At 67.3% G+C, this 115,343-nt stretch carries 104 protein-coding genes and 1 tRNA gene (1 of these 105 running past the window's edge); 75 read left to right on the plus strand and 30 right to left on the minus strand.

The window, feature by feature from the left end; translation table 11 throughout:
- Positions 1 to 161 precede the first annotated feature (161 nt).
- From QYS60_RS02090 to QYS60_RS02100, 3 genes are all read right to left on the minus strand, one after another.
- Positions 162 to 1,529, minus strand: coding sequence for an MFS transporter (locus QYS60_RS02090; protein WP_289382271.1), 1,368 nt, complete (start codon positions 1,527 to 1,529; stop codon positions 162 to 164).
- Positions 1,530 to 1,673: 144 nt separating this feature from the next.
- Entirely contained in the window at positions 1,674 to 2,726 is a 1,053-nt protein-coding gene (locus QYS60_RS02095; RefSeq protein WP_289382273.1) for a 3-keto-5-aminohexanoate cleavage protein, read from the minus strand.
- Positions 2,727 to 2,775: 49 nt separating this feature from the next.
- Entirely contained in the window at positions 2,776 to 3,672 is an 897-nt protein-coding gene (locus QYS60_RS02100) for a TauD/TfdA dioxygenase family protein (RefSeq protein ID WP_371382305.1), read from the minus strand.
- Between the two features lie 722 nt (positions 3,673 to 4,394).
- Between QYS60_RS02100 and QYS60_RS02105 the strand changes: the two genes are divergently transcribed.
- From QYS60_RS02105 to QYS60_RS02135, 7 genes are all read left to right on the plus strand, one after another.
- Complete coding sequence (locus QYS60_RS02105) at positions 4,395 to 5,540, plus strand: acyl-CoA dehydrogenase family protein (protein WP_371382306.1); 1,146 nt, start codon at positions 4,395 to 4,397, stop codon at positions 5,538 to 5,540.
- Between the two features lie 211 nt (positions 5,541 to 5,751).
- Positions 5,752 to 7,272: a long-chain fatty acid--CoA ligase gene (locus tag QYS60_RS02110; protein ID WP_371382307.1), complete on the plus strand. Its 1,521-nt coding sequence runs from the start codon at positions 5,752 to 5,754 to the stop codon at positions 7,270 to 7,272.
- Positions 7,269 to 8,975 (plus strand): PHA/PHB synthase family protein, encoded by a 1,707-nt coding sequence (locus tag QYS60_RS02115; RefSeq protein ID WP_371382308.1) that lies wholly within the window; start codon positions 7,269 to 7,271, stop codon positions 8,973 to 8,975. The genes QYS60_RS02110 and QYS60_RS02115 overlap by 4 nt, the downstream gene beginning before the upstream one ends.
- Before the next feature lie 20 nt (positions 8,976 to 8,995).
- Positions 8,996 to 9,448, plus strand: coding sequence for a MaoC family dehydratase (locus tag QYS60_RS02120; protein ID WP_289378234.1), 453 nt, complete (start codon positions 8,996 to 8,998; stop codon positions 9,446 to 9,448).
- On the plus strand, positions 9,445 to 10,269 hold the full coding sequence (locus QYS60_RS02125) for an alpha/beta fold hydrolase (RefSeq protein ID WP_289378233.1): 825 nt from the start codon (positions 9,445 to 9,447) through the stop codon (positions 10,267 to 10,269). Before QYS60_RS02120 ends, QYS60_RS02125 begins: the two co-directional genes overlap by 4 nt.
- 186 nt (positions 10,270 to 10,455) lie before the next feature.
- Positions 10,456 to 11,490, plus strand: coding sequence for an AraC family transcriptional regulator (locus QYS60_RS02130; RefSeq protein WP_054371217.1), 1,035 nt, complete (start codon positions 10,456 to 10,458; stop codon positions 11,488 to 11,490).
- Positions 11,491 to 11,946: 456 nt separating this feature from the next.
- Positions 11,947 to 13,104 carry a YeiH family protein gene (locus QYS60_RS02135; protein ID WP_289378232.1) on the plus strand — a complete coding sequence of 386 codons (1,158 nt, stop codon included), beginning with the start codon at positions 11,947 to 11,949 and terminating at the stop codon, positions 13,102 to 13,104.
- An 89-nt stretch (positions 13,105 to 13,193) separates the two neighbouring features.
- Here QYS60_RS02135 and QYS60_RS02140 read toward each other — a convergent pair.
- Positions 13,194 to 13,264: transfer RNA gene (locus QYS60_RS02140), tRNA-Gly, on the minus strand.
- Positions 13,265 to 13,482: 218 nt separating this feature from the next.
- Between QYS60_RS02140 and QYS60_RS02145 the strand changes: the two genes are divergently transcribed.
- Complete coding sequence (locus QYS60_RS02145) at positions 13,483 to 14,760, plus strand: triacylglycerol lipase (protein WP_289378231.1); 1,278 nt, start codon at positions 13,483 to 13,485, stop codon at positions 14,758 to 14,760.
- On the opposite strand, the gene QYS60_RS02150 is transcribed toward QYS60_RS02145, so the two are convergent.
- The gene (locus QYS60_RS02150) at positions 14,711 to 15,532 is read right to left on the minus strand and encodes an oxygenase MpaB family protein (RefSeq protein WP_371382309.1); all 822 of its coding nucleotides are present in this window, start codon (positions 15,530 to 15,532) and stop codon (positions 14,711 to 14,713) included. The genes QYS60_RS02145 and QYS60_RS02150 overlap by 50 nt on opposite strands.
- Before the next feature lie 90 nt (positions 15,533 to 15,622).
- Here QYS60_RS02150 and QYS60_RS02155 point away from each other — a divergent pair, with 90 nt between their 5' ends.
- The 4 genes from QYS60_RS02155 (at position 15,623) to QYS60_RS02170 (ending at position 20,851) form a co-directional block, all read left to right on the plus strand.
- On the plus strand, positions 15,623 to 16,240 hold the full coding sequence (locus QYS60_RS02155) for a TetR/AcrR family transcriptional regulator (protein WP_371382310.1): 618 nt from the start codon (positions 15,623 to 15,625) through the stop codon (positions 16,238 to 16,240).
- Positions 16,241 to 16,335: 95 nt separating this feature from the next.
- Positions 16,336 to 16,905, plus strand: coding sequence for a universal stress protein (locus QYS60_RS02160; RefSeq protein ID WP_371382311.1), 570 nt, complete (start codon positions 16,336 to 16,338; stop codon positions 16,903 to 16,905).
- Between the two features lie 1,035 nt (positions 16,906 to 17,940).
- On the plus strand, positions 17,941 to 20,199 hold the full coding sequence (locus tag QYS60_RS02165) for an NADP-dependent isocitrate dehydrogenase (RefSeq protein ID WP_371382312.1): 2,259 nt from the start codon (positions 17,941 to 17,943) through the stop codon (positions 20,197 to 20,199).
- Positions 20,200 to 20,425: 226 nt separating this feature from the next.
- Positions 20,426 to 20,851, plus strand: coding sequence for a hypothetical protein (locus QYS60_RS02170; protein WP_289378226.1), 426 nt, complete (start codon positions 20,426 to 20,428; stop codon positions 20,849 to 20,851).
- Positions 20,852 to 21,161: 310 nt separating this feature from the next.
- Here the strand turns inward: QYS60_RS02170 and QYS60_RS02175 are convergent, their stop codons facing one another.
- Complete coding sequence (locus tag QYS60_RS02175) at positions 21,162 to 22,703, minus strand: SulP family inorganic anion transporter (RefSeq protein ID WP_371382313.1); 1,542 nt, start codon at positions 22,701 to 22,703, stop codon at positions 21,162 to 21,164.
- A 202-nt stretch (positions 22,704 to 22,905) separates the two neighbouring features.
- Here QYS60_RS02175 and QYS60_RS02180 point away from each other — a divergent pair, with 202 nt between their 5' ends.
- The gene (locus QYS60_RS02180; RefSeq protein WP_371382355.1) at positions 22,906 to 23,283 is read left to right on the plus strand and encodes a MerR family transcriptional regulator; all 378 of its coding nucleotides are present in this window, start codon (positions 22,906 to 22,908) and stop codon (positions 23,281 to 23,283) included.
- A gap of 52 nt (positions 23,284 to 23,335) precedes the next feature.
- Here QYS60_RS02180 and QYS60_RS02185 read toward each other — a convergent pair whose 3' ends face one another.
- A complete protein-coding gene (locus tag QYS60_RS02185; protein ID WP_371382314.1) occupies positions 23,336 to 24,499 on the minus strand; it encodes an alpha/beta fold hydrolase in 1,164 nt (387 codons plus the stop codon).
- 98 nt (positions 24,500 to 24,597) lie between these two features.
- Here QYS60_RS02185 and dcd point away from each other — a divergent pair, with 98 nt between their 5' ends.
- Positions 24,598 to 25,188, plus strand: a complete 591-nt coding sequence (dcd, locus tag QYS60_RS02190) for a dCTP deaminase (protein ID WP_003934612.1) — start codon at positions 24,598 to 24,600, stop codon at positions 25,186 to 25,188.
- A gap of 22 nt (positions 25,189 to 25,210) precedes the next feature.
- Here dcd and QYS60_RS02195 read toward each other — a convergent pair whose 3' ends face one another.
- Complete coding sequence (locus QYS60_RS02195; RefSeq protein WP_003934611.1) at positions 25,211 to 25,465, minus strand: hypothetical protein; 255 nt, start codon at positions 25,463 to 25,465, stop codon at positions 25,211 to 25,213.
- 120 nt (positions 25,466 to 25,585) lie between these two features.
- On the opposite strand from QYS60_RS02195, the gene QYS60_RS02200 reads away from it, so the two are divergent.
- The 11 genes from QYS60_RS02200 to QYS60_RS02250 all read left to right on the plus strand — a co-directional run bounded on the left by QYS60_RS02200 (position 25,586) and on the right by QYS60_RS02250 (position 37,579).
- Complete coding sequence (locus QYS60_RS02200) at positions 25,586 to 26,335, plus strand: DUF5995 family protein (RefSeq protein ID WP_234574756.1); 750 nt, start codon at positions 25,586 to 25,588, stop codon at positions 26,333 to 26,335.
- Between the two features lie 160 nt (positions 26,336 to 26,495).
- Entirely contained in the window at positions 26,496 to 27,521 is a 1,026-nt protein-coding gene (locus QYS60_RS02205; protein ID WP_371382315.1) for a patatin-like phospholipase family protein, read from the plus strand.
- 4 nt (positions 27,522 to 27,525) lie between these two features.
- The gene (locus tag QYS60_RS02210) at positions 27,526 to 27,957 is read left to right on the plus strand and encodes a PPOX class F420-dependent oxidoreductase (protein ID WP_371382316.1); all 432 of its coding nucleotides are present in this window, start codon (positions 27,526 to 27,528) and stop codon (positions 27,955 to 27,957) included.
- 20 nt (positions 27,958 to 27,977) lie between these two features.
- A complete protein-coding gene (locus QYS60_RS02215; protein ID WP_371382317.1) occupies positions 27,978 to 28,850 on the plus strand; it encodes an alpha/beta fold hydrolase in 873 nt (290 codons plus the stop codon).
- A gap of 147 nt (positions 28,851 to 28,997) precedes the next feature.
- Positions 28,998 to 30,542, plus strand: a complete 1,545-nt coding sequence (locus QYS60_RS02220; RefSeq protein ID WP_371382318.1) for an ABC transporter substrate-binding protein — start codon at positions 28,998 to 29,000, stop codon at positions 30,540 to 30,542.
- A 50-nt stretch (positions 30,543 to 30,592) separates the two neighbouring features.
- Positions 30,593 to 32,116, plus strand: coding sequence for an ABC transporter substrate-binding protein (locus tag QYS60_RS02225; RefSeq protein WP_371382356.1), 1,524 nt, complete (start codon positions 30,593 to 30,595; stop codon positions 32,114 to 32,116).
- A gap of 35 nt (positions 32,117 to 32,151) precedes the next feature.
- Complete coding sequence (locus QYS60_RS02230; RefSeq protein ID WP_371382319.1) at positions 32,152 to 33,681, plus strand: ABC transporter substrate-binding protein; 1,530 nt, start codon at positions 32,152 to 32,154, stop codon at positions 33,679 to 33,681.
- A gap of 79 nt (positions 33,682 to 33,760) precedes the next feature.
- On the plus strand, positions 33,761 to 34,708 hold the full coding sequence (locus tag QYS60_RS02235) for an ABC transporter permease (protein WP_003934603.1): 948 nt from the start codon (positions 33,761 to 33,763) through the stop codon (positions 34,706 to 34,708).
- Positions 34,705 to 35,610 (plus strand): ABC transporter permease, encoded by a 906-nt coding sequence (locus tag QYS60_RS02240; protein WP_371382320.1) that lies wholly within the window; start codon positions 34,705 to 34,707, stop codon positions 35,608 to 35,610. The genes QYS60_RS02235 and QYS60_RS02240 overlap by 4 nt, the downstream gene beginning before the upstream one ends.
- A complete protein-coding gene (locus QYS60_RS02245) occupies positions 35,607 to 36,593 on the plus strand; it encodes an ABC transporter ATP-binding protein (protein WP_371382321.1) in 987 nt (328 codons plus the stop codon). Before QYS60_RS02240 ends, QYS60_RS02245 begins: the two co-directional genes overlap by 4 nt.
- Positions 36,590 to 37,579, plus strand: a complete 990-nt coding sequence (locus QYS60_RS02250) for an ABC transporter ATP-binding protein (RefSeq protein ID WP_371382322.1) — start codon at positions 36,590 to 36,592, stop codon at positions 37,577 to 37,579. Before QYS60_RS02245 ends, QYS60_RS02250 begins: the two co-directional genes overlap by 4 nt.
- Positions 37,580 to 37,591: 12 nt before the next feature.
- Here QYS60_RS02250 and QYS60_RS02255 read toward each other — a convergent pair whose 3' ends face one another.
- Both QYS60_RS02255 and QYS60_RS02260 read right to left on the minus strand, forming a co-directional pair.
- Positions 37,592 to 38,650, minus strand: coding sequence for an OsmC family protein (locus QYS60_RS02255; RefSeq protein WP_371382323.1), 1,059 nt, complete (start codon positions 38,648 to 38,650; stop codon positions 37,592 to 37,594).
- Positions 38,651 to 38,729: 79 nt separating this feature from the next.
- The gene (locus QYS60_RS02260; protein WP_371382324.1) at positions 38,730 to 39,572 is read right to left on the minus strand and encodes an SDR family NAD(P)-dependent oxidoreductase; all 843 of its coding nucleotides are present in this window, start codon (positions 39,570 to 39,572) and stop codon (positions 38,730 to 38,732) included.
- Positions 39,573 to 39,697: 125 nt separating this feature from the next.
- Here QYS60_RS02260 and QYS60_RS02265 point away from each other — a divergent pair, with 125 nt between their 5' ends.
- A complete protein-coding gene (locus QYS60_RS02265) occupies positions 39,698 to 40,861 on the plus strand; it encodes an RNA-guided endonuclease InsQ/TnpB family protein (protein WP_371382325.1) in 1,164 nt (387 codons plus the stop codon).
- Between the two features lie 34 nt (positions 40,862 to 40,895).
- Here QYS60_RS02265 and QYS60_RS02270 read toward each other — a convergent pair whose 3' ends face one another.
- The gene (locus QYS60_RS02270) at positions 40,896 to 41,375 is read right to left on the minus strand and encodes a nuclear transport factor 2 family protein (RefSeq protein ID WP_289378215.1); all 480 of its coding nucleotides are present in this window, start codon (positions 41,373 to 41,375) and stop codon (positions 40,896 to 40,898) included.
- A 170-nt stretch (positions 41,376 to 41,545) separates the two neighbouring features.
- On the opposite strand from QYS60_RS02270, the gene QYS60_RS02275 reads away from it, so the two are divergent.
- From QYS60_RS02275 to QYS60_RS02290, 4 genes are all read left to right on the plus strand, one after another.
- On the plus strand, positions 41,546 to 42,802 hold the full coding sequence (locus tag QYS60_RS02275) for a lipase family protein (RefSeq protein WP_371382326.1): 1,257 nt from the start codon (positions 41,546 to 41,548) through the stop codon (positions 42,800 to 42,802).
- Between the two features lie 78 nt (positions 42,803 to 42,880).
- A complete protein-coding gene (locus tag QYS60_RS02280; protein ID WP_289378213.1) occupies positions 42,881 to 43,366 on the plus strand; it encodes a nucleoside deaminase in 486 nt (161 codons plus the stop codon).
- Positions 43,367 to 43,507: 141 nt separating this feature from the next.
- Positions 43,508 to 43,924 (plus strand): hypothetical protein, encoded by a 417-nt coding sequence (locus QYS60_RS02285; RefSeq protein ID WP_289378212.1) that lies wholly within the window; start codon positions 43,508 to 43,510, stop codon positions 43,922 to 43,924.
- A gap of 159 nt (positions 43,925 to 44,083) precedes the next feature.
- Complete coding sequence (locus QYS60_RS02290) at positions 44,084 to 46,696, plus strand: LuxR C-terminal-related transcriptional regulator (RefSeq protein ID WP_371382327.1); 2,613 nt, start codon at positions 44,084 to 44,086, stop codon at positions 46,694 to 46,696.
- Positions 46,697 to 46,958: 262 nt separating this feature from the next.
- On the opposite strand, the gene QYS60_RS02295 is transcribed toward QYS60_RS02290, so the two are convergent.
- A complete protein-coding gene (locus QYS60_RS02295) occupies positions 46,959 to 47,171 on the minus strand; it encodes a hypothetical protein (protein ID WP_289378210.1) in 213 nt (70 codons plus the stop codon).
- 371 nt (positions 47,172 to 47,542) lie between these two features.
- On the opposite strand from QYS60_RS02295, the gene QYS60_RS02300 reads away from it, so the two are divergent.
- From QYS60_RS02300 to QYS60_RS02320, 5 genes are all read left to right on the plus strand, one after another.
- Positions 47,543 to 48,892, plus strand: coding sequence for a cytochrome P450 (locus tag QYS60_RS02300; protein ID WP_289378209.1), 1,350 nt, complete (start codon positions 47,543 to 47,545; stop codon positions 48,890 to 48,892).
- Between the two features lie 185 nt (positions 48,893 to 49,077).
- Entirely contained in the window at positions 49,078 to 50,010 is a 933-nt protein-coding gene (locus tag QYS60_RS02305; RefSeq protein WP_289378242.1) for an oxygenase MpaB family protein, read from the plus strand.
- An 80-nt stretch (positions 50,011 to 50,090) separates the two neighbouring features.
- Positions 50,091 to 50,270, plus strand: coding sequence for a DUF2243 domain-containing protein (locus QYS60_RS02310; RefSeq protein ID WP_225223188.1), 180 nt, complete (start codon positions 50,091 to 50,093; stop codon positions 50,268 to 50,270).
- 109 nt (positions 50,271 to 50,379) lie between these two features.
- The gene (locus QYS60_RS02315; protein WP_289378208.1) at positions 50,380 to 53,079 is read left to right on the plus strand and encodes a cation-transporting P-type ATPase; all 2,700 of its coding nucleotides are present in this window, start codon (positions 50,380 to 50,382) and stop codon (positions 53,077 to 53,079) included.
- Between the two features lie 5 nt (positions 53,080 to 53,084).
- A complete protein-coding gene (locus QYS60_RS02320) occupies positions 53,085 to 53,933 on the plus strand; it encodes a universal stress protein (RefSeq protein WP_289378241.1) in 849 nt (282 codons plus the stop codon).
- A 104-nt stretch (positions 53,934 to 54,037) separates the two neighbouring features.
- Here the strand turns inward: QYS60_RS02320 and QYS60_RS02325 are convergent, their stop codons facing one another.
- Positions 54,038 to 54,979 (minus strand): ERCC4 domain-containing protein, encoded by a 942-nt coding sequence (locus QYS60_RS02325; protein ID WP_010593337.1) that lies wholly within the window; start codon positions 54,977 to 54,979, stop codon positions 54,038 to 54,040.
- Positions 54,980 to 55,097: 118 nt separating this feature from the next.
- Between QYS60_RS02325 and QYS60_RS02330 the strand changes: the two genes are divergently transcribed.
- The 3 genes from QYS60_RS02330 (at position 55,098) to QYS60_RS02340 (ending at position 57,447) form a co-directional block, all read left to right on the plus strand.
- Positions 55,098 to 55,853 carry an SDR family NAD(P)-dependent oxidoreductase gene (locus QYS60_RS02330; protein ID WP_010593336.1) on the plus strand — a complete coding sequence of 252 codons (756 nt, stop codon included), beginning with the start codon at positions 55,098 to 55,100 and terminating at the stop codon, positions 55,851 to 55,853.
- A gap of 161 nt (positions 55,854 to 56,014) precedes the next feature.
- Positions 56,015 to 56,266 (plus strand): hypothetical protein, encoded by a 252-nt coding sequence (locus QYS60_RS02335; protein WP_140188859.1) that lies wholly within the window; start codon positions 56,015 to 56,017, stop codon positions 56,264 to 56,266.
- Positions 56,267 to 56,313: 47 nt separating this feature from the next.
- Positions 56,314 to 57,447: a Rieske 2Fe-2S domain-containing protein gene (locus QYS60_RS02340; RefSeq protein ID WP_289378206.1), complete on the plus strand. Its 1,134-nt coding sequence runs from the start codon at positions 56,314 to 56,316 to the stop codon at positions 57,445 to 57,447.
- Positions 57,448 to 57,478: 31 nt separating this feature from the next.
- Here QYS60_RS02340 and QYS60_RS02345 read toward each other — a convergent pair whose 3' ends face one another.
- From QYS60_RS02345 to QYS60_RS02360, 4 genes are all read right to left on the minus strand, one after another.
- Positions 57,479 to 58,066 carry a TetR/AcrR family transcriptional regulator gene (locus QYS60_RS02345; protein ID WP_010593333.1) on the minus strand — a complete coding sequence of 196 codons (588 nt, stop codon included), beginning with the start codon at positions 58,064 to 58,066 and terminating at the stop codon, positions 57,479 to 57,481.
- 71 nt (positions 58,067 to 58,137) lie between these two features.
- On the minus strand, positions 58,138 to 58,914 hold the full coding sequence (locus QYS60_RS02350; RefSeq protein WP_371382357.1) for an IclR family transcriptional regulator: 777 nt from the start codon (positions 58,912 to 58,914) through the stop codon (positions 58,138 to 58,140).
- 468 nt (positions 58,915 to 59,382) lie between these two features.
- The gene (locus QYS60_RS02355) at positions 59,383 to 60,294 is read right to left on the minus strand and encodes a formylglycine-generating enzyme family protein (protein ID WP_289378240.1); all 912 of its coding nucleotides are present in this window, start codon (positions 60,292 to 60,294) and stop codon (positions 59,383 to 59,385) included.
- A 444-nt stretch (positions 60,295 to 60,738) separates the two neighbouring features.
- A complete protein-coding gene (locus QYS60_RS02360) occupies positions 60,739 to 62,022 on the minus strand; it encodes a competence/damage-inducible protein A (RefSeq protein ID WP_289378204.1) in 1,284 nt (427 codons plus the stop codon).
- Positions 62,023 to 62,196: 174 nt separating this feature from the next.
- Here QYS60_RS02360 and QYS60_RS02365 point away from each other — a divergent pair, with 174 nt between their 5' ends.
- On the plus strand, positions 62,197 to 62,481 hold the full coding sequence (locus QYS60_RS02365; protein WP_289378203.1) for a hypothetical protein: 285 nt from the start codon (positions 62,197 to 62,199) through the stop codon (positions 62,479 to 62,481).
- A 7-nt stretch (positions 62,482 to 62,488) separates the two neighbouring features.
- On the opposite strand, the gene QYS60_RS02370 is transcribed toward QYS60_RS02365, so the two are convergent.
- Positions 62,489 to 63,070 carry a GNAT family N-acetyltransferase gene (locus tag QYS60_RS02370; RefSeq protein ID WP_010593328.1) on the minus strand — a complete coding sequence of 194 codons (582 nt, stop codon included), beginning with the start codon at positions 63,068 to 63,070 and terminating at the stop codon, positions 62,489 to 62,491.
- 210 nt (positions 63,071 to 63,280) lie between these two features.
- Between QYS60_RS02370 and QYS60_RS02375 the strand changes: the two genes are divergently transcribed.
- A complete protein-coding gene (locus QYS60_RS02375) occupies positions 63,281 to 63,493 on the plus strand; it encodes a ribbon-helix-helix domain-containing protein (protein ID WP_268965987.1) in 213 nt (70 codons plus the stop codon).
- Positions 63,490 to 63,846: a type II toxin-antitoxin system PemK/MazF family toxin gene (locus QYS60_RS02380; protein ID WP_010593326.1), complete on the plus strand. Its 357-nt coding sequence runs from the start codon at positions 63,490 to 63,492 to the stop codon at positions 63,844 to 63,846. The genes QYS60_RS02375 and QYS60_RS02380 overlap by 4 nt, the downstream gene beginning before the upstream one ends.
- A 62-nt stretch (positions 63,847 to 63,908) precedes the next feature.
- On the opposite strand, the gene QYS60_RS02385 is transcribed toward QYS60_RS02380, so the two are convergent.
- The 3 genes from QYS60_RS02385 to QYS60_RS02395 form a co-directional block, all read right to left on the minus strand.
- The gene (locus QYS60_RS02385) at positions 63,909 to 64,739 is read right to left on the minus strand and encodes a hypothetical protein (protein ID WP_268965989.1); all 831 of its coding nucleotides are present in this window, start codon (positions 64,737 to 64,739) and stop codon (positions 63,909 to 63,911) included.
- Positions 64,740 to 64,905: 166 nt separating this feature from the next.
- Positions 64,906 to 65,298, minus strand: coding sequence for a type II toxin-antitoxin system VapC family toxin (locus QYS60_RS02390; RefSeq protein WP_289378202.1), 393 nt, complete (start codon positions 65,296 to 65,298; stop codon positions 64,906 to 64,908).
- Positions 65,283 to 65,531 carry a type II toxin-antitoxin system Phd/YefM family antitoxin gene (locus QYS60_RS02395; RefSeq protein WP_029539937.1) on the minus strand — a complete coding sequence of 83 codons (249 nt, stop codon included), beginning with the start codon at positions 65,529 to 65,531 and terminating at the stop codon, positions 65,283 to 65,285. The genes QYS60_RS02390 and QYS60_RS02395 overlap by 16 nt, the downstream gene beginning before the upstream one ends.
- 186 nt (positions 65,532 to 65,717) lie before the next feature.
- On the opposite strand from QYS60_RS02395, the gene QYS60_RS02400 reads away from it, so the two are divergent.
- The 3 genes from QYS60_RS02400 (at position 65,718) to QYS60_RS02410 (ending at position 69,625) form a co-directional block, all read left to right on the plus strand.
- Positions 65,718 to 66,776, plus strand: coding sequence for a beta-mannosidase (locus QYS60_RS02400; protein ID WP_289378201.1), 1,059 nt, complete (start codon positions 65,718 to 65,720; stop codon positions 66,774 to 66,776).
- A gap of 363 nt (positions 66,777 to 67,139) precedes the next feature.
- Complete coding sequence (locus tag QYS60_RS02405; protein WP_010593321.1) at positions 67,140 to 67,637, plus strand: hypothetical protein; 498 nt, start codon at positions 67,140 to 67,142, stop codon at positions 67,635 to 67,637.
- Positions 67,638 to 67,882: 245 nt separating this feature from the next.
- On the plus strand, positions 67,883 to 69,625 hold the full coding sequence (locus tag QYS60_RS02410) for a hypothetical protein (RefSeq protein ID WP_371382328.1): 1,743 nt from the start codon (positions 67,883 to 67,885) through the stop codon (positions 69,623 to 69,625).
- A gap of 33 nt (positions 69,626 to 69,658) precedes the next feature.
- Here the strand turns inward: QYS60_RS02410 and QYS60_RS02415 are convergent, their stop codons facing one another.
- Positions 69,659 to 70,543 (minus strand): helix-turn-helix transcriptional regulator, encoded by an 885-nt coding sequence (locus QYS60_RS02415; RefSeq protein ID WP_124258614.1) that lies wholly within the window; start codon positions 70,541 to 70,543, stop codon positions 69,659 to 69,661.
- A gap of 311 nt (positions 70,544 to 70,854) precedes the next feature.
- Here QYS60_RS02415 and bsh point away from each other — a divergent pair, with 311 nt between their 5' ends.
- The 9 genes from bsh to QYS60_RS02460 all read left to right on the plus strand — a co-directional run bounded on the left by bsh (position 70,855) and on the right by QYS60_RS02460 (position 78,107).
- On the plus strand, positions 70,855 to 71,826 hold the full coding sequence (gene bsh / locus QYS60_RS02420; protein ID WP_124258615.1) for a choloylglycine hydrolase: 972 nt from the start codon (positions 70,855 to 70,857) through the stop codon (positions 71,824 to 71,826).
- A 286-nt stretch (positions 71,827 to 72,112) separates the two neighbouring features.
- The gene (locus QYS60_RS02425; protein ID WP_371382329.1) at positions 72,113 to 73,135 is read left to right on the plus strand and encodes a zinc-dependent alcohol dehydrogenase family protein; all 1,023 of its coding nucleotides are present in this window, start codon (positions 72,113 to 72,115) and stop codon (positions 73,133 to 73,135) included.
- Between the two features lie 52 nt (positions 73,136 to 73,187).
- Entirely contained in the window at positions 73,188 to 73,667 is a 480-nt protein-coding gene (locus tag QYS60_RS02430) for an MFS transporter (RefSeq protein ID WP_244213175.1), read from the plus strand.
- Between the two features lie 553 nt (positions 73,668 to 74,220).
- Positions 74,221 to 74,550, plus strand: coding sequence for a PadR family transcriptional regulator (locus QYS60_RS02435; protein ID WP_289381619.1), 330 nt, complete (start codon positions 74,221 to 74,223; stop codon positions 74,548 to 74,550).
- Positions 74,551 to 74,552: 2 nt separating this feature from the next.
- Positions 74,553 to 74,921, plus strand: a complete 369-nt coding sequence (locus QYS60_RS02440) for a DUF1048 domain-containing protein (RefSeq protein WP_289381617.1) — start codon at positions 74,553 to 74,555, stop codon at positions 74,919 to 74,921.
- Positions 74,918 to 75,712: an ABC transporter ATP-binding protein gene (locus QYS60_RS02445; RefSeq protein WP_289381615.1), complete on the plus strand. Its 795-nt coding sequence runs from the start codon at positions 74,918 to 74,920 to the stop codon at positions 75,710 to 75,712. Before QYS60_RS02440 ends, QYS60_RS02445 begins: the two co-directional genes overlap by 4 nt.
- Complete coding sequence (locus QYS60_RS02450) at positions 75,709 to 76,482, plus strand: ABC transporter permease (protein WP_371382330.1); 774 nt, start codon at positions 75,709 to 75,711, stop codon at positions 76,480 to 76,482. The genes QYS60_RS02445 and QYS60_RS02450 overlap by 4 nt, the downstream gene beginning before the upstream one ends.
- Before the next feature lie 227 nt (positions 76,483 to 76,709).
- Positions 76,710 to 77,333 (plus strand): GyrI-like domain-containing protein, encoded by a 624-nt coding sequence (locus QYS60_RS02455; RefSeq protein ID WP_371382331.1) that lies wholly within the window; start codon positions 76,710 to 76,712, stop codon positions 77,331 to 77,333.
- A gap of 207 nt (positions 77,334 to 77,540) precedes the next feature.
- The gene (locus tag QYS60_RS02460) at positions 77,541 to 78,107 is read left to right on the plus strand and encodes a dihydrofolate reductase family protein (protein WP_003939556.1); all 567 of its coding nucleotides are present in this window, start codon (positions 77,541 to 77,543) and stop codon (positions 78,105 to 78,107) included.
- Between the two features lie 260 nt (positions 78,108 to 78,367).
- Here the strand turns inward: QYS60_RS02460 and QYS60_RS02465 are convergent, their stop codons facing one another.
- Positions 78,368 to 79,552, minus strand: a complete 1,185-nt coding sequence (locus tag QYS60_RS02465; RefSeq protein ID WP_371382332.1) for an MFS transporter — start codon at positions 79,550 to 79,552, stop codon at positions 78,368 to 78,370.
- A gap of 139 nt (positions 79,553 to 79,691) precedes the next feature.
- Between QYS60_RS02465 and QYS60_RS02470 the strand changes: the two genes are divergently transcribed.
- On the plus strand, positions 79,692 to 80,144 hold the full coding sequence (locus QYS60_RS02470) for a MarR family winged helix-turn-helix transcriptional regulator (RefSeq protein WP_371382333.1): 453 nt from the start codon (positions 79,692 to 79,694) through the stop codon (positions 80,142 to 80,144).
- Between the two features lie 657 nt (positions 80,145 to 80,801).
- On the opposite strand, the gene QYS60_RS02475 is transcribed toward QYS60_RS02470, so the two are convergent.
- From QYS60_RS02475 to QYS60_RS02490, 4 genes are read right to left on the minus strand one after another with little or no spacing between them, the layout of a single operon-like run.
- A complete protein-coding gene (locus QYS60_RS02475; RefSeq protein WP_371382334.1) occupies positions 80,802 to 82,415 on the minus strand; it encodes an ArnT family glycosyltransferase in 1,614 nt (537 codons plus the stop codon).
- Positions 82,412 to 83,845 carry a glycosyltransferase gene (locus tag QYS60_RS02480; RefSeq protein WP_371382335.1) on the minus strand — a complete coding sequence of 478 codons (1,434 nt, stop codon included), beginning with the start codon at positions 83,843 to 83,845 and terminating at the stop codon, positions 82,412 to 82,414. The genes QYS60_RS02475 and QYS60_RS02480 overlap by 4 nt, the downstream gene beginning before the upstream one ends.
- Positions 83,830 to 85,338, minus strand: a complete 1,509-nt coding sequence (locus QYS60_RS02485; RefSeq protein WP_371382336.1) for an archaeosortase/exosortase family protein — start codon at positions 85,336 to 85,338, stop codon at positions 83,830 to 83,832. Before QYS60_RS02485 ends, QYS60_RS02480 begins: the two co-directional genes overlap by 16 nt.
- Positions 85,308 to 87,281, minus strand: a complete 1,974-nt coding sequence (locus tag QYS60_RS02490) for a hypothetical protein (protein ID WP_371382337.1) — start codon at positions 87,279 to 87,281, stop codon at positions 85,308 to 85,310. Before QYS60_RS02490 ends, QYS60_RS02485 begins: the two co-directional genes overlap by 31 nt.
- Before the next feature lie 131 nt (positions 87,282 to 87,412).
- Here QYS60_RS02490 and QYS60_RS02495 point away from each other — a divergent pair, with 131 nt between their 5' ends.
- The 4 genes from QYS60_RS02495 to QYS60_RS02510 all read left to right on the plus strand — a co-directional run bounded on the left by QYS60_RS02495 (position 87,413) and on the right by QYS60_RS02510 (position 89,284).
- Positions 87,413 to 87,574, plus strand: a complete 162-nt coding sequence (locus QYS60_RS02495; protein WP_193788730.1) for a hypothetical protein — start codon at positions 87,413 to 87,415, stop codon at positions 87,572 to 87,574.
- A 219-nt stretch (positions 87,575 to 87,793) separates the two neighbouring features.
- Positions 87,794 to 88,099 (plus strand): SelT/SelW/SelH family protein, encoded by a 306-nt coding sequence (locus QYS60_RS02500; protein ID WP_289382290.1) that lies wholly within the window; start codon positions 87,794 to 87,796, stop codon positions 88,097 to 88,099.
- Between the two features lie 157 nt (positions 88,100 to 88,256).
- Entirely contained in the window at positions 88,257 to 88,409 is a 153-nt protein-coding gene (locus QYS60_RS02505; protein WP_160320122.1) for a hypothetical protein, read from the plus strand.
- Between the two features lie 47 nt (positions 88,410 to 88,456).
- On the plus strand, positions 88,457 to 89,284 hold the full coding sequence (locus tag QYS60_RS02510; protein WP_371382338.1) for a hypothetical protein: 828 nt from the start codon (positions 88,457 to 88,459) through the stop codon (positions 89,282 to 89,284).
- A gap of 229 nt (positions 89,285 to 89,513) precedes the next feature.
- On the opposite strand, the gene QYS60_RS02515 is transcribed toward QYS60_RS02510, so the two are convergent.
- Positions 89,514 to 89,690: a hypothetical protein gene (locus tag QYS60_RS02515; RefSeq protein ID WP_371382339.1), complete on the minus strand. Its 177-nt coding sequence runs from the start codon at positions 89,688 to 89,690 to the stop codon at positions 89,514 to 89,516.
- A 260-nt stretch (positions 89,691 to 89,950) separates the two neighbouring features.
- Between QYS60_RS02515 and QYS60_RS02520 the strand changes: the two genes are divergently transcribed.
- The 4 genes from QYS60_RS02520 to QYS60_RS02535 all read left to right on the plus strand — a co-directional run bounded on the left by QYS60_RS02520 (position 89,951) and on the right by QYS60_RS02535 (position 94,486).
- Complete coding sequence (locus QYS60_RS02520) at positions 89,951 to 90,601, plus strand: hypothetical protein (protein ID WP_371382340.1); 651 nt, start codon at positions 89,951 to 89,953, stop codon at positions 90,599 to 90,601.
- A 109-nt stretch (positions 90,602 to 90,710) separates the two neighbouring features.
- Positions 90,711 to 91,790 carry a sugar phosphate nucleotidyltransferase gene (locus tag QYS60_RS02525; RefSeq protein WP_371382341.1) on the plus strand — a complete coding sequence of 360 codons (1,080 nt, stop codon included), beginning with the start codon at positions 90,711 to 90,713 and terminating at the stop codon, positions 91,788 to 91,790.
- Between the two features lie 42 nt (positions 91,791 to 91,832).
- On the plus strand, positions 91,833 to 93,074 hold the full coding sequence (manA, locus tag QYS60_RS02530) for a mannose-6-phosphate isomerase, class I (RefSeq protein WP_371382342.1): 1,242 nt from the start codon (positions 91,833 to 91,835) through the stop codon (positions 93,072 to 93,074).
- 92 nt (positions 93,075 to 93,166) lie between these two features.
- On the plus strand, positions 93,167 to 94,486 hold the full coding sequence (locus QYS60_RS02535; protein WP_371382343.1) for a UDP-glucose/GDP-mannose dehydrogenase family protein: 1,320 nt from the start codon (positions 93,167 to 93,169) through the stop codon (positions 94,484 to 94,486).
- Between the two features lie 23 nt (positions 94,487 to 94,509).
- Here QYS60_RS02535 and QYS60_RS02540 read toward each other — a convergent pair whose 3' ends face one another.
- Positions 94,510 to 95,442 carry a UTP--glucose-1-phosphate uridylyltransferase gene (locus QYS60_RS02540; protein ID WP_371382344.1) on the minus strand — a complete coding sequence of 311 codons (933 nt, stop codon included), beginning with the start codon at positions 95,440 to 95,442 and terminating at the stop codon, positions 94,510 to 94,512.
- 800 nt (positions 95,443 to 96,242) lie between these two features.
- Between QYS60_RS02540 and QYS60_RS02545 the strand changes: the two genes are divergently transcribed.
- The 12 genes from QYS60_RS02545 to QYS60_RS02600 all read left to right on the plus strand — a co-directional run bounded on the left by QYS60_RS02545 (position 96,243) and on the right by QYS60_RS02600 (position 111,105).
- Entirely contained in the window at positions 96,243 to 97,784 is a 1,542-nt protein-coding gene (locus QYS60_RS02545) for a sugar transferase (protein WP_371382345.1), read from the plus strand.
- A gap of 145 nt (positions 97,785 to 97,929) precedes the next feature.
- The gene (locus QYS60_RS02550; protein ID WP_371382346.1) at positions 97,930 to 99,339 is read left to right on the plus strand and encodes a lipopolysaccharide biosynthesis protein; all 1,410 of its coding nucleotides are present in this window, start codon (positions 97,930 to 97,932) and stop codon (positions 99,337 to 99,339) included.
- Between the two features lie 514 nt (positions 99,340 to 99,853).
- Positions 99,854 to 100,426, plus strand: coding sequence for a glycosyltransferase (locus QYS60_RS02555; protein WP_371382358.1), 573 nt, complete (start codon positions 99,854 to 99,856; stop codon positions 100,424 to 100,426).
- Between the two features lie 57 nt (positions 100,427 to 100,483).
- A complete protein-coding gene (locus QYS60_RS02560) occupies positions 100,484 to 101,422 on the plus strand; it encodes an NAD-dependent epimerase/dehydratase family protein (RefSeq protein WP_371382347.1) in 939 nt (312 codons plus the stop codon).
- Positions 101,423 to 101,516: 94 nt separating this feature from the next.
- Positions 101,517 to 102,860: an O-antigen ligase family protein gene (locus QYS60_RS02565; RefSeq protein ID WP_371382348.1), complete on the plus strand. Its 1,344-nt coding sequence runs from the start codon at positions 101,517 to 101,519 to the stop codon at positions 102,858 to 102,860.
- A complete protein-coding gene (locus tag QYS60_RS02570; protein WP_371382349.1) occupies positions 102,857 to 103,981 on the plus strand; it encodes a glycosyltransferase family 4 protein in 1,125 nt (374 codons plus the stop codon). The genes QYS60_RS02565 and QYS60_RS02570 overlap by 4 nt, the downstream gene beginning before the upstream one ends.
- Before the next feature lie 1,186 nt (positions 103,982 to 105,167).
- Positions 105,168 to 105,767, plus strand: coding sequence for a WecB/TagA/CpsF family glycosyltransferase (locus QYS60_RS02575; protein ID WP_371382359.1), 600 nt, complete (start codon positions 105,168 to 105,170; stop codon positions 105,765 to 105,767).
- A 122-nt stretch (positions 105,768 to 105,889) separates the two neighbouring features.
- Positions 105,890 to 107,218: a UDP-glucose/GDP-mannose dehydrogenase family protein gene (locus QYS60_RS02580; RefSeq protein WP_371382350.1), complete on the plus strand. Its 1,329-nt coding sequence runs from the start codon at positions 105,890 to 105,892 to the stop codon at positions 107,216 to 107,218.
- A 117-nt stretch (positions 107,219 to 107,335) separates the two neighbouring features.
- Positions 107,336 to 108,439 carry an acyltransferase family protein gene (locus tag QYS60_RS02585; protein WP_371382351.1) on the plus strand — a complete coding sequence of 368 codons (1,104 nt, stop codon included), beginning with the start codon at positions 107,336 to 107,338 and terminating at the stop codon, positions 108,437 to 108,439.
- A 273-nt stretch (positions 108,440 to 108,712) separates the two neighbouring features.
- A complete protein-coding gene (gene gmd / locus QYS60_RS02590; RefSeq protein ID WP_371382360.1) occupies positions 108,713 to 109,741 on the plus strand; it encodes a GDP-mannose 4,6-dehydratase in 1,029 nt (342 codons plus the stop codon).
- Positions 109,741 to 110,709 carry a GDP-L-fucose synthase family protein gene (locus tag QYS60_RS02595; RefSeq protein ID WP_371382352.1) on the plus strand — a complete coding sequence of 323 codons (969 nt, stop codon included), beginning with the start codon at positions 109,741 to 109,743 and terminating at the stop codon, positions 110,707 to 110,709. The genes gmd and QYS60_RS02595 overlap by 1 nt, the downstream gene beginning before the upstream one ends.
- A 210-nt stretch (positions 110,710 to 110,919) precedes the next feature.
- Positions 110,920 to 111,105 (plus strand): hypothetical protein, encoded by a 186-nt coding sequence (locus QYS60_RS02600; RefSeq protein WP_371382353.1) that lies wholly within the window; start codon positions 110,920 to 110,922, stop codon positions 111,103 to 111,105.
- Positions 111,106 to 111,120: 15 nt separating this feature from the next.
- Here the strand turns inward: QYS60_RS02600 and QYS60_RS02605 are convergent, their stop codons facing one another.
- On the minus strand, positions 111,121 to 112,902 hold the full coding sequence (locus QYS60_RS02605) for a DUF4012 domain-containing protein (RefSeq protein WP_371382361.1): 1,782 nt from the start codon (positions 112,900 to 112,902) through the stop codon (positions 111,121 to 111,123).
- A 269-nt stretch (positions 112,903 to 113,171) separates the two neighbouring features.
- Between QYS60_RS02605 and QYS60_RS02610 the strand changes: the two genes are divergently transcribed.
- The coding region annotated (locus tag QYS60_RS02610; RefSeq protein ID WP_371382354.1) for an AMP-binding protein crosses the window boundary (this coding region is incomplete at its 3' end): on the plus strand, positions 113,172 to 115,343 show 2,172 of its 2,471 nt. Its footprint extends 299 nt past the window's final position.

A 115,343-nucleotide genomic window follows, 5' to 3' on the forward strand; every position in this document is an offset into this window, starting at 1 on the left:
GTCGGGTCCACGGTATCCGGACGCGCGGAGGTCTTCACCAGGGATCGACGACGGAACGGCAACCGTGGTGGCGAACCCCAGGGGGTTCGCCGCCACGGTCCAGGGTCAGTTCCCGACGGGGACCGGTCGAGGCTGCGGTGCCTCGGCGGAGTCGAGAGTGTTCACTGGTCGGTTCCGGTCCGTTGCGCGGGGGCGGCGGACAGGGTGGCGAGCTTGCGGACGCCGGCGGGGTAGACGCGCTTGCCGACCAGCAGCACCGCGACCGCGCCCAGGTAGACGAGCGGCGCCAGCTGCAGAGCCTCGGCGAGACCGATCCGGTCCGCGAGGACGCCGACCACGAACGGGCCCGCGGCGAGTCCGAGGAGGCTGTTGGCCAGGGTGGTGGTGCCGAACGCCGACGCCCGCACGGTGGGGTGGGTCAGGTTGGCAACCATGGCGGTGACCGCGCCGGTGGAGCCGGCGGAGAAGAACGCCCCCAGTCCGAGCAGCACCAGCTGCGCGGTGCCGACCGGCAGCTGGAACCCGGCGATCAGCAGCACTCCGGCGGCGAGGCTGATCGCGATCGCGACCGTCCACTTGCGGGCGGGATCGATGCGGGCGACCCGGTCGGCGAAGATGCCGCACACGATCATGCCGGCGCCGATGAGCAGCACGAAGATCGCGGCCGTCGCGGCGGCCTTGTCCGCGGCCAGCCCGTAGGAGCGGCCGAAGTAGCTCGGCAGCCACGCCATCAGGGCGGCGGCGGTGAACATCTGCAGGCCGCCGCCGATGTACGCGCACAGCACCGCAGGGTTGGTGAACAGGCTCGAGATCGGGGCACGTGCCGCGCTGCCCGGCGCGGCGGTCGCGGCGGCGTCGGCGGGGTTTGCCCCGTCGTCGTCGACCGCGTGGCGGGCGAGCTTGCGCTCGCTGACCAGCGCCCAGAACAGCGCGACCAGGACCAGCCCGAAGATCGCCATCGACGCGAAGGACCAGCGCCAGGACAGCTGCACGGCGATGAACCCGCCGAATGCGACGCCGATCACCGACCCGAACGAACCGCCGGCCATGAACGCACCCGAGAGCGAGGCCCGCAGCCGCGGTGCGAACACGCTGAGCACGACCGCGATACCGACGCTGCCGTAGGCGGCCTCACCGACCCCGACCAGGAATCTCGCGCCGAGCATCTGCTCGTAGGAGCCCGCCACCGCGCACAGCAGGGTCGCCACGCTCCACAACGCGGCCATCACGACGAGGCTGCGCACCCGGCCCCATCTGTCGGCCAGCATCGACAACGGCAGGGTGAGCAACCCGACCATCAACGCGACCACGCTGTTCAGCGATGCCAGATGCGAATCCGAGAGCGCCCATTCGGCTTTCAGGAAAGGGAACACCGCGCTGAGGACCTGCCGGGACATGTAGTCCGAAAGCAGCAGTCCGAAGGTGAGCGCGAACACGAGCCACGGGTAGAACCGGGACCGCCCGCTGCGGCGCGACGGCGCCGAGACGGCCGCGGACTGCTCCGGCGCGGTGGTGATGACAGACGACATGATCTTCCTAAGTCGAGGTGAGGGGACGAGCGCGAGGGTCGAGGGGGAACCGATGATGGTGACGATGGGTGGAAGGGGTTTCGCGCATCCGGGGACACGACACCGGGTTGCGGCGTCGCGCCCACCGGTCACGCGGATGCCGCGTCAGGCGTGCTGGGTGAAGCCGCGCTGACCGGGGCGGCGATTGGGCGCGAAGCCGATCTTGGCGAGGGTCTCCTCGGCGCTGGTGTAGTGCTCGTCGAGGCGGTAGATCTCGCGGGCCTCCTTCCCGGTGGCGACCTCACGACCGAGTTCGTTCGCGATGCGGACGAGCTGTTCGACCTGGGCGACGGAGGTCATCTTCTCGCCCTTGCGGCCCCAGAGCGTGTCCTCGGTGCCGCAGCGGGCGTGCAGGCCCATCGCGATGGCCATGGTGTTGACCGGCAGCACGCTGCGCATCAGGGTTTCCAGGGTGAGAACCGCGCCGTCGGGAGTGCGGCGGATGAACTCCATCATGTTGTACGGGTTGGGGCCGTCGAAGCCGCCGCCGATACCGACCCAGGTCACCATCAGCGGGCCGGTGTAGACGCCGCGGCGGATCAACCGCTCGACGGTCTCGAGCTGGGCGATGTTGGCGAGCTGGAAGTGCGGCTGGATACCGTTGGCCTGCAGCCGGCGCAGGTGCTCCTCGACCCAGGCCGGCCCGGCCGGGACGGTCATCTCCCGGTACGCCTCGTACACCTCGGGGCGCTCGAAGGAAGTGCCGGCGATGTCGTCGGCGGTCATCAGCTCGACGATGTTCATCTGGTTGGTGTTGATCGCGATGGTGACCTGGTCGGGCTTGGGGTCGAGTTCGGCGAGCATGTGGCGGGTGTCGTCGGAGAGCCACTTCGCTTCCGCGCCTTCGCCTTCGGGGGCGAACGAGATCGAGCCGCCGACCTGCAGGATCATCTCGGGCACCGCCTCGCGCAGCCGTGCCAGCAGTTCGTTGAACTTCGAGAGCCGCTTGGAACCCTTGCCGTCGAGTTCACGGACGTGGATGTGCAGCACGGTGGCGCCGGCGTTGTAGCAGTCCACCGCCTTCTGCACGTGCTCGTCCATGGTCAGTGGCAGATCCTCGGCGAAGTCGTCGATGTCCCACTCGGGGCCGTAGGGGGCGACGGTGATGACCAGCTTCTCCTGGTTCTCGGGAAAGAGGGCGTCGTCGTGGAAGTGCATGGTGCTGCTCCGATCGGAGTTGTCGTGTGGGTGGGAGGGTGAGAGGGGCTCAGAAGGTAGGGTCGCCGACGATGCCGGCGCGTTCCATCTTGCGGACCGCGGGCCAATAGTCCTGCACCGCATAGTGTTGCGTGGACCGGTTGTCCCAGATGGCGACGCTGCCGGGTGTCCAGCGCCACCGCACCTGGTATTCCGGGATCGTGGCCTGGCTGATCAGGTAGCGCAGCAGATCTCCGGCGCCGGGGGCGTAGTCGATCCCGAAACGGACGTTGTCGGGGGTGTGGTAGTTGACGATGTGGGTGGTGAAGGAGTTGACGAACAGGATCTTCTCGCCGGTTTCCGGATGGGTGCGCACCACCGGGTGCTCGGCGTCGGGGAACCGCCCGTGGAGCGCGTGGCGTGCTTCGACGGGCATGTTCGCGCCGAAGCTGGCCTCGATGCTGTGCCGGGCGCGCAGTCCCTCGATCCGGTCCTTCACCGACTGCGGCAGCCGCGCGTAGGCCTGCACCATGTTCACCCAGATGGTGTCGCCGCCGACCGGCGGGATCTCCACCGCGCGCAGCACCGAACCCATCGGAGGGTTCACCCGCCACGTGGCGTCGCAGTGGTAGGCGTTCTCGTAGTGCTCGGGCGGGCTGTCGAGATCCTTGTAGATCCGCACCAGCCCGGGATGGTCGGGGTCGCTACCGGCCACCGGGTGATCCTCGAGCGGACCGAACCGCTCGGCCAGGGCGACATGTTCGGCACGGGTGATGTCCTGGTCGCGGAAGAACAGCACCTTGTGCTCGAGCAGCAGGGCCCGCAGCTCGGCGAACAGCGCGTCGTCGCGGGACACCTCCCCCAGGTTCACGTCGAACAGCTCCGCGCCGATCGTGGCGGTCAACGGCTCGACCCGGAACGGGGTCACCGTTCGGGCCCGCCGGGGCGTCTCACTCGTGACAGACATTTCGTTGTCTCCTAGAAGAATTGGGGTGGAGTACGGTATCGGGTGGCCGCCGGCATCGAGGTGCGTCGCCACCGCGTCCGGGCCGGCCGGTGGATCGCTCACGGAAACGAACGATGTCCGCCCCGCGGATCTCCCTCGTCGGTCCCGGACCCTGCGCGTCCTGACGGCTAACTGATCGAAAAAGCCTGTTGTTCAACAGGGTTCACTTTCACGCGGCTGCGTCGGTTCGGGTTGTGGGGTCGGTCACCGGCCTGCTCCTCTTGTGATGGACCTAACACTACGCGCACGTTTCCGGGATTACTTTTCTTGGTGGGACATCAACTATTCACTTCGAGACGCCTTGCCCGAATCCGGCCGGATCGACGAGCCTGAGATGTCGACGTGGCCTCCACGGCGGGGTGGACGGCGCGGTGCGGGACGGTGTCGGGCGATCGCGCCGACCGGGAGGCCTGTGTCGGCGGGGTGCTCGTCGGATCCGTGCGGCAGACAGTGCCCTCAGCGCAGGAACGCCCCTGTCCCGATTTGAACAGTTTGTCGACCCCAAGGGATAAGTGCGAGGAGTGCGGTTCGGCTACTGTGAAGTCGCAACCCCGAAGACTCGCATGGGTTCTCGATCGAATCCCGCACTCGAGGGGCCACACTATCAGCCCCGGGATCGTCGATGCCGCCGCCTGCCCGGCGTGCTCGGACGCCACCGTCTCCACCCCCCACCAGGAAGACCGATGACCAGGACCATCTACGCCGCCGACCACCTCGCCTTTCGTGACACGGTCCGTGATTTCACGCAACGCCACCTGATTCCGGAGCACGAGCGGATCATCGAGCAGCGGTTCATCGACCGCGAGATCTGGATCGAGGCGGGCAAGCTCGGCCTACTCGGTTTGGAGGTACCCGAACAGTACGGAGGCGGCGCGGCAGGGGACTACCGGTTCAACGCGGTGGTGGGGGAGGAACTCTCGCGGGTGAGTGCGGCGATCGCGTCGAGTTTCGGCATCCACTACGACATCGTGGCGCCGTACCTGGTGGAGCTGACCACCGAGGAACAGAAGCAGCGGTGGCTGCCGGGGTTCTGCACCGGTGAACTGGTCGCGGCCATCGCGATGACCGAACCGGCCGCGGGATCGGATCTGGCCGGGCTGAAGACCACGGCCCGCCGCGACGGGGACGACTGGATCCTCAACGGTTCCAAGACATTCATCACCAACGGTTACCACGCCGACCTGGTGATCGTGGCAGCGAAGACGAGCCCGGAGAAGAAGGCCAAGGGCATCACCCTGTTCGCGGTCGAGACCGGCATGGCGGGCTTCGAACGGGGCCGCAAGCTGGACAAGGTCGGTCAACCCGAGTCCGACACCGCCGAGTTGTTCTTCACCGACGTCCGGGTCCCCGCGGCGAACGTGATCGGCGAGGTCGACAGCGGGTTCGCGCACATGATGCGAATGCTGCCGCAGGAGCGGATCTGCGCGGCGGTGTCGAATCTCGCGCACGCCGAGGCGATCCTGGGCGAGACGCTGGACTATGCCCGGGCGCGCAGGGCGTTCGGCCAGGCGATCGGTTCGTTCCAGTACAACAAGTTCCTCTTCGCCGAACTGGTCACCACGCTCGAGGTGGCGCAGGCATTCGTCGATCGGTGCGTGCACGCGCATACCGAAGGCCGGCTGACCGCGGTGGACGCCGCGAAGGCCAAGTGGTGGAGCTCGCAGGTGCAGAACCAGATTCTCGACAGTTGCGTGCAACTGCACGGCGGCTACGGGTTCATGAACGAATACCGGGTTGCGCGGGCATGGAAGGACGCGCGGGTCACCAAGATCTGGGCCGGGTCCAACGAGATCATGAAGGAGATCATCGGACGGGATCTCGGGCTGTGAGCACCGGCGCGCCGACCACTCGTGCGAACGAACCCAGGGGGTGGTTCGCCCTGCTGAAGCCCACCCCGCCCGCCGGTGCACGCACGGCGTGGCTGACCGGGGTGCTCGGCTCCATCCGCTGGGCTCCGGCGCTGTGCGTGCCCCTCTCGCGCCCGCAAGGACGCCCCCGCCGACAACGACCCGTTCTCGAATCACACCGGAGACCCACCACATGACCAACCTCAGTGACAACCTCGTCTTCTCGGCGCGCAACTACCCCGACAAGACCGCGCTGCGGTGCGGCGAGGACACGCTGTCGTTCGCGGAGTTCGACGCGGTCGCCGCGCGGGTAGCCACCCTGCTCGAACGGGCTGGGATCGCACCCGGTGACCGGGTCGCGGTGATGCTGCCCAACACCGCGGCGTTCGCGATCGTGTTCTACGGCATTCTGCGTCGCGGGGCGGTCGCGGTGCCGATGAACCCGCTGCTGAAGGCCCGCGAGATCGAGTTCTTCCTGACGAACACCGCCGCGGCGGCGCTGTTCGCGACCCCGGTGTTCGCCGAGGAGGCCCGCGCTGCGGCCGATGTGGCCGACGCCCGGTTGTGGCTGGTGGACGACGACGCCCTCGCCCGGCTGATCGCCGACCTGCCTGCGCAGGCCGCCCCGGTGACGCGGGCGGGTGAGGACACCGCGGTGATCCTGCACACCTCGGGCACCACCGGCAAGCCCAAGGGCGCCGAACTCACCCACGCCGGACTGGCCGGCAATGCCGAGGTGACCGCCCGCACCCTCATCCAGATCGGCGCCGACGACGTGGTGATGGGCGCACTGCCGCTGTTCCACGTCTTCGGGCTCACGTGCGGGCTCAACGCCTCGGTCCTCGTCGGTGCCATGCTCACCCTGGTGCCGCGGTTCGACCCGCGGACCGCGCTCGAGGTGATCGCCCGCGACCGGGTCACCGTCTTCGAGGGCGTGCCGACGATGTACGCCGCGATGCTGGGTGTCGCAGAGGAATTCGACGCGGCGGCGACGGCGAGCCTGCGAGTGTGCGTGTCCGGCGGTGCGTCGTTGCCGGTGGCGGTTCTCGAGGACTTCGAGCGGACCTTCGACGCGGTGATCCTGGAAGGGTACGGGCTGTCCGAAACCTCGCCGGTCGCCTCGTTCAACCACCCGAACCGCGTCCGCAAGGCGGGCTCGATCGGCACCCCGATCGAGGGGGTGCGGATGCGCGTGGTGGACGGCGCCGGTGTCGAGGTCGAGGCCGACCAGCCGGGTGAGATCCAGATCGCGGGACCGAACGTGATGAAGGGTTACTGGAACCTGCCCGAGGCGACCGCGGCCGCGATCGACGCCGCCGGGTGGTTCTCCACCGGCGACATCGGCCGGATCGACACCGACGGCTACTTCTACATCGTGGACCGCAAGAAGGACCTCATCATCCGCGGTGGGTTCAATGTCTACCCCCGCGAGGTCGAGGAGGTCGTCTACGAGCACCCTGCCGTGGCGGCGGCCGCGGTGGTCGGCATCCCGCACGACAGCCTCGGCGAGGAGATCGGCGCCGCGGTCACGCTCAGGGCCGGCACGAGCGCCGACCCCGTCGAGATCGTCGAATTCGTCAAGCAGCGGGTCGCCGCCTACAAGTATCCGCGCCACGTATGGATCCTCGACTCCCTCCCGCAAGGACCCACCGGCAAGATCCTGCGCCGCGACATCACCATCCCCACATTCGAAAGCAGCAGCAACCGAGCATGACCACCCCCACCATCACCGAGACCGTGCACCGCTCCGACGAGCCCGCCGCGCCGCTGGACCTGCTGCTGGCCGGCTCGGCCCGCGGCCTGGCCGGCCGGATGCTCCCCGACCGAGGCTGGGCCCGGCTCGCGGGCAAGCTGGCCACCCGCCCCGGCACGCTCGCGCACCGCGGCGGCACCCTGGCCAGGGAACTCGCCGCCGTCGCCACCGGCCGCGCCGACCGCGCACCCGCCAAGGGCGACAAGCGATTCGCCGACCCGGCCTGGCAGCACAACCCGTGGTTGCGCCGCAGCATGCAGGCCTACCTCGCCACCGCCGACACCGCCTATGCCCTGCTCGCCGAGGCCGACCTGGACTGGCGCGACACCGAACGGCTGCGGTTCGTGCTCGACAACCTCGTCGAGGGCCTCGCGCCGAGCAACAATCCGCTGCTCAACCCGCTGGGGTGGAAGGCGCTCATCGACACCGGTGGACTGTCCGCGCTGCGCGGGGCGCGTGCATTCGCCCGCGACATGGCCACCAAGCCGCGGGTGCCCGCCATGGTCGAACCCGGTGCCTACACCCTCGGCGAGACCGTCGCAGTCACACCCGGGGCGGTGGTGCTGCGGACCTCGGTGTTCGAGCTGATCCAGTACGCGCCGCAAACCGCCACCGTGCACGAGGTGCCGCTGCTGATGGTGCCGCCGGTGATCAACAAGTACTACATCACCGACATCGCCCCCGGCCGCAGCATGATCGAGTACTTCGTCGCCCGGGGCCAGCAGGTGTTCACCATCTCCTGGCGCAACCCTCACGCAGAACATCGGGACTGGGACCTCGACACGTACGTCACAGCGATAATCGAGGCGATGGACGCCGTCCAGGCGATCGCCGGGACCGACCGCACGCACCTGCAAGGCAGCTGTTCGGGCGGGATCCTGGCCGCGACGACCGCCGCGTACCTGACTGCCACCGGGCACGGCGACCGCGTTGCCGGACTGACCCTGGCGGTGACCGTGCTCGACCAGGCGCGAGCCGGGTTCGCAGCCGCCGCCCTCGACGAACGCACCGCCGCGACCGCAATCGAACGTTCGCAGTCCAGGGGCTACCTGGACGGGGACGAGCTGGCCGAGGTGTTCGCCTGGCTGCGCCCGACCGACCTGGTGTGGCGCTACTGGGTCAACAACTACCTGCAGGGCCGCCCGCCCGCGCCGTTCGACGTGCTGCACTGGAACGCCGACACCACCCGCATGGCCGCCGGCCTGCACCGCGACCTGGTTCGCATCGGCGTCACCAACGCGCTGGCCACCCCCGGCACGATGAACCTGTCGGGTGTCCCGATCGACCTCGGCGCGGTCACCGCCGACGCATACGTGATCGGCGGTATCGCCGACCACATATCGCCCTGGCAGGGCTGCTACCGCAGCGCCGCCCTGCTCGGCGGTGCCGACACCCGGTTCGTGCTCTCCACCAGCGGGCACGTCGCCGCGCTGGTCAACCCACCCGGAAACCCCAAGGCGTCCTTCCGGATCGGGCCCGTCGACGCGGACACGCCGGAGCAGTGGCTCGACCGCACGGAGGTCACCCGAGACTCCTGGTGGCCCGACTACGCCGCCTGGCTCGCCGCGCGCAGCGGCCCCGCCGTTCCTGCACCCACCGCCGTCGGCGGTGCCACCCACTCCCCGCTCGACGCCGCACCCGGCACCTACGTCCACCACAGCTGACCCACCCAGGAGGCGACATCATGACCACCACACTCGACAACCCGCGGGCGCTGCTCGATCTGGTCGGGCGCGAACTCGGCCGCACCGACTGGCGCGAGATCACCCAGGAACAGGTGGGCCGGTTCGCCGACGCCACCGGCGACCACCAGTGGATCCACACCGAGCCCGACCGGGCCGCGGCCGGACCGTTCGGCACCACCATTGCGCACGGCTACCTCACCCTGTCGCTGACACCGATCGTGCTCGCCGAGGTACTCGCCTTCGACGACCTCGGTATGGCAGTGAACTACGGGGCGAACAAGGTCCGGTTTCCTGCACCGGTCCCGGTCGCATCGGAACTGCGCGCCACGGTCACCCTCACTGCCGCGGCGGAGAAGCCCGCCGGCATCGAGGCGGTGTTCACCCTCACCTACGAGATCCGGGGCGGGGTGCGGCCGGTGTGCGTGGCCGAGGTCGTCATCGTCTACCGATGACCGACGACGCTCGTACCACGCGGCACGAGATCGCCGTGGGCCGGCAACGCATCCGGGTCCACGTCCGGCACGGGTTCGGAGTGCCGCTGGTGCTGTGCAACGGGATCGGCGCCGGGCTCGAGGTGCTCGACCCCTTCGTCGCCGCCCTCGATCCGGCCGCCACGATCGTCCGGTTCGACGTCCCCGGCGCCGGGGCGTCGCCGCCCTCGTTCGCGCCCTACGGGTTCGGTTACCTCGCGCGGCTCCTGGGGCGGGTGCTCGACCGGCTCGGCATCGGCACGGTGGACGTGCTCGGCTTGTCCTGGGGCGGGGCGCTGGCCCAGCAGTTCGCCTTCCAGAACCCGCGCCGGTGCCGGCGTCTCGTGCTCGTCGCCACCGCCACCGGGGCGCTCATGGTGCCGGGACACCCCCGGGTGCTCGCCAAGATGCTCACCGGTCGCCGGTTCACCGACCCCGGCCGTGCCGCGGCGATCGCCGGCCGGATCTACGGCGGCACCGCGGCAGAGCACAGTCACGACATCGCTGCCCTCTTCGGCGCCCAGGCCCGGACCGGATCGGCGATCGGCTACCTGCACCAGTTGCTCGCCGGCGCCGTGTGGACCAGCCTGCCGCTGCTTCCCGCCATCCGCCAGCCCACCCTGATCGTCGCCGGCACCGACGATCCCATCGTCCCGATCGCCAACGCCCACATCCTGCACCGACTGCTGCCGCACGCCACCCTGCACCGGCACGCCGGCGGGCACATCGAACTGATCACCGACGCGGCCCGACTCGCCCCGGTCATCGAGGCCTTCCTCCGCGAACCCGGACGACGGCCATGACGATCGTCGACGCATGCCACCGTCCGCCCGTGCGGCGGCGCATCCGCCGATGCGCCCGGTACTCGTGGTTCTCGATGCTCCCGCCGACCATTTCGATCACTACCTGCCCGGGCGTGTCGCGACCCGCCCGGGCGTATCTTGAGGTGACCTAGGTTGTTCCCTCTGGGACGGGATGTGGGGTCGGACATGAAGCCGTTGGCCCGCTACGCCGCCATCACCGGGTATGCCGACCTGTGCGCGTCGCTGGGAATGGACCCCACGCCGTTGCTGCGCAGCGTCGGGCTCGATCCCACCGGTTTGGGGTTGCCGGACCGGTGGATCCCCGCCGTCGCGATCGCGCGTCTGCTGGAACGTTCGGCGGCCGCGGCCCGCTGCCCCGACTTCGGGCTGCGGCTCGTCGAGCGACGGCGCTTCGCCAGCCTCGGCCCGGTGAGTCTGGTCCTCCGGGAGGAACCCGACGTCCGCAGCGCGCTGAAGTTCCTGATGCGCTATCAGCACATGTACAACGAGGCCCTGCGGATGCGGTTGGTCGAGGCCGAGGACGTGGCGACCATCCGGGTGACGCTCGAGCTGGGCGAGCCCGCCGACACCCGGCAGGCCATGGAACTGGTGATGGGGGTCCTGCACGGGCTGTTGCGCGATTTCCGCGGCGGCCGCTGGCAGCCACTGGCGGTCTGCTTCACCCACCTCGCCCCCGAGAACACCAGCACCCACCTCGAGGTGTTCGGACCCATGGTCAAGTTCGACCAGGAGTTCACCGGGATCGTCCTCTACACAAGCGATCTCGATGCGCCCAACGCCATGTCGGGTCCCTCCATCGGTCCGTATGCGCGCCGGTACCTCGACACCCTGGACACCCGGCCCGAGGCGATGCTCGTCACCCGGGTGCGCGAGCTGATCGAACTGCTGCTGCCCACCGGGCGATGTTCGGTCGAGCAGGTCGCCCGCAGCCTCGGGGTGGACCGGCGCACTGTGCACCGTCACCTCGCCGAGGCCGGGCAGAACTACACCGCGGTGCTCAATGCCACCCGCGTGGACCTGGCCGAACACCTCGTCGCCGGTCGGCGCTACTCGCTCACCGAGGTTGCGGACCTGCTCGGCTTCTCCTCCCCGAGCAACTTCTCCCGCTGGTTCAGCAACGAATTCGGCTGCAGCCCGAGGAAATGGCGTGCCGAACACCGGATCGATGCCGGCGTCGGAGCCGGGGGCGTGCCGGTATGAGCCCGAGCTCCCGGATCGACGGTTGCGCGTGTCTTCCCGAGGCACTTCGGACCGGCGACGTGTCCCCACTCTGATCCGCACCGCCTCCTGACCTCACGCCGATCCCGCCGGCGATATGTTGCGTCGTCGATCGGCGTGGTCCGGACGTCGGGGTTCGGGAACTGCGCACGTTGCGTCCCATATGGAACAGATCGTGTCCCGACGGGAACAGTATGCCGTGCCGGAGCCGGATACCGTGAGGTACGTCGCATTCGGGGTCCTGCAAGGACAGCTCTCGGCGGGGTCGCTCGACCGTGGCCCGCTCGATCGCGGCGACGTTCATCGCAGCCGCCGGTCGTCGCGATGGGTCCGTAACGAACCGGCAGATCTCGGTCACCGAGCGAGAACGACGAACCGGCCACGGGCCGAATACCCCGGCCGGGCCGAGTTCTCGGGCCGATACGTGGAAGAAAGAGAGTGTGCAGCGTGCAGGGTGCTATCGCGGCCGCGGAGACCGACCGCAGAGATCCCGACCACGACACGTCGGCCGGGCCGGCCACGCGCCCGGTTGCCGGGCCGGGACGCAACGGCGGCCGCGGCACGGGCATCACCCGGCACGTCTCGCTCGAACGCGCGCGTGCATCGCTACCCGGACTGGTGTTGTCTGCCGCCGCGGCCGCAGTGGCCGTGGTCGCGGCACGCTTGCTCGGCGGGATCAGCCCGCTGCTGATCGCGATCCTGCTCGGCGCAGCGGTCGCGAATGTGAGGACCCTGCCGGCGGTCTTCGAACCGGGTGTGACCGTCGCATCGCGGCGGCTGCTCCGCATCGGAGTCGCGCTGCTCGGTCTGCAACTGCTGCTGCCGAACGTGCTGGCATTGGGGTGGGGGACGCTCGCTGTGGTCGCTGCCGTGGTCGGCCTCGGCATCGCCGGGTCGATGGTGCTCGGCAGGATGCTCGGGATCGGCTGGACGCAACGGCTCCTGATCGCCTGCAGCTTCTCGATCTGCGGTGCCGCCGCCGCGGCCGCGGTCGACGGTGTGGTGAACGCCCGCAAACGGGAACTGGTGACCACGGTCGCGCTGGTCGTCGTCTTCGGCACCGTGATGATTCCGGCTCTTCCCGCGGCTGCGGCCGCCCTGGGCCTGGACTCGACCCAGGCAGGAATGTGGGCCGGCGCCGCGATCCACGAGGTGGCGCAGGTGGTCGCTGCCGGCGGCGCACTCGACGCGGGTTCGTCGGCCGCGGCGGTGGGCGGCGGCGCCCTGGCCATTGCGGTGACGGTCAAGCTGGCGCGGGTGGCGCTGCTGGCGCCGGTGGTCGCCTGGATCGGGGTGGCGTCACGACGCCGCACCGCCGCGCCCACACAGACGAAGCGACCGCCCCTGGTGCCGCTGTTCCTGATCGGATTCCTCGCCTGCGTGGCGGTGCGGGCCACCGGGGTTCTCGGACCGGCGTGGCTCGATGCCGCGCGCGTGACCCAGACCGCGCTGCTCACCGCCGCGATGTTCGCCCTCGGCACCGGGGTCCGGCTGTCCGTGTTGCGGGGTGTCGGGTGGCGGCCTTTCGCTCTCGCCGCCGGCTCCACGATCCTCGTCGTCGCGATCGCACTCACCGGAGTTCTGCTGGTCGGCTAGGCCCTGCATCTGCACGCGGGCATGCGCCGAGTCCGACCGACGACGAAGGGCCCCGGCTGCGCGGTGCGCGGGCGGGGGCCCTTCCGGAGAGCCGATGACGGGAATCGAACCCGCGTATTCAGCTTGGGAAGCTGATGTTCTACCATTGAACTACATCGGCACGCTGGGCTTTTGCCGTTTCTCGGCGTCGTCCCAAGCTCGTCGCACACTGTAGCAGACTCCGCGCGGCCGTTGTCACACCGACCGGGACGGTCCCGCGTCCAGCGGGCCGTGGTTGCGGCAAACGCCGAGTGGCGACGTCCGAAACCACCCGTTCGCCGCCGGATCCTCCCGCTCGGACGAGACGACAGCGGCGCGTCGTTCCCCCACACTGAAGGCATGAAGGCCACGGGGGAACGGTCCGAGGCGTCCGAGCTGGCTCGGTTGCTGCTCGACGAGGTGGGTGCGGCGACCGGCGGCGTGCAGGCGGTGCACCGCCGCATCTCCGACCGGGTGTTCGGGGCGGTCGCGCTGGGAGTCGGGACACCGGCACTGGCGGTCAAGGCCGCGCACGACGCGATCACCGACGGGGTCTATTCCGTCATCCGAGAGGCCGCGTCGGCGACGGGGAAACTGGCCGAGTTCGGGCTCGCGGAGTCCACCGGGGACCGGGTGCCGTCGGAGACCGTTCGCGGCGCGATGGCGATCGCCGCGGTCGACGGGCTGATCGGGGACGTCCTCGAGTCGGAGGGATCGCCGCTGGCGCTGCCGATGTCGGTGCGGGTGGACGGCCGCGCCGTGCCGCTCACGGCCGACGCCCTCGCCCGCGCGTTCCCGCACGCGGCCGGCCGCGTGGTGGTGTTCGTGCACGGATTGATGGAGACCGAGGCGACGTGGCGGTTCGGCGGTCGCCGCACCTACGGCGAACGGCTCGTCGACGATCTCGGGTGCGCATCGGTGTTCGTGCGCTACAACACCGGCCGGCACATCTCCGCCAACGGGCGCGAGTTGTCGGATCTGCTCGACGCGCTCGTGCGGGCGTGGCCGCGCGAGGTCGAGCAGATCGCGCTCGTCGGTCACTCGATGGGTGGACTCGTCGCGCGCAGCGCCTGCTTCTACGGCACCGAGAAGGCGTGGACTCGTCTTGTGCGGCAGGTCGTTTCGCTCGGGTCCCCGCATCTGGGGGCGCCGCTCGAGCAGGCAGTGCACTATGCGAGCGCGGCGCTCGTCGCGATCCCGGAGGCGAAGCCGTTCGGGACGCTGCTGCGACGGCGCAGCGCCGGCATTCGCGACCTGAACCGGGGCGCGGTCGTCGACGAGGACTGGTCCGGTCGCAACGCGGACGACCTGCGGCGCGCCGTGTGCCGGGAGGTGCCTCTGCTCGACGGGGCGATGCACTGCTTCGTGACGGCGACCCTGACACGCAGTCCCACGCATCCGCTGGGCCGGTTGCTCGGGGACGGGCTCGTCCTCGTGCCGAGCGCGTCGGGGCGTGGCCGGACCCGGCGCATCGGCTTCCGCACGGAGGACGGCATGCGCCGGGCGCCGGCGCATCATCTGACGTTGCTCAACGACGACGAGGTCTACCGGCAGCTGCTGATGTGGCTGCGCACCGGGCCCGAGGGATCTAGACCAGGGGACGACCCGTCCGGATCCGCCGGCGCAGATCGGCCATGAGCAGCCGGTAGGGCGCTTCACGCAGCGCCACCGGGACCCGCGAGTTGACCGCACCGAGGGTGCGCATGAGCCGGTCGAAGCGGCGCTGGTCGCGCGGGCTCCACGGCAGCCGCATGCGGTCGCGGAACATCGGGGGCAGGAAGCCGGTGGTGAGGAACAGGTTGAGCCGGCCGAACAGCAGCGACACCGGGCGGGGCAGGAAACGCATGGTGGCGATGGCGTAGAGGTGCTCGCGCACGACGTCGTCGATGTCGACCTCGGCGAGCGCGGCGTTCCAGTACTCCTCGAACGCCTCCCGGTCCGCGGGCCACATGTCGGGCTCGACCTGCAGGGTGGTGCCGAACGCGGCGCCCTTGCGGTAGTACCGGTCGACGGCCTCGGCGGGGATCGGCCCGTAGAGCGCGTTGTGCACGTCCTCGAATCCGCGGTAGATGCACGCGGCCACCCACAACTGCAGTTCGGGATCGAACGCGTTGTACTCGACCGGGCTGGTCTCGGTGGAGCGGACGTGCCGGTGGGCGGAGTTGACGGCCTTGCGGTAGAGCGTCTTCTCCTCGTCGGTGCCGGTGGCCGCGACGGCCAGGTAGGTGAGGGTTGTGCGGGTGCGCTTGATCGGGTGGTCGAACAGTCGGCCGGAGGCGACGCGGCTCTCGACGACGCCGTAGCCGACGCCGGGGTGGGACAACTGCATGATGACGTTCGCCGCGCCGGCCATGAGGCCGATCCCATCCATGACGTCGTCGAACTCCGCGGGCTTCTCGAGGGTGGTCACAACGTCGATCCCTTCGTCCTTCCGGAATGTGAGCACGACTGTACTCACATATATGATCGGGGTAAAGAGGTCTCCTGCGAAGATGGACGGATGGTGACAGGACGGCTCTACGGAGGACGCGGGGGAGAACAGCGGCAGGCGGAACGACGGGCGCAGCTCATCGAGGCCGGGCTCGACATCCTCGGCGGACCCGAGGGCGATCACACGCTCTCCGTCCGCGGCGTGTGCAAGCGGACCGGCCTGGCCTCACGCTACTTCTACGAGAACTTCGCCGACCGCGACGAACTCACCGTCGCCGTGTACGACCACGTCATCCAGCGCATCGCCGAGAGCACCCTGCGCGCGGTGACGGAGGCACCGCGCGACGAGCGGGCGGTGGTCCGCGCCGGCGTGGCGAACATCGTCCGCGAGGTCGCCGAGGATCCGCGCCTGGGCCGGCTCGTCTTCTCCGTCAGCCAGGCCAATCCGCACCTGGTGAGCCGGCGACTCGAGTCGTCACGCATGTTCGCGGGCCTGGTGACGGCGCAGGCGGTGGACTTCTTCGAGGTGAGCTCCACGCCGCGGCTCGACCTCGCCGCCCACTTCGTCGTCGGCGGCCTCGCCCAAGTCCTCACCGCGTGGCTGGAGGGGGACAGCCCGCTCGGCGAGGACGAGGTGATCGAGGCGTGCACCGACTTCCTGCTCACGATGTCGTCGCAGGCACGCTGACGCGGCCCCGCCCACTCGTGCGGGAGGCGCACTGGGAACGACGGTCGCCGCCGGTGCCGCGGGGCTGGCGCTGGCCGCGCTGTGAGGAGGCCGTGATGAGCAAACGTTCCGAGCGGAAATCCGAGGCGCAGGTGTGGGACTGGCGGGTTCCGCGGCGCATCGACGGCCCCGCCGCACCGACGCGGGCCTCGACCGCCCTGGTGGTCGGGTTCGACCGGCACGCGGCCAGCCGCCGGGCCCTGGAGTTCGCGATCGAGCTCGGCGCCGGCCTGAGAGCGTATCTGCACGTCGCGCACGTCGTCGACACCGAGGATCTGCCGATCGATCCGGATTCGGACGACTGGGAGGCCCGGATCTGCGAGGCCTTGGACCGCGAGCGTGAGCAGGCGTGCGCGGTGCTGGCCACCTCGGCCGGGAACTGGACATATCACGGTCGTGCCGGGGATCCGGCGAAGGTGCTGATCGCGCTCGCCGACGCCCACGACGCGGCGATGATCCTCATCGGCACGCCCCGGCGGGACCTGATGGCCCGCATCGACCGGTTGCTCGGTGAGTCGGTCTCGGCTCGCCTGGTCCACCACAGTCACCGCCCGGTGGTGCTGGTGCCGCACAACACGGTCGCCCGGCTCGGTACCGGTTCCGGTACCGGCCGCAAGCCCGACTGACATCGGGTCGTGGCGCGGGCGCTCAGCCACACCGTGGGGCGGCGGCGCGACTTCCGCCGGGAAGAAGTCGATGCGGATCGCCTCCGACCGCGGTAGGAGGAAGGCGACTCCGGTATCGCGGCTCCATTCGACCGGCGGCAACAGATACTGGTCGCCTGACGGAAGGATGAGTTCAGTCCGTCGTAGCGGAAGGGGTAGGCCGCATCGGCGTCCTTACAGTCGAGCTCGATGACGCCTGGCGCGGAAAGTCCAAGGCTCTGGGCTGAACAGACCGACTCGCTCGGTTGTGCCGGGAACTGCTCGACCTGTTCGATTTGCCCGTCCGGTTCCGACGGCGGCTGAAATAGTTCGGGACAGCCCAGAACAGCCCGACACCGACGAGAACAAACACTGTCCCACTCGCCCGCGCTGAGCGAGTCCGCGTACGACTCGCCGATTTGCTGATTGGTGCGGCGGAGCCGGATCGGCGCGACGGTCAACGCAGTCCTGCCCCCATGCACAGCCCCGGTAGAGCGACAAAACTGTTGGGCGGTGTAACGACGACGATGCTGATCAGGCGATGCCGACGAGGCGGGTCGGGCCGAGGATGAGACGACCGTAATCCTAACCGTCACAACGGATCATCGAATCGTTCGACGTCGGGAAGGTCGGCAACGCGCGGAGGAGTCGACCGGTGCGGCAAGCGCGACGATCACACCGAACACACTGAGGCAAAGGGCGCTTTCGGAAATTCGACAGGGGAGGGGTACCGCCGCCGACCGGACTATCCACAGCCGGGTTTGAGCCGGACGGCCGTCGGCGGTCACGGTGGGGCGTGCACCCGGGGGTGCGCCGACTCGCGTTCGCGTCACGGGAGAGCAGGCGCATGATCGGGTGCTTGCCGTCAGCGGGCTGTCGGAGCCTGTTAGCGGAGTTCGCGCTACTGGCGGGTAAATATGGTTCTTGTGTTCTCGCACGTAGCCTGATACTCGATGCAATACCGCACGCAAAGCACTTCGTGAAGCGGACCGAACTGACGTGGGAGACGAGACAAGAATGAGCGCCGATAAGCAGTCGACCATCATCTACACGTTGACCGACGAGGCACCGTTGCTCGCGACCTACGCCTTCCTGCCGATCGTGCGTACCTTCGCTGGTGCCGCGGGCATCAAGATCGAGTCCAGCGACATCTCGGTGCCGGCGCGGATCCTGGCCGAGTTCCCCGACCGCCTCACGGAAGAGCAGCGCGTCGCGGACAACCTTGCCGAGCTGGGTCGTCTGACGCAACTGGCCGAGACCAACATCATCAAACTGCCCAACATCAGCGCGTCTGTGCCGCAGCTCCTGGCCGCCATCAAGGAACTGCAGGGCAAGGGCTACCAGGTCCCGGATTTCCCGGACGCCCCGAAGACGGAAGAGGAGCGTGCCATCCGGGAGCGCTACGGCAAGATTCTCGGCAGTGCGGTCAACCCGGTCCTGCGTGAGGGCAACTCCGATCGGCGCGCACCCCGGGCGGTGAAGGAGTACGCCCGTAAGCACCCGCACAGCATGGGCGAGTGGTCGATGGCCTCACGCAGCCACGTCGCGCACATGCGGCACGGCGACTTCTACCACGGCGAGAAGTCGATGACGCTCGACCGGCCGCGCAAGGTCCGGATGGAGCTGGTGACCGAGGGCGGCGAGACGATCGTCCTCAAGCCCGAGGTGGACCTGGGTGAGGGCGACATCATGGACAGCATGTTCATGAGCAAGACGGCGTTGCTCGACTTCTACGAGGAGCAGATGGAGGATGCGCGCAAGACGGGCGTGATGTTCTCCCTCCACGTCAAGGCGACGATGATGAAGGTCTCGCACCCCATCGTCTTCGGCCACGCGGTGAAGACCTTTTACAAGGACGCCTTCGCCAAGCATCAGAAGCTGTTCGACGAACTGGGCGTCAACGTCAACAATGGTCTCGGCGACCTGTACGACAAGATCGAGACGCTGCCCAGCACGCAGCGCGACGAAATCAATCAGGACCTGCACAACTGCCATGAGCACCGTCCCGAGTTGGCCATGGTCGATTCCGCCCGCGGCATCTCGAACTTCCATTCCCCCAGCGACGTCATCGTGGATGCCTCGATGCCGGCGATGATCCGCTCAGGCGGCAAGATGTACGGCGCCGACGGAAGACCCAAGGACGTGAAAGCGGTCATGCCGGAGTCTACGTTCGCGCGCATCTACCAGGAGATCATCAACTTCTGTAAGACCAACGGCGCGTTCGACCCGACGACCATGGGTACCGTCCCCAACGTCGGGCTTATGGCGCAGAAGGCCGAGGAGTACGGCTCGCATGACAAGACTTTCGAGATTCCAGAGCAGGGCGAAGCCAACTTCGTCGATGTCGACACCGGTGAGGTGCTGCTCACCCAGCATGTCGAGGCGGGTGACATCTGGCGCATGTGCACTGTCAAGGACGCGCCGGTCCGCGACTGGGTCAAGCTCGCGGTCACCCGGGCACGCAACTCCGGTATGCCGGTCCTGTTCTGGCTCGACCCGTACCGCCCTCACGAGAACGAGTTGATCAAGAAGGTCGAGCTGTACCTGCAGGATCATGACACCGAGGGCCTCGACATCCAGATCATGTCGCAGGTGCGCTCGATGCGGTACACGCTGGAGCGGCTGATCCGCGGGATGGACACTATCGCCGCGACCGGCAACATCCTGCGTGACTACCTCACCGACCTGTTCCCGATCCTCGAACTCGGTACGAGCGCCAAGATGCTGTCGATTGTGCCGCTGATGGCGGGCGGCGGCCTGTACGAGACGGGCGCCGGCGGGTCGGCGCCCAAGCACGTCAAGCAGTTGGTGGAGGAGAACCACCTGCGCTGGGATTCGCTCGGTGAGTTCCTGGCGTTGGCCGTAAGCCTGGAGGACCTCGGCATCAAGACTGGCAACGAGCGCGCCAAGATCCTGGCAAACACGCTCGATGCAGCGACCGGCAAGCTGCTGGAGACGAACAAGAGCCCGTCGCGCAAGACCGGCGAGCTCGACAACCGGGGCAGCCAGTTCTACCTCGCGATGTACTGGGCGCAGGAACTTGCCGCGCAGACCGAGGACCCGGAACTCGCAGAACAGTTCGCCCCGCTGGCCGAGGCGCTGGCCAGGGACGAGGACACGATCGTGCGGGAGCTGATCGAGGTGCAGGGCGCGCCGGTTGACATCGGCGGCTACTACAAGCCGGACCGGGATAAGACCGTGGCCGTGATGCGGCCGAGTCAGACCTTGAACACCGCGCTGGCGGCCGTCAACCCTGAGTCCGGAACCGCACCGTGACAGGTACACCTGCGTCCTTGTGAGTAAGGTCCGCCACTCCACGGCCGGTGCGACCGCGGGTCGTCGAGCAGACCGAAGTATGCACGGGCAGAGGGGGGGTCGACTGGCCCCCAAAACGGAGGGCCGGTCGACCTGCTCGCGTAGTACGCGGACGACGGCCAGCATTGGTACGAAATCACACCGATGAGAACTGAGTTGACGAAGTTTGTCGATCATCAGATCGGTTGTGCCAAGGACCGCCCGGATCGCCGCCGACGCGCAGGGTGAGGACTACGACATCCCGGCCACCGCGAAGATCTCCCATCGCAATCCTCGCGCGAAGGTCCTCCAGATCCGGCTCAACGAGGACGAGTACACGCGCCTGGAAACCCTCGCCGCGGAGAAGGAACTGCCCGTCTCCACCGTCGCCCGCGCCTACCTGCTGAGGGCCCTGAAGAGCTGCGAGCCCGACCCCGGTGTCGAGGTCACTGCCGAACAGCTCGAGATTCTGGCGCAGGTCCCGGAAGGGCTGTTCGATGTGCTCTCCGACATGCAACACGCCGCCCTTGCCGGAGCGGTCCCCGCCTCCTCCGGTACCGCCCGCAGGACGAGGATTCCCACGGCGGGCACGGCCCAGGGCAAAGCCAAGAACAAAACCAAGACTTCCCGGTAGGTGGACTTGTCCGACGCTCACTCCCGCACCGCAGCGCGGCTTTTCCTGCGCCTTCGCCCAAACATCCGTGTCGTCGAGCAGACGGTCCTGGCGGGATCAAAGTGAGCACCCGGTAGCGCGTGCGTGCGCCACGACTGACAGTCGACGCCGATCGACCAAGCGCCCGGCCGCCTGCGGGATCGAGTGTCCAGCGGCCCGCAGCGTGGCAATGCGCTGGCGTTCGAGCAGGCTCAGATACCGGGGAGGGGAGCGTGATGGGTGGTGTCGGTGGGGGCCGCGGATCGGGCGAGGGCGCTCTGCCCAGCGGTGGTCAGTGGCCGTCGCCGAGCCGGCCGGAGAGCCGGTCGAGGCGGTCGAGGCTGGAGCCGTCGAGGCCGACGATCTCCACGTGCTTGCCCTTCGCCGCGTACTTGTGCCGGATCGCGTCGAGGGTGGCCACGGTGGACGCGTCCCAGATGTCGGCGCCGGTGAGGTCGATGACGACGTGGCGGGGGTCGCCGACGTAGTCGAACTGGTAGATCAGGTCGTTCGACGAGGCGAAGAACAGCTCGCCGTGCACCTTGTAGACGCGGGTGTCGACCGTGCCGTCGTGATCGGTGTCGGCCTCGGAGACCTTCTCGATGCTGATCATGTGGGCGACGCGGCGGGCGAAGAGCACCATGGCGGTGAGCACGCCGAGGATCACCCCGATCGCGAGGTTGTGGGTCGCGACGGTGGCAACCACGGTCACCAGCATCACCAGGGTTTCGCTGCGCGGCATCAGCTTCAGGGTGCGGGGGTGAATGCTGTGCCAGTCGAGGGTGGCGACCGACACCATGATCATCACCGCGACCAGGGCGGCCATCGGGATCAGCGCGACGACGTCGCCGAGCGCGACGACGAGGATCAGCAGGAACACCCCGGCCAGGAAGGTGGACAGGCGGGTGCGGGCCCCGGAGACCTTGACGTTGATCATGGTCTGCCCGATCATCGCGCAGCCGCCCATGCCGCCGAAGAACCCGGTGACCAGGTTGGCCACGCCCTGTCCCCAGCCCTCGCGGGTCTTGTTCGAGTGGGTGTCGGTGATGTCGTCGACCAGCTTGGCGGTCATCAGCGATTCGAGCAGGCCGACCAGCGCCATCGCCAGCGCGTAGGGGGCGATGATCGACAGCGTCTCGGTGGTGAGTGGCACGTCGGGGACGAACAGCATCGGCAGCGACTCGGGTAGCTCACCCTCGTCGCCGACGTTCGGCACCTCCCACCCGAAGACGAGCACGGCGGCGGTGAGTGCCACGATCGCCACCAGCGGCGCCGGCACCACCGAGGTGAGCTTCGGCAGCAGGAACATCACCGCCAGCCCCACCGCGACCAGGGGATAGACCAGCCAGGGCACGTCGATCAGGTGCGGCAACTGCGCGGTGAAGATCAAGATCGCCAGGGCGTTGACGAAGCCGACCATGACACTGCGCGGGATGAACCGCATCAGCTTGGCCACCCCCAGCACCGAGAGCGCCACCTGGAAGATGCCGCCCAGGATGACGGTGGCGACGAGATAGTCGAAGCCGTGCTCACGGGCCACCGGCGCGACGACCAACGCGATCGCGGCGGTGGCAGCGGAGATCATCGCCGGCCGCCCGCCGACGATCGAGATGGTGACCGCCATGGTGAAGGAGGCGAACAACCCCACCCGCGGGTCCACCCCGGCGATGATGGAGAACGAGATCGCCTCGGGGATCAGCGCCAGTGCCACGACCAATCCCGCGAGGATCTCGGTCTTCAGGCGTTTCGGGGAACGCAGGGCGCCGCGCACCGAGAGGGCGGGGTCGGCGTCCGCCTCGGGGACGGCCGGCGCGCTGCCGGCAGGAGTGGTCACAGTCGGGTCTTCTTTCCAGCGGTGGGATGGGGACCAGGGGCGAGGCGCCCGTGCGGGGACGGGACGGCGTCGTCGCGTCCGCGGAACCCGCGGAACTCTACCCTCCGGTGAGGGTAGAGTTCGAATCGAGGGTCGGACGGCTCGCTACGGTGGAGGCGGACCGGGAGGAAAGGGTGCGGCTGTGACCATCGATTCGGGGCATATGCAGATCGGACAGGTGGCCTCGCGCACCGAACTGTCGATCAAGACCATCCGCCACTACGACGAGGTGGGCCTGGTCACCCCGTCCGCCCGCAGCAGCGGCGGGTTCCGGCTCTTCACCGACGACGACGTCCGGCGACTGCTGGTGATCCGGCGGATGAAGCCACTCGGATTCACACTCGAGGAGATGCGCGAGTTGCTCGCTGCTCTCGATCGGATCGCCGACGCCGCGACGTCCGGGCAGGCGGCCGACGACGCCCGCGGCGTGCTGGCGGAGTTCCACCGGCGCGCCGAGGACAGTTGCGCGCGTCTGCGCACCCAGCTCGCGTATGCGGAGGAACTGACCACCATCCTGGGCGAGCACGCCACCGGAACCTGAGCCTCGCGGCGACGACGATCCACTGAGGCGCGGAGGTCGACCGCGGCGTCGGTTACCGCCCGCTCGCCTGTACCGGCCGGGTGTCCCGTTCGGCGAGCCGATCGACGAACGGCACGATCTTCGTGGCGACAGCGGCGTTGTAGGCCTGCGGTTGCTGGATCGGGTCGGCGTGCCCGGTGCCGGCCAACCGGACCACCAGCAGCGATCCCCTCGAACCGCCGACCCGCTCGAACAGCACCCGCTGGCTGTAGTCCACGTCGACGACGTCGTCGTCGGTGCCGCGCCCGGGCCGCACGAAGACCACCGCCGGACCGCGACTGTCCCCGCGACGTGACGCCAGCGCCCCCAGATCGTCGAGCGCACCCGAGGCGACGATGGCCTCGAACTGGGACTCGATCAGCCCGGTACTGGCCACGTCGGGGGCGAAGATCTTGTCCTCGAGCACTTCGGTGACCGCGTCGACCAGCCCACCGGGATCGACGGTGGGGAAGCCGTGCGGATGCGGAACGACGTAGCGGTCCTTGCGGGCGGCGGTCTCGACCACCAGTCGCAGGGTGCGGCTCTCACGCGCCCCGGGCACCCACCCCACCCAGCGCAGCAGATCCTCCCCGGCGTCGCGCTTGTCGGCCCGCACCGCGTGCAGATCGACGGGCGTGCAGTCCAGGATCACCGCCAGCAGATCCAGGTCCGGGTCGGCGACGATGTGCCCGGCCACCTCGAGGGCGATGATGCCGCCCATGCTGTGCCCGGTCAGCACGACGCGTTCCACCCCGGCCTGCTCCGCGTGGTCGACGATCATCCGGCTGATCACCGCGGTGTCGAGACCGCTGTTGTCGTACTGCACCGCCCACACCTGCCCGAGCGCGGTCAGCGCCGGGAGGGCGACGGCGGTGTCGGTGGCATCGAGATTGCCGAGTCCGACCATGCTCACCACCGCGGTGGCACGATCGGCCGGATCCGCGGCGTCGAAGATCGGATGCAGATGCGGCCGGGTATGGGCCAGCCGGTCGCGTTCGGGGGCGACGTCGTGGATCCAGTACTGCCCGCCCAGGATCGAGACCGGGACCGCCAGCAGCGCCAGCCACGCGAGACCGCGGCGCGCGCGCCCGAACCGCCGCCAGCGGTGCCCGAGCCGGGTGGAGCGCAGGCACTCTTTGCGACGCTCGTTGCTCCAGTCCGTCACCGGGCACGGCGCGAGGGACCTATCGTGCATCATGTGTGATCGAGCTTAGTCGCCGAGCCCGGCCGCCTGCCCCCGTCGCCGTGGGCCTCGAGCCGCGGGACCGCCCGGGGCGGGTTGTTAGTCTCTACCCCGTGCTGCTCTCCGATCGCGACATCCGCGCCGAGGTCGCCTCCGGGCGTCTCGGCATCGACCCCTTCGACGTCGCGATGGTGCAGCCGTCGAGCGTGGACGTGCGGCTCGACAGCCTGTTCCGGGTCTTCAACAACACCCGCTACACGCACATCGACCCTGCGCTGCGCCAGGACGAACTCACCTCGCTCGTGCAGGCCCCGCCCGGGGAGCCGTTCGTCCTGCACCCGGGGGAGTTCGTGCTCGGGTCGACGATGGAGACGTGCAGCCTGCCCGACGATCTCGCCGGTCGTCTCGAGGGCAAGTCGTCGCTCGGCCGGCTCGGGCTGCTGACCCATTCCACGGCCGGATTCATCGACCCGGGCTTCAGCGGGCACATCACCCTCGAGCTCTCCAACGTCGCCAACCTGCCGATCACGCTGTGGCCGGGGATGAAGATCGGGCAGCTGTGCCTGTTCCGGCTGACCAGCCCCGCCGAGCACCCCTACGGCAGCGCTGCCGTCGGCTCGAAGTACCAGGGCCAGCGCGGTCCGACGCCGTCGAAGGCGTATCTCAACTTCGTGCGCGAGCATCCCGACGCCCGGCCGAGCTGACCGGGCGCCCGGCTCGTGCCGTTCAGCCGCCGAGATTGGCGACGGTCGCCTCGAGCGTCGTGGCGTGGAGTTCGAGATCGGTGTCGTTGTAGTCCCGGTCCTTCGGCAACTGCCCGCGCAGCTCGTCGCGGGTGACGATCACCAGCGCGCGGTTCTCGTCGCTCAGCTCGTCCGCGGCGACGACCTGCGGCCGGCCGCCCTGCAGGATCAGCGTCGCGCCGTCGAGCGACGACTCGAGCAGCGTGCGCAGCGTGTCCGCGGTGACATGCGTGTTCACGGGCTTGTCTCCTCCGGTCGTGGTCTTCACTGCCCGAGGCGTACCCGTCCGGTTGCGATTCAATCGCAACGACCGTCCTTGTGCCCGATTCCGCACCCGGCGCTGCCACACTGGGGAACCATGCGCGCCACGAACGTGGACGAGGTGCTCACGATCCTCGACGGGATCGTGGCCGGCGCCCGCAGCGCCGAGGACCCGCGCGGGTACTTTGCGGCGCTGTACCGGCAGGTGACGCTCGAGGTCCGCACCCGCATCGTGGACGGCTGGTTCGACGACGGCCCGCGGATGAGCCGGTTCGACGCCCTGTTCGCCAACCGCTACTTCGACGCCTACCTCGCGGATGCGGCAGCGGCCCGGTGCTGGCGTGTCGCGTTCGACGCCGTCCGCTCGGGGCAGGCCGTGATCCTGCAGAACCTGCTGCTCGGCATCAACGCCCACATCAATCTCGACCTCGCTGTGGTGACCGGACAGACCTTCCAGGGCGCCGCGCTCGCCGGCTTCCACGACGACTTCGTCCGCATCAACGACATCCTCTCCTCGTTGATCCCCCGGGTGCGCGCCACAATCGGGCAGTTCTCACCGCTGCTGGGTCTGCTCGGCGACTTCGGGGACAGTTCGGACCGCATGCTCGACTTCAGCCTCGACCGCGCCCGGGACAACGCGTGGAACGCGGCGACGCTGATCGCCGCTCTTCCACCGCAGCAGCGGCCGCTCATGGAGACCCAGCTCGACAACTCCGCCGCAGTTCTCGGCCAATTGATTGCCAGACCCGAAGAACCGCTCGCCACCTGGATCCGGATGATCCGGCGCACGGAGAGCAAGCACGCGCCGTCCCGCATCATCGCCGCCCTCGACAGCATCGTGGCCTGAGCGGGGACACGTTGCGATTACCGCCGACGCTCCGTGATGTGCGGCATAGGGTGGGAGCACGGGGAGCCAGACTCCTTTCCCGGATGCTGCAGGAGGGGGCGGCCATGGACGGGTGCGAACGGATCGTCCCGAGCGGCGGACGCGACCTCGGGGGTGGGCGATGACCGCGGGTCCCGCCGACCTCGTCCTTGCCGGTGGCGGGGTGAAAGGCATCGGACTGGCCGGCGCCGTCGTCGCGCTCGCCGACGCCGGGTACCGGCTCAACCGGGTCTCGGGAACGTCGGCGGGCGCGGTGGTCGGCGCCGTCGTCGCGGCCGGATCGAAGGCCGGGTGGACGGGCGAGCAGATGCGCGACGCCGTCTTCGGCCTCGAGTACGACAAGTTCCTCGACTCCGGTCCGGTCGAACGGATTCCCCTGCTGGGCCCCGCGATCGGGGTGCTGCGCGGATCGGGCATCTATCGCGGCGACTACGCCCACGCCTGGATCCGGGACACACTGAAGGATCTGGGCATCAGTACGTTCGGGGATCTGCGCATCGCCGACGAGCAGATCCCCGAGGAACGACGGTACCGGCTGGTGGTCACGGTCACGGACATCACGCGGGGGCTGCTGGTCCGGCTGCCGTGGGACTACCGCTCGGTCTACGGGCTCGACCCGGACGAGCAGTCGGTGGCCGACGCCGTGCGCGCGTCCATGTCGATCCCCTTCTACTTCCGGCCTGCGACACTCACGGCCACATCCGGGTTGCGGTCGACGCTGGTCGACGGCGGGTTGCTGTCGAACTTCCCCATCGACTCGCTCGACCGGATCGACACCGACCAGCCCCGCTGGCCCACGTTCGGTGTCACCGTGTTGCCGAACCTGCCCGCCGGCAACGACAAGGTCCTGCCACCGCTGCGGCTGCTGCGTCCGTTCTCGGCGCTCGGCGACTCCCCGGAGCTGATCGAGGGCATCGTCACCACCGTCCTCGTCGGCCGCGACCAGGCGTATCTCAACCAGCCGTGGGTGAGCGCCCGCACGATCCGCGTCGACTCCACCGAGGTCGGCGTCCTGGACTTCGACATCGACAAGTCCGAGATCGAGGCGCAGTTCGCCAAGGGGTACGAGGCAGCGCAGGGGTTCCTGTCCACCTGGAACTGGGTGGAGTACGTCAAACGCTACCGATCCCACGGAAAGCGATGGTGATGTCGTGACTGCCGACGGACTCGAAAAACTCTTCGCCACTTCGAAGATCGGTGCCCTCGTCACTCTGAAGAGGGACGGGCGGCCGCAGCTGTCCAACATCGTCTACCACTACGATCCGGGCGCCCGGACCTTCGCGGTCTCCGTCACCGACGGCCGAGCCAAGACCGCGAACGTGCGCCGCGACCCGCGCGTGAGCCTGTACGTCAGCGCCGCCGACGGCTGGGCGTACGCGGTCGCCGAGGGCACGGCCGAGCTGTCGCCCGTCGCGGCGGATCCGCACGACGCCACCGTCGAGGACCTCGTCGCGCTGTACCGGACGGTGCAGGGCGAACATCCGGACTGGGACGAGTTCCGGGCCGCGATGGTCGCCGATCGCCGGCTCGTGCTGCGGATGCGGGTGGAACGGTTCTACGGTATGGCCGGGCCGACCGGCTGATCCGGACGAAGGGGGAGGCGATGCCGCGCGCGTCGACAGAGTTCGCCACCACCGCCGAGGGAGAGCGGTTTCTCCGCGCCTACGATGCCGTGCTCGCGAAGTGGCCGGCAGATGTCCGCGCGGTGACGGTCGAATCGGACTTCGGCACAACGCATGTCAATGTCTGCGGCCGTGAGGACGCGCCGCCGGTCGTCCTGCTGCCCGGCGGGGGAGCGACGTCGGCGGTGTGGTTCGCGAATGCCGCGGCGCTCGCCGGACGGTACCGGGTCCTGGCCGTGGATCCGCTCGGTGACGTGGGCCGGAGCGTCGCGCACGGAAAGCCGATGCGTGGCGTGGACGATCTGCGGGTGTGGCTCGACGGCGTCGCCGCGGCGCTCGGTGTGTCGTCGTTCCACCTGGTCGGCCACTCGTACGGGGCGATGGTCGCGCTCGCCTACGCACTCGAACGCCCCGAGCGGATCCGGAACATGGTGTTGCTCGATCCGAATTCGTGCTTCGCCCGAATGCGCGCCGGGTACCTGGCTCGCGCGGTCCCGCTGCTGCTGCGGCCCGGCGGCGACCGTCAGCGCCGATTCCTGCGCTGGGAGACCGGCGGCCGGCCACTCGACGAGGACTGGCTCGAGCTCGTCGCCCTCGGTGCCGAGCACTTCCCGACGGGCAGGCTCGTCGTCCCGAAACGCCCCGCACGCCGCGCCCTCGCCGGGCTCGCGGTGGACACGACGGTCGTCCTCGCGGCCGGCAGCAAGGTCCACGACAGCGCGAAGGTGGCGGCCGCGGTCGCGGCCGCGAATCCGCGGCTACGAGCGGCGCTCGTCGAGGGCGCGACGCACCACACGATGCCCATGGTCCCGGCCGCGGAGGTCAACGCCGCCCTCCTCGGCGCGCTCGGCTGACCACCGATTCCCGCCCGGTCTCGTTCAGTGGGAACGGCGATGTGCGGCACGTCACAACCCCTTAGGTTCGGTCGGCAACAGGGCCGTGCGCATCGTCGTCCGTCCTGAAATCGACTGTGCGCGCGAGCGCTTCGAGGAAGGGACGAGATGCCGGTCGCTATGGGCAGGTTTGCCGTCCGGCGGTGGACGGCCGCCGTCGGGACGTGCGCGGTGCTGGTGGCCGCATGCGGCTCCGAGGTGTCCGAGAACTCAGGGGTCGCCGATCCCGCGATTCCGCTGCGCTACGCGACGGTCTTCGGCGCGTCCTCCTTCGACCCGCACAAGACGAAGATCACCAGTGACGCCACGATGCTCAACCTGGTCTACGACCGGCTCGTGCACCGCGACGTCGACGCACAACCCGTCCCCGGACTGGCCGAATCGTGGGAGCTGACCGACGAGTCGCTCACCCTGCATCTGCGTGAGGGGGTGAGCTTCGCCGACGGTTCCCCGGTGGACGCAGCCGCCGTCCAGGCCAACCTGAACCGCGCGCTCGAACCGGACTCGGTGACGGCACCGATGCTCGCCGGGGTCACCGGCATCACGACCCCCGACGAGCGCACCGTCGTGCTCGCCCTGGACCGGCCCGGCGCGCAACTCGTCCTCGCACTGTCCGACCTGCCCGGAATGATCGTCGACCCCGACGCATTCGGCACCCCCGAGAAGAACGCCGCGCTGGCGCTCACCCCGGCCGGCGCCGGCCGCTACACGGTGACCCGCGCACAGCCGGGCGCCGAGTACGAGTTCACGGCCCGGCCCGGCTACTGGGATCCCGACGCGGTCCGCACGGACAGTGTGGTGTGGACGGTGATGACCGACCCGCAGGCCCGGCTCGCCGGCGTCACCTCCGGAGACCTCCACGCCGCCATCACGACCCCGCTGACCATCGATGCCGCCGAGCAGCAGGGCCTGCGGGTCGAGACGGCCCTGCGGCTCGACCACATGGCCGTCAACCTCAACCGGTCGCGCGGAGAGTTCGGCAAGCTCGAGGTGCGGCAGGCGCTGGCGTACGCGATCGACCGGCAGGCCATCGCCGACACCGCGATGGAAGGTCACGCCGAGGCCGCGACCCAGAACTTCCCGAAGGACTACTTCGCCTACGATCCCGACCTGGCCGGCGCCTACCCGTACGACCCCGACCGGGCACGGGAGCTCCTGGCGCAGGCAGGACTGCCGAACGGGTTCTCCTTCACCGCGATCCTGCTCAACCTGCCCGAGAACGTGCAGGTGGCGCAGATCGTGCAGCAACAGCTCGCCGAGGTCGGCATCGACATGCAGCTGAAGCCGATGCCGCCGTCCGAAGCCTCCCCGACGTTCAACCGCGGCGACGCCGACGCCATCGTCACCACCTTCACCGGCCGGTCCGATCCCGCTCTGCTGTTCTCCGCGCTGTACGGGGCGCAGTCGCCGCAGAACCCGTCCCGCAGTACGGCTCCCGGATTCCAGGAAGCCCTGGATGCGGCCAACCGCGAGTCCGACCTCCAGGCGCGTGCCGACAAGCTCGGCGACGTGTCGAAACTCGTCAGCGACAACGCGCTCGCGATCCCGCTGGTGTTCTTCGAACTCGGCTCCACCCTGACCGACGAGGTCGTGGGCTACGAACCCACCCTGCTCGTCGACGAGTGGCGCGGCGTCGGCGTCGCCGCCCCGTGAACCGTTCGACGAACCGAATCACCCCGAGGACTGTCATGTTTCGCAGATCGATGAAGGCCGCCCTGTCCGTGCTCGCCGTGACCGTCGCGGTGGCCGGGTGCGGCAGCTCCGCGGCGACGGACGTCGCACAGACCGCCGACCCGAACGCGACGTTGCGCTACGCCACCACCTACGGCGCGTCGTCGTTCGACCCGCACAAGACGAGAATCACCAGCGACTCGATCATGCTCAATCTGGTCTACGACCGGCTGGTGCACCGTGACCGGGACGCGAACCCGATTCCCGGGCTCGCCGAGTCGTGGGAGTTCGCCGACGACGGCTCCACCCTGACGCTGCGTCTGCGGCAGGACGTGACGTTCTCCGACGGCACCCCGTTCGACGCGGCCGCGGTGGTGGCCAACCTCGAACGCGCGATGCAGCCCGACTCGATCACCGCCGCCATGCTCGCCGGTGTCGCCGCGGTCGAGGCGCCCGACCCGCAGACCGTGGTGCTGCGGCTCGACGGTCCTGGCGGGCAGCTCGTGCTCACCCTCTCCGACCTGCCCGGAATGATGGTCAACCCCAACGCGTTCGGCACCCCCGACAAGGACGCCGCCCTCGTACTGACCCCGGCCGGCACCGGCCGATACACCGTCGCGCAGGCACAGCCTGGTGCGCAGTACGAATTCGTCGCCCGGGACGGCTACTGGGATCCGGAGGCGGTGCAGTCCCGCGCCTTCGAGTGGATCGTCATGACCGATCCGCAGACCCGGGTGAGCGCGGTGGCCTCCGGCCAGCTCGACGCCGCGATCGCCACGCCGCTGTCCGTCGACCCGGCCGAGCAGCAGGACCTCGAGGCGGACGTGCAGACCACCCTCAACAACTACGTGCTCAACCTCAACCGGACCCGCAGCGAATTCGGCCGGCTCGAGGTGCGGCAGGCCCTCGCCCACGCCGTCGACCGGGAAGCCGTGGTCGAGACCGCCCTCGAGGGACACGGCGAAGCCGCCAGCCAGAACTTCCCCTCCGGGTACTTCGCGCACAACGCCGCCCTCGACGGCCAGTACGCCTTCGACCCCGAACGCGCGAAGGCCCTGCTCGCGCAGGCCGGTGTGCCGAACGGATTCTCGTTCGTCGCCGGCGCGTCGAACCTGCCGGAGAACCAGCTCATCGCGCAGATCATGCAGGAACAGCTGGCGCGGGTGGGCATCACGATGGAGATCCGGTCGATGACGCCGACCGACCTCAATCCCGCGTTCAACCGCGGTGAACTCGACGCCATCCTCACCACCCTGACCGGTCGCGCCGAACCGTCGCTGCTGCTGACGTCGTACTACGGACAGGACTCGCCGCAGAACCCGTCGCACGACGACATCCCCGGCTTCCGGGAGGCGATGGAGGCGGCCAACCGAGCCACCGACCCCGACGAACGGGCCGCCCTGCTCGGGGAGGTCAACGCCGTGGTGATGGACCACGCCGCGATGCTGCCCGTCGCGTTCGCCGAACTCGGTGCGATCACCTCCGGCACCGTCGTCGGCTACGAGCCGAGCCGGGTGCTCGACGAGTGGCGCGGCGTGGGAGTGGCCGCACCGTAACGCCCGTCTCCATCCCACGAGAAACGGAGAACATCATGGCTCGTCGCACGAGACTCGCCCTGGGCGCCGCGCTGGCCGTCGCGCTCCTCGCCGGGTGCGGTTCCGCCCCGACGTCGGACGCCGTCGACCCGCAGGCGACGCTGCGGTACGCGACCACCTACGGGGCGTCGTCGTTCGACCCGCACAAGACCCGGGTCGCGCAGGACAACATCATGCTGACCCAGGTGTACGACCGGCTGGTGCACCGCGACCGGGACGCGAATCCTGTTCCGGGACTCGCCGAGTCGTGGGAGTTCTCCGACGACGGTCGCACCCTCACCTTCCACCTGCGGGAGGGCCTGCAGTTCCAGGACGGCACCCCCCTGGACGCGCAGGCCGTCCGGGCCAATCTCGAACGTGCCCAGGAGCCGGACTCGATCACCACGACGATGCTCGCACCGGTCGAGGCGATCGAGACCCCCGATGCCACCACGGTGGTGCTGCGGTTGAACGGGCCCGGCACCCAGCTCGTCCTGACCCTGTCCGATCTGCCGGGAATGATGGTCAGCCCGAACGCCTTCGGCACGCCGGACAAGGACGCCGCCCTGGTGCTGCGGCCGGTCGGCGCGGGCCGGTACACCGTCGCCGACGCGCAGCCCGGCGCGTCGTACGACTTCGCGGCGTGGGACGGTTACTGGGATCCGGAGTCGGTGACCGCCGAGAGCTTCGAATGGGAGGTCGTCACCGACCCGCAGACCCGCATCAACGCGCTGGCGTCGGGCGAACTCGACATCGCGATGGCCACGCCGCTCTCGATCGACCCCGCTGCCGCGCAGGGCCTGGACTCGCAGGTGCAGACGAGCCTGAACCACTACGTCCTGCACTTCAACCGCACCCGCAGCGAGTTCGGCAACGTCGACGTGCGCCGGGCGCTGAGCACCGCGATCGACCGGCAGGCCCTCGTCGACTCCGCCCTCGAAGGCCACGGCGAGGCGGCCAGCCAGAACTTCCCGCAGGGCTACTTCGCCTACAACCCGGAGCTGGCCGACCGGTACGCCTACGACGAGCAGGCCGCCCGCGAGACGCTCGCCGCGGCCGGGCTGCCGGCCGGGTTCACGTTCACCGCCGGCGTGATGAACCTGCCCGAGAACGAGCGGATCGCACAGATCGTCCAGCAGCAACTCGACGCGATCGGCGTCACAATGCAGATCCGGCTGCTCAGCCCCGCCGAGATGTCGCCGGTCTTCAACCGCGGCGAGCTGGACGCCGTGCTGACCACCTTCTCCGGACGGGCCGATCCGTCGCTGCTGCTGACCACGTACTTCGCGCCGGATTCGCCGCAGAACCCGTCGCACGACGTCACCCCCGGCTTCGCGGAGGCCCTCACGGCCGCGAACGCCGAACCGGACCAGCAGGCCCGCGGACGGCTCCTCGGCGACGTCTCCGCCACGGTCGTGGACCAGGCACTGATGATCCCGCTGGCCTTCTCCGACCTCGGCGCCACCCTCACCGACCGGGTCGTCGGCTACCGGCCGTACCGGGCGCTGGACGAATGGGGCGGGATCGGCCTCACCGCCGCCGAGTGACCGGGGCGGCACCGCCGCCGAGTGACCGGGGCGGCAGCGTCCCGAGCGACACCTCGACACGATGTAAAGGACCGGCAGGATGCTTCGATTGATCGGGCAACGGCTGCTCGCGGTGCTACCGCTGCTGCTGATCGCCACCGCCATCACCTTCGGCCTGATCTTCCTCATCCCGGGTGATCCCGCACACCGGATCGCCGGCGAGACCGCGACCCCGGAACAGATCGAGCTGGTGCGCACCGAACTCGGGCTCGACCAGCCCGTCGTCGTGCAGTACGCCGACTTCCTCGGCGGACTGGTGCGGGGCGACCTGGGGACCAGCTTCACCTACAAGGCGCCGGTGCTCGAGATGATCGTCGACCGCCTGCCGGTCACCGTGTCCCTGACCCTGGTGGCGGTGCTCGTCGCGCTGGCCGTCGGCATCCCGGCCGGCATCGTCGGCGGCAGCCGGCCGGGCAGCTGGCAGGACCGGGCCACCAGCGTCGGATCCACCCTGGGCGTCGCGACCCCGAACTTCGTGCTCGGCCTGATCCTGGTCCTCGTCTTCGCGCTGCAGCTGAGGGTCCTGCCCGCCACCGGTTACACCCCGCTCGCCAAGGGCGTGTGGCCCTGGCTCAGTCACCTGCTGCTGCCGGCGATCGCGCTCGGCCTCGCCGCCGCCGCCGAGATCGCCCGCCAGTTGCGCAGTTCGATGATCGAGGTGATGCAGCAGGACTACGTGCGCACCGCCACCGCCAAGGGGCTCGGGCGGCGCTCGGTCCTGTGGAAGCACGCCCTGAAGAACGCCTTCATCCCGACCGCGACCGTGCTCGGCATGCAGATCGCGTTCCTGCTCGGCGGCACGGCCGTCATCGAGTCGGTGTTCGGCCTCAAGGGACTCGGCGACTTCGCCGTGCAGGCGGTGCTGTCCGGCGACCTGCCCGCCATCCAGGGCGTCGTCATCTTCGGTGTCTTCGCCACCGTCGTGATGAGCCTGCTCGTCGACATCTCGTACGGGTACCTGAACCCTCGGACCAGGAGCGCGGCATGAGCGAAACCCTCACCTCCCCGAACGCCGTCGCGGAGACGGTGCCGGCCGCCGTCGAATCGCCGCGCCGCCGGTTCCTGCGCCGGTTCCGAGGCCGGCGGGCCGCCGTCGCCGCGGCGGTGTTCCTGGCCCTGGTCACCGTCCTCGGGCTCGCGGCACCGCTGATCGCCCCGCACGACCCGCTGGTGCAGGAACTCACGGCCCGCCGGCTGCCGCCGCTGTCCGACGGCTATCTGCTCGGCACCGACAACCTCGGCCGGGACACCCTCTCGCGACTGCTCTACGGGGCCCGCGTCGCGGTCACCGCCGCGGCGATCTCGGTGACGGTCGGTCTGCTCCTCGGCGTGATCCCCGCCCTCGCGGCCGGATTCCTCGGCGGTCGCTGGGACGCACTGCTCTCGCGCATCGCCGACGCGTTCCTCAGCTTCCCGCCGCTGCTGCTGGCGATGGCGATCGTCGGCGTCATGGGACCCGATCTCACCAACGCCATGTTCGCGATCGGAATCGTGTTCGGCCCGAGGTTCTTCCGCGTCGTACGGGGCGCGGTGATCGCGGTGCGGGAGAACACCTTCATCGAGGCGTCCCGCAGCATCGGCACCCCCACCACGCGGATCGTGCGCCAGCACATCCTCCCGCACACCCTCTCCCCGCTGATCGTGCAGATCAGCCTCGCGTGCGGCTTCGCGATGCTCGCCGAATCCTCGCTCAGCTTCCTCGGACTCGGGGTGCAACCACCGGATCCGAGCTGGGGGCGGATGCTGGCCGAGGGCCGCGAGGCATGGAACTACACCACCTGGCCCGTGCTGATCCCCGCCGTCGCGGTCATCCTCGCCGTGCTCGCCTGCAACACCCTCGGCGACGGGATCCGCGACTCGGTGGGCCGCGAGAATCGGAGCGAGAAGTGACCGAACCACTGTTGAGCGTCGACGGTCTCGGCGTCGAGTTCGCCACCGCGTCCGGCTGGACACCGGTGCTGCAGGACGTGTCCTTCGACGTCGCGGCCGGCCAGCTCGTCGGGCTCGTCGGCGAGTCCGGATCCGGAAAATCCGTCACCTGCTCGTCGGTGCTGCGGCTGCTGCCGTCCCGGCAGTCCCGCACCGTCGCCGGCAGCATCCGCTTCCAGGGCCGCGACCTGCTGACCATGCCGCCACGCGAGCTGGAAGCGGTGCGCGGCAACGACATCGCCATGATCTTCCAGGAACCCATGACGAGCCTGAACCCGGTGTTCACCGTCGGCGACCAGATCGCCGAAGTGGTACGGCGGCACCGTCGCGTGAACCGGAAGGCGGCGACGGCCCGCGCGGTGGAGGTGCTCGACCTCGTCGGCATCCCCGACGCCGCCCGCCGGATCCGTCAGTACCCGCACGAATTCTCCGGCGGCATGCGGCAGAGGGTGATGATCGCGATGGCGCTGGCGTGCGAGCCGAAGCTCCTCATCGCCGACGAACCCACCACCGCGCTCGACGTCACCATCCAGGCGCAGGTGCTCGACCTGATCCGCGAGATGGCCGGCCGGTTCGGGATGGGCGTGCTGTTCGTGACCCACGACCTGGGGGTGGTCGCCGACCTGTGCACCGAGGTCGTCGTGATGTACGCGGGACAGGTCGTCGAACGGGCCCGCACCGAGCCGCTGTACGCGACGCCCCGCCACCCGTACACCGCGGGCCTGCTGCGTTCGGTACCCGACGTGGGCGGCCGCAGCGAACTGCACACCATCGCCGGCTCACCGCCGCCGCCCGGCTCGATCCCCGTCGGCTGCCGGTTCGCGCCGCGCTGCCCCCACCGGGCCGACGAGTGCGCCGCCGACGTGCCGCTGCTCGCCGTGGGCGACGACCGGACGGCGCGTTGCGCCCGGGTGACCGATCTGATCCTGGAGGGAACCGTATGACCGTCGTCGAGAAGGACACGAACGCGCCGCTGCTGAGCGTGCGGGGCCTGCGGGTCGAGTTCCCGGTGCGGGGGCGCGCGTTCGCGAAGAAGCGCACGATCCGCGCGGTGGACGAGGTGGGGTTCGACATCCGGGCCGGCGAAACCTTCGCCCTGGTCGGAGAATCCGGCTCCGGGAAGTCCACCACCGCGCGCGGCATCCTGCGGCTGGTGGACGTCGCCGCCGGATCGGTGGTACTCGACGGTGTCGACGTCACCGCCCTGGGGAAGTCCGAGCTGCGCGCCGCGCGCCGCGACATGCAGATGGTGTTCCAGGACCCGTACTCGTCGCTGGATCCGTCGCGCACGGTCGGCGACGCCGTCGCCGAACCGCTCGAGGTGCACACCGACCTCGACGCCGCTGCCCGCCGCCGCAAGGTCGGGCAGCTGCTCGAACAGGTGGGGCTGCGGCCCGAACACGCCGAGCGCTACCCGTACGAGTTCTCGGGCGGGCAGCGCCAGCGCATCGCCATAGCCCGGGCCATCGCGGTGGAGCCGAAACTGGTCGTCGCCGACGAGGCGGTGAGCGCCCTCGACGTCTCCACCCAGAACCAGGTGATCGCGCTGCTCGAGGAGCTCTCCGCCGAGCTGGGCATCGCGTACCTGTTCATCGCGCACGACCTCGCGGTGGTCCGGCACATCGCCCACACCACGGCGGTGATGTACCTGGGCCGGATCGTCGAGTGGGGTCCGTCGGAGCGGCTGTTCACCGAGCCGGCGCACCCGTACACGCAGGCGCTGCTGTCCGCGGTGCCCGTGCCGGATCCGGCCCGTCAGCGCCGCCGCGAACGGATCCGGCTCACGGGCGAGCTGCCCGACCCGGCGAATCCGCCCGCCGGGTGCGCGTTCAGTTCCCGCTGCCCGAAGGTGCTGCCGGTGTGCCGGGAACGCCGGCCCGAAATCACCGAGGTGCCCGGGGGCGGGCAGGTGGCCTGCCACCTGGCGTGACGGATAGCGAGCTCAGGCCGGCGCGTCGTCGGCCCGGTCACCGGCTGCCAGGGCGGTGTCCACCACGATCTCCGAGTGCAGGGTCCGGTGCACCGGGCAGCGGTCGGCGATCTCGAGCAGGCGCTGCCGCTGTTGCTCGTCGAGATCACCGGCGAGCCGGATCACGCGTTCGATCCTGTCGAGCCGCCCCGTCCGGGTCTCGCAGTCCTCGCAGTCGGCGGCGTGGATCCGGCTGTGGCGCAGGGAAACCGACACGTTCTCGAGCGGCCACTGCTTGCGGTCGGCGTACATGCGCAACGTCATCGACGTGCAGGCACCGAGGGAGGCGAGCAGCAGGTCGTACGGTGACGGCCCGGTGTCGTCCCCCACGGGTGTGGGTTCGTCGGCGGTCATCAGGTGCCGGCCCATGGCGATGCGCTGCCCGAACCGGGTGGCCCCGTTCCACGAGACTTCGACGGCACCCTCGGCCGGGGGCGGCTCGGGCCGCGGGTGCTCGTCGAGGTACCTGCCCGCCCAGACCGCCAGCGTCGAGGCGACGAACCGGGCGTCGGACCGCCGGGTGAGCAGGTGGTCGGCGCCGTCGACGGACAGGAAGGACTTGGGGTGACGGGCCGCCTCGAAGATCTGCCGGGCGTTGTCGATGTCGACGGTGTCGTCGTCGGGGGAGTGCATCACCAGCAGTGCGGCACCGAGTTTGTCGATCTGCTCGGTCGCCGCAGGGGCGCCGATCGTGACCACGGCTCGTGTCTCGGGCACGTGCTCGGTCGCCGCGAGGACGGCCGCGCCCCCGAAGGAGTGGCCGATCAGGACGCTGGGAGCGGCGTAGTGGTCGCGTAGGTGATCTGCGGCGTGCACGAGGACGGTGACCTCGGAATCCGAGGCGGTGCCCTCGCAGGCGACGCGCAGGACGGCGAGGCCGTGCTCGGTGAGGGTCTCCGAGATCCGCGACGCTGCCGTGCCGGAGCGGTGGGCGAACAGTGCGAACGCGCGCGGCGGGCCTTCCGGCAGATCCAGCACGGCCGTCGATTCCGTGCCGCCGGAGCCGGCGACGGGGATGTTCTCGCTGTGCATGGTGCCCGCCCTCTCGCCCTTTCCCGGAGGCTATCTCGTTCCCGGGAGGGACAACCGAGGATTCGGCGCCCTCCGCGGATCAGTACAGTGGGCCGCCGCCGAACGCCGCCCGGTGCGAATCCGGTTGATTGCCTTCGACGTCGACGACCCCGTAGTCGAGAGCGGTCTCGGCGGTGATCAGGGTGTGCCCGCTGCGCTTGTTCACCTTCGGGTCGTTCGCGAGCGCGACGATCACCCGTCCGACGAATTCGGGGGTCTCGGCGTTGGCGAGGGAGAAGCCCTCGAAGTTGTCGATGCCGCGGGCGAGCATGGCCTCGTTCTTGACCAGCCCCGGCCACACCGACAGGGCGGTCACGCCGGTCCCGCGCAGGTCCACGGCCATGTCGGCGGCCATCTTGTCCAGCCCCGCCTTCGAGATGCCGTACAGCACCGAGTGCAGGTAGCCGCGCGTGCCGAACGAGGAGATGTTGACGATCGTTCCGCTGCCGCGCGGCACCATGAGCTTCGCCGCCTCGACGGACGCGACGTAGTGCGCACGCAGTCCGAGGCCGACGAGCGAGTCCCAGTCCGAGAGCGGGCGCTGCCAGAACGGCTCGGAGAAGCCCGCGAAACCGGGCGGCCCGGCCCACACGTTGTTCACCAGCAGGTCCAGCCGGCCGCCCTGCTCGTCGGCGATGCGCCGGAACAGCGCCTGGACCTGCTCGTCGTCGGTGTGATTGCACTGCACGGCGATGCCGGTCCCGCCGCGCGCGGTGACCTCGGCGGCGGTGCGGTCCAGTGGCCCGTCGGTGCCGACCGGTCCGCGGGCGGTGACGTAGACGGTCCAGCCGTCGGAGCCGAGGGCGCACGCGATGCCCTTGCCGACGCTGCGGCTCGCGCCGGTGACGAGGGCTACCTTGTGTTCGGTCGTGTCTTCGGTCATGTCTTCGGTCATCTGATGTGCGGCGCGATACTGCCTCATTCACGAGGGAGAGGAAGCGCCGTCCTCCTTTCGGGGGAGTGGTGGTGTCGGGCGAACCTGTCGGTGGGGTCGGTTAGCGTGCCGGCATGGGGGTCGAGGTGGTGCGCTACAACTACCGGTTGCGGCCGGGCACCACCGCCGCGGCTGCCCTGATCGCCGAGTGGCATCGCTGCCGGTTCCTGTGGAACGAAGCCGTCCACCAGTTCGCCACGGGCCGCCCACCGAGTTTCGGGACACTCGGCAAACAGTTGACCGAAGCCCGAGCCCGCTCGTCGTGGTTGCGGGACGGCTCCCAGGTCGCCCAGCAGCAGATGCTGCGTACCTACGCGCAGGCGTTGGACGCGTCGTTCACGGCCCCGGGCCGGGGCCGGCCGCGGTTCAAGGCGCGGAAGAAGACCCTGCCGTCGCTCGAGTACACCCGCCGCGGGTTCCGGATCCGCGACGGCCGGCTGGTGCTGCCCAAGGGTGTGCGTGTGCCGGTGGTGTGGTCGCGGGTGTTGCCGGCGGAGCCGTCGAGTGTGCGCATCACCCGCGATTGCCTGGGGCACTGGTACGCCTCGTTCGTGGTGACCCGCGAGGCCGAGCCGATCCCGGCCGCCGACCCGAACAGCGCGGTCGGGATCGACTGGGGCGTGGCCCGCACCGCGACGGCCACCGAGGAGCGGTTCGACCTGCCGCAGCACGGGCACCGGAAACGGTGTGCGGCGGAGTTGGCGAGAGCGCAGCGGACGATGGCGCGGCGCCGCCGAGGCACGGGGCACCCACCCTCGAGGGGCTATCGGCGGGCCCGCACCCGGGCCGCGAAGCTGCAGAAGAAGGCGGCCCGACAGAACCGGCACGACGGCCGGATCTGGGCCAGGGCCGTGGTCGAGGCGCATCATCTGGTCGCGGTGGAGGATTTCCGACCTCGGTTCCTGTCGAGGTCGACGATGGCGCGCACGGCCGCCGATGCCGCGATCGCGACGGTGAAACGGGAGTTGCTCGAGCGGGGCCGGCGGGCCGGCCGGAAGGTGGTGGTGGTGCGGCCCGCGTACACGACCATGACGTGTTCGAGGTGTTTCGCGAGAGCCGAGCAACGCCTCGGACTCGGGGAACGGATTTTCCGGTGCTGGGCGTGCGGGCATACCGCGTGTCGGGACCGGAACGCTGCCAGAGTGATTCTGGCTGTGGCGGAGCGTGGCCACACCGGTGTCGACGACGTGAGTCAAGCGGATCACCTCCCTCCCGGTGGTGGTGCGGTTGCGGTCTGAGTCGGGAATCTCCTGCCTTCGGGAAGGAGAGGCGTTAATGCGCCACTTTCACGTCGTCGGTCAGTGGGCGTTCGATGGACCAGTGCACCCGCACGTGGCACCGGGCGATCTTCCATCGTCCGTCCTCGACGACGTAGTCGTCGTCGTAGTCGAGTGCGCTGACCCGCTCGGTGCGGGCCCGCAGGTCCACCTGCCGGAACCGCAGGGTCCATGCTCCGGTCGCGGTGCCGTCGCCGGTGATCTCGATGCTCGGGTGCATGCCGTGGTGCATGTCGAGGATGACGTACCGGTCGTCGAGGCGCTCGAGCGCGAGGCGGGCGTAGACGGCGACGAGACCGTCGGCGTCGTCGAAGCTGCCCAGTGCGGGGCCGTAGTAGATGTCGGCGCCTTCGGCGACGAAGCAGTCGCGCATGCCCTCCGGGTCCTTGGCGTCGCACGCGCGGAAGTACCGGTGCTTGAGCATCCGGATCTCCTCGAGCGCCTCGAGCCGGGCCAGTCGCTCTTCGACGGTCATGGTCGCGTCCCTTCCGTCCTGCGGATACAGCGGCGATCCGGACCCTAGCCGCGGCGCGGGGGTGGCGGCAGCGATCGTCCCGGTGATCGGGCGCAGCGCCGGAAGGGTCGTAGAACTCGTTTCAGAATCGTCGTCGCGGCGCCTTCCTTCGGGGTACATATGTGTGCAGAATGCTCGGCATGCCCACGCGCACCGCCCGTCTGCTCACCGCCGCCCTGACCCTGCTGCTGGCGCCTCTCGTCGCCGGGTCCGTCGCGGCTGCCGCTCCCACGGGGTCCGCCTCGGGCTACGACGAGTTCTACCTCCCATCCGATCCGCTGCCCGGCGGAGCGGCCGGCGACGTCCTGCGCACCGAACCCGTCGTCGCCCCGGCGCTCGACGCCACCGCCACCCGGGTGATGTACCGCAGCGAGAACGCCACGGGCGGCCCGACCGCGGTCACCGGCACCGTGTTCGTGCCCTCGCAACCCTGGTCCGGCGACGGTCCGCGCCCGACGATCGTCCTCGGTCCGGGCACGCAGGGCATGGGCGACCAGTGCGCACCGTCGAAGCTGACGAACCACCTCCAGGAGTACGAGTACCTGCACATCGTGCCGCTGCTCGCGCGCGGCTACGCCGTCGCGATGACCGACTACGAGGGCCTCGGCACGCCCGGCGGGCATCCCTACCTGAACCGCGTCTCGCAGGGGCACGCCATGCTCGATCTGGCCCGTGCGGCGCTGCAGCTGACGGACCGCGGCATCGACGAGGGCACCCGCATCGGCTTCTGGGGCTACTCGCAGGGCGGCATGTCGTCGGCGGCGGCCGCGGAACTGGCCGACACCTACGCCCCCGAACTACCCGTCGTCGCCGCGGTCGCCGGTTCCCCGCCCGCGTCGCTCGCCGACCTCGCCGTCGCCGGCGACGGATCGCTGCTCTCCGGCGGGATCGGCTGGGTCGTCAACGGCTTCGCCGCGGCCTATCCGCAGGTGCGGGAGGAACTGCTCGGGGTGTTCAATCCCGCCGGACGCGATATTCTCGCGCGCGCCGAGACGTACTGCGTCTACGACGCGCCCCGCATGAATCCGTTCTTCCCCACGGCCTGGTACACGGTCGACGGCCGGCCCATCGCCGATCACCTGGCCACCGAACCGTGGGCGTCGCTCGTGCGCGAGCAGGAACTCGGCAACATCGCACCCACGATCCCCACGTTCGTCGCGCAGAACGCGACGGACGACTTCGTCCAGGTCGGCGGCGTCGACACGATGGTCGGGAAATGGTGTGCCGGAGGCACATCCGTCACCTATCGGCGCTATGCCGTTCCGCCGGTGCTGCCCGGGACCGGCGCGGGTCACGGAATCGGCCTGCTTCCCGCCGCCGTGGAGGGGATGGACTGGATGGACCGGCGGTTCGCCGGAGCGCCCGACGAGGGCACCTGCGCGGGCTGAGGATGGCCCGGTGACATGATGCGGTCGACGACCGCGGTGACATGATGCGGTCTACGACCGCGACACCGGGAGGGCCACGTGATCGACGAATCGGAGATGACGCACCTGCGACGATGCGTGGAACTGGCACGGGAGGCGCTGGACGCCGGCGACGAACCGTTCGGCTCGGTGCTGGTGTCGGCCGACGGCACGCGGCTCGCCGAGGACCGCAACCGGGTCGCGGGCGGGGACCGGACCAGGCATCCCGAGTTCGAACTGGCCCGCTGGGCCGCCGCACATATGAGCGAGGCCGAGCGCGCCGGCGCGACGGTGTACACCTCCGGGGAGCACTGCCCGATGTGCGCGGCCGCGCACGGCTGGGTCGGGCTCGGACGCGTCGTGTACGTGGCGTCGTCGGCGCAACTCGCCGGCTGGCTCGACGAGCTCGGGGTGCCGCCGGCGCCCGTCCGGTCCCTGCCGATCCGGGAGGTCGCACCCGGGGTGACGGTCGAGGGTCCGGTACCGGAACTCGTCGACGAGGTGCGCGCGCTGCACCGGCGATGCCACGGCGTGACTGCTTCGTGACCCGCCGTGTCACGGTGAGATGACGGACGGCCGCAGTCGATCACGGGTTGTGATCGACTGCGGCGCTTTGCAGTTCCTGTACCCACACCTGGGCCGACCATTGAACCGGTCGGGGCTGGTCGACGGTCGAAAGGAACGCCCATGAAGGGCTCGAAGCTCGGAGGCGCAGCGATCGCCCTCGCGGCGCCGCTCGCATTGACGACGGGCCTCGCGCCCACGGCATCGGCAGTGGATCCCTACCCGTACGGCAGCTGGAGCGTGAGCGTGCGAGAGCACACGATCACGGTCAAGTTCATCTACTACCGGGCTCCCGAGGCGGACTACCCGCACTACTGCAACGCGGTGATCGACGGGATCCCCGACGTCCGAGTCGCGGAGATCTACTACGCCGACTACGAAACCGTGCGTTTCGACAACGTGCCCGACGGCGACTACACCGTCGATGCGGACTGCCAGGACGACGACCACGTGTATCGGAGCGTCGGGTCGATCGACGTCTCGATTCCGGGCCCGGCGCAGACCCGGTTCGTCGGAAGCGAGCACTTCTCCTTCGGTTGAGCGAACCGCATTGGGGAAGGACTTGCCCGCATCTTCGGGATTCGCACAGACCCCGGCATGGGCAGATTCCGAAGATGCGAGCAAGTCCACGTGCCCTCGACCTCCCGGGCCGCTCTGTGACGGTGGACACGGCACGAGCGACGTCCCTACCATGCCGTTATGGCGGGGGAAGGGCCGCTCATCGGACGCACCGAGGAATTGCGTCTGCTCGAGGGGGCACTCGACGGCACCGACGGTTACCGCGGTTGCATGATCGCGGGCCAGGCCGGGGTGGGCAAGAGCCGACTGGCGCACGAATTGGTGCTCAGAGCGATGTCCGCCGGCTTGTCGGTGCGGTCGGCAGTGGGGACGGCATCGGCGCGGACGGTGCCGCTGGGGGCATTGGCCGGATGGTGTGACCATCCCACCTCCAATCCCCTTCAGCTGATCGACCAGCTCGTGCAGTCGTCCGCTTCCGAAGGTTCGGACGAGGTGCTGTCGGTCGACGATGCGCATCTGCTCGACGAACTGTCGGCATTCGTGATCCACCATGTGGCATTGCGTGGGACCGCCCGGCTGATCGTCACGGTGCGGTCCGGAGAGCCGGCACCTGATGCCGTGACCGCCCTGTGGAAGGACGGCATGCTTCACCGGCTCGACCTTCAGCCCTTGTCGCGATCCGAGTCCGACGCACTGCTTGCCAGTGTGCTCGGCAGTCCCGTCGACGAGAAATCGGCGTCGCGAGTGTGGAATCTGACGCGGGGCAACGCCTTGTACCTGCGTCATCTCGTCGCACAGGAGGTGACCGCCGGCCGTCTGCGAGAATGCCACGGATCATGGTGCTGGCAGGGGGAATTCACGGTTTCCGACAGTATCGCGGATCTGCTCGGCGAGCAGATCCGTCGGCTGCCGGAGGCGGTGCGCACGGTCCTGGACACGGTCGCGGTGGCGGAACCGCTGCCCGTCCCGGTGCTGTCGGAGCTGTCCGACCTCGATGCGGTGGAAGAGGCGGAGAACCGCGGGCTCATTCGGATAGACGCCGAAGGTCGCCCGAGAACTGCACGAATGGCTCATCCGCTGTACGGAGAGTTGCGTCGAGCACGAGCCGGGGATACGCGCCTGCGGCGCCTGCGGGGGCGGGTCGTGTCGGCGCTCGCGCCTCGCCCGCCGTCCGGACCCGAGGACGTCGTACGGCGGGCGGTCCTGCACGCCGACTCGGACCTGCCGATCGACCCGGACCTGTTCCTGCGCGCCGCTCGGGGCGCGATGGCGCTGCTGGATATGTCCCTCTGTGAGCGGCTGGCGCATGCGAGTTCGCTCGCCGGCGGCGGGGCCGAAGCCGACCTCTGCCGTGCTCACGCCCTCCTGCTGCTGAACCGGGGAACCGAGGCCGAGGATGTGCTCGCCGCCATGACGCTGGAAAGTCTGACGGACGATCGGCTCGCGCGTCTGCTGACGCTCCGGGCTACGAACATGCTGTGGATCCTTGCGCGGTCGGAGGAGTCGAAACGGATCGTCGACAACGCGCTCGGCGACGCCCCGCCGACCGTAGCGGAGTCGTTGCGCGCCGTTCGAGCCGTACAGAGCGCTGTCGCGGGTGATCCCCTGACCGCACTCGAACTCGGCCAGAATGTCGACACGACACGGGTGCCCCCGTCGGCGGCGATGTGCGCGATCTGGGGAACTGTCATCGCGGCAGGGGATGTGGGCGAGTCGAACCTGGCCTCGGAAACCGCATCGATGGGCTACCGGCTGGCGGCATCCTGGCAGGAAGCCTCGTACCAGCGCGTGGGACTCGTCGAGTTCCATGTCGGCGCGATGCTCTTGGCCGGCGAGGTGGCCGAAGCCGAAGCCGTCGCGTCGCGCACCTATCGCGAGTGCATTCGGCTCCCCGGTGTGACGAGCGCGGTGGGAACCGCGATCGCGGGCATGGCGGCCCTCGGGGGCGGGCGCCTGGCACTCGCCCTCGAACACCTCGAGCGGGCCTTCGCCGAGTTCGAGTCGCTCGACTACCCGGTCCTGATGTACCGGTACGGCATACTCCTCGCTCAGGCACTGGCAATGGCAGGCCGCAGTACTGCGGCGACGGCTCTGCTGTCCGATGTCGACCGGAACCGGCACCCGGCCTTCGACTTCGTCGACTCGGAACGGTTGCTCGCTCATGCCTGGAGCCATGCGGCGCTGGGGGAAGTCAGTACAGCGGCGGCGGTCGCGCTCCGGGCCGCGGAGTACGCCGTCGCGCATCATCAGAAGGCCCGGGAAGTGATGTGCCTACAGGTCGCAGTTCACCTGGGTGACGTGACGGGAAGAGGGCGGCTGGCGCAGCTTGCGGAGAGCACGGGAAGCCGTCGCGCGTGTATCGCGGCCGCGTTCGCTTCCGCCGTGTCCGCCCACGACGCAGAAGCTCTGTCCTCGGTGGCAACGCAATTCGAGGAGATGGGGGATAACGCTGCAGCCGCCGACGCTGCTGCGCGCGCCGCCCTCGCGTTCGCTCGTGCGAACCTGCGCGGGTCGTCGTTGACGCTGGGCGCCCGCGCGCAACGCCTCGCCCGGGAGTGCGGAGGGCTGACCACCCCCGCCCTCCGTGAGATGGCGGACCGTGACCTCCCTCTGACTCCTCGTGAGCGCGAGGTCATCTCGATGGTGATGCAGGGGCTGACGAATCGGCAGATCGCCGAGGCGCTGACGATGTCGGTACGAACGGTCGAAGGTCATCTGTATCGAGCCCAGGCCAAGACCGGAACTCACGACCGGCACGAGCTCGCAGCCCTGCTGCGCGAGCAGTGGCATTGATGCACAACCGATTCGGACATCCGCTTCGGCCCCCGACCGGCTCGGTGAGAACGTCACGAACCCGCATGAGCGGGTCGGCACCGAAGTCGGTGACGACGTCGGCGAACGCACCCAGCGGGACGCTTCGGGACGACTCCGTTCCTGCCGTCCGGTAGGTGCGGCGCCGGCGCCGGAGCTGGCCCCGGCGATCGCGCCGCGGACGATTCGCAGATCGTCCCCCGGCCGGTCAGCGGCCACGCGCTGAGCACATGCGAATTCCATTTCACCACAGCAGCGGTGCTCCAGCGTCGAACGGCACCTGGAGGGTCTCCGGTTCGGCCTCCGCGACGCGCACGACTCTGTCCGGCGCGCCCACGTCCATGTACTCGGCGAGCGGTTCGCTGCCGGCTTCCCCCGCCCGTATCGGTCGCGCTGTCGCGTACGGCTCCGGGAGCTTCTTCGACAGGGCATCCCAGGTCTCGACGTTCTCGTCCATGCATCGAGGGTTGCGCCGGTGCGCCGGAGTGGCACGAGTAGGGAGATACTCGATTCGCGTCCGTGCCCGCGGGGCCGGTACGGACGCGGCGTGCCCCCTACGTACCGCGGCCCGGCGCGAAGGCCGGATTGGGGTAGTGCGCTACTCGCATCCTCCGGCGTCGGGCGTCCGATGCTGAGTGTGCGGTCCTGGGATCCGGGCCGCCCGGCAGGTCGTCACCGCGTCGAAATCCTGCCCGGACCATCCGAACGACAAGGACAGCCATGTCATCCCACAGCATCCGCAGCCCGCTGTCACCGCCGCAGCCGAGGCGAACGCCCCCACCGTGCACACCGTCATGGGAGCCACCGACCGTCCGGGGAACGTGGCTCTTGGGATCCACGAGGGAACTGCTTCGCGATCCTCTCGAACTCGGCCTGCGCGGGTATGCCGAGGGAGGTGACGTCGTACGCTACGTCGTCGGGCTGCCGGGTCGGCGCCGCGAGTTCTTCACGGTCAATCACCCGGACGGGGTCGGGGAACTGCTGAACGCCCCGCGTCACCTCGACTACCGGAAGGACTCGGAGTTCTACCGCGCGATGCGCGACCTGTACGGGAACGGTCTTGTCACGAGTCAGGACGAGACATGGTTGCGTCAGCGTCGGTTCATCCAGCCCCTGTTCACCCCGCGCAGTGTGGATGGTTACGTGACACCGATGGTCGAGGAAGCGGAGCGGGTGGCCGTCCGGTGGCACAACTGTCCGAGTCACCTCGTCGACCTCGACGGGGAGATGAGGGCGCTGACGCTCGGAGTCGCCGCTCGCATCCTTTTCGGCGTGCAGGCGCCCCGGATGCTGCCGGTCCTGCGCATGGCGTTGCCCGTCCTCGGACGCGCCGTCCTGCAGCGGGGGGTATCCGCAGTTCGGATTCCCTCGACGTGGCCGACGCCGGGGAATCGCAGAATCGCGCGTGCGGAATCGCGCCTCGACGGGTTGTGTGACGCGATCATCGAGCGTCGCCGCACCGTCGCCGAACCGGGGACGGACCTGCTCGGGCGCCTGGTGGCGGCCCGAGAAGACGGCGACACGTTGTCCACCGAGGAAATTCGCGATCAGGTCAAGGTGTTCCTGCTGGCAGGGCACGACACCACGGCGACCATGTTGACGTTCGCGCTGTACCTGCTCGGCAAGGACGCCGGTGTGCAGGATCGGGCGCGGGACGAAGCCGAACGCGTGCTGGGCGCCGGGACACCGACTGCCTCCGACGTCCACAGGCTGACGTACACGACGATGGTGCTCGAGGAGGCTGCCCGGTTGTATCCACCCTCGCCGTACCTGACACGGCGGGCCGTCGAGGAGAGCGAGGTGTGCGGGTACCGGATCCCTGCAGGGGCGGACGTCAATCTGGCGCCGTGGGTGATCCACCATCGTGCCGATCTGTGGCCGGATCCGTTCCGGTTCGACCCGGATCGCTTCACTCCGGACAGGGTGAAGGAGCGTCACAAGTATGCGTGGTTCCCCTTCGGTCACGGTCCCCGCGGCTGTATCGGTCAGCGCTTCGCCATGCTGGAGGCAGCGGTGACCTTGGCGATCCTGTTGCGTGAGTTCGAGTTCCGCTCCCCTCCTGGGTCGGTGCCGTTGACCGTCGACCTGCTGCTGCACCCGGCCGGCGAGGTGCCGTGCCGTGTTCGCAGGCGTGTGCCGGTGCACTCCGCCGTCCATCGGACGCACCAACCGTCGTGATCGGGCGGCGGTCGCGGCCGGGGACCGCCGAGTCCGAGGTGGCGCATGCCCGACCGATCGCAGATCCTCGTGTTCCCGGAAATTCACGGCGTGGGCAGATTCCGAAGATGCGAGCAGATCCATGTGCCCTTGACACCCTCCGGGTCGCGCCCCAAACTGACAACGTGCGTAGTCAAAACGAGGTGGTGCCGCTCGGCCCGGACAGCCTGACGTGGAAGTACTTCGGCGGCTGGCGCGGAATGGTGTTCGGGCCGTGGGCCGGATCGATGCAGAACATGCACCCCGGTCTCGGCGCGGCCGTGGAGGAGCACTCGCAGTTCTTCGACGAGCGGTGGGAACGGCTGTACCGCTCGCTGTACCCCATCTACGGGGTCGTCTTCGACGGGCCGCGCGCCCCGGAGACCGCCGCGCGGGTGCGCGGCTACCACGACACGATCAAGGGAATCGACAAGCAGGGCCGGCGCTACCACGCCCTCGACCCCGACACGTTCTACTGGGCGCACGCCACGTTCTTCTACAGCCTCGTCGTCTCGATCGAATGGTTCGACGGCCCGCTCCCGCTCGCCGACAAGCACCGGCTGTTCGACGAGCACGTGCAGTGGTACCGGCTCTACGGGATGTCGATGCGGTCCGTCCCCGACAGCTGGGAGGATTTCCTGTGCTACTGGGACCGCATGTGCCGCGAGGTCCTCGAGGACAACAAGGCGACCCGCGACGTGCTCGACCTCTCGCACCTGGGCCGGCCGCCGTTCGTGCGGTGGGTGCCCGCGAGCGTGTGGGCGGTGCTGCGGCCGCCGGTGACCCGCGGGTTCCTGTGGCTGACGGTCGGCCTGTACGACCCGGCGGTGCGCGAGCTGCTCGGGTACACCTTCTCGCGCCGGGAGCAGCGCCTGCACCGCCTCGTCGGCCGATCGATCGGGCTGGGTGAGAAGCTCGTTCCCCGGCGCTATCGCTACCATCCCCGCGCCCGCGCCGGCTGGGATCGGGCCCGGGGCCGCGTCCCGGCGGACGCGCCCGTCGTGCACACGCCCGACCGCAACCTGCCCCCGGCGCACCTGTTGGACAGCCCGATGCACTACACCGGGACGCACGAGACCGTGGGCAGTGCCCGGCACTGACCCGCAGCGCCCGACATCCCCGTTTCGGCGTGATCCGTATGGGTGCTTCGACACGAGGCATTCACGAAGGGATCGGCGTCATGGTCGAGGCAGAACGGACCGCTGCACCCGCCCGGGAGCTGGCCCTGCCCGGAGTCGTTCACGGCCTGGAGATCGACACACTGTGGGACGGGATCTTCCACGTCGTCACGTGGCTCGCCGTCCTTGTCGGGCTCGCCTTGCTGTACTCGCGGCTGACCCGCGCCCACGGACGTGTCTGACGTTGCGGTCGCTGTGGGGCCGGATACTCGTCGGACGGTCCTCTCCGTGCGCGCGCTCTCGCCGCGAAGGTTCAGCACCCGCCACACCTGATTTGGTAAAGTGCAAGTAATGCACCGATGGCACGCGCTCGACACCACCGCCACGCTGGATCGTCTGGGCACCTCGCCGACCGGGCTGAGCTCGGACGAAGCAGAGCGGCGGCTGACCGAGCACGGTCCGAATGAGCTCCCGCGTCCCCCGTCGGACCGCTGGTGGTGGCGGCTGCTACGGCAGTTCCACAACGTCCTGCTCTACGTGATGCTCGGCGCCGCGGTCATCACCGCGTTCCTGCAGCACTGGATCGACACGGCGGTGCTGCTCGCCGCCGTCGTGATCAATGCGCTCCTCGGATTCGTGCAGGAGGGGCGGGCCGAATCGGCGCTCGACTCGATCCGGGCGATGCTCGCACCCCGCGCCCGCGTGCACCGGGACGGACGGATCGTCGATCTCCCCGCGGCCGACCTGGTGCCCGGCGACGTCGTCCGGCTCGTCTCCGGAGACCGGGTGCCCGCCGACCTGCGGTTGATCCGCGTGCGCGAACTCCGAGTCGACGAGGCGGCCCTGACCGGGGAATCCGTCCCGGTGGACAAGACGTCCCACCCGGTGGACGCGGACAGCGAACTCGGGGACCGCCGGTCGGCCGCCTACGCCGGAACCGTTGCCGTGTTCGGGCAGGGTGACGGCGTGGTCACCGCCACCGGTGTCCACACCGAACTCGGCCGCATCAATGCCCTCCTCGCCGGAATTCCGAAGACCACGACGCCGCTGCTGCGGCAGATCGGCCGGTTCGCCCGGTGGTTGGCCGTGGTCATCCTGGTCGCCGCTGCGGTGACGTTCGTACTCGGAATCGCGTGGCGCGGGGAATCCCCGGCGCAGATGTTCACCCTCGTCGTCGCGCTCGCCGCCTCGGCCATCCCCGAGGGGCTGCCGGCGATCATGACGGTCACCCTTTCGCTCGGGGTGCAGCGGATGGCCCGGCGCAACGCGGTGATCCGGCGACTACCGGCGGTCGAGACGCTCGGTTCGGTCACCGTGATCTGCTCCGACAAGACCGGCACGCTCACCCGCAACGAGATGACTGTGCAGAAGGTGTTGTGCGCGCACCACCGCATCGACGTCGGCGGGATCGGCTACGCCCCGGTCGGGGCGCTGACCGCCGGCGAAGGCACCGTCGTGGATCGGGCATCCGTCCCCCCGCTGGATCTGGCCGTGCGGGCCGGTGTGCTGTGCAACGACGCGCGCCTGCTCGACGTGGACGGGGCATGGCAGATCGAGGGCGACCCCACCGAGGCGGCACTGCTCGTACTCGGACGCAAGGCGGGGCTGACTCAGCAGGACGCCGAGCACGCCTGGCCGCGTCTGGACGTCGTGCCCTTCGAATCCGAACACCGATTCATGGCCACCCTGCACCGCGCCGACGACGATGTGCACGAGCGGATCTTCCTCAAAGGCGCGCCGGAGAAGGTGCTCGCGGCGTGTACCCATCAGCTCGAGAAGGACGGCTCGCGGACCGTCGTCGACACGGCCTACTGGAGCACCCGCGCGACAGAGACCGCCACGCAGGGACTTCGCGTGCTGGCCCTGGCCTACCGGGACCGCGACGCCGTCGGTGCAACCCTCGACTTCGAGGACGCCGAGCACGACTTCACCCTGCTCGCGCTTGTCGGGATCATCGACCCGCCCCGCGAGGAAGCCGTCGTCGCGGTCCGCGAATGCCACCGGGCGGGCATCACGGTCAAGATGATCACCGGCGATCACGCCGACACGGCCGCCGAGATCGGCACCCAGATGGGACTGGGCATCGGCTCGCGGCCCGTCACCGGCGCCGAGATCGAAGCACTCGACGAACCTGCGCTGCGGCGCGTGGTCGCCGACACCGACGTGTTCGCCCGGGCCAGCCCCGAACACAAGTTGCGCCTGGTGCGGGCACTGCAGGAGAACGGCCACGTGGTGGCGATGACCGGCGACGGCGTCAACGACGCCCCGGCCCTCACCCGCGCCGACGTCGGTGTGGCGATGGGTGCCGGCGGCACCGAGGCCGCCAAGGAAGCCGCCGACATGGTGCTGGCGGACGACAACTTCGCGACGATCGCCGCGGCGGTGCGCGAGGGTCGCGGCGTCTACGACAACCTCAAGAAGTTCGTGCTGTTCATGCTGCCCACCAACGGCGGCGAAGCACTCGTGGTGATCGCCGCGATCCTGTTCCAGCTGACGCTGCCGCTCACCCCGGCCCAGGTGCTGTGGATCAACCTGGCCACGGTCAGCACCCTGGGCCTGGCACTCGCGTTCGAACCGACCGAGGCGTCCGTGATGCGCAGGCCGCCGCGTCCGCCCACCGAGTCGCTGTTGTCGGCGTTCTTCGTGTGGCGCGTGGCGATGGTGTCGGTGCTCATGATGGCCGGCGCGCTGGGGCTGTTCCTGTGGGAGCTGGAATCGGGTACGACCGTGGAGGTGGCCCGCACGATCGCGGTCAACGCGATCGTCGTGGCCGAGATGTTCTACCTGATCAACAGCCGCCGAATCGAGGGCTCGGTCCTGAACCGGGAGGGGCTGTTCGGCAACCGCTACGTACTGGGTGCGATCACCGCCTGCATCGGGCTGCAGCTGCTCTACACCTACACGTCGTTCTTCCAGACCGTGTTCGGCTCCGCGGGACTGACGCTCGTGGAGTGGGCGAAGGTGCTCGGCGTCGGGCTGACGGTCTTCTTCGTCGCCGAGGCGGAGAAATGGGCGGTCCGCCGCATCCGTGCCCGACGTGCCGAGTCGTGAGCACGATGGACACGTCCCCTCTTCGGCACATCCTGGTCGCCACCGACCTGTCCGACGGCGCGGCCGACGCGGTGCGCCGCGCTGCACAACTCGCCCGCGAGCACCACGCGCAGCTCACCGCCGTGCAGGTCGTGCCGTCCCCGGCCGCACCGGAGACGACGCGGCGCGCGCACACTCTCCTGACGGACCATCTGCGCCGCTGCGGCGGCGATATCGAGGGCGTGGTCCGGGCCGGTGATGTCGCCTCCACCGTCGGCGCCCTCGCCCGGGAACGAGACACCGACCTGCTGGTCGTCGGCGCGCACGGAGCCCGCCGGCTCGCCGGAGCGTTGCTGGGCAGCACCGCCGAACGTCTCGTCGGCACCAGCACCGCGACCGTACTGGTGGTCAAGAATCCACCGGCCGGCCCCTACCAGACCGTCCTCCTGGCCGTCGACACCTCTCGTGCCGCCACCTCGGCCGCCCACACCGCCGCAGCCTGGACCCCCGAGGCCGACCATGTTCTCGTACACGTGTCCGTCGTGATGGGCGAACAACTCATGCGACTGCACGGCGCCGACGACGCCGCGCTGGCGCAGCTGCGGCACGTCAGCACCGAACAGATCCGCCTCCACCTCGACGAACTCGCCGCGACCCTGATCCCCGAGCCCGCCGATACCCGCATCGAATCCGGCCACGCCCCCTCGATGATTCCGGAGATCGGAGCCGAGCACCGCGCCGAGCTGATCGCTGTCGGAACCGGGGAGCGTTCCGCCCTCGAATACGCAGTGCTCGGCAGCGTCGCCCAGCACGTGCTGCGACACGCCACCACGGACGTCCTGGTGGTGCCGGACACCGGTGCTCGCGCCAGGTGATCGGTGCCCCGTCCGTAGCGTTGCGCCCAATGTTCCGGTGAGTGAGCACTTCTCGTGCCATCGCCCGGCGCGCCGTCACGAGAAGTGCATCGTCGGCGATCGCATCAGTCCGGGTGAGCCGCGCGCCACGCCTGCCAGACCTCGGGGCGGAGGCGGCCGCGGTCCGGCACGGGTAGGCCCTGCGTGCGGGCCCAGGCTCGGACCTCGGCCGTCGACGGCGCCGCGGTGGCGGGCGCGGCGATGCGGGCGATGGCCGGGCTCTCGGTCTCGGCCCAGACGTAGGCGGCCGCGAGATACCGGTAGGTCCACTGTTCGGCGAGTGCACGGGTGTCGCAGAACACGATCGGCACGTTCGGCCAGCGCACCTGCAGCTCGGCCAGGCCGTCGGCGACGGTCGCCGGCCGCACCCGGTCGAGCGCGAAGATCGCCGAATATCGGTCCTCGACGACGACCGCGGCGCGCGGCAGCGCCGCCAGCTCGGCCAGTGCGTAGCGCAGGGTGCCGTTCGTCAGGCTGCCTACCAGGTCCGGAATCGATTTGCGTTCCACCGAGGCCACGAGACGCTCGTCGTGGAAGACGCCGTAGTCACCGCACGGCAGTGCCCGCTTGGTGAGGACGACCTGCTGGTCGGCGAACCGGTAGGCGTAGCGCTCGTGCGAGTCGACGACGATCGGCAGGTCGGCGACGCCCGCGGCGCGGGCGGTGGGAGTGCGCACGTTGGGGCGGGCCTGCTTGCGGGTGCGGGGGGACTGCCAGAACACGACGTCGCGTCCGCGGGCGGTGGTGTACACGATCTGTGAGCGGTTCTCGCGACCGCGGTCGAGCACCAGGTCGATCGCCGCGCCGCGGCGTGCGCACGACCGGACGGCAACGCGCTCGACGACCTCGGGGTCGTCGGGCCACTCCTCGCTCGGCACGGGGTGGCAGTACAGCGCCTTCGTGCGCGGCCAGGTGCCGGAGGTCCGGAACACCAGCCCGCCGTCGAGGGGTACGCGCAGCAGGTAGCCCAGCTTGGACGCCGGGTCGGGGTTCACCGCGATCACCATTTCCACAGCTGTCAGGTTCCCATCCAGTGGAACTGTGCGCGGAAGTTGTCTGCCGGTTCGTGCCGTCGGGGCATCATTGGCGATTGATTGATCGATTACTCAATGAAGGAGGACGCACGTGAACTGTCTGAACGGGGAGACGGCCCTGGTGACCGGGGCGGGCCAGGGCGTCGGTCGCGGCATCGCCCTCGCGCTCGCGGCGGCCGGGGCCCGCGTGGCCCTCGCCGGCCGGACGGCGGAGAAGGTCGAGAAGGTGGCGGCGGAAATCGAGGAGCGGGGTGGTCGCGCGGCCGCATTCGAGTGCGACGTCACCGATGCGGATCGCATCGACCGTCTGGTCGAGCAGGTCGTCGCGCGCTTCGGCGGACTGTCGATCCTGGTGAACAACGCCCAGACCACCGTTCACGGCCATCTGCTCGAGCTGGACGAGGAGGTCTACCAGCGGGGAATGGACTCGGGACCGACCGCCACCCTGCGCCTGATGCGGGCATGCCACTCCCACCTGAAGGGCCGGGGTTCGATCGTCAACCTGGGGTCCGCGGCGGGAGTGCGCTGGGACCCGTCCGGATACGGCGGCTACGCGGCCGCCAAGGAAGCAATCCGGGTGCTGACCCGCACGGCAGCATGCGAGTGGGCGGCCGACGGAATCCGCGTCAACGCGATTCTCCCACTCGCGAATTCACCCGCGCTCGAGGTCTGGGCGCAGGACAGCCCGGACGAGGCGCGGGCCTACCTCGACACCGTACCCCTCGGTCGTCTCGGCGACCCCGAGACCGACATCGGCCCGGCGGTGGTGTTCCTGTGCAGCCCGGCGGCGCAGTACATCACCGGTCACTCACTGCCCGTCGACGGCGGCCAGGCGCTCATGCGATGAACCGATCCACGGACGAACACCCGAAGGAGAGAAACGTGCAGATTCCCGACGTGCTCGAACCGGCCCGGCCCGGCGAACAGGTGTCCCGCTGAGCTGACACCCCGCAGCGACGGAGCGGGGAACTTCCTACGCTCGGTGTACCCGAGGAAGGAAGTGATCGGATGCAGTCGCTCGAGTGCCACACGTGTGGCAACAAGGTGCTGGTGGCGAAGTACAGCCCGGTACACACGAGCATTCAATGGACCGGACCGGCCCACGAGACGTGCCGTGAATTCGCTTCGGCGGCAATCGCGGACGAGACCACGACCTACCTGCCCCGCTGTGGGGCGCTGCACGAGTCGGTCGATCGCGCCGTGCGCGACGGCCGGCTCGTGCCCTCCCGCCGGGTCGAACCCCAGCAGATCGAACCGTAGCCGGTCCGGCGTCGCCGCACCTGGAAGCACATCACTTGGAGGACTTCATGACTGTCGAACTCGAGACCATCGAGGTTCGGAGCATCGAGACGGGGACCAACCCGACGCGGTATGCCCGCGGCTGGCACTGCCTCGGCCTGGCCAAGGCCTTCCACGACGGAAAGCCGCACCAGATACAGGTTTTCGGAACCGATCTGGTGGTCTTCGAGGACTCGAAGGGCGCCCTGCACGTGCTCGACGCCTTCTGCCGCCACATGGGCGGCAATCTGGCGCGTGGCGAGATCAAGGGCGACACGATTGCGTGCCCGTTCCACGACTGGCGGTGGGGTGGCGACGGTCGGTGCGCGGAAGTCCCGTACGCCCGCCGCACACCCAAACTTGCCCGGACGAAGTCGTGGATCAGCATGGAGCGCAACGGCTTGCTGTTCGTGTGGAACGATCCGCAGGGAAATCCGCCGCCGGCGGACGTGACGATCCCGGAGATCCCCGACTACGGGACCGACGTCTGGAGCGAGTGGACGTGGAACACCTTCCACGTGACCGGGTCGAACTGCCGGGAAATCGTCGACAACGTCGTCGACATGGCGCACTTCTTCTACGTCCATTTCCAGATGCCGCAGTACTTCAAGAATGTCTTCGAAGGGCACGTCGCCGCCCAGCATATGCGTTCGACGGGCCGCGACGACATCAAGACGGGTGTGCAGCTCGACCTCCCGGATTCTCAGACCATCTCGGACGCGATGTACTACGGTCCGTCCTTCATGCTCGACACCGTCTACACGGTGTCCGGGGATGTGACGGTCGAAACCAAGCTCGTCAACTGCCACTACCCTGTCACGCAGGACTCGTTCGTGCTGCAGTTCGGCACCGTCGTCAAGAAGGTGGACGGGGTCGGGGACGAGGAGGCCGCTGCGATGGCGACGATGTTCACCGAGGGCGTGGAGACGCAGTTCAAGCAGGACGTCGAGATCTGGAAGCACAAGACCCGGATCGAGAATCCGTTGCTGACCGAGGAGGACGGCCCGGTCTACCAGTTGCGTCGCTGGTACAGCCAGTTCTTCGTCGACGTCGAGGACGTCACCCCGGAAATGGTGCAGCGCTTCGAATTCGAGGTGGACACCACCCGTGCGCTGGAGAACTGGCAGAAGGAGGTCGACGAGACCCTCGCACGTCGGGCCTGATCGGTCGATGTGCGCACGCCCCCGTGGCCGGTCATTCGGCGCGGGGGCGGAAGCCGTCGACGAAGATGCGGGTGATCTCGCGAGCGAGATCGGCGTTGGAACGCTCCGACGTCGGTCGGTGCCACCGCGGTGCCTGCCAGACGGCATCACGGATCAGCTGGTAGAACACGTCCGGGTCGATGTCGTCGCGGAACGTCCCCTCGGCCACGCCGTCGGCGATGGCCGCCCGCCACGCTCTCTCGACCTCGTCGGCGGTCTCGGCCAGGTCGGCCTCCACGAGGCGGTCGCGCATGTACTCGCCCTCGCGCTGCCAGATCGTCGTGGCGCCGCGGTAGTCCTCCGACGTGGACAGGGCCAGCAACGCGAGTGCCTCGATCCGGTCGACCGGGGTCTGGGACTGCGCGGTGATCTCGCGACACCGCCCGCTCAGGTCGTCGATGTACTCGCGGATCAATTCGGTGACGATCGCTTCCTTGGACGGGAAGTAGTGGTAGAGCGCTCCGGAGTAGACGCCGACCTCGTCGGCGATCTCCCGGATGGTCGTCGCCGCAATCCCTTTGGACGCGAAGAGGTGTGCGGATCTGTCCAGGATCTGGCGGCGGCGCTCGTGCGGATCCATGGCACTCCTCGGGACTCGGTCGTCGGCCGGTCCATTGTGCCACATCTATTGATCAATCGATCAATGCGGTGTCACACCGCAGTCCGGGCGTTTCCGGCACGCAGGTGGGTGAAGCGCCGCCACGTGGTCAGTGCGGCCACGCGCACCGGGGCGGCCAGGGCGGTGGCGCGGATCGATGCAGACGGACCGCTGAGGGAGAGTGCTCCGACGCACTTGCCGGCCGGTCCGATCGGCGCCGCGACACAGGAGACGCCGGGCGCGGCCTCGTCGCGTTCGTGCGCGACGTGCTGCTCGCGCATGCGGGCGAGTTCGCTGCGCAACCGGCCCGGGTCGGTGACGCTGTGCGGGGTCCGGGCGGGGAGGGGATGATCGGCGAAGAGCGCTTCCACATCGTATTGCCCTTGTGCGAGAAGGGCTTTGCCCAGTGCCGTGCAGTGTGCCGGCTGCCGGCCACCCACGCGGGAGGGGATGCGCATCGAGTAGGGTCCGCCGACCTTCTCCAGGTACAGCACCTCGGTGCCCGTGAGGACCGCCAGGTGGACGACGAGGCCGGTGCGGCCGTGCAACTCGTGCATGACGGGTAGTGCGGCTCGGTGGAGGGCGTCGTTGTGCTGGACGAGGGAGCCGAGCTCGAGCATCTTCGTGCCCAGCGAGTACGCGGGTGCGTCCCGTCGGACCCAGCCGATCTCGACGAGCTGGTTCAGTAACCGGTGCGTGGACGAGCGGGGCATGCCCGTCAAGCGGGTGAGCTCGGCCAGGGTGAGCCGTTCGCTGTCGCGGAACGCCTCGAGCAGCCGGGCAGCGCGATCGATCACCGCCACCGGCACATCGTTGTGCGTCGTCACTATGCCTCCCACTGCGACAGAGGGTCCTTTACTGATCAAGCGATCAATCAATGATTGTGGTGACTCTAACAGCTCGGCGGCGGACCGTGAAGAGAAACACAGGATGGACGCGGTCGCGATGCCCATACCGATTCCTAACAGCAGCACCCACAGTACGAGCGGGAACTTCGCCGAGTGCGCGAACGCGGTGAGCACTGACCCGGCACGTGGTGACAGCGGACGGGACGGGAATCGTCTACGACAGCCGCGGGTTCTTCGTCGCGTTCCTCGTGGCTGCCGTCGCCGCGCTCGCCGGTGCGGTGCTGGCGTTCTGGATCACGGCCGGGAGCCGCGGGGAGGCGCCGCTCGCTGAACATCGGTCGTCCGTGACTGCGCAGTTGTCGTTGCCCGCATCGGGGTGTCGTCACGACAACTGCGCAGTCGACCGGTCAGTGGGTGGCGAGCGCGACCCGGCGGCGGTCGTCGGCCTCGTCACCTGTCCGGGCGCACGATGCAGCGGAAACCGATGTGGCACGTCGACGTCTCGACCGACTCGCCCTGCCGCGCCGCCGGACGGTAGCGGAGGCAGTAGTTCGGCGCGCACAGGTGCGAGCCACCCTTGATCACGCGCCGCGGGTACGGGCCGGACTCGTCGCCGGCACCCGTACGGGGATTGCTGGGGATGCAGCAGGCGTGCGCGGGGGCGGTGTCCCGACCGTCGGCGCCGTGGTGCGCGGTGTAGTGGTCCGCCGTCCACTCCCACACGTTGCCGGCCATGTCGACCAGTCCGTAGCCGTTGGGACGGTAGGAGCCGACGGGCGAGGTCCCCACGAAGCCGTCCTCGCCGGTGTTCTCCCACGGGAAGCGGCCCTGCCAGGTGTTGGCGCGGTAGCGGCCGTGGGGAGCGAACTCGTCGCCCCACACGAACCGCGCCCGATCCAGGCCACCGCGCGCGGCGAACTCCCATTCCGCCTCGGTCGGCAGCTCCTTGCCGGCCCACTGCGCGTAGGCGAGCGCATCGAAGTGCGACACGTGCGTGACCGGGTGACGGTCGCGTCCCGCCACGGTGCTGCCGGGCCCTTCCGGGTGCCGCCACTGCGCGCCCGGCGTCCACGCCCACCAGCGGCGGTAGTCGTCGAGCGGCACCGGACCTGGCGGTGGCACGAAGACCAGCGACCCCGGCACCAGCAGCTCGGGTTCCGCGTCGGGGTAGTCCCGCGGATCGGGTGCCGTCTCGGCGGTGGTGACGTGCCCGGTGTCCTTCACGAACCGCCGGAACTCGGCGACGGTCACCGGATGCTCGTCCATGAAGAACCCGTCGACCCGGACCTGGTGCACGGGACGCTCCTCGGGATAGAACTCCTCCGACCCCATCCAGAATGTCCCGCCGGGGATCCATGCCATGTTCCTGGGCGCGGTGGAAGTTGCTGTGGGGGCAGCCATGCACTCCAGGTTCTCAGACAGGCGCGCCGAGTGGGCGGGTTGTCCCGCTGGCGGGGTACTACGCGGAGCCGACCACCCAACCTCCCTGGGGACATCACACCCAGCGCACGGCCACCATCGTGATACCGCTGGTGTCTCGAGGTCGATGCACTACCGGGGATGGCTCACGTGTCGACCGAATTCGCCTCCGGCGGGATCCGGCCCGGCAATGTTGTCGGAATCGGCATCGACGGTGATCCTCGTGTCCTGTGGAGTCGAGGCCGAGACACCAGACGGAAGGGGCTGACTTTGTCAGGTGCCACGCGGTTTCGTGTTCGCCGACAGTGTGCTGCGCACTCTCGTGGGCAACCTGACGCGTCGGCTGCTGCCGCCCTGGCCGCAGTGAACGGTGGTTCGGGTGCTGGTTCAACCTCGTTCGAGTTGTGCGACAACCAGATGCAGTGCGGCCGTGGTGGTGAGGGTTCGGACCCGTTCGCGGTCCCCGGGGAAGCGGCGGGTGACGGTGTACGTCGGCCGTCCGTCGATCGCGACGCCGAAGCAGACTGTGCCCACCGGCTTGGTTTCGGTGCCACCGTCGGGACCGGCGATCCCGGTGGTGGAGACCGCGACGTCGGCCCCGAGACGGCGTCGGGCGCCCTCGGCCATCGCTGCGGCGACCTGCTCGCTCACTGCACCGTGCGTGGCGATCATCTCGGCCGGTACATCGATCAGATCGGACTTCGCGTCGTTGGAGTACGAGACGACCCCGCCCATGACATAGGCCGACGAACCGGGGCGGGCGGTGAGACGCGCAGCGATGAGCCCGCCGGTGCACGACTCCGCAGTCGCGATCAGCCGGCCGTCGAGGGCGTCGATCAGCCGGTCGTCGATGGTGGAGCCGTCGGTCGAGAAGATCTTGTGTCCATGGTGTTCGGCGAGAACATCGAGAAGACGGCGATAGACGTCCGCGTCGCCGGAAGCGAATCGGGTCACCATGTCGAGTTCACCGTGTCGAAGACAGGTGGTGATCTCGAGTCGATCCAGGCCGGCGATCTCTGCTTCGGCCCGGCGCAGTGTCTCGGCGAGTTGCGCCTCGTGCAGTCCGTAGGCGCGCACGGTCTCCTGCTGCATGTCGTCGGCTCGGGTCAGCACCTCGGCCACCGCAGGTGAGGTGATCGCGCTCGGCCACATCGCCTGCAACTCACCGGGCGGCCCGGGGAGGACGACGATGGTCGGGACCGGCCGGTCACCGGCTACTGCGGGGATCACCACGCCCGGTGCTGTGCCGGTCGGCGGTAGGGCGGTGGCACCGGTGGGGACCCGCGCCTGTTTGCGGATCCCGGTACGCGTCGGCCCTTTGTCGAGATCCGGGGTGTCCGGGCGGTAGCGGCGGATGACACCCGCGATGTGTTCCTCGAGTTCGGGGTCGAGCAGCAGGTCACGATGACAGAACTCGGCGACGGTAGCGACGGTGAGGTCGTCGGCGGTGGGGCCGAGCCCACCGCTGGTGACGATGAGGTCGACGCCCTGGTCGGCGAGGAAGCGCAGTTGTGCGATCAGGTCGGCGGGCCGGTCGCCGCAGATCGTGATGTGGGCGACGTCGACGCCGAGTGTCAGGAGCTGACGAGACAACCACGGTCCGTTCTGGTCGGCAATCCTCCCGGTCAGCACCTCGGTCCCGGTTACGACGATTCCTGCACGCACGCTCACGGCGTCGAGCCTAGTCGGCAGCGTCCCTGCTCAGCGGTGACGTCGGCGAATCAGACCGATGGGCACACTCTCGTGTCGATTTCGCATTCGATGGTGGCTATCGGCGGGAAGCCGCATGCCTCCGAGCAGCTGGCCTGTCTCACGGGCGGAGCACCTCAGCGGCGCGGTCCGTTCGTGCGTCGCACCCTGCGCCGCAGCGACGTGCACCGCTGGGCGGGACGGCGGCTGACGCAGCTGCCGACACGTGACCGGGCGAGGCTGCGCGGCATCTCGCCCGACGTCGATCTGCTCGACGTGAGTCCGTGGGTACTGCGCGAGGGCGTGATGCTGCAGCACCTGGCGACGGTGACCGCCCCGGACGTCGCGTTGCCGCTGCAGCCGCTCGTGCCCGCCGAGCCGGAGAAGGCGCAACTGGTGTCGTTGCCGACGGAAGCGTCGAAGCGAACGGGATTCGCGTGACGGGACGTTACTCGCGCATCATCGCCCATGTGCGCGGCCCGTCGCCGGGCAGATCCACGGCGCCGACGACGTCGAACCCGAGCCTGCGGTAGAACGCGACGTTCCGCTCCGACGAGGTCTCGAGATACGCCGGTACCCCCGCCTCGCGGGCCTCCCGGAGGCCGGGGGCGAGGACCGCGCCGCCCAGGCCCGAGCCCTGCCGGTCCGGATCGACGGCGACGGTCGCGAGGAACCACGCCGGCTCGCTGGGCCGCAGCGGGGCCAGCGCCTCGTCCGCGGCCGTCGCCGCGTCGGCCCGATCGCCGGACAGCTCGGAGACGCGCGCGGCGATGCGTGCGAAAGCTTCTGGGGTATCGGTGGATTCGGGCGTGATCCACACGGCGACGGCCGTGGCGTCGTCGGACACCCACACTCGCCCGCAGCGCAGACCGATCTCGGTCAGGTACAACCGCTGCAACTCCTCGACGCGGTGCAGGTGGTCGCGGGCGTCGACGGTGTGGCGGGTGAAGGGATAGTCCGCGAAGGCGCGCACCAGGGTGCGGGTCGCGCGGTCGACGTCGGTGGGTTCGGCAGGGCGGATCTCGGTCATCGCGCCGAGCGTAGATGCCGGCCTGCGGCGGCCGCGAGTTCTTTTCAGTTCCTCACAGTCGCGCGACGGGGTGCTTTCCGATCTCGGGGCCGCGCGGCCTCGCGTCCATGCCGGAGCCGCGGGGACACGTCCTGCGCGGCCCCGACTGATCGCACCCGACTCCGCGGATCGCATCCTGGGCAAAGGTCATACTTCGGTCATGCTTGCAGTATGACCGTCAAGTTCACGATCAGTCTCCCGGACGAGGATGCCCACGTCCTCGACGAGTACATCCGGGATCATGGGCTCCGCGGCCGGTCGGCGGGAGTCCGGGTCGCTGTCCGCCTGCTCGCGGCAGCCGGACTCGAACGGGACTACGCCACGGCCTTTGCCGAGCTCGACACAGAGGACGCGTGGGATGTCACCACGGCCGACATCGAATGATCCGCCGAGCGCAGATCCACTGGGTCGATCCGGACCCGGCGCAGGGTAGCGAAGCGGCCGAGCGCCGGCCGGCAGTGGTCGTGAGCAACGACCGCGCCAACGCGACCGCCGAGAATCTGGGCAGAGGAGTGGTCACCGTCGTTCCTCTGACCACCAACACCTCACACGTCTTTCCGTTCCAGGTACTCGTGGAACCCGACGAGTCAGGGCTGACCAGAGCAGCGAAAGCTCAGGCAGAACAGGTACGTTCGGTGTCCGTGCGTCGCCTGGACACCGAACCTGTCGGAAGGCTCGGGGCGAGAACTCTCGCAGCGCTCGAGGAAGCACTGCGGCTACATCTCGATTTGCGTTGACGGCCGCCAGGTCTGGTCGGGCGAGCGCGGGGAGTGGCCGTCGTCTTGTCGGTCGAAGCCCGTCACCCCGGTTCTCGTCGCCTGACCGGGTCGGTGGGACGGATCTCGAACCGCTCGGGGATCCGCAGCCACGCGGTGCTCACCGTCGACCAGTCCCCGACGCCGGGCCACGGCCCGGACTGGCTGTGTCGGTAGCCGCCCGCCTCGTACCGGTCGTACGGCACCTCCGACAGCCGCGGATGGGCGCACAGCAGGCCGAGCGCAGACAGGTGCACGGCGTCCCACCGCTCGGCGATCGACGGCCAGTCCGGGACGTGCGCCCCTCGGTATTCGAACGGGTGCGCGGCGATCAGCTCGGCCCAGTCGTCGGCGGTGTCGATCCGGACGATCCGCGCGACGTCCGGGTCGAAGTGCACCGTGTAGCGGGCGGGGTCGGTCGCGCTGCGCAGGTTCTCGCCGCTGGCGCCCCACGTGTCGGACGTCCCGTCGTCGAGGGGCGTCGCGGTCCAGAACGCGCCGTCGGGCAGCGCCCCGGGCCGCGCGCGGTTGCGCACCCGCGGCACGCTCAGTTCGGTGACGGCGCCCTGATGCACCTGCGGGTTGACCAGCGTGTCGCGGCTCGACGCACGCAGGGCGTCGCAGATCGCCTCGCTCATCTCACGGACGGTGGGGGAGGTGACGGGCAGATCCAGGATCTCGTTGGCGCCGTTGCCGTAGAGGTACTCGCCGACGATCCGCAGCGCATTCTCGACGAAGTCCTCGAGCGAGTCGGCCTCGACGAACTCGGTGACGGACGGCTGTGGATCCGCAGTGCGGTAGGCGCGCAGGTACCACTGGACGAGCATGCGGCCCGGCACGGTGTCGAGCAGGTTCGCCGCCACATCGGAACACATGATCGACATGTTGCCGCATCGGTCGCGCTGTCGACTCGAACTCCACAATCCCCCGACGCCGGTGTCGGTCTCGTCCTCGTCGCTGCAGCACGCCGGCATGCCTGAGGAGCTTCCTGAACTGAGCGAGTCCCGGTGATCGGAGCCTGCAGCGATCGCAGGTTGTCCTTCAGATGGTGTCGACCTCCAGTAGGTGTTCGATGCCGCGGAGATCGTCCGCGTTGCGGGTGACGAGTCGGGCGTTGTTCGCGTGCGCGGTGGCGGCAATCACCAGATCGAGTGCTCGAGGCCGAGGTTTGCGACCGTACGCGTGCACGGCCGCGGCAAGCTGTCCGTAACTTCGAGCGACACTGGCGTCGACAGGGAGTGGCTCGAACGCGCGCTCCACGGCGACCAGGCGCTGCAACCGCTGAGCGCGCTGCTGCGCGGTGGTCGCGACCAGGACTCCGAAGTGCAGTTCCGCCAGACTCACGGCGCTGATCGCGACCTCGCCGTCAATGGGCGGAACATCCCTCGCGATCAGGATGCTCGTATCGAGTACCGTCCTCACCGCGATGCCCACGGGTCCGCGATCGGGTCGTCGATCAGGTTGCGGTCTGCCTCCCACGTCGGATCGGTGTCGGTTCGAAAGATGCCGGCGACCTCGTCGAAGGCACACCACGTCTTCCGTCCGGCCGGGCCGAGGATCGCACTCGGGCGGCCGGCGACTGTGATCAGCATCGTCTCTCCCGCTTCGGCACGCTTGACGTAGTCGCTGGCGTGCTGGCGCAGTTCCTTCAACCCCACACTCTCCATACCCGATGGTAGCACTAATGCTACTTATGGACTTCGACTTCGTGCGTGGCGAGTGCCGGATTGCAGAGCTCTGTTTCGACCACTGGCGGACGGCGCGCGCGGCAAGTGGACCCGAACCGGTCTTCACCTGCCGTCGACACAGCGGACGGGCTTCCTGTCGGGTCGGCAAGCGACTACCGTTCGCGCATGCGCGCAGCCGTGGTCGTCGCCTGCCTGATCGCGGCGACCGCGTGCGCGCCACCACCGCCGTCCGAGTCGCCGGAGCCGCCGCCACCGCCGCGCGTCGCCGTCGACCACCGCGGCCTGACCCTGGACGGAAAACCGTGGTGGCCGGCCGGGCTCAACGCGTACCAGCTCGCCTCCGACTGGGACGTCAACGGCGGCTGCGGCGCGCAGGTGGATCTGGATGCGTACTTCTCGTCCCTGCCCCCGACATCGCTGACCCGGTTCAACGCCTTCCAGGCGCTCGCGCTGAACCGGGTCACAGGGACGCTGGACTTCTCCGCGATCGACGCCGTGTTCGCCGCCGCGGAACGGAACGGGCAGCTGGTGATGCCGGTGCTGTCCCCGCAGGACGGCGCGTGCGGCAACGAGCTGTACAAGGATCGCGCCTGGTACGAGCACGGCTGGACCGTACGCCGGGCGCCGTACGCGGTGAGCTTCGCGGACTGGGTGCGGCTGGCCGTGGACCGATGGCGGGTCTCACCCGCGCTCGCCGCATGGGACCTGCTGGGTGAGCCCGAGCCGGGCGTGTGCGGCGACGAGGCGTGCAGCCTGCCGCGACGTTCGTGCCCGGCCGACTCGGCGCAGCTGCTGCGGTCGTGGATCGATGCGGTCGGCCGCATCGTGCGCGAGACCGATCCGCGGCACCCGATCACCCTCGGCCTGATCGGCGGGGATCAGTGCGGCAGCGCCGGGGACGGCTACGCGCAGCTCGCACAGTCGCCCTACCTCGACGTGCTGCAGTACCACGACTACGACGACGCGGCGTGGCTGCCGGTGCGCCTCGGCCAGGTGACCAAGCCGATCCTGGTGGCCGAACTCGGCATCGAAGCCGGCAGTTGCCTGTCGCTCATCGAGCGTGCCCAGCGGGTGGACGAGGCGCTGACCGGCTACCGCGAGGCCGGTACCGCCGGTGCGCTGCTGTGGGCGTTCGTGCCCGACCCCCGCGGCGACCAGTGCACCTACGACATCGGTCCCGGCGATCCGGTGCGTGACGTGCTGGCGCGACACGGGAGCCGCTGACCTGGGCCGTCGAGCAGTTGGTCGAGTCCTGGCCATCGACCTCTCAGGGTCGAAGAGGCTATGCCGGAGCCGAATTCAGCTGATCCGAGCGGAAATGTGCTCGACAGCGGGCGCCTTTCGTTCCTGACCGGTCGTCCTGGCGAGCCCGCACCCTTCCTGCAGTGGTCCGGCTACTTCACGGCGGATGGACCTTGTCGTCTGCCGAGCCGTGCGAACTATGTCAGCCCGGACCGCAATCCCTCAGACGTGGGATCGACATCGGTGGACTTCGGGCCCGAGGATCGATATCGGAGAGACGCGCGACTACATGGATATTCGACCCTGCAGTCGACACCTAGGCTCGGACCCGGAAGGAAAAATCCAATGAGTATCGTGGCAATCGCGGCTGTGGCAGTTGCGATCAAGCAGATGGCGGAGTCGCTGAGAACCGTTTACGGCGTCCTGGACGGCGACCGGGGCGTCGCTATCGCAGTTGCAAATCACACGTCGCATGAGCTCGAAATTGCCTGGACTTCATTCGACCACGGCGGATGGGCAGAACCGCCGGATCAGATGGTTCCGCCAGGAGAAGCCTCCCTGTTCTCGGTGAGAGACAAGGGCTTCATGACAGGAACAAAAGGGTGGCTGACATACAGCATCAATGGCTCGGACCCTCAGTGTTGGGCGCAGATCTTCTGGGATAATCCCTTCTTGGGGCAAAACAAGGCGGGGTGCTGGGATTTCAACAGGGTCCCTGTAGGGGATGTCATGAAGAAGATGTTCCCCGAGGGTCTCCCGGTGAGTGCCGCGGGCTACCGGATGACCGCCATTTCGGGCACGGGAAATATTTGTCAGAACAAGTACGAGGTGTTCGAGGGGTGAATGAGACGTCCCCGATCCGACAGCGGCCCGGCGATCCGGTGCGGGGTGTGCTTCCCGGCACGGAGCCGCTGAAATGTGCCGTGTCGTCCCGCGAGTGCGCCGACGTGCGCCCAGCCGTCATCTAACATCGAGCCACCGCGCGTCGGGTCGTTCGAACAGAAGTGTCCGCCAAACGGATACGTCCGAGACCCGCGCGACGGCGAGCCCGCGGCCGCGGTGCTCCGGTGAAGGGGAGGAACTGCGGTATGAGGCGATCCCAGGGATTATGGTCGGTGGCGACGGTCCTGGCCGTGTCGATGTCGGCATGCTCCACCGAGTCGCCGCCGTCCGAACCGGCGGCACCCGATTCCGCACCGGCGCACCTCGCGTCGGCGCCGGTGGAGGCCGGCGGGGTCGAGCTCACGGTGCAACTACCGGAGGGGGCGGTCACGGTCGAGGGGAGAGCGGGGGTGGCGCCGGTCGGCACCGAGCTGGTCGTCGATCCGCTCGACCCCGTCGACACCGGCGACGGCGCGGCACTGCGTTTGAGCCGGCCTGCCGCGTCGATCACCCTCGGAGGCGGGCAGCAGCCCGAGTCGGCGCTCACCGTCCGGTTCCGGATCCCGGACGGTGAGGACACGTTCGACGATCTGACCGACGATCAGCAGCCCGTGGTGGTCGCGCGCAGTGACCGCAACCCGGACGTCTCCGAGCTGCTGCCCGCAACGTGGGACGAGGCAACCCGAACACTCTCCGCCGAGACGACTCACCTGTCGGAGTTCCGCGGCGGAGTCGTCGACTTCTCCGACATGCGGCAGACCGTCGAGGAAAACGTGGAGGGCTTCTTCGGCACGTCGATCGACGAACCGGCGTGCCACGGTGAACCGGTGACGATCGGCGACGTCACCTACGATGCGATCACCCCAGGTGAGAAAGTCGTCTACCCCTGCCTGGCCGAGGAGGACGGCAAGCTCGTGGTGTCGCTGCACTCGAACTCTTCCCTCGGCTGGATCGCCCGGTCGACGCCGCCGCCCACGGAGCGGGCGGAGACCACCGAACTGTCGGTGGGCGCAGCCGGCAGCTCGATCGTCTACGGATCGATCCTCGCGTCCGACGTCGGCGACGGTGCTCTGCTGCACCCGCGGGGCGTCACCGATCTGGTGTACGACACTTCCGACGTGCCACGGACGATCGACCTGCGCGTGCACGCCGCGATGTCGCTGGTCGACGCTGCCGCGCACGGCCTGTCGATGGTGTGGGGCGGGAACACACTGCTCGACATGACCAACCCCGGCGACATCGTCGCCACCTTGGACTGCATGGGCGATCCGATCACGATGGAAGGCATCGTGTCGGCGAGCGACCGGGAGGCAGGGGACCTGAGCCGCAAGGCGATCGAGTGCACCACCACCGCCGGTGGGTGGGCCGTCAAATCACCCAGCTTCTCGCCGGCCGGCACCGCGCGGGAGGCGTTGGGCAGCTTCGTCACCGGGATCGGCTCGCTGCCGAAGAGCGCCGGCTTGCTGGGGTCCATGGTGGAGGGGCTGGGCGGCGAATTCACCGGCCGCAACTCGGCGACGGTCGTCCTCCGCGCCCGCGGCGGCGATGCGGTGGACATGTCGGACGTGCCCGAGGAGGTGTACGCCATCGACCGCTTCGAACTCGACAACCAGATGACCGAACCGGTCCGCGCGGGCCGCAAGATCGGACCGTACCTGTATCAACTGTCGACCGGTGCGGACCCGGCCGTCGAAGTGTCGTACGGGTGGTCGGCCCGTACCGGCGACGAACGGTACGGCGGGGAGCACTGCCAGATCACCGTCACCCTCACCGGGCCGGAGGGGGAGCGTCACGAGGACCACAAGTCTGCCCGCTGCTCCGACGGGTACGCGTCGTCGTTCGGTGGACTGACGAAGTTTCGGGTAACCACCCCGGGCCAGTACACGCTGCGGCTGCAGGATGTCGTCACCGGTCTGAGCGCGGAGTCGACGTTCACCGTCGAGCGGTGAGACAAGGCGACGCACTCGACGCGACGGCTCGGGTCAGCTGGATGCTTCGGTCGCCGGGAGGTGCGTGGCGGCCCAGATGGCGAGAACCTTGAGCCGGTCCTCGGATGCGGTTGCGGGTTCGGCGGTGTAAATGGTCAGGTCCAGGACCCAGTCGTCGTCCGCGGCCAGGTCGAGGGAGTGGTAGACGAGGTCGAGCGGCCCGACCACGGGATGGTTGAACTGCTTGCTCCCGGCGTGGTGGATGCGGACATTGTGGGCCGCCCACCGGGTGCGGAATTCCTCGCTGAGCGTGGACAGTTCGCCGACGAGGTGGCGCAGGTCCTTGTTGTGGGGGTCGCGGCCGGCTTCGGCGCGCAGCAGTGCGACGGTGACGTTGGCGGCGCCGTCCCAGTCCGGGAAGTAGTCCTGGGCGCCGGGGTCGAGGAACTGGAACCGGGCGATGTTGGCGGGTCTGCGGTCGTCGGTGAACAGCGGCGAATACAGCGCGCGGCCGAGCGCGTTGGTGGCGAGGATGTCCATGCGTCCGTTGCGGACGAACGCGGCGGAGGCGGTCATCGAATCGAGCATCCACTGCACCCTCGGCCGCACCTGAGCCTGTTTGCGGGCGCGGGGTGCGCGGTGGGTGGGCCGGGCGGCGCGGGCGAGGTCGAACAGGTAGGTGCGTTCGGCCTCGTCGAGTTGCAGTGCCCGGGCGACCGCCTCGAGGACGTCTTCGGAGACGCCGCCGATGTGCCCCTTCTCCAGGCGGGTGTACCACTCGGTGCTCACCCCGGCCAGCACGGCGACCTCCTCGCGTCGCAGCCCGGGGACCCGCCGGCGGCCGCCGCCGGCGGGTAGCCCGACCTGCTGCGGGGTCAGCCGGGCCCGCCGGGTGGTGAGGAAGCTCCGGATGTCGGCGCGATTGTCCACGCCGTCCACGGTACGTCCGGTGTGTCGCGGAGGGAGGTTGCAGTTGTACCCCCATGAACGCGACCTCCCGTGCGGGCGGTGCGCGCTCGAGTTGCACCAATTCAGTGTGCCGACCCCGATCTGGGATTCGGGATCTCGAGGGAATCGAGGATGCTCACGGCATCGTCGGTGCGCGGATCGACGGCGGTGTGTTCGTGCCCGGCGATTGTGACTTCCTGGCAGCGCCGCGCTGACATACTGGAAGAAACTCGCAGAATCAGACATCCTGAACTTGCGCGCAGATGCCGATACCGTGGGTCGAGATTGTCCGGAGGAGCCGTATGTGCACAGCCGCCAACTACACCGCCAAGGACCACTACTTCGGCCGGAACCTCGACCTCGAGTATTCGTACAGGGAATCGGTGACGGTCACGCCGCGTAACTTCCCGTTCGAGTTCCGCAGGGTGCCTGCGCAGAGGACGCATCACGCCATGATCGGTATGGCAACCGTGGCCGATGGTTACCCGCTTTACTACGACGCGACCAACGAGAAGGGCCTGAGCATGGCGGGGCTGAATTTCCCCGACAATGCCGACTACAAGCCCGTCTCGGAGGACGGGACCAATATCGCGTCGTTCGAGTTCATTCCCTGGGTCCTGGGACAGTTCGAGACCGTGGCTCAGGTTCGAGACGCACTGGCAGACGTGCGCATCGTCGACCTCGCGTTCAGCGAAGAGTTCCCACCTTCCCCGCTGCACTGGATCATCTCCGACCGGAACGAATCCATCTCTGTCGAGTCGGTCCGAGAGGGCCTGAAAGTCCACGACAATCCGATCCAGGTCCTCACCAACAACCCGACATTCGATATCCAGTTGTTCAACATCAACAACTACATGAGTCTGTCCGTCGATCCGCCGGAACCGCGATTCTCGAAAGAGATACCCTTCGACACCTACAGTCGCGGACTCGGTGCTGTGGGATTGCCCGGAGATCTGTCCTCGATGTCGCGTTTCGTCAAAGCTGCCTTCACCAAAGTGAATTCGGTATCGGGCGAGTCGGAATCCGAGGCGATCAGTCAGTTCTTCCATATTCTCGGCTCCGTGGAACAACAGCGGGGATGTGTTCGGCTCGACGACAAGTACGAGATCACCATCTACTCGTCGTGCTGCAATACGAGCAAGGGCGTCTACTACTACCGGACCTACGAGAACAGTCAGGTCACCGGCGTGGATATGCACAGAGAAGATCTCGACGGAAGCGCCCTCGCGGCATACCCCCTGGTCAAAGAACAGCAGATCCTCATGCAGAACTGAGCCGGGAGGCGGCAGGGTCGTTGTGCTGTCGTGTTCGGGCACGACGAGTCGTAGTCATACAGCAAGCGTGTCATTTCCCGAACCCGCACCGCTGTCACCAACACAATGCCGGATCGGTTCCGAGAATCGGCCGACCTGGTGCGACTCAGGTCCGGTGCGTCGCCGAGGGAGGTTGCAGTTGTACCCCCCATGAACGCGACCTCCCGTTCGGACGGTGCGCGGGGTTCCATGGAACGCGGGCCGGAGACATGCCGGACATCGAGTTCGAACATCAAGGAGCACCGTCATGCGAGGAGCAGTCCTGCACGCCCCCGGCGACGTCCGTGTCGAGGAACGCGACCTTCCGTCCCTCGTCGAACCCACCGACGCGATCATCAGACTGTCCGCGAGCTGTGTGTGTGGCTCGGACCTGTGGCCCTACCGCGGGGTCGAGACCTACGACGGCCCGATCCCCATGGGCCACGAGTACGTCGGCATCGTCGAGGAGATCGGCGGGGACGTCGCCGATATCAAGGTCGGCGACTTCGTCGTCGGGTCGTTCTTCGCGTCCGACAACACCTGCGAGATCTGCCGCGCCGGCTACCAGAGCTCGTGCGTCCACCGGGTGATCATGGGCAGCCTCGGTTCCCAGGCCGAGTTCCTGCGGGTTCCGCTCGCGGACGGCACGCTGGTGGCCACGCCCGGGATGCCCGACCCCGACCTGATCCCGTCCTTGCTGGCTGCCTCGGACGTCCTCGGCACCGGATGGTTCGGTGCGGTCGCCGCCGAAGCCGGACCGGGCAAGACCGTCGCGGTCGTCGGCGACGGCGCCGTCGGCCTGCTCGCGGTGCTCGCGGCCAGGCAACTCGGCGCCGAACGGATCATCGCGATGAGCCGCCACGAACCGCGCCAGCGGCTGGCCCGCGAGTTCGGTGCCACCGACATCGTCGTCGAGCGCGGCGACGCGGGCGTCGCCCGGATCAAGGAGCTCACCGGCGGGCTGGGGGCGCACTCGGTGATCGAGGCCGTCGGCACCCAGGAGTCGATGATGCAGGCCATCCGGTCCACTCGGCCCGGCGGACACGTCGGGTACGTCGGTGTCGCCCACGACGTGCAGCTGCCCGGTGACGAGCTGTTCTTCTCCCACGTGCACCTGCACGGTGGTCCGGCACCAGTCCGGCAGTACCTGCCCGAGCTGATCGACCTGATCTGGAATCGAAAGATCAACCCGGGCAAGGTGTTCGATCTCGAGCTGCCGCTCGGGCAGGCCGCCGACGGGTACAAGGCCATGGACGAGCGGCGCGCGATCAAGGTGCTGCTCCGCCCCTGACCTCCGGTCGCCCGCGCCTCGAATCCCGCCCCCAGGCCGGGCGCTGGGGATCGTGCTCAGCCTGCTCACCGTCTTCGGCCCGATCTCGATGGACCTGTACCTGCCGGTCCTGCCCGCGCTCACCGCCGACCTCGGGGCGAGCACGTCGGCGGCGCAGCTGACCGTCACCGCGTGCCTGCTCGGGCTCGCGCTCGGGCAGGTCGTCTCAGGTCCGCTGTCGGACCGATTCGGCCGCCGTCGCCCGCTGCTGCTCGGCGTCGCCGCCTACATGGTGGCGTCCGCGTGGTGTGCGGTGAGCCCGAGCATCGAGACGCTCGTCGCGGCGCGCCTGGTGCAGGGGGTGACCGGCACGGTCGGCATCGTCATCGCCCAGGTCGCCGACCGTGATCTGTACTCCGGTGCCCGACTGCTGCGGTATTACGGGCGACTCACCGTCCTGGGTGGTCTGGCGGCCATCGTCAGCCCGGTCATCGGCGGGCAGCTACCGCTGGATGAGCTGATCGAGGTGTACTCGTTGAACCGGATGCCGTAATGATGGATCGACCAGCCACATCCCACCTGCGACGATCCACATTCGTCCTTCGCCGTCGTACGACACCTCCGGGTACGGCGAGAAGACAGCCAGACGGCACTTCGATGCAAAGGTGACCGGGTCGAGCACCGACAGCAGGCAATACCAATCGCTGAGGGGGTTCGGTTCGACACTCGAGTCACCCCCGGGATGCACGACCCATATCCACGGCCCGGCAGTTCCGCCCGCAGATCCCCTGATCGGAACACTCTCGACCTCACCGGCTGTCAGATCCGGCCGGATCGGTGCCTGTCGTCCTCGCAGGTCGACCAATCGTCGCGGATCGTTCCCGACGAAGAACGTGCCCGTCAGGGCCACAGGCCGGCTGCGCGAGACCTGTATCCACTCGATCGTCCTGAGCCGCAACAGTTCACCTCCTCGACCTCGGCTCCACTGGCAGGTTCCCCGTGTCCGGCAGGGTCGAAAAATCTCCCACTACTAAGTGTTGCCACCTACCGGTACCCAGTGATACTTTCTACCGGTAGTCAGCGACACCAGGTACTGGGAGAGAGTGATGGGCAAGCAGGCGACCGAGATGCTCAAGGGAGTCCTCGAGGGCATCGTGCTCGCGATCCTCGCGACACGGCCCGCCTACGGGTACGAGATCACCACACAGCTACGCGAGCAGGGCTTCACGGACATCGCGGAGGGCACCGTCTACGCCCTACTCGTCCGGGTCGAGCAGCGTGACCTCGTCGACGTGGAAAAGGTTCCATCCGAGAAGGGCCCGCCGCGCAAGGTGTACACCCTCAACGCGCGGGGGCAAGACCGACTCAGCGAATTCTGGAGGAACTGGAGCTTCCTCGCAGAACGTATCGAACAGCTGCACGAAGGAGAGAAGTGATCATGGCCGCCAAATGGATCGAATTCCTCACCGGATCACTCGAGCAGAAGAAGCAGTTCAAGCGGTACAAGGCCCGGATCGAGAAGCTGCCGGAACCCTACTCGAGCACCGCGAAGGCCTTCCAGCGGTACCTCACCTACTACGGTGGCATCACCGACGGCGGCACCCTCGTGACGATGCTCGGCGACTCCGCCGACTTGTGGGAGCGCGCCGCGGCCGACGGAACTCCGCTCCGGAAGATCGTCGGCGAAGACCCCGTCGAGTTCGCCGAGACGTTCGCGCAGGCCTACACCGGCGCGCAGTGGATCGACAAGGAGCGTGCTCGCCTCACCAAGACGATCGAGGACGCCGAACGCAAGGAGCAGCGATGACCACCGCCATCAGCGTCAAGGGCGTCGAGAAGTCGTACGAGCAGTTGCACGTGTTGCGCGGCGTCGACTTCGAGGTCGAGGCAGGCAGCATCTTCGCGTTGCTCGGCTCGAACGGCGCCGGCAAGACCACGCTCGTGAAGATCCTCGCCACGCTGCTGAAACCGGACGCCGGGCAAGCCGCCGTCACCGGCTTCGACGTGGTCGAGGACGCCGCCGACGTACGCGAATCGATCAGCCTCACCGGCCAGTTCGCCGCCGTGGACGAGATTCTCAGCGGCCGGGAAAACCTCGTGCTGATCGCCAAACTGCGCCATCTACCCGATCCGAAGGTGGTGGCCGACCAGCTGCTCGAGCGCTTCTCACTGACAGCAGCCGGGGACCGAAAGGTCTCGACGTACTCGGGGGGCATGCGCCGGCGCCTCGACATCGCGATGAGCCTCATCGGCAACCCGCCGATCGTGTTCCTCGACGAACCCACCACCGGGCTCGATCCGCAAGCGCGCATGGAGGTGTGGCAGGTCGTTCGAGACCTCACCGCAAGGGGCACGACCGTCCTCCTGACCACGCAGTACCTGGAGGAGGCCGAGCAGCTCGCCGACCGGATCGCGATCCTGCACGAGGGCCGGATCATCGTCGACGGCACCCTCCCCGAACTCAAGCGCCTGCTTCCCCCCTCGAAGGTGGAATACGTCGAGAAGCAGCCCACCCTCGAAGAGGTCTTCCTCAGCATCGTCGGTGGCGGCGCCGGCGCCGAAAAGCCCAGTGCCACAGATGGAAAGGAGCCGAAATGACCACCCATGTCGTCTCCGACACCGCGGCCCTCACCGGACGATCCCTGCGCCACATCACCCGCAGCCCCGACACCATCATCACGACCGCGGTCACGCCGGTGGCCATCATGTTGCTGTTCGTGTTCGTCCTCGGCGGCGCCATCGACACCGGCGCCGGAACGGGCACAGCCGCGTACGTGAGCTACCTGCTGCCCGGCATCCTGCTCATCACCGTCGCCTCGGGCGTCGCGTACACCTCGGTGCGACTGTTCAACGACCTGCAGGGCGGCATCGTGGAACGATTCCAGTCGATGCCGATCTCCCGGTCCTCGGTGTTGTGGTCACACGTCCTGACCTCCCTGGTCGCCAACCTGACCGCACTGGCCATCGTCGTCGGGTTCGCCGTCCTCATGGGGTTCCGTTCCGGGGCAAACATCCTCGAATGGCTCACGGTCGCTGTAATCCTCATCCTGTTCACGCTGGCGCTGACCTGGCTCGCGGTCATCGCCGGCCTGTCGGCGAGCACCGTCGACGGCGCGGGGGCATTTGCCTACCCGCTCATCTTCCTGCCGTTCGTCAGCTCCGCCTTCGTGCCCACCGAGTCGATGCCGGGCCCGGTGCGGGCATTCGCCGACAACCAGCCCGTGACGTCGATCGTGAACGCGGTCCGTGACCTGCTCACAGGCCAGCCGGTGGCCGGTGACCTGTGGGTGGCCCTCGCCTGGTGCGCCGGCATCCTGGTCGCCTCGTACACCGCAGCGGCCATGATCTACCGACGCAGATTCTCCTGACCGTCATCACGCCGGAACAGTTGCAGCTTGCCCCGTGACTCTCTCCACCTGACGCCGCAACTCTCAGACCGCTCGACCAGCCCAGATCGACGCGCGAATCGCCGCGCTGCACGCGGTCCAGAGGTCGGATCCGCATCTTCCGCGGCCCGCGCGCGAGATGTTCTCGTACTCACTCAGCCTGCTCGAGGCGGAAAGGACGTGGCTCGCAGCGCGAGTCCAGGTATCCAATGACGGAGAAGACTGATTTCAAGATGACCCTCGACGCCTATCAGGCACGACGGGGCAAGTTCCGCCTGGTCGACGTACCGACGATGCAATACCTCATGATCGATGGTCATGGCGACCCCAATACCTCTCCCGACTTCGACCGGGCAGTCCGCGCTCTGTACCCCGTGGCGTACAAGCTGAAGTTTGCCAGCAAGCGCGATCTGGACCAGGACTACGTTGTTCCGCCACTCGAGGGATTGTGGTGGGCGGACGACATGGATTCGTTTACCGCGGCGCGGGACAAATCACGATGGGACTGGACCATGATGATAATGACGCCGGACTGGATCGACCATGCGATGTTCGCCGCGGCCGTCGAACGCGCCGGAGCCGGGAATCGCCCCCAGGGCCTCGACGACGTCCGCCTCGAGACGCTTCACGAAGGCCGATGCGTGCAGACATTGCACGTCGGCCCCTTCGACGACGAAGCTGCCGTACTCGCGCAACTTCACGAAGAATTCATCCCGGACAACGAATTGCGCCTGACCGGCAAGCATCACGAGATCTATCTCACCGACTTCCGCAGGACCGCGCCCGACCGACTGCGCACCATACTCCGACAGCCGGTCGCCCCAGTCCCTTGACACCGAGCGAGAGCCCGATCTCGTCGATTCCGGTCAGCCGGCGCTGCCACCGGTGCCCACTCCGGCATCGTTCGGCCGTGAACCGGAGGCGGTGCTTCCGGCCTGCAAGTGGGAGGGGGCCGCCTGACGCGCGTCCGTCCACAACGATTCGGCAATAACTTGTGCGGCGTCGCGATGAGTTTCGCCCTCCGGGGCAGTCTGATCTGCATGGGCAAACTCATCTATGGCTTCAACGTGTCGGTGGACGGGTACATCGCCGATGCGCAAGGAAACATCGACTGGACCGATCCGAGCGAAGAACTACACCAGTACTGGAACGACTTCGAGCGGGAGACCGCCCTGTCGTTCTACGGGCGGCGGCTCTACGAACTGATGGCCGCGTACTGGCCGACTGCCGACGAGGCCCCGGACGCCACCCCTCTGATCGTCGACTTCGCCCGTGTCTGGCGCGACATGCCCAAGGTCGTGTTCTCGCGCACCCTGGAGTCCGTCGACTGGAACTCTCGCCTGGAACGCGGTGACCCGGTCGAGGTGGTGACGAAGCTGAAGGCCGAAACCGACGGGACGCTGGAGGTGGCCGGCGCGACGCTGGCCGCACCGATCGTGCAGGCGGGACTGGTAGACGAATACCGGCTCGTGGTCGCCCCCATCGCCGTGGGCGGCGGCACCCCGTTCTTCCCGACACTGCCGTCATGGATCTCGCTGCGACTGTTGGAGAACCGCACCTTCCCGGGTGGCACGGTCCTGCTGCGCTACGAGGCGAAACACGACTGATCGGCCACACACCTCCAGGCGAGCTGCGGATGCACTACGCGATACACGACTCGAGCGGCCCGCAAATCATTGCTGCTGGACGGCGGCCGCGCGGAGTTACGAGAACGCTCTGGCGGAGTCGTTCTTCCAGAGCCTGAAACATGAATGACCGGCTACGAGTCCCTCCCCGCATTGCGGATGGGCGGTCGCGTACCCGTCCCGTGCCCACCGCGAACTGCGAGCTTCGGCGGTCCGGTGGACGCGGGGTCAGCGCACGAGGGTCAGATGCGCACGAGCGTCGAGTCCGCCGGCGCTTCGGCCCTCGGCCGATCCATCGCCGTGGCGATCAGCAGCACGACGAGGCCGGCGGCCGTGACGACTGCACCCATCCAGATCGGGGAGGTGAAGCCCAGGCCGGCTGCGATGGTCAGACCGCCGAGCCAGGCACCGAGGGCGTTGCCCACGTTGAAGGCGGCGATGTTGGCACCGGAGGCCATGGTGGGGGCGGCGGAGGCGTAGTTCATGATTCGCATCTGCAGACCGGGGACTGTCGCAAAACCGAAGGCGCCCATCAGGAACAGCGAGAGGATCGTCATGGTTCGGTTGTCGGCGGTCGCGGCGAAGACGATCAGGACGGCGGTCACCAGCGCGAGAATCCAGGTCAGCGCCGGGGTGAGGGCCCGATCGGCTGCCTTGCCGCCCAGGTAGTTTCCGACGAACAGGCCGGAGCCGAAGACGATGAGCAGCCACGGCACGCTGGCCGTCGCGAAGCCGCTGACCTCGGTCAGGGTGAAGGCGATGTAGGTGAAGGCGCCGAACATGCCGCCGTAGCCGAGGACGGTCAGCGCGATCGAGAACCAGACCTGCTTGTTGCGGAACGCGTGGAGTTCGCCGCGCAGGCCGCCGTGCGTGGCGGCCGGGGGAGTGGCCGGCACGAGAGCGATGATGCCGGCGAGTGCCACCACGCCGATCGCGGTGATCGCCCAGAAGGTCGAGCGCCACCCCAGTTGCTGCCCGAGCAGGGTGCCGAACGGGACTCCGAGGACGTTGGCGATGGTGAGGCCGGCGAACATGATGGCGATGGCGCCGGCGCGCTTGGAAGGTGCGACCATGTCCGCAGCCACGACGGACCCGATGCCGAAGAACGCGCCGTGGCACAGGGCCGCGACGATGCGTCCGCCCATCATGACCTCGTACGACGGGGCGAGGGCCGACAGCAGGTTGCCGACGATGAACAGCACCATCAGGGACAGCAGGGCCCGTTTCCGGTCGAAGCGGGTGAGGGCGGCGGTGAGCAGGATCGCGCCGAGGGCGACCGAGAGTGCGTACCCGGAGATGAGGTAGCCGGCGACGGACTCGCTCACGGCGAAGTCCGCGGCGACCTCCGGCAGCAGTCCCATGATCACGAATTCGGTGAGGCCGATCCCGAATCCGCCCATGGCGAGGGCGATGAGGCCTGAAGGCACGTCGAGTTCCTTTCGAAGATCTGCGCGTCAGCGCATAGAGCGCGTGTGCAGTAGTTGCAGACGCCTCATAAATAGTTGCACGCGCTCTATACATGCGCAAGCGGGTAGTATCGGTGAGGGCAGGAAGCGAGGAGGCGACGTGGGCATTGCGGACGACGCGGTGGAGATCCGCGCGCAAGGGTGGCGCACGCTGGCAGCGCTGCACGGGGCGCTCGACACCGAGCTCGAACGCGCCCTCCAGCAGGAGCACCAGCTCTCGGTGGTCGAGTACACCGTGCTCGATGCGCTGAGCCGGCAGGACGGCTGGCACATGCGGATGGCGCAGCTCGCCCGTGCGGCCGCGCTGAGCAGCAGCGCGACGACCCGGCTGGTCAATCGTCTCGAGAAGCGCGGGTTGCTCACGCGGATCCTGTGTGAGGACGATCGCCGCGGCATCTACACCGAACTGACCGCCGACGGGCGCGAGCTGCTCGACAGTGCGCGTCCGACGCACGACGCCACCCTCGAGGCCGCCCTCGGCGAGGCGTGCGAGATCCCGGAGCTGGCCCCGTTGGTGCGCGCGTTGCACGAGCTGCCGCCCAGCCCGCGCTGATCCCAGGCGCTGTGCGCCCGGGCGCACGTCGCCGGATCGAGTGCGCGTGCTCGGTTCCGGCAGAGAAGAATCCGGGACGGCAGAGCAGTCGGAGACCCTTCGGGTCCCTGACTCGTCGGCCCCTTCCCCAAGCAAACCCACGGACCATGCCCCGATACCGCGTCTCGGCCAGCACGTCTGGCCGCCTGCCGAAAAGGCAAGCGGCTGAGCTGGACCCGGTCGGACGTGTCGACCCGTGCTCGATCGGGTGCCCGGTGCCGTTCACCGGGACGGTGGATTGCCGGATGCGGTTGGTTAGCGTCGGACCCGCACGGAAAACGACGTGACCGCGTGCGCCTCGGTCACCGGAACGGCCCTCGCACGCACGCAGGGAAACACCGACAGCCCCGGACCCGGCGGTCGGGTGCGGGGCGGGGTGCAGGTCAGGTCGTCGGCGGGCAGGTCAGGACGGAAGACGACGCCACGTCGGGGTGCGTGGCACGCGGCCACTTACGGGGATACGCGCCGGGAATCGGCGTGTGGATACAATCCACCTCACGGTGCATGACAGCTCCTACTGTCTTGTGCCCAGACCCCGGTTCGGTGTTGGCGCACCGGCCGGGGTCGCCCCGTTATCGGGGTCGGTGCAGCGATGGTGGCACGCGGCTCGCGGGTGCGTCAACCGATCCGGTACAGACGCCAGGTCGGCTGGTTGTCACCGTCGTTGGGGATCTCCAGATCGAGGGTCGCGATGTCGGCGCCGTTCTCGAAAACGGTGGGGTAGCGGCGGTTCACCGCGTCCGAGACGCCGCGGCCCTCGTTCGGCACGGTCAGCAGATAACGCACGCCGTTCGCGGCGGGATCGTTGAGGATGCGGGTGAAGTCCGCGTCGGACGGGATGACGAACTGCTGCGGCCGGTCGGTCGCGGTGAGCACCGCGAACCCGTATACGGTGTCCATCACCACCGAGCCGTCGGGCAGGTCGAGGCCGTCGAGGTAGTCGGCGATGCGCCGTTCCGTGCCGAACGAGGCGATGATCCGGTTCTCCTGGTCCCGCAGCTCCGACGTGTCGTCCGGGTCGGGAAACAGCACGGTGCGCAGCGCGTGCTGCTCCTGCGAGAGGTTCGCATCGCCCATCGCGACGAACGTGATCGGTACCGACACCGCGAGCGCCAGCGCCCCGACCGGTGCGAGGGAGTCGCGGTCCTGCGGCCGCGCCGTCGCGTGGGCGCCGAGCCGGCGTGCCTTCAGCTGCCCGCGACGGGGCGCGAGCTGCACCACCCACATCGCCGCCAGCGGCACCGCGGCCAGATAGAACCGCAGGAACGGGAACGTCATGCCCCGGAAGTACGACAGGGCCGCGAACGCCAGCACCGCCCCCAGCACCACGAACGGCACGACCGGCTCGAAGTCCCGGCGGCGCCACGCCAGCACCGCGACCACCGGCGCGAGCAGCGGCAGCGCCGGCCCCAGCACCAGGATCTCGGCGACGGAGAACGCCAGCGCCGCCAGGCCCCCGGCCGAACCGCCGCCGCTCTGCTCGAGGATCGCCGCGTTGCCGTACGCCGACGAGAACTGCTGCAGCGCTTCGCCGGTGATCAGCCAGCTCGTCGCCGCCCACACCAGGAACGACAACGCCACCGGTGACGCGACGAGGATCGCGTCGAGCAGCGCCGGGCGCCACCCGCCCGTGCGCGACCGCGTCACCGCGACGACGAGGACGGTGACGGCCGCGCCGACGGCGAGCGCGTCGTACCGCGCCAGATACGCCAGGCCCACGGCGATCCCGGCGACGGCGAGGTCGTGCACGTCGTCGGTGCTGATCCACCGCACCAGCCGGCGCGTCGCCCAGCACAGCAGCATCAGGAACGGCGCCTCGCTCATGCCGTTGGCGCCGTAGTAGACGATCATCGGGTTCAGGGCGAACAGCACCGTCACCGTCCACACCAGCCACGGCGACGCCCCGCGGTCGCGGGCGAACAGGTGCACCTGGGTGACCGCCCCGGCCATGAACGGCGCCGACATCACCACCGCCGTGATGCCCCACCGGGTCAGCGCCGGCCACCAGTCCGACAGCGCCACCAGCGGCAGCTGCAGCAGCGCCGTCAGGGGAGTGAACACGAATCCGATCGCCGCCAGGTGTGGGTCGCGGCTGTGCAGGGCGCTGCGCGCGGCCGCGACGCGGCTGAGCGAATCACCCTGGAAATAGGCGACATCCAGCGCCAGGTACAGGCCCACCGCCGCGTACAGCAGGCAGGACAGCCAGAACACCCGGGCGGCGCTGCTCCTCATGAGGACAGCCCGTGGAAGGTCTTCTCCCAGTAGGAGGGATTGCGGATCAGCTGGTAGGTGCCCTTGATCGCGGCCACCGACATCATCAGCCAGTACAGCGGCACCGTCAGGCACGCGAGCCACAGCGCGGAGTTGCCGGTCTCCCGGCACGCGACCAGGTTCATGTACAGCACCGCCGAGTTGCCGAACACCAGCGAGATCAGCGCGGGGAAGTACACGTACCAGGGGAAGATCTCCTCGACCAGGAACGGCTGACCCAGCAGCCAGGAGATGGTGATCAGCCAGAACACCATGTTCAGGCACGCGATGATCGGCGTCCCGGCGAGCAGGGTGGTGAACCGGAGCATCCCGACGGTGCCGATACCCCGCCACAGTTGTACGGGCCGGCGCACGTGCACGAGCCACGTCTGTAGATATCCCTTGTACCAGCGGGAACGCTGCCGTATCCAGTTGATCGGATCGCTGTTGGCTTCCTCGAGCGTCGTCGAGTCCAATACGGCCGTACGGTAGCCCGACTCGGCGATGCGCACCCCGAGGTCGGCATCCTCGGTGACGTTGTACGGATCCCACGCGCCGATCTCGTCGAACACGCTGCGTCGGATGTGGTTCGACGTACCACCCAGCGGGATGGGCGAATTCGAGCGCATGAGCCCGGGCAGCACGAAGTTGAACCACAGCGCGTAGTCGGCGGTGAACCACCCGGTGAGCATGTTCTGGGTTCCGTTGTGGAACGCCAGCTTCGCCTGCACGCACGCGACGTCGTCGCCGAGCCGGTCGAACGCCACCGCCACCCGCCGCAACTGCAGCGGCTCCGGTAGATCCTCGGCGTCGAAGATGGTGACGACGTCGCCGGTGGCGAAGTGCAGCCCGTAGTTGCACGCCTTCGGTTTGGTCCGTGGATCCGCCGCCGGCACCAGCAGGATCTCCACGATCTCGCCGAGGCCGGCCTCCTGCGCCGCGGCGATGGTGACGGCGTCGTCCTCCTCGAGCAGCAACAGCACCTGCAGCTTCTCGGCCGGATAGTCGATCGCGGTCATCGCCGCGATCAGATCGCCCACCACCTCCGGCTCGTTGTAGGCCGGCACCAGCACCGTGTACGTCGGCAGATCCTGCTCGGGCACGGCCCGGGCCACGTCGTCGTCGACGGTGAAGATCGCGTCGCGCGCCAGACCGCGGGAGAACAGCAGCAACCGGTCGGCGAGCGTGGCGATGTACCCGGCCGTGCACACCGCCGTGAGCACGGTCAGCGTCGGGATCGTCGCGAACACCAGCGCCAGGATCACCACGGCGACCAGGCCCAGCGTCAGCCACTTCTGCCACGGCACGAACGCCACCGACGCCGACGACAGCGGCCGCTTCTCCCGCAACCCGTACACCGCGTCGTGCAGCGCCGCGGCCTTGAACTCCTCGTCGACTAGATTCCGCGCCACTGCGCCTCCACCAGTTCACGGCCCACCTCGGTGAGCATGTCCAGGTCCTTGTACTCGGGGTCGGAGTCCTCCACCGACGCCCGGCCGCGCAGGAACACCGACAGCAGCGCGCTCGCATTCGACGCCATGTTCGGGGTGGGCTGGGGGAAGGGGGCGTCGAGCTCGTGATTGTCGACGGTCAGCAAGCTCACCCGCTGCGCGAGGGCGTCGCCGCGTGTCCAGACGAAACTCATCAGGCTCCACGTGAGCAGCAGCTCGTCGTCGACGACGGTGAAGAAGTCGGCCTGCACACCCCGGCCGAGATCCACCCGGATCTTCGGGCTCACCCGCGCCTGCCCGAGGTCGTACATGGTGTGCACGGGGTACACCTCGAACACCCCCACCCGCCGCACCTGCAGGGTCTGCACGGCGACGGTCCGCGGGCGCGAGAGCCGGTCCCAGTCGGCGCGCGGTTCGACGGCGCGGATCATCTGCCGTCGCAGCTGGGCCGTGGAACCGAAATATCTTCGCGGCCAGTCGTAGTCGATGGATTCGAGCTGATACCAGCCGGTGGGGACGACCTGGCTGACGGTGCCGCTCGGCGGCGGCCCCACCGACACGGGCGTGAGCTGCTGATCGGGCAGCGGCGCCGCGGCCAGCACGACGGTGGCGGGCACGATCATCAGCAGACAGCGGGCCGCCTCCCGCGGCGACACCGGGTTCGGCGGCAGGGTCCGCGGCGCCAGGCCCCGGTACCGGTACAGGTAGAACGCGGCGCCGACGACGAGCGCGGCCACCGCCGACGGCACGATCTGCGCGACGACGATCCGCGCATCCGGATAGCGGGTGGTCACCGCGACCAGCAGCGCCAGGCCGAGCAGCATCGTCGCGCAGAACCCGATCAGCGCGCGGCGCCGGGTGCGGCCGACCGCGACGGCGATCGCAATCGAACCCAGCAGCACCATCAGGAACCCGGCGGCGAACTTGCTGCCGCCGAGCTGCACGAGCATCGCCCGGTAGGCCAGCGGCGAGGTGCCCAGCAGCAGCAGCCACACCGGCCAGTAGCGGGAGGCGACCCTCAGCCCGAACAGCAGCACGCACATGCCGATCACGAACAGCCACGCGGACAGCACATCCAGGTGCATCATCTGATAGTTCGGCCCGTACCGCGGCAGCAGCAGCCACTTGACCGCGATCGCGATCAGCAGGACGGCACCGCCGACGATCCGGTCGGTCTGCCGGTCGTGGATCGGCAGCTCACCGCGCCGGCGCCGGGTGACGCCCTCGGCGGCCAGCACCGCGAACGGCGGCACCAGCGCCACGTAGCCGCCGCCGGTGCCGCGCGCGACCTCCTCGACCAGCGTCTGCCATGTACTCCAGTAGCCGATCAGGGTCGCGGCGACGACGATCGCCCAGCGGGCACTGGTGTGCGCGAACAGGGTTGCGCGTTCGGCGCTCGTCACGGTGCTCATGGCGGGTCCGATCAGTGCGGGCGCGGCCGGCCGCGACGCCATCGCAGCGCGCCGATCAGCGCCGCGGCGAGACCGGCCGCGAGGACGAGGCCGCCGCCGACGAGCACCCACCTCGTCGACACGGCGAGGGACTGCTGCGCGGTGGTCTCGGTGGCCGGGTCGGTGAGCGCGAGTTCGACGGGGTCGCGGTCCGCGGTGGTGAACAGCACGTCGCCGTCGAGTTCCGCCCAGCGTTGCGGCTGCGCGGCGAGCCAGCCGAGGGTGCGGTCGAGTTCGCCGGGCACGTCGGTGGCGGCGGCGACGAGGACGGCGCGCTCGCCGTCGCGCGCCACCTGCAGCGACGCGAACTCGACGTCGGTGGGGAAGGTGACGGTGGTGGCGTCGCCGGTGGCCGGGTCGACGAGGTCGAGGGTGCGGCCCTGCGTGCCGGCCAGCGGCAGCTCGAGCCCATCGGGGACGCGGCCGTCCGCAGCGACGACGATGGCGGGGGTGCTGCCGCTCGCGGCCTCGTCGAGGCTCACCCATTCGGGGTCGAGCGGCACCGACGTCAGACCCTGCAGCCCGGCCACGAGCGCGACGGCCCGTGCGGTGTCGGCGATCCCGGTCTCGGTGGCGGCGACGTTGACCTTCGGCAGCAGCGCCTGCGGCAGCGACCGGAACCCGCCGGGCTGCGGCGGATCGGCGGGTTCGGTGGTGACGCGGCTGCCGGCGTCGACGGTCAGCGTCATCGGCTGCTGCAGGCCGCACTGGTGGGTGCCGCCGGTGGAGCGCAGGGACACCACGACGTCGGTGACCCGTCCGAGCACGGTGTCCGGCACGGTGATCCACCGATCCAGCCGGCCCGTCGCGTCGGCGGGCCACGAGTCGACGACCGTGTCGCCGACCGTCACCGACACCAGGCCGCCCTCGGTCGTGGGCAGCGGGGTGTAGGAGCCCTGCAGGTTGATCCGCACATTGTGGGACGGGCGTCCCAGACGGGTCTGGTCGATGCCGAGCGGCACCTCCACCACGCCGACCCCGGTGTCGGTGAGGGCCCCGAGACCCAGTTCGCCGAGGGTTGTCGCGTCGGGGGATAGCCGCGGCGGCAGGCCCAACGCGCCGACGGTGGCGGCCGAGGCCACCGCGACCGACGAGATGTCGCTCGTGACGAGGCGGGCCTGGTTGCGCAGCGCGTCGGCGTTACCCGTCACCGCCAGGGCCGGGGGGCCGCCGGGCACGTCGACGAGGGCGGCGGCACCGTCACCGTCGGTTTCGACGATCGCGATCTGCCGGGTGAACGGGCCTGCCGGGGTGGGCGGCACCGCGTCGTCGCCGGGCAGGGGCTGCACCGTCACCCGCAGTGGCCGGCCCGTGTATTGGGCGGTGACGGCCGCGGTGAGATCGAGCGCGGTGGCCGACTCGGCAGGGGTGGGGTCGGCGGGCAGTGCGAGTTCCAACGACTCGAGGATCGGCGGCAGGAAGTCGGCGACCACGGCGGGTGGGGTCGGTGCCCCGGTGTAGCGGACGCGTCCGTCCCGCAGCACCACCGAACGATCCGTCCAGTCCTCGGGGCAGATGCCGTCGAACGGCAGCAGGTGGACGGTGAGGGTGACGGTGACGGCGCGATCGACGATCGGTGCCGCCTCCAGGGGCAGCGACACCGGCACCAGGGTTCCGGCGGCGGGCAGATCGATGCGGGCGAGCAGCAGGCCCTGCGACTCGACGTCGATCCAGCCGCGGGAGACGTTGGCGGGCATCTGCACCGTCGTGTCGAGCGCGGCAGGCCGCAGCCCGTCCGGAACCGGGACGGTGAGGGTCGCGGTGTCGCTGTGGCCGCGGAAGGCGACGGTGTCGCCGAATCCCAGCGTCCGCGTGCCGAAGACGACGTCGCCGGGCGGGTCGACGGGGTCCTGCGCGGCGGCAGGTCCCGCGGCCAGCACGGTCAGCGCGGCGAGGGCGGGGACGAGGAGGGCGTGTCCGGCGCGGCGAATTGTCTGGGTCGGCACGTCCGGAACTTTACGGTTGTTCGGTACGGAATGTGGGACAAGTGGGGCAACACCGCGCTAGGGTGACGCAATATCGGTCACACTTGCGTCCGCGTTACCCATCGGCGACGAACTTCGTACACACTGGGTGTATGTGGTGGTGGGTTGCGGCGATCCTCGTCGCCTGGCTGATCGTCTCGCTGGCGCTCGGCTTGCTGCTGGGCAGGGTCCTGCGCGTCGCCGACACCGAGGAATCCCTCGTCGAGATCCAGCGCGCCGAGCGCGAACGCGACCGTCACAGCACCCAGTCCTGACCGCGCGTCACCGCCTCGACCGGCACAAGATCATTTGTACTCGCGAGTAACTATCTATAGGACTAGTGTTTCCGTGTCGCCTTCCTGTCCCCCCTGCGAAGGCGACAACTCGCGAGCCGGTTACCCCCCATCACCGGCTCGCGACGAGGCCCCGCCGATTCGCCACCACGGTCGGCGGGGCCTCACCTTCTTCGAGCGGCCGGCCGATACTCTCGGGCGGTGACCGAGCCGCGCACCGCACCCCGCATCACCATCACGTACTGCACACAGTGCAACTGGTTGCTGCGGGCCGGCTGGATGGCGCAGGAACTGCTCAACACCTTCGGCACCGATCTCGGCGAGGTCGCGCTCGTGCCCGGCACCGGCGGGATCTTCGTCGTCACGGCCGGTGAGCGGACGGTGTGGGACCGCAAGGTCGACGGCGGTTTCCCCGACATCGTCACGCTCAAGCAGCGGGTGCGCGACGTCGTCGATCCCGAGCGCGATCTCGGGCACGGGGACGCCGCGCGCCGGGCGCAGGACTAGGATTTCCAGGGCCGTATCCGGCACCGATGTCGTCGGCACGGCCCATTTCCGGCCGTGCCCGTGTTTTCTCGTCGTCGGCGGGTGGTGCGCTGTATCGATACCCAGTCGTTGTGGCTGCGCAATGTCCGTCCCCGGATTTCGGGAGCACACTCAGGCCATGCCAGTCGGTCAGAAGTGGTGCGAAGCCGAGAACGAATTCTTCCCGGCGGAGGAGTTCCGGGGCGACGTGCATATGCACTGCCAGGGCCGAGCGTGGGGAATTCCGGACAGTTACGTGATGCCGTCCAAGTCGGCCGAGGAAGCGGATTGAGATCACCGCTCGCCGTGGTGCGATCGTGGAGTCCTGCCACGAGACGTTTGCAGGAACTCGAACGGCTCCGGTTGGAGGCCGAGCGTGCGGAAGAGGAGCGCCGCGCCGCACTCGACAAGGCGACGACCGATTTCCAGATGGCCGGCTGGGCTGCCGAGTACGAACTGCGGAAGGTGTTCCAGGAGAACCTGTACGACGCATCGAAGGGCGGCTTCGAGCGAAGCCGTGACAGCGCGAAATTCGTGCAGACCGCCGCCGCTGCCATCGGAACCATTTATATCGGCGTGCTGGGTGTCTCGTTCTCCGTCACCGACAATTCGCTACCCCTGCGCGGGGTCTTCGCCCCGCTCTTCCTGGGTATGGCCGTCGCCTTCTCCGGGTTCTATCTGGCCTTCCTCATGCCGGCGAGTCGATCCACGTTGCAGCCACCGGTGGGTACCCTGCACAACCACCAGATGCAGAGGTTGATCTTCTTCATGGAATGGGTCAATCGTGCGACGGGGCAGCGACGGTACTTCATTCAGGCGAGTGTGCTCAGTCTGGCAGTGGGGCTCATCTTCATCGTCGCCCCGTTCGTCAGCAGTCCGCGCCCTCCCGACATTCCTGCCATGCCCACCCCGCCGACCGCGCCGGCCGCGACAGACCCGGCTCTGCAGCCCCGCGCGGTGGAGTTGTTCCTCATCCAAGTCGACGAATTCCGGCGGGCGGTTCTCGAGCGAAACAACGCAATAGCGGAATCCGCGCAGCAGAGTGTCGAATTCGAGAAGCGGGAAGGTCGTTTGAATGCGTGGTCCGCTGCCCTGGCCGGGGTGGGCCTGATCGTCGTCCTCGTGGTTCCGGTCTTCTTCTCGCGGGAGCGCGCTCCTACGCCGTGACGTCGAGCGCCGAGCACTGCGGGTGCTGCACCGTCGCCCGGCCGGCCACCGGAAGTGCGGACACCGGGAGTACCGATCTGCTTCCCCACATCCTTCCCGCTGCGATCTGCGCCCTCACGTCCGGGTCCAGTCAGTGCGCTCTGGTTCCGCTTCCCGCGCCGGGCGGCGTGATCGGCGCTGCCGATCCGGTGTCCCTTCCCGTGGCCGGGTAGGACCGAGGCGGACGTGTTCAGACTCCGACCGGCGTCCGGACGATCGTTTCGGGCCTGGTCGGTTCGGCCGGCACTTCCGTGGCACGCGCCGGGCGGGACCGTTCCTCCCTGAGCCGGACGGCGTCACCGGCCACGACCGCGACCAGCACCGACAGCGCTGCCCACAGAACCAACAGGCACAAGACGATGTCCATGGGTCGAACCCTAAACGATGCCGACCGAGTCCATCGTTTCGTCCGCGGTGACGGGCGCGGGCTGGAATAGTCCGCTGAAACGACACCGAGAGTGCAGATTGGAGGCGTGGGGTGCGGGCGCGTTGGGGCGCGGCCGGAAACAGACCGACCGACTCGCATGTGAGGCCGCCTCGGGTTACGGTGTCTCCGAACATTCCGACCGGGGGGTCGAAGTGGACGCCGCGACTTCTCGCGGAGACGCCGTACTCGAGGGAGCTTTGATGCAATCCGTTCTGAAGAAGACTGCCGTGACCGTGGCCGGGGTGGGAGCGCTGGCGCTGTGCGTGCCGGGGACCGCGTCCGCCGCAGGCAATCCGAACGTCTCGGCCTCGGGCACGCCGGGCTCGATCACCGTCGACTTCGACTTCGCCGGGGTCGACGTGTCCGCCGGTGTCACCTGCGTGTCGTACGTGTCGACCAAGCAGAGCGGTCTCGACGCCGCCGACCCGTCGGGCCGCGCGGACGCGCAGGCCCCGGGCTCGAAGTTCTCCATCGAGAACACCAGCACCTCCGCGATCACCTTCGTGCAGGACGGCCAGCCCGTCTCGCAGGGCCCGCAGCCCATCGCCGCCGGCACCTACTACGTGTACTGGGGTTGCCAGGACGCCGCCGGCACCCAGTGGGACAACGTCGGCCTCCGCTCCGGCGCACCGTTCCAGGATCCGATCGTCGTGAACATCGCCGGTGACGGCGCCGCTCCGGCGCCCGCGGCCCCGGCCGCGCAGTCCGCGCCGACCAAGTCCGAGGGCGCCGTGCCGCAGGCCGAGACCGAGGACGGGCCGAGCACCGACGACATCATCGACACCCCCGAGGAACTGATCGGTCTCGTGATCGACCTCTTCGGTGGACTGCCGGACCTCTCGCAGAGCTGATCCCGAGCGCCCGCTGGCGGCATCCCCTGGCGGGATGTCGCCACGGCGTGCTTCCGGGACGACGACTTCGTGCGCGCACGTCTCGCTCCTGCGTCGCACCGGGGGAATCATGAATGCAGAACACGCACCGGATGCGGTGATCCTGGTCGGAGGCAAGGGAACCCGACTGCGTCCCCTCACCCTGTCGGCTCCCAAGCCCATGCTGCCCACCGCGGGCGTGCCGTTCCTGACGCACCTGCTGGCTCGGATCAAAGCGGCCGGCATAACTCACGTGGTGCTCAGTACCTCGTTCAAGGCTGAGGTCTTCGAGGAGCACTTCGGGGACGGCGCGGCCCTGGGCCTCGAGATCGAGTACGTCACCGAGACCGAACCGCTCGGCACCGGCGGCGGAATCCGGAACGTGCTCCCGCACCTGCGCGCCGACAACGTCATGGTGTTCAACGGCGACGTGCTCGGCGGCAGCGACCTGCGCGAGATCCTGCACACGCACGAGACCAACGACGCCGACGTGACGCTGCACCTCGTGCGCGTCGCCGATCCGCGCGCCTTCGGGTGCGTGCCCACCGACGTGGCTGGACGGGTCACGGCGTTCCTGGAGAAGACGCAGGATCCGCCGACCGATCAGATCAATGCGGGCTGCTACGTGTTCCGCCGCGAATGGATCGAGAAGATCCCGGCCGGACGTCCCGTCTCGGTGGAGCGAGAGGTGTTCCCGACGCTGCTCGTGGACGGCGCACGCGTGTTCGGGCACGTCGACACCGCCTACTGGCGGGACATGGGCACGCCCGGCGACTTCGTGCAGGGCTCGTCCGACCTGGTGCGCGGCATTGCGCCGTCGCCGGCGCTCGCGGGGGAGCGCGGTGAGTCCCGCGTGCACCCCAGCGCTCGGGTCGCACCCGGTGCGATGCTGATCGGTGGGACCGTCATCGGCCGCGACGTCGTGGTCGGCGGCGGGGCGCGCCTGGACGGTGTTGCCGTGTTCGACGGCGCACGCATCGACGCCGGGGCGGTGGTGGAGCGGTCGATCGTGGGATTCGGAGCCCGCATCGGGCCGCGCGCACTCGTCCGCGACGCGGTGATCGGCGACGGCGCCGAGGTCGGTGCCCGCTGCGAGTTGCTGCGTGGCACGCGGGTGTGGCCGGGGGTCGTGCTGCCGGACGGCGGGGTCCGATTCTCGACCGACGTGTAGCGACGTGCAGGGCAAGCTGATCCGGTTCCGGAGAGGAGTTCGATGTATCCGCTTCGCGGGGCCGTTCGACACTATTCGTGGGGTTCGCACACCGCGCTGGCCGAGCTGACCGGCCGCCCGGCGCCGACCGAGGAGCCGGAGGCCGAGCTGTGGCTCGGTGCCCATCCGGTGGCCCCGGCGACGGTGGACACCGAAGATGGCGCGGTGCCGCTGTGCGATCTCATCGCCCGCGATCCCGAAGGTCAGCTCGGACCGGACTGTGCTCGGCAGTTCGACGGTCGGTTGCCGTTCCTGCTGAAAGTCCTCGCGGCCGAGCAGCCGCTCTCGTTGCAGGCGCACCCGAGCCGGGCGCAGGCCCGGGAAGGCTTCGCGCGCGAGAACGCGGCAGGAATTCCGCTGGACGCCCCACACCGGAACTACCGCGACGACAACTACAAACCCGAGATGGTCGTCGCGCTGAGCAGATTCGAGGCGCTGGCCGGATTCCGGGAACCGGCCGAGACGGTCGAGTTCCTCCGCGACCTCGTGGTGTCGGAGCTGACGCCGTACGCCTCCGAACTCGGTGACAACCTCGATGCAACAGGGCTCCGCGCCCTGTTCACCGCATGGATGACGCTGCCGACCAAATCGCTCGTGGAGCTGACGGACGCCGTTCTCTCGGGCTGTGAGCGCTACCTCGAAGCACGATCCGGGTCGGAGGACGAGTTCACCGTCGCGGCGCGGACGGCCCTCGAGCTCGGTCTCGCGTATCCGGAGGACCCCGGCGTCCTCGCCTCGCTCCTGCTCAACCGGGTGAGCATGGAGCCGGGGGACGCCTTGTTCCTCCCGGCGGGCAACCTCCACGCGTATCTGCGGGGCACGGCCGTGGAGATCATGGCGAACTCGGACAACGTGCTCCGCGGCGGGCTCACGTCCAAACACGTGGACATACCCGAACTGCTGCGCGTGCTCGACTTCGACTCGGTGGGTGTGCCGTGGGTGCGCGCCCGCCGCGACGGACACGAACGCCTGTACGCACCGCCGGTGCACGAGTTCGAGTTGTGGCGGGTGCGGCTGCACAACTCGGGCACGCCGGAACCCGCCACTGCCGCATTCGCCGGCTCGACCCCACGGATCCTGCTGTGCGTGCAGGGATCAGTGCGGCTGCGGTGTGACGATCGGATCTTGAACCTCGGGCAGGGCGAGGCGGCGTGGGTTCCGAGCTCGGACCCCGAACTCGTCGTCCGGAGCTCTCACGCGACGGTCTTCGTGGCAACTCCGCCGATTCGGTCGGAATCGGCCTGATCGGCCGACAGCGCCTACTCTTCATACGCTGTTGGTTCAGACCTCAGCGTGCATCGGTGTGCTGAACACCCTGACTGGGTACCTCTGGGTGCATGCGCTGCACAGTCTTCGGCACGGGATACCTGGGCGCCACTCATGCCGCCTGCATGGCAGAACTAGGGCATGACGTCCTGGGCGTCGACATCGACGCCGGGAAGATCGCGAAGTTGACGGCAGGGGAGGTGCCCTTCTTCGAGCCCGGACTCGCAGAAGTACTGCGACGCAATCTCGACAGCGGACGGCTGCGTTTCACGACGTCCTACGCCGAGGCCGCCGACTTCGCGGACCTGCACTTCATCGGTGTCGGCACCCCGCAGAAGAGCGGTGAGTTCGCCGCGGATCTGTCCCAGCTGCATGCGGTCGTCGACGCGCTCGCCCCGCTCCTGACCCGCCCGGCACTGATCGTCGGGAAGTCGACGGTGCCCGTCGGAACGGCCGAGCAACTGGCAGAGCGTGCCAAGAGCGCCGCCCCGGCCGGCGACGACGTCGAGGTGGCGTGGAACCCCGAATTCCTGCGCGAGGGGTACGCCGTGCGCGACACGCTCACACCGGACCGGTTGGTCGTCGGGGTCGACCGCAATCGCGACGGGCGAGCCGAAGCGACCCTGCGTGACTTCTATGCATGCCAGATCGCCGAGGGCGTGCCCTTCCTGGTCACGAACATCGCCACCGCCGAACTCGTGAAGGCCGCTGCGAACGCCTTCCTGGCAACGAAGATCTCCTTCATCAACGCCGTCGCGGAGGTCTGCGACGCGAGTGGCGCGGACGTAGTCGAGCTGGCCGACGCGCTCGGCTACGACGCCCGGATCGGACGGCGATTCCTCAATGCCGGACTCGGATTCGGAGGTGGGTGCCTCCCGAAGGATATTCGAGCTTTCATGGCGAGGGCCGGCGAGCTCGGCGCCAACAACGTTCTCCACCTGCTCCGGGAGGTGGACGGCATCAACATGGGGCGTCGCAGCACCATGGTGGAGATGACGAGGGAAGCCTGCGGTGGATCGCTCCTGGGCACCCGCATCGCAGTCCTGGGCGCGGCCTTCAAACCCGACTCCGACGACGTGCGGGATTCCCCGGCACTCAACGTGGCCGGACAACTTCAACTGCAGGGCGCAGCGGTGACGGTCTTCGATCCGAAGGCAATGGAGAACTCACGACGGCTGTTCCCCACCCTCGCCTATGCGGCCGACATCCCCGAGGCATGCAAGGGAGCCGACGCAGTCCTGGTGCTGACCGAATGGGAGGAGTTCAGGGCCCTGGATCCGGAAGAGATCGGCGCAGTGGTTCGAGCCCGCACCGTTCTGGACGGGCGTAACTGCCTCGACGCGCAGCGGTGGCGTTCCCATGGCTGGCGCTATCACGGCATGGGCCGGTAAGCAGTTCGCCGGTGGCCCAGCCCCTACTGCTGTGCGTCGGGGTCGATCTGCTTGAGCCGGTCCGTCAGCCATGAGCGCAGCACCGGGCCGTACTCCGGGCTGGCGAGGGCGGAGTCGACACAGGCTCGCAGATAGCCGCCGGGATTGCCGAGGTCGTGCCGCGAGCCACGGTGGACCACGACATGAACGGGGTGACCCTCGTCGATCAGCAGCGAGATGGCATCGGTGAGCTGCAGTTCGCCGCCCACCCCGGGCTTCACGCGGCGCAGCGCATCGAAGATCGCGCGATCGAGGAGGTAACGGCCGGCCGCGGCAAGGGTGGAGGGTGCGTCCTCGAGCTTCGGCTTCTCGACCATGCCGAGCACCTTCATCACGTCGGGGTTCGCGACACCGGGCACCTCCTGGACTTCGAAGATGCCGTACGAGCTGACCTGGGCTTTGGGCACGTCGATGGCGCAGAGGACCGTACCGCCGCGCTTGGCGCGGACACGGGCCATCACCTCGAGGACGCCGCAGGGCTGGACGAGGTCGTCGGGAAGGAGGACCGCGATGGCGTCCTCGTCGTCGTCGAGGGCCTGCTCGGCGCAGCCGACGGCGTGCCCGAGCCCGAGCGGCTCGGCCTGCACGACGGATTCGACATCGAGCAACCTCGGTGCCTTGCGCACCTTTTCGAGCAGGTGGTGCTTGCCCTTCGCTTCCAGGTGATTCTCGAGAACCAGGTCCTCGACGAAGTGCGCGACCACGCCGGCCTTGCCCGGTGCGGTGACAATGACGAGGCGGCCCGCACCCGACTCGGCAGCCTCCGACGCGACCAGTTCGATACCGGGGGTGTCCACGACCGGCAGGAGTTCCTTGGGAACCGTCTTGGTGGCGGGCAGGAACCGCGTGCCCATGCCGGCAGCCGGCACCACCGCCGTCTTGAACACGCACGGATTCTCGGCGATCAATTCGCCCATGGCGACACCTCGTCTCTCGAATGGGCCACATCGGGTAATTGCCAGTGGGACGTACCCGTGGCAGCGGGAATATCGATCGGAATAGGCACGCGCCGAGTGGTTGCGGTGGGGGAGAGTTCCCGCAGTAATGCGCGATCGTGCGGAGTTTAACGCATCGGGCGAAATTCGCGACCTCACTCGGGCGACTCAGTGGGACACCGGGGTAGCGAACGGGGCCGCCGCCGATGACCTTCGAAGGTTCTTCCAAGTCAAGGCATATCAGTCTCGCCGGTTGCACTCCAGATGTCCTGCCCGCGCTGCCGCGACAGTGGACCCAGCGGGATCCGCTGCTTCGCGATCCGAAATTTTGCACGACGAATACAGGTTATGTACTAGCGTTTGCATCCTGCTGTCTGTACGTTGAGGTGAACTGGTCATGCGTCCAACTCAATGCCGAATCGTCACTACGTAACGGGCGTGTGTGACATTTCACACTGTAACGAAGAATAGCTTGCAACCGAACGGTCGTCGCGCCTAGAGCGTGAACATACCGTCTGACCTGGTACTTGCTGAGAAGTTACTGAGAAGTAGGTAGTTTTCGCAGGTCAACGCGTGTCAGCGACAGTCCCAGTCGTGTCCCGATCGAGATGCAAGTCGCGGCCGAATGGCCCAAGATGTTCCTTACCGAGGGCAACGCAGGTTTGAGATGTGTGCGGTACGGGGAGGTACGTGCACAACATCGATGCCGTCCGCGTGTTCCGTCCGAGGTGATCGCACCAGTACGGGCAACTCGCCCGTGTGGGGCTCGGGGAGGGAACGGAATGAATTCAGCAGTGGACCAGTCGGACCGGGTACACACCACGGCCGACTCCACGAGGGAGGTGCCGGCAGGGCACGGCCCCTACGTGGTCGGAGACCGCTCCGGCAATACCCGATGGTCGTGGCAGAGCGCATACGTCCGGCGCCTGTTCTGGACCGATAACGTCATCGTCGTCGTGGCCGTCGTACTTGCACACCTCGTTCGCTTCGGGGAATCGGACCTGCTCGCGGCCACGTCGTTCAGTGAGTTGAACTATGCCGTCGTGTCAGTCTGCCTTGCTGCGGCATGGATCGGGACTCTCGTACTCTTCCGCACCCGGTCGCGCCGCGTCATCGGCAGCGGGTACGAAGAGTACCAACGGGTAATATCCGGAACGCTGCGGCTTTTCGGTGCTATCGCGATCGTCTCGCTGGTATTCAAGCTCGACCTGGCCCGCGGCTACCTTGCCATCGCGTTGCCCGCTGGGCTCATGATGCTGATCTTCAGTCGGTGGATGTGGCGGCGCGTCGTGGCACGGAAGCGAAGCCGTGGCGAGTTCCAGACCTCGGTCCTCGTTGTCGGTGGCGAGCACGCGGTACGCCACATGACGAGGACCTTCCAGCGTGGAGCGTCCGACGGCTACCGGGTCGTCGGTGTCTGCGTTCCGCGCTATGCCGGTGAACGTGGTGAGTCCATCGAGGTTGACGGGAACCGGATCGGAATCTACGGCGACGAACGATCAGTCGTCGAAGCTCTCGCCGAATCGGGTGCAGACACGGTCGTAGTGACGGCAACCGAAACCCTCGGACACGAAGGTATCCGCGACTTGGTCTGGGAACTGGAGCCGTACGAGGCGGATCTCGTCGTGGCTACCGGCGTCGTAGATGTGGCGGGCCCTCGCATGGAGATGCGGCCCGTCGCCGGCCTGCCGCTCATTCATGTAGAGAAGCCCAGCTATCACGGCGCCAAGCGAAGCGGAAAGCGCGCATTCGATCTGGCCTTCTCCCTTACGGCTCTTGTGCTATTAGCTCCCGTTTTCGCTGCGGTGGCGCTGGCCATCAAGCTCGACAGCAAGGGTCCGGTGTTCTATCGCTCGGAGCGCATCGGCCTCGACGGCGAGCCCTTCGGCATGATCAAGTTCCGATCGATGGTGACCGACGCCGACAAGCAGGTGCCAGCACTTCTCGATCGAAACGAGGGTGCCGGGCTGTTGTTCAAGATGCGTGACGATCCACGGATCACCCGTGTCGGCAGATTCATTCGTCGATATAGCATCGACGAACTCCCGCAGTTCATCAACGTCGTTCGTCGGGAGATGAGCGTCGTGGGGCCGCGTCCACCGCTGCGCCGTGAGGTTGAGAACTACGATGGCATGATCCGACGCCGGCTCCTGGTCCGGCCCGGCGTCACAGGACTCTGGCAGGTGAGTGGACGATCGGACCTGTCGTGGGACGAGTCCGTTCGACTGGACCTGTCGTACGTCGAGAACTGGTCGATGGTCAGCGATGTGCTGATCATCGCGAAAACCATTAAAGCCGTCGTGTCGAGTGACGGCGCGTACTAGACCCGATCACCGATGCTGACCTCAACGCCGCAGACCCCGACGCAGGATCCTCCTCTCTGTCCTATAACGCGCTCTGGCGGTACCGTCCGCCAGGAGCGAATCCTCCGCCGCATCGACAGCCCATGCAAATAGACGATGATTCGAAATGAAAACGGCATTGCACAAGGCGGCGTCAATGAACAATCGGCGCCCTAACGATCCGCGAAAGTCTGGTGGCGTGCGCAACCTCGCCGCGACAATTATTGCATTTGCTCCGGGACTCGCCCTGCCGTTTGTCATAACCGCCGAAATGTCAACTATGGCGGCTGCCGCAATACTCCTCGCGTTCTCGGCCGCAACTGCCGTAAGTGGGACCGTAGGCAACGCAATTGAGCTGAACGCCGTTGCGGAGTTCGGCAAACTATTCAGTAGGACGTTACGACCAACCGGCAGGAACGTGACTCGTTTCGTTATCCAATCCGTTCGATTCTCCCTTATCGCCGCAAGTCTCATTGTCCCGGCGTCAGTCATTCTTGTGATGGGCCGATTCGAAGACCCAAAACTGCTGGTGGCGGCTGGGGTCGGGCTATTACCGTTACCGTTGCTCTACGCGGTGTCCAATACCCTCTCAGGTGCCGTGATCGCTGCTGGCCGCACGCCAACTGCCATCCTTACGCAAGCGTTGAGGACCCTTCCGCCCCTGCTATTTGTCATCGCTATTCCCATCGAAAACCTCCTCGTGCTCGCGTTGAGCTTCACAATCGGAGAGGCGCTTCGAGGATTCGTCCTCGTCGTCTCAATTCGGCGAACCTCTGAGTTCATTGATACCGAAGTCCGCGATACTGTCCTCACAACTAAAGGCATGGGATGGCAAAGCTCTGCGACGTTCCTAGCGCAGTTCGGCCCAATGGTAAACCGCGCATTCTTAGTGGGCGCTGGACCATCAGCGATCGTGGCGTATGAACTTGCAGACAAACTGAATGCCGCAGGGAATCAGTTCATGACCTCGGGAGTATTGCTTCCGCGGTTCTCTTCCTGGTCCCGACTGCAAATTGACAATCGACGTGCGTGGGGCACAGTCACGCGGGACGCAATGAAAGCAGCCCTGATCTCTGCCGCAATTGCCGTAGTGGGCTCGGTCGGAGGGTTCTTGGCTCCGTTAATCTTTCCTATTCCAAACGAGTGGATCGCCGGTGTTCGCTGGGGTGCACTTCTTTTCCTCGGACTACCTGCAGTCTTCGTGACGACTGCATGCAACCGCCTATTCATATTGCTAGGTCGTCAACGCCTCTTGATGCCGCTTATGTTGACTGGGTTAGCTACCACCGTCGGACTGAACTTTGTCTTCACCGCGATAGTCGGCCCATTTGGTGTGATCGTCGCTCTAATCGTCGCCCGGTACGCCCTGGCTGGTATTCACGTTGCAGTCATTGCCCGCGTCGCAGTTCCGAAGACTTGGAGCCTCGAAAACAAAAGCCTCGGCCCGCTCGAAGATCACGGCAACGATAGGCCGGCCGGAACGGACCACACCACATCGACCCCCTACCAAAGGAATCAACGTGCGGACAATCGTTGAACATATCGACATCACGAATTTGGTGGCAGGCGGGATCGACACTTGCATCGGTGACGTGATCAGACACTCTGCCGAGAACGAAATTCGGATCATTGGGATCTCCGAGGGCGGCGAACATCCAGTAGGACAGTGGAATCGAGTAGCGTTCGACGAACGTGAGGTATGGTTTTTTCCCGTCGCGTCCTTCGAGCGCTCAAGAACTAGAGGCCTTCGAGTGCCTGACTCCTTACGGTTCGCATTTGGACTCCTCGCCCATCGACAAGCAATTGGCTCGGACCTAGTGCAGGTACACAGGGTAGAAACTGGGTTCATCTGTCGGCTACTGGGCGTGAAGAGATATGTGCAGTTCATCCACAACGACGGGGTCGCTCTAACTGGATCAAATTCGGATTCAGCATGGCGCCGCCTCCCCGGACTGTACAGGCTGCTTGAAAGTAGCTCCCTGCGGTATGCGTCAGGGGTCGTGCTATTCAACGAAAAGGACGCAAGCCGAGTTCGCGCTATTAGGAACGATGTGCATGTTTCAACGACATGGTTCAACGGAACGACCTTCAACTTCGATCCAAGTATTCCGAAGGAATACTATTCATGGGTTGGGCGTTTTGAGGCTCAGAAGGACCCCATTCTGGCGGTCCGAACGATGATTGACATCTGTAGAAGTGACCCATCCGCGAAGGCAGTCATGGCTGGCGAAGGCAGCATGGAACCTGCGGTTCGGTCACACGTTGAGGAATGCGATCTAGCCGACCAAATTTCGTTTCCGGGCCGAATCTCGCGAGTTGAAGTTGCTGAACTCATGCGCCGCAGTAGAGCAACCCTGCTCACTTCTCACTATGAGGGCTCGCCGCGCGTCATGTTCGAGTCACTTGCCTGCGGAACTCCGGTTGTTACGACCGAAGGTGCCGACCCCAGCCGCGTTATCTCGCAGGGCATCAACGGAATCGTATGCGCGCGGTCGCACACAGAGTTGTCGGCCGGCCTCGAGCTGGCAAGCTCACTTCCATCTGACATCGTCGCCAGGTCGGCAGATCCATACGACGTCGAAGAAGTCCTACCAACGGTGCTGAGGATTGGGACCTCTCAGTAGGACGCTTAGACCCCGCACCTGAGCGTTTTGGTACACATCAAGCAGGAAGGCAAACTAATGAAGGTGCTTGTGACTGGCTGCGCTGGATTTATTGGAAGCAGTATTGCCAGGAAGCACATTGGACTGGGTGACGCAGTGATTGGAGCGGATTGCTTCACGACCTACTATGATCTCCAGCAAAAGCGTTCGAACCTCTGCGACATCGTCGAAAAGTTTGATTACTTCCACGATAGGGACTTGCTGCTGACCGACCTTGACGCCCTTCTGTCGGATGTTGATGTCGTTTACCATCAGGCGGGCCAGCCCGGGGTTCGCAAGTCGTGGGGCGCTGACTTCGAGGAATACACAGCGAATAACGTCCGACTGACGCAGATGCTCTTGGAAGCTGCGAAGCGTAGTACACGCCTTAGTCGATTCGTCTATGCGTCCTCGTCGTCAGTCTATGGCGACAGCGAATCCTATCCGACGGACGAAGGGATGCTGCCCCGCCCTATGAGCCCGTACGGGGTCACCAAGCTCGCCGCGGAACACCTCGCAACACTCTATGCGAAGAACTACGGGGTGCCCACTGTTTCCTTGCGCTATTTTACCGTCTATGGGCCGCGTCAGAGGCCGGATATGGCATTCCATAGGTTCATTCGGGCCCACCTAAACGGTGAGGAACTTCAAGTATACGGCGACGGTACTCAAATCCGAGACTTCACGTTCGTCGACGATGTAGTTGAGGCCAATATTGCGGCGGCGAACTCGAATTGTGTCCCTGGGACCGTCATCAACGTCGCCGGCGGCAGTAGCGTCTCCGTTAATCGGATTCTTGAATTAATTGGCGAGATATCGGGCCGTGCGCCGAGGATTTCGAACGTAGACAAAATCGCCGGGGACGTCTACCGAACGGGCGGTAGTATTGAACGCGCCCAAAAGACGCTTGGTTGGACACCCCGCGTCAGCATCGAGGATGGTCTGAGGCTTGAATTCGACTGGCTAAAGAATCTATAGTGCGCCCACTCAACGGAGGTCCACAGTGAGGACAGTCGGACCATTCATACACGGACGCCGATCCGACATCATTTCCCGTGGACTAGCCTTCACGATGCTCGGAATCATTGCTGCTCTTTCCGCCGGCATAGCAGTCGTTGTTAGTCCCATTGTTGGAGTGGCTATTGCCGGGGTCCTTCTAGCAGGCGTCGCAGATTCACTCCCGCTTGCAGGGATTTTTTTCGGCATCCTGGCGGTGCGGGCTATCTCCGATGGATCGTCCGTAGGTAATGGCCCCGCCGGGCTTGGCTCAGTTGCCTCTTGGTCGGGGCTGGCTTTCTTGCTAATGGGGACGGGGGCGGTTCTACTTCGGCGCCGCGGCATCGGGCAAGCAGCGCTAATTCTGGTTGCCGTATTTGTGTCGACATGGTACGCGGTCGAGAACTATTCCGGATCTGTATGGAAGGAAGGGCTCCGAGTTGCCTCGATCGTATGCGCATTCCTGCTCGTTCTTAATCTCGGTCGACGAATCAATCTTCTTGATGCCCTACGAATGTTGCAAGCAATTGCGTGCTTCTCAGCGACATTTTCGATATATCAGTTTTTAACGGGTACAGGGATGATAGTCGACCACGTGAAAAGACCCGCTGGTACGCTCGCTCACCCCAATTCGGCCGCGTTGGTGTACGGGATTGCGCTCACCGCAACTCTGTACATGCTTCTCAAGCGGAAGCAGTCCATCCTGAATCTGCTGATTGCGACTCTACTTGGTGCTGCCCTAATTCTGACTGCTAGCATTGGGGGTCTTGTGACGGCAGCGGTGATGGCAATTGCTCTCGTCGTTCTTGTCACCGAAATCCCGACCTGGGTCCGGGCGCTCTCGGTTTTCGCAGTACTCGCTGCCGGTTATACATTCTCCCGTACAGAAATCGGATCGGTCCGAATCGACGAATTCTCGTCCTCCGACTTAGTCGGTGCGCCGTCCAACTCATTTGAGTGGCGAGTGTATGCGTGGCAAAGAATTCTAGAGGTTTGGCGAGCTGAGCCATACTTCGGACAAGGTCTGGGGGCAACGACGAGCCGCATGATTGGCGTGGAGAATGTGCCACATAACGAGTATGTCCGGTTCATTACTGAACTTGGCATTCTTGGCGCAGGTCTGGTTGCGGTGGTGTTTGCGTGGATTGCTCGGAAGCTGTGGCGACTTCGGAGGGAAGAAGGTGAGCTTGGGGAATTTGCCAACCTTAATCTCGCTTTCTTGGCCGGGTTGCTGGTGAATTCGGCCGGCGCGAATACCTTCTTGTACTCGGTGCCGGTCCTTATGTTATGCCTTCCCATTGCGGGAATGTTTGCTCTAAAGGCAGAGCGGTCCGCAGATGCACCTGAATTCTCCGATCCCGTACGGACCCCCGCAGGGTCGCGCAGTTTCGGACAGCGACAAGAGGTGAGGACGGTATGAAGGGGCGCATCGTGGGGCCGCTGACTATGCACAGGAGTGTACTGATGGTCGTCGATAAGGCGCCGCCCGACTATGGCGGCGCTGGCGCGCAAGCGTTGCTTCTTGCTCAGGAGCTCACCGCAAGGGGCTGGCATGCAAGGATCCTCGCACGGCGTCGAGGCCCAGCTTCGGTTGACAGCAGGTTTGTAGTGTTTCTCGGCCCTCGCTGTGGTCTTGGCGATGGTCTTCTGAGCAACCTTCTCTTCAGCGTTCAGGTTTTCCTTCGAGTGCTGAGGTCGCGCGCCCAAGTCGTGCACATCCATGGAGCCTACTATTACGGTTTTGCTGCAGCTCTGGCCTGCAAATTGCGGCGCCGCCCATATATCCTTAAAGTGACGCTCCTCGGTCGAGATGATCCGCAGTCGCTAAGAAGGTTCGTCAAATTTAAGCTCCCGGTTGGTCGGCTTCTGGTCAAACAGTTTGTTTGGGCTCGGCGGGTGATCGCGCTTAACAATGCAATCCTGGAGTCATGCCTCAGCCTCGTTGACGCAGAATGCATTGCGATCCTGCCGAACGGCGTAGATTCGAAAAGTTTGCAACGTCTCCGGTCTGACGACGCGGCGAATGCTGTCGTCTTTTCGGGCGCGATATCGCGACGGAAAGGCGTCGACCAGTTACTGAAGGCATGGTTTTCACTCGCAGACGACTATCCAGAATGGGAATTGCGTCTAATCGGACCTGTCCGGGACGACGTCGCCGAACTAGTGGACGAAGCTTGCTCGGATCCCCGAGCCCAAGTCCGGCACCTTGGAGAACTTTCCCAGGAGGAAGCATGGATGGAAATGGGAAGTTGCTCGGTGTTCGCACTACCTTCGCGGGCGGAAGGCCTGTCAAACGCACTGCTTGAGGCAATGACGCTCGGACTTCGGTGCGTGGTTAGCGACATAGCTGTCAATGAGGAAGTTTGCGGGAGTCTTGGTTTTTATGCGAAGTCGGACCAGGAAGATGGTCTGTCCTCCGCCTTGCGCGCTGCAATCGAAGCCGATGTAATTTCGAACGCAGCGGTTATGGCTGCTGCGTCGTACTTCAGTCTCGATCGATTGGTAGACAACTATGAAAACATGTATCTCTCGCTGTCTTAGAACTATGCTTGGACACATATTTCAGGACTGGCGCGCGAATACGTCGCGGCCGCACATCCAAGTCTTCCTGGCTCTCTTCCGAGCGTCTCAATTTGTCCGATCCGCCCCACGCCTGCTGCGCCTTGCGTTCATTGGGATCCCTGCTACGTATAACGTGGCGCGGCTAGTCCTTGGGATCGATCTTCCGTCTGCGGTTCGCTCCGGCCGTGGACTACAGATCCATCATGGTGTCGGTCTCGTTGTTCATCCGAGGTCGATCCTCGGGACGAATGTGGTGCTTCGTCACGGCGTTACAGTTGGAAACAAGGGGAGGGGTCGCACGGGGGCACCAGTGCTCGGCGACGAGGTTGACGTCGGCGCGGGAGCGGCCATTATTGGGCCGGTCCGTGTCGGTTCGCGAGTACAGATCGGCGTCAATGCCGTAGTTATCTCGGATGTGCCCGAGGGCAGAATCGTTGTAGCACCACTTGCTTCTTCGATTGATCGCCTCCCTGACTCAGCAGGAGAAAAATGAGGTCCGTAATACAGCTTGCAATGGAGCATCGTCGGTTATTCGAGGAGAGATACAGCACGTCGTTGAACCGGCATCCGCTCGTCTTGATGATTGCAAACCCCACCATTCGAGCTGGAGTGCTCTTTCATCTTGCATCGCAGAGAAGCAGGCTTCATTTCATATTTCGGAATTTACTGATTACTCTGCATGCATGTGACGTTTCTCAGGGCGCGGAAATACTGGGTCCGATCTTGCTGCCCCATCCTTTGTCGATTGTAGTTGGCAAGGGCGTCAGAATCGGGAAGGGCGTAACGATCTACCAAGGCGTCACCCTTGGTTCAGGAACCGGCGGCAGGTATCCCGTCCTGGGTGATGAGGCGACAATTTATGCGAATGCGATAGTCGTAGGATCGGCTGTAGTTGCGCCGAAGGCCGTTGTCAGGGCAGGTTCGATTGTCTCGGGATGAAGGGGACACCTATAGAGGGGAAGGGGGCTTGTCGATGAGACAATCCTTTGAACTGGCGCAGAAGGTGGATGTTGCCGGCATCCCATTTGCATGCATGTCGTTGGACGAGGCTGCAATCGCGGTGTTGGATTCGGCGGCGAGCTCAGAATCAAATGGTATCTCGGTGCGGTTATCGAACGCGTACTGTGTCGCACTAGCGAACTCGGATCACGCATATGGAGAGGTGATGCGTGACCCAATCGGCGTGAACCTTCCTGATGGTGTCCCCGTGGCATACGTCATGCGGAGTCGTGGCAGATTTGACAAGCCGACGTCACTACTCGTCCGCGGTCCGTCCCTTTTTGCCCGGGCGCTTGAGCTGAGTCAGGAATGCGACGTTGCCCACTTTCTTTTCGGAACTAACGAAAGCACGCTTGAGGCTCTTCGGGCGCGTATCGAACAGTTATATCCCGGCGCAAGAATCGCGGGATCATACGCGCCGGGCATTGTCAGTTTGAACGAAGAGTTCTTTCGAGGTGTTGAGCAACGGATCGCGGATTCTGGTGCCCAACTCGTGTGGGTCGCGCTGGGGACACCGAAGCAAGACTTTGTTTCGTCGGAATTGGCTCGGCGCCTAGGCTTGTGTTTCGTTGGGGTGGGCGCCGCGTTTGACTTTTTGGCGGGGACCGTTCAGGAAGCTCCGACAGTCTTCCATGGAAGTGGATTCGAGTGGGTATACCGACTCAGTCGAGAGCCGCGTCGCTTGTGGAGACGATACCTGTTTGGAAACATTGAGTTCGTGCGCGCGGTGCTTTCGGTGCGGCGACGTAATCGAAAGACGAATTAGTTTCTCGTCGCTTTCGGCATTTTCCGAAAACGGCCCGGACGGGTTGCGGATGGATACTGCGTGGCTCGACGCCGGGAAACAACTAGCTGGACTGTATTGGTCGACATGTGAAGGGGACATTGATGGCTATGCAAATCGCTGTATTCGGTACGGGCTACTTGGGGGCAACGCATGCGGCTTGCATGGCCGAACTTGGGCATGACGTCATCGGAGTCGACGTAGACGCCGGAAAGGTTGAGAAGCTAGCGTCTGGTGACGTGCCGTTCTACGAGCCTGGGTTGGACGAGGTGCTGCGCCGGAATATCAAATCGGGACGCCTGCGCTTCTCGACGTCGTATGAGGAGGCCGCAGGCTGCGCGGATGTCCACTTCTTGGGTGTTGGGACACCACAGAAGAAGGGCGAGTTTGCGGCCGACGTCTCATACGTCAACCGCGTCATCGAGGACCTCGCTCCTCTAATTGACCGGCCAGCTGTGATTTTTGGGAAGTCTACGGTCCCTGTTGGCACCGCCGAGCGACTCGGGACGCGTGTGCGGGAACTCTCCCCGGCCGGCGATGCGGTCGAACTGGCGTGGAACCCGGAGTTCCTACGGGAGGGGTATGCTGTTCAGGACACGCTGCGTCCCGATCGTCTGGTTCTCGGTGTTGACCCCTCGCGCAACGGCAGGGCAGAAACGGTTGCCCGCGCGGTGTACGGAGATTTGTTGGACAGTGGGATTCCGCTCATTGTGACAGACCTTGCGACAGCTGAGTTAGTGAAAGTCTCGGCAAATGCATTCCTGGCGACCAAAATATCGTTCATTAATGCAATGGCTGAAGTTTGTGAGGCGGCTGGGGCGGACGTGTCTGTGCTAGCAGATGCGATTGGTCACGATGCAAGAATAGGACGAAAGTTCCTGAATGCAGGAATCGGTTTCGGCGGAGGATGTCTGCCTAAAGATATACGGGCATTTATGGCGAGGGCCGGCGAGCTCGGCGCCGATCAAGCACTGACTTTTTTGCGGGAGGTCGACGCAATCAACATGCGTCGCCGGACAAGCATGGTCGAGGTTGCAAAGTCTGCTTGTGGCGGATCACTGTTGGGTGCTCGGGTCGCTGTTCTTGGCTGCGCCTTCAAACCGGATTCAGATGACGTTCGCGATTCACCTGCGCTGAATATTGCAGGACAAATTCAATTGCAGGGCGCCGCCGTCAGTGTCTTTGATCCGAAGGCGATGGAAAACTCCCGGCGGTTGTTCCCGACACTGTACTACGCCGCTTCAGCGAAAGATGCTTGCAATGGAGCTGACGTAGTACTCGTTCTAACTGAGTGGCAAGAGTTTCGGGAGATGATTCCGAGCGACATTGAAAGCGTTGTCCGTCAAAGGCATATTGTTGACGGTCGGAACTGCCTTGAGTCCGATAGGTGGCGTGACGCGGGGTGGAGCTACCAAGGCGTTGGAAGGCGCTGACGTACCGCACTGGCACTTTAGGTGACGATTGCTGGTTCCTACCGCTAACGAGCTACTAACGGTGAGACTTTTCTAGCATGTTGCCTCTAGGTGCTTTCACAAGGGGAGGGGCCTGTCATGGCAGAGCGAATACTTCAAGATCCGTACGCGTCTGACATAAGTCGAGACAATCTTTTCGACTTTATTCGGTTGTTTGCTGCCAGCGCTGTCGTTGTACAGCACGGTGTAAACCTCTTGGATGAACGGTTCTTGTGGCATGGCTCGTCTGACAACTACTGGTTCTTTGACGGTGTTTCAATGTTCTTCGTGATGAGTGGACTGTTCGTCTACCGCTCGGCGGAAAGGACGTTTTCATCTACAGGGAATTGGCTCGATTACTGTCGTAATCGTTTCCTTAGAGTGGCGCCGGCCATATACGTGTATGTGGTCGTGGTCGTGGTCGTCATGATGTGTATTGGCGCAATAAATTGGCGCGATATGATAAATCTTGATGTGTTTGCCTGGCTCGTCGGATGCTTATTCTTGCTTCCCGGGCATGATCCGAGCGCTTTCGCGTCTTTTGGCACTGGGATTCTAAATGGTTCGTTGTGGACTATTCCTGTGGAGGTTTCGTTTTATGCACTGGCTCCGGTACTTGTTGCATTAGCGCACAGGTATGGATTTCACAGGATGTTGGTGGCATTGACTCCGATTGCTATCGTAGGTCCAATTGTGGTCCATTTGGTTGGGGGCGTGTTTGAAAATCTGCTGCACCATACATTTATCGAATATTTGTCATGCTTCGCAGCCGGTATTCTTCTCTCTGGCATATGGCATCGAATACCTCGTCACTGGTCGTTCTTTGTCGCGGCAGTCGCAGCTTATATAGCAGTGATAGCGTTTACGCCACCCGAGATATCGGCCGTGCTTGACCCATTGGTGATTTTAGCGCCCCTTGCGTTCGCAACGATTTGGTTCGGGTTTTACGGGCCGCAAGTATTTCGACTAATCACGGACCGGATCGGAGATATTAGTTTCGGGACATACATTTGGCACTGGCCACTGATTAATCTCTTCATTTGGTTCGACTGGACGAGCGGACAATTGACAGTTCTGGCGCTGCTGTTTGCCTCCTGGTGCATGGGATTTCTGTCATGGCGTGTTATCGAACGACCGGCGATGCGTCTAAAGAGGGTAAGCGCTCGTTCTCCGGTGGGGGGCAGCTGTCAGGCCCTCCGGTAGCTCGGCACCAGTCATATGAGGTTTCGGAAAATGTGTCGGGAATTGTCGTGGGCGGGTATTTTACAGGATGAATGTCCTTCATCCTGGAGTGATCCGGTTTTGGGAGCGGGCGGTGTGACGGATCGCCAACTTGGGGGGTGGACGGGATTGGGATGATTCCAGTCAATTAGGTGCCTGTCGTCGGTAGTCTCAAGTATTTGTCCAAGTAGGGCGTGGTAGCGGGCGACATTGTTGCACAGGTCTGTCTCTAGCGTTGCAACCTGAGGAGTTGTGTTGAAGCGAGCATTTATAACGGGAGTTACCGGTCAGGATGGTTCGTACCTTGCTGAACTCTTGCTGTCGAAAGGTTATGAGGTCCACGGCTTGATTAGACGCTCGTCGTCATTCAACACGTCACGGATTGATCATCTCTACGTTGACCCGCATGATTCAAGTGCAAAGTTGTTCCTGCATTACGGTGATCTTAGCGATGGAACACGACTAATAACGCTCTTGTCGAGCATCAGGCCGGACGAAGTGTACAATTTGGGCGCTCAATCCCATGTTCGCGTCAGTTTCGATGAACCGGAGCACACCGGTAATGCGACCGGAATTGGTTCGATCAGGTTGCTTGAGGCTGTTCGTTTGGCGGGTTTGGATTGCAAATACTATCAGGCGTCGAGTTCAGAGATGTTCGGAGCAACTCCTCCCCCGCAGAATGAGGACACTCCGTTCTATCCTCGCTCGCCGTACGGAGCTGCAAAAGTCTACTCTTACTGGGTAACCAAGAATTATCGCGAAGCGTATGGCATGTATGCGGTCAATGGTATTCTCTTCAATCACGAATCACCACGGCGTGGTGAAACGTTTGTGACGCGCAAGATTACGCGCGCTGTAGCCCGCATCAAGGCTGGTATGGAGGAGTATCTGTATATGGGCAATCTTGACGCTGTTCGTGATTGGGGTTATGCCCCTGAGTACGTCGAAGGCATGTGGCAGATGCTTCAGGCGGACGATCCCGATGATTATGTGCTCGCGACGGGCGGCGCGTACTCGGTTCGCGACTTCCTACAGATCGCGTTCGAGCATGCTGGCTTGAACTGGGAGGATCATGTTCGATTCGATGATCGGTACCTTCGTCCCACAGAAGTCGATTCACTCATTGGCGATGCGACTAAGGCCGAAACGAAGCTTGGTTGGAAGGCGCGTGTGCACACGCCGGAGCTGGCGAAGATCATGGTGGACGCGGATATCGAGGCCCTTGAGCATGAAGGGCGGCCGTGGATTGACCGTCCGGTGCATCCGGATTGGCAGATCGCCTGATGTCGGCGGCGTTCGTCCCGTCCCTCCTGGATCGGGACGCCACGTTTTACGTGGCTGGCCATCGAGGCCTAGTCGGCTCGGCGATCTGGCGGTTGCTGGTCAGGGAAGGTTTCACGAACCTGATCGGCCATTCGTCCGATGAGCTGGACCTTCGGGACCGTGACGCAGTATTTCGGTTCTTCGCCGAGTGCAAGCCGGTGCACGTTGTCCTAGCGGCGGCCAAGGTCGGGGGCATTTTGGCGAACAGCACGTACCCGGTTGACTTTCTTTCGGAGAATCTCCGGATCCAGGTGAATGTGTTGGACGCTGCGTTGGAACATGGGACTCAGCGGCTGCTCTTTCTCGGCTCATCGTGCATCTACCCGAAACTCGCTCCCCAGCCGATCAAAGAGGAGTACCTTCTCACTGGTCACTTGGAGCCAACCAACGACGCGTACGCCATCGCGAAGATCGCTGGGATTCTGCACATTCAGGCGGTCAGGCGGCAGTACGGACTGCCGTGGATTTCGGCCATGCCTACCAATCTCTACGGTCCGGGGGACAACTTCTCGCCTGAGGGTTCGCACGTCCTGCCCGCGCTGATCTGCCGGTACGACGAGGCGCGCAGAGAAGGTATCGACACCGTGACGAACTGGGGCACGGGCTCCCCCCTCAGGGAGTTTCTGCACGTCGACGACATGGCTTCAGCGTGTTTGCACCTGATGGAACACTATGACGGTCCGGAGCAGGTCAACGTCGGGACTGGTGAGGACCACTCGATCAAGGAGATCGCTCGGATCGTCGCCGAGGAAGTGGGCTACACCGGCAACATCGAGTGGGACACGAGCAAGCCGGACGGGACGCCGCGGAAGCTGCTGGACGTCTCGAATCTCCGAGCGTCCGGGTGGGAGCCGAAGATTGATCTCCGCTCAGGAATAGCGTCCACCATCGCTTGGTATCGCGAGCATGTGGATGTGGTGCGAACGTAATCCAGTGCCTATTGCCGCGCTCGCCGCGAGGTTCTGCCTCGCGGCCAGTAGCGGTGTTGACCTTGCTATGTGATCGGCCACGTCAGCGCTCAGGAGTGCCAGATCGTTAGTCCAGATATCTTCCACGTCCTGGTCTTCATGTGCTCGCTCTTCGCCGCGTCTGCATGGTGCCTCGCTCGCCCGAACGTCTTGTCGAGCACCGCCGTCGCGGTGGCGTCGTTTCTGTGGCTCGCGCTGAGCGGCCCCCTCGAGGGCCGGGTGCTGTACGTGTTCAATCCTGGCCACGGCCTGACCGAGTCCGACCTTCTGTCCTTCGTCGGATTCGGTATCGCAGCATGGGGCTTCTGGGTGTCCTACCGCCGCTACCAGCGCGGTGGCCCGGGCCGGTGGCTGTAGGACGCCCAGTCGGCCTCAGCCGCAGGCCGGCACGTCGATGGTGAGTTGAGGCTCGTCCACCAGCGGCTGCACCGGTATGCGGGCCTCACCCCCGACGACGGGTTCCGTCAGCTCGAAGACGATCTCGGCCGTCTCGCCGCGCGGAACCGGAAGTTGCACGCTGTAGACCGGATGCCCCAGTTCCTTGCCGGTGAAGTTCATGGCCGGGCTACCGTTCACGGTCACCTTGTCGAGCCTCGCGCCCTGCGTGGCGACCAGTGACAGATCGGTCAGGTTGGCACCGAACGGCGCCCCCATCGGGTTGTCGAACATGCCGGCCACGTAGTTGGTGAAGTCACCCGCGGGCAGGTCGTTGGTCAGCCGCACCGTAACCGTCGAGTTCCGGGTATCGCCGTTGCACGAGCCCGCGGTGTACTCGATCTCGCGTCGCAGGTAGTAGTCCAGCTTGTTGCCGCCCAGGTTGTTGACGACTACGCCCGCATACGGGGCGGAATCTTCGGGAACGGTGTGGCCGAGCGGGGTTTCCGCAAGAACTGCCTGCTCCTCCGGGTTGGCGCTCCACACCGCGAGTCGCCCTTCGCTCGCCGCGCGGCCGAGGGCTTCCAGCAGGGCCTGTGGCCGGCTGATGCTGCCCGTCATCTTCTGGACGACTGCCGACGCGACGCTTTCCAGATACCTCTTGCGGGCGGCCTGATCGTCGCCGAAGCGCGAGTATGCCGTGGATTCGGTGAGTTCGACGACGTTGTCGGCCGTGATCTTCTCCCCGCCGGGCAACGTCACCGGGCCGACCACGTCGAGGACGTAGCTGAGTGCCACGGGGTCCGTCGCGACCGCCCCGTCGACGCGCTCACCCGACTCCTGCTGCCAGATCGACTGCCAGATCTGCGCCGCATACGGGAAGTGCGAGCTGACGTTGCTGTTGCGGAAGTCCACCGTCGGCCGGCTGTGCCCGTAGGTGCGAGCGAAGTCCGGCCCGAGATCGAGGGGCTGGTAGTTGGTGCGCAGCTCCCGGTTGCTCGCCAGGTCGTCGACCCGTACCGCGCCGTCCGCGGCGCGCACGATGCCGAACCCGCCGAGCAGACCACCCGTGCCGCGGGCCTCGGCGTTGGTCTGGAAGCCGATGAAGTAGCTGCGCGGTCCGTCGGCGCCCAGCATGGCCGGTGCGATCTGCGCCGCGAGGGACGTGTTGTGGAGCAAACCGGACAATTCGCCTGTCTGGTCCTGCAATTGGACGCGCGCGTCGTCGATCAGGCCCAGGTAGGTGCCGTCGATGTCCTGCGCTCGGGCGTCCAGTTCGGCCGCCGCTGCTGCGGTGGTCTCGAGGACCGGTGCGGCGTCGCGCAGGGCCGCGAGGTTGATGCGGGCGCCGTCGAGGATCAGCTGATCGGGGGAGACGGCCGAGCCGGCGTCCACTGCGGGGACCAGAACGTCGGATGTGAGACCCGTCACAATGTCACTCATCTGCTGGCTCGAAGCGAACGGACTGCCGAGCCAGGGGATCGCCGCGGCAATGCTCCACGGCAGCGAGTGGGTGGACTCCTGCGCCTGCTTCGCGTACTTGTCGGCGTCGCCGGCGGTGCGCAGCGCCGTCGCGGTATCGCCGGCCAGCAGAGCATTTTTCGAGCTCGTGGCGTACTCACGGGCCTGCTCTAGACTCGACTTGGCGTGCAGCCCTTCGTAAGCCAGCCAGGCGCCCATCCCGACGACGACGACCGCGCCTGCGGTGCAAACGATCGCGATGTTCCGGCGCTTGCGGCGCTCCTGTGCGATCTGCTCGTCGGTCTTGCGCCGGCGCACCTTGCGCCGGCGTGGCTCCGGCGAAAGTGACTCGTCGGTAACATCGTTCACGCGGTCCTGCCCCCTTCGATTCCTCCGGGGTGACCATAACCGAGAAACCGGTCGCCTGGTCGGTTCGAGTGGTGAGTAACGCTGAGGATCGTTAGGGTCGATGTATTCGACGGTGATGGATGCAGGGAGGCGTCCACGCCGTTGTCGATCGAGGGGTCCCCACTGCACGCCCGTCGATCTCGAGGGAAACACGAGGGGGTGCGGTGCCGTCTTTTGCCATGTCCACGAGTCAGCGTGGACTGTGGTTCGCTCAGCAGCTCACCCCGGACGTCCCGTTCACCATCGCGCAGTACCTGGACCTGCACGGCCCGCTCGACGCCGACCTGATCCGCGACGCGTGCGAGAAGGCTGCCCGCGAGGTCGAATCCGGCACGCTGTTCCTCGAGATGGTCGACGGCGAACCACACCAGCGGGTGATCCCGGACGTCGACGACTACCCCGGCTACCTGGACCTGCGCGGCCACGACGACCCCGAGGCCGAGGCGCGACGGTGGATGGACGAGACGTACACCCGTCCGCTCGACCCGCTGCGCGACCGGCTCATCGCCACCACGCTGATCCAGCTGGCCGACGAGCACTTCTACCTGTTCACCTACATCCACCACCTCGCCCTCGACGGGCACGGCGGCATGGTGATGCTCGGCCGCAGCGCCGAGTTGTACACGGCGTGGGTGCGCGGCGAGGAACCGCCGCCGATCCGGGCGCTGAGCCTCGAGCAGATCGCCGAGCACGAGCTCGCCTACGTCGGCAGCTCGCGGCAGGCCGCCGACCGCGAGCACTGGGCGCAGCGCCTGGTGGACCTGCCGCCGCCCGTCACGCTCGCCCCCGGCTCCGCCGCCCCCACGATGCCGTGCCGGCACGTCGGCGCGGAACTCACCGCCGAGGTGACCGCCGCCGTGGCCGACCTGGCCGGCAGCGCCAACTCCACGGACGTGCCGATCGTCGTCGCCGCCTTCGCGGCGTACCTGGCCCGGATGAACGGCACCACGGACGTCGCGCTGAGCCTGCCGGTCTCGGCCCGCACCACCGCACCGCTGCGCCGCTCGGCCGGGTCGATCTCGAACATCGTGCCGCTGCGGGTGCGCGTGGAACCCGACGTCACCGTCGCCGACCTGGTGCGCCGCGTGCAGGTGGAGCTGACCGGGGCGCTGCGGCACCAGCGGTACCGCTACGAGGACATGCTGCGCGACCTGCACGCCGTCGGCGATCACCGGGAGACGCGCAGCGCGTTCGGGCCCGTGGTGAACCTGATGATGTTCAACCCGGAGTACGCGTACGGCGACATCTCCGGCGAGTACAACCTGCTCTCCACCGGCCCGGTCGACGACCTGTCGGTGAACGTGTATGCCGGGATCGCCGGGCGCAGCGTGCGGGTGGACTTCGAGGCCAACCCGCGGCTGTACGGCGACGAGACGCTCACCCGGCACCATCGCCGCTTCCTGGACTTCCTCGGCGCGTTCGCCCGGTCGGCCGAGCGCGCGGTGGGGGATCTGCCGCTCGCGACGCCCGACGAACTCGCCGGCCTCGTGCCCGCGCGCGGCCCGCAGGCCGACGGTGTGTGCCTGCTGGCCGACGTGCTCACCGCGCACGCGGGCTCGGACCGCGTCGCCGTGCGCGACGGGGCGGCCGAGCTCACCTACCGCGACCTGGACGCTCGTTCAACTGCGCTCGCGCGCAAGCTCATTGCCGCCGGCGTCGGACCCGACGACCGAGTGGCGGTGCTGCTGCCACGCTCGGCCGGCTCGGTGATCGCGCTGTGGGCCGTCGCCAAGACCGGCGCCGCCTACACCCCGATCGACCCGGCCACCCCCACGCTGCGGCTCACCGAACTGCTGCGCGACGTGCCCGTCGCGGTGTGCGGCGACGACGTCACCCTGCCCGACGGCGTGACCCGCGTGGACCCGTCCGACGGCGAGACGTCGTCGGCGCCGTTCGAGGTGGGGGAGCGGGTGCGTCCGCTGCACCCCGACCATCTCGCGTGGGTGATCCACACGTCCGGCTCCACCGGCACCCCCAAGGCCGTCGCCGTCAGCCACCGCGGTCTCGCCGGACTCGTCGCGACACTGCGCGCGCGGTACCCGGCCGACGCCGACTCGCGCGTCCTGCATGTGGCCGCGCCGAGTTTCGACGCGTCGCTGCAGGAACTGCTGCTGGCCTTCGACGCCGGCGCCACCCTGGTGATCTGCCCGCCCGACGTCGTCGGCGGACCGGACCTGGCCGCCCTGCTGCGCGAGCAGGCCGTCACCCATGCGATCACCGCACCCGCCGTCCTCGCCGTCACGCCCGAGGCCGAGCTGCCGGCGCTGGGGATGCTCGACGCGGGCGGGGAGGCGCTGCCGGTCGACGTCGCCGACCGGTGGTCGCGCGGGCGCACGATGCTCAACGCGTAC

The organism is Rhodococcus sp. GXMU-t2271, from assembly GCF_041414735.1.
Classification (GTDB): domain Bacteria; phylum Actinomycetota; class Actinomycetes; order Mycobacteriales; family Mycobacteriaceae; genus Rhodococcus; species Rhodococcus indonesiensis.

Coding starts and splice junctions, on each gene's coding strand:
- QYS60_RS02090 (WP_289382271.1), bottom strand. CDS start 1,529: ATGTCGTCTGTCATCACCACCGCGCCGGAGCAGTCCGCGGCCGTCTCG.
- QYS60_RS02095 (WP_289382273.1), bottom strand. CDS start 2,726: ATGCACTTCCACGACGACGCCCTCTTTCCCGAGAACCAGGAGAAGCTG.
- QYS60_RS02100 (WP_371382305.1), bottom strand. CDS start 3,672: ATGTCTGTCACGAGTGAGACGCCCCGGCGGGCCCGAACGGTGACCCCG.
- QYS60_RS02105 (WP_371382306.1), top strand. CDS start 4,395: ATGACCAGGACCATCTACGCCGCCGACCACCTCGCCTTTCGTGACACG.
- QYS60_RS02110 (WP_371382307.1), top strand. CDS start 5,752: ATGACCAACCTCAGTGACAACCTCGTCTTCTCGGCGCGCAACTACCCC.
- QYS60_RS02115 (WP_371382308.1), top strand. CDS start 7,269: ATGACCACCCCCACCATCACCGAGACCGTGCACCGCTCCGACGAGCCC.
- QYS60_RS02120 (WP_289378234.1), top strand. CDS start 8,996: ATGACCACCACACTCGACAACCCGCGGGCGCTGCTCGATCTGGTCGGG.
- QYS60_RS02125 (WP_289378233.1), top strand. CDS start 9,445: ATGACCGACGACGCTCGTACCACGCGGCACGAGATCGCCGTGGGCCGG.
- QYS60_RS02130 (WP_054371217.1), top strand. CDS start 10,456: ATGAAGCCGTTGGCCCGCTACGCCGCCATCACCGGGTATGCCGACCTG.
- QYS60_RS02145 (WP_289378231.1), top strand. CDS start 13,483: ATGAAGGCCACGGGGGAACGGTCCGAGGCGTCCGAGCTGGCTCGGTTG.
- QYS60_RS02155 (WP_371382310.1), top strand. CDS start 15,623: ATGGTGACAGGACGGCTCTACGGAGGACGCGGGGGAGAACAGCGGCAG.
- QYS60_RS02160 (WP_371382311.1), top strand. CDS start 16,336: ATGAGCAAACGTTCCGAGCGGAAATCCGAGGCGCAGGTGTGGGACTGG.
- QYS60_RS02165 (WP_371382312.1), top strand. CDS start 17,941: ATGAGCGCCGATAAGCAGTCGACCATCATCTACACGTTGACCGACGAG.
- QYS60_RS02180 (WP_371382355.1), top strand. CDS start 22,906: ATGCAGATCGGACAGGTGGCCTCGCGCACCGAACTGTCGATCAAGACC.
- QYS60_RS02185 (WP_371382314.1), bottom strand. CDS start 24,499: ATGATGCACGATAGGTCCCTCGCGCCGTGCCCGGTGACGGACTGGAGC.
- QYS60_RS02200 (WP_234574756.1), top strand. CDS start 25,586: ATGCGCGCCACGAACGTGGACGAGGTGCTCACGATCCTCGACGGGATC.
- QYS60_RS02205 (WP_371382315.1), top strand. CDS start 26,496: ATGACCGCGGGTCCCGCCGACCTCGTCCTTGCCGGTGGCGGGGTGAAA.
- QYS60_RS02215 (WP_371382317.1), top strand. CDS start 27,978: ATGCCGCGCGCGTCGACAGAGTTCGCCACCACCGCCGAGGGAGAGCGG.
- QYS60_RS02220 (WP_371382318.1), top strand. CDS start 28,998: ATGCCGGTCGCTATGGGCAGGTTTGCCGTCCGGCGGTGGACGGCCGCC.
- QYS60_RS02225 (WP_371382356.1), top strand. CDS start 30,593: ATGAAGGCCGCCCTGTCCGTGCTCGCCGTGACCGTCGCGGTGGCCGGG.
- QYS60_RS02230 (WP_371382319.1), top strand. CDS start 32,152: ATGGCTCGTCGCACGAGACTCGCCCTGGGCGCCGCGCTGGCCGTCGCG.
- QYS60_RS02235 (WP_003934603.1), top strand. CDS start 33,761: ATGCTTCGATTGATCGGGCAACGGCTGCTCGCGGTGCTACCGCTGCTG.
- QYS60_RS02240 (WP_371382320.1), top strand. CDS start 34,705: ATGAGCGAAACCCTCACCTCCCCGAACGCCGTCGCGGAGACGGTGCCG.
- QYS60_RS02250 (WP_371382322.1), top strand. CDS start 36,590: ATGACCGTCGTCGAGAAGGACACGAACGCGCCGCTGCTGAGCGTGCGG.
- QYS60_RS02255 (WP_371382323.1), bottom strand. CDS start 38,650: ATGCACAGCGAGAACATCCCCGTCGCCGGCTCCGGCGGCACGGAATCG.
- QYS60_RS02260 (WP_371382324.1), bottom strand. CDS start 39,572: ATGACCGAAGACACGACCGAACACAAGGTAGCCCTCGTCACCGGCGCG.
- QYS60_RS02265 (WP_371382325.1), top strand. CDS start 39,698: ATGGGGGTCGAGGTGGTGCGCTACAACTACCGGTTGCGGCCGGGCACC.
- QYS60_RS02270 (WP_289378215.1), bottom strand. CDS start 41,375: ATGACCGTCGAAGAGCGACTGGCCCGGCTCGAGGCGCTCGAGGAGATC.
- QYS60_RS02275 (WP_371382326.1), top strand. CDS start 41,546: ATGCTCGGCATGCCCACGCGCACCGCCCGTCTGCTCACCGCCGCCCTG.
- QYS60_RS02285 (WP_289378212.1), top strand. CDS start 43,508: ATGAAGGGCTCGAAGCTCGGAGGCGCAGCGATCGCCCTCGCGGCGCCG.
- QYS60_RS02290 (WP_371382327.1), top strand. CDS start 44,084: ATGGCGGGGGAAGGGCCGCTCATCGGACGCACCGAGGAATTGCGTCTG.
- QYS60_RS02295 (WP_289378210.1), bottom strand. CDS start 47,171: ATGGACGAGAACGTCGAGACCTGGGATGCCCTGTCGAAGAAGCTCCCG.
- QYS60_RS02310 (WP_225223188.1), top strand. CDS start 50,091: ATGGTCGAGGCAGAACGGACCGCTGCACCCGCCCGGGAGCTGGCCCTG.
- QYS60_RS02315 (WP_289378208.1), top strand. CDS start 50,380: ATGCACCGATGGCACGCGCTCGACACCACCGCCACGCTGGATCGTCTG.
- QYS60_RS02320 (WP_289378241.1), top strand. CDS start 53,085: ATGGACACGTCCCCTCTTCGGCACATCCTGGTCGCCACCGACCTGTCC.
- QYS60_RS02325 (WP_010593337.1), bottom strand. CDS start 54,979: ATGGTGATCGCGGTGAACCCCGACCCGGCGTCCAAGCTGGGCTACCTG.
- QYS60_RS02335 (WP_140188859.1), top strand. CDS start 56,015: ATGCAGTCGCTCGAGTGCCACACGTGTGGCAACAAGGTGCTGGTGGCG.
- QYS60_RS02340 (WP_289378206.1), top strand. CDS start 56,314: ATGACTGTCGAACTCGAGACCATCGAGGTTCGGAGCATCGAGACGGGG.
- QYS60_RS02345 (WP_010593333.1), bottom strand. CDS start 58,066: ATGGATCCGCACGAGCGCCGCCGCCAGATCCTGGACAGATCCGCACAC.
- QYS60_RS02355 (WP_289378240.1), bottom strand. CDS start 60,294: ATGGCATGGATCCCCGGCGGGACATTCTGGATGGGGTCGGAGGAGTTC.
- QYS60_RS02370 (WP_010593328.1), bottom strand. CDS start 63,070: ATGACCGAGATCCGCCCTGCCGAACCCACCGACGTCGACCGCGCGACC.
- QYS60_RS02375 (WP_268965987.1), top strand. CDS start 63,281: ATGACCGTCAAGTTCACGATCAGTCTCCCGGACGAGGATGCCCACGTC.
- QYS60_RS02380 (WP_010593326.1), top strand. CDS start 63,490: ATGATCCGCCGAGCGCAGATCCACTGGGTCGATCCGGACCCGGCGCAG.
- QYS60_RS02385 (WP_268965989.1), bottom strand. CDS start 64,739: ATGTGTTCCGATGTGGCGGCGAACCTGCTCGACACCGTGCCGGGCCGC.
- QYS60_RS02395 (WP_029539937.1), bottom strand. CDS start 65,531: ATGGAGAGTGTGGGGTTGAAGGAACTGCGCCAGCACGCCAGCGACTAC.
- QYS60_RS02400 (WP_289378201.1), top strand. CDS start 65,718: ATGCGCGCAGCCGTGGTCGTCGCCTGCCTGATCGCGGCGACCGCGTGC.
- QYS60_RS02405 (WP_010593321.1), top strand. CDS start 67,140: ATGAGTATCGTGGCAATCGCGGCTGTGGCAGTTGCGATCAAGCAGATG.
- QYS60_RS02410 (WP_371382328.1), top strand. CDS start 67,883: ATGAGGCGATCCCAGGGATTATGGTCGGTGGCGACGGTCCTGGCCGTG.
- bsh (WP_124258615.1), top strand. CDS start 70,855: ATGTGCACAGCCGCCAACTACACCGCCAAGGACCACTACTTCGGCCGG.
- QYS60_RS02425 (WP_371382329.1), top strand. CDS start 72,113: ATGCGAGGAGCAGTCCTGCACGCCCCCGGCGACGTCCGTGTCGAGGAA.
- QYS60_RS02435 (WP_289381619.1), top strand. CDS start 74,221: ATGGGCAAGCAGGCGACCGAGATGCTCAAGGGAGTCCTCGAGGGCATC.
- QYS60_RS02440 (WP_289381617.1), top strand. CDS start 74,553: ATGGCCGCCAAATGGATCGAATTCCTCACCGGATCACTCGAGCAGAAG.
- QYS60_RS02445 (WP_289381615.1), top strand. CDS start 74,918: ATGACCACCGCCATCAGCGTCAAGGGCGTCGAGAAGTCGTACGAGCAG.
- QYS60_RS02450 (WP_371382330.1), top strand. CDS start 75,709: ATGACCACCCATGTCGTCTCCGACACCGCGGCCCTCACCGGACGATCC.
- QYS60_RS02455 (WP_371382331.1), top strand. CDS start 76,710: ATGACGGAGAAGACTGATTTCAAGATGACCCTCGACGCCTATCAGGCA.
- QYS60_RS02460 (WP_003939556.1), top strand. CDS start 77,541: ATGGGCAAACTCATCTATGGCTTCAACGTGTCGGTGGACGGGTACATC.
- QYS60_RS02475 (WP_371382334.1), bottom strand. CDS start 82,415: ATGAGGAGCAGCGCCGCCCGGGTGTTCTGGCTGTCCTGCCTGCTGTAC.
- QYS60_RS02485 (WP_371382336.1), bottom strand. CDS start 85,338: ATGGCGTCGCGGCCGGCCGCGCCCGCACTGATCGGACCCGCCATGAGC.
- QYS60_RS02495 (WP_193788730.1), top strand. CDS start 87,413: ATGTGGTGGTGGGTTGCGGCGATCCTCGTCGCCTGGCTGATCGTCTCG.
- QYS60_RS02505 (WP_160320122.1), top strand. CDS start 88,257: ATGCCAGTCGGTCAGAAGTGGTGCGAAGCCGAGAACGAATTCTTCCCG.
- QYS60_RS02515 (WP_371382339.1), bottom strand. CDS start 89,690: ATGGACATCGTCTTGTGCCTGTTGGTTCTGTGGGCAGCGCTGTCGGTG.
- QYS60_RS02520 (WP_371382340.1), top strand. CDS start 89,951: ATGCAATCCGTTCTGAAGAAGACTGCCGTGACCGTGGCCGGGGTGGGA.
- QYS60_RS02525 (WP_371382341.1), top strand. CDS start 90,711: ATGAATGCAGAACACGCACCGGATGCGGTGATCCTGGTCGGAGGCAAG.
- manA (WP_371382342.1), top strand. CDS start 91,833: ATGTATCCGCTTCGCGGGGCCGTTCGACACTATTCGTGGGGTTCGCAC.
- QYS60_RS02535 (WP_371382343.1), top strand. CDS start 93,167: ATGCGCTGCACAGTCTTCGGCACGGGATACCTGGGCGCCACTCATGCC.
- QYS60_RS02540 (WP_371382344.1), bottom strand. CDS start 95,442: ATGGGCGAATTGATCGCCGAGAATCCGTGCGTGTTCAAGACGGCGGTG.
- QYS60_RS02545 (WP_371382345.1), top strand. CDS start 96,243: ATGAATTCAGCAGTGGACCAGTCGGACCGGGTACACACCACGGCCGAC.
- QYS60_RS02550 (WP_371382346.1), top strand. CDS start 97,930: ATGAAAACGGCATTGCACAAGGCGGCGTCAATGAACAATCGGCGCCCT.
- QYS60_RS02560 (WP_371382347.1), top strand. CDS start 100,484: ATGAAGGTGCTTGTGACTGGCTGCGCTGGATTTATTGGAAGCAGTATT.
- QYS60_RS02565 (WP_371382348.1), top strand. CDS start 101,517: ATGCTCGGAATCATTGCTGCTCTTTCCGCCGGCATAGCAGTCGTTGTT.
- QYS60_RS02570 (WP_371382349.1), top strand. CDS start 102,857: ATGAAGGGGCGCATCGTGGGGCCGCTGACTATGCACAGGAGTGTACTG.
- QYS60_RS02575 (WP_371382359.1), top strand. CDS start 105,168: ATGCGTGACCCAATCGGCGTGAACCTTCCTGATGGTGTCCCCGTGGCA.
- QYS60_RS02580 (WP_371382350.1), top strand. CDS start 105,890: ATGGCTATGCAAATCGCTGTATTCGGTACGGGCTACTTGGGGGCAACG.
- QYS60_RS02585 (WP_371382351.1), top strand. CDS start 107,336: ATGGCAGAGCGAATACTTCAAGATCCGTACGCGTCTGACATAAGTCGA.
- QYS60_RS02595 (WP_371382352.1), top strand. CDS start 109,741: ATGTCGGCGGCGTTCGTCCCGTCCCTCCTGGATCGGGACGCCACGTTT.